Origin of the sequence: Vibrio cyclitrophicus, from assembly GCF_024347435.1 — a bacterium.
GTDB lineage: Bacteria > Pseudomonadota > Gammaproteobacteria > Enterobacterales > Vibrionaceae > Vibrio > Vibrio cyclitrophicus.
The window spans coordinates 1,380,830-1,496,172 of sequence record NZ_AP025480.1 but is presented as its reverse complement, the minus strand read 5'-3'; the positions used below and the strand labels follow the sequence as shown (position 1 = coordinate 1,496,172).

The window sequence follows — 115,343 nt, the reverse complement described above, 5'->3', positions numbered from 1 at the left end:
CATGTACATCGTTGCGTGTTTAAGCGTTCTGATTTCAAACGCCGATCAACTACTGAATGCTATTACCCTTGTTATCACCTCTGCATTTACCAACACAGCAGCAACGGGCGGTTTCTTTGGAGCAAGTATCATGCTTGCTATACAATCTGGCATTGCTCGTGGTGTGTTCTCGAATGAGTCAGGCCTAGGTAGTGCGCCTATGGCTGCAGCAGCGGCAAAAACGGACTCGTGCGTGAAGCAAGGCCTTATCTCGATGACAGGTACCTTCTTTGATACCATCATCATCTGTACGATGACGGGGTTAGCACTTATTTTAACGGGTGCTTGGCAAACAGACCTATCTGGTGCTGCAATGACCACTCATGCATTCGCTGTGGGTTTGAATGCCGATACTTTAGGTCCAATGTTGGTTTCTATTGGCCTGATCTTCTTCGCGTTTACAACCATCCTAGGTTGGAACTACTACGGTGAGCGTTGCGTTGTTTTCTTACTAGGTACCAAAGCAGTGTTACCTTACAAAATCATCTTCATCGCATTGGTTGCTTCTGGTGCATTCTTGAAGCTCGATATGATCTGGATAATGGCTGATATCGTGAATGGCCTAATGGCAATTCCGAACCTAATCGGACTTATCTTGCTACGTAACGTCGTCATTGAAGAAACCAAGCTATTCTTCAAACCTTTAGCTTCCTCAAATGATTGCGAAGCCGTTAGAACATAATTTAAATTGGACGATCAAAAAACCCGCATTGATATGCGGGTTTTCATTGAAACTAAATTAGCTTAGGTAGGGTCTTCCATCAAAAGCTTAACACCCAGTCCTACCAGTACCATACCAGTGACCCCTTCCATCCATTTCATGAAGCTTGCATTCTTTAACAAGTTCTTAGCCGAGTTAAGTGCGCCAGCCAAGCTACATTGCCATACCATCGCAATCATAAAGTGCACGGAAGCCATCAACATAGATTGTAGTAAAGGCGAACCTTCTGGGTTTACAAACTGAGGCAGAAAAGCCAAATAAAATACCGCCGTTTTCGGGTTCAAAACATTAGACAAGAAGCCTTCTCGCAACGAGCGTTTTGTACTGTATGCCTGTTGAGCTTGCTCACCAACATTCATTCCACCGCCGTTTTTCATCAAAGCTCGTAAACTGCTTAAACCAAGCCAAATTAGGTAAACCGCGCCTACCATTTTAACCGCTTGAAAAAGTTCAGCTGATTGAGCAAGAATCGCAGAGATCCCCACAGCAGAGAAAAACGCATGCACATAAAGGCCGCTACAAATACCAAAGCTCGTCATACAGCCATCGGCTAAGCCTGAGCGGCTAGTATTACGAATCACTAATGCCGTGTCTAAACCCGGTGTTAGCGTTAAAATAGTGATGGCAATCAGAAATGCCTCAAAGTTCAAAATATCCATATCATTATCATTCTTGTTCAGCGAGTTATCATCAATACCGTGTATCTGGATAATTCGCAAGTAACAATTGCCATTGTCTATACAACTCACTGATTTTGTGCACAATGGTACAGTCTAATTTGTTAAAAAATAGTAAATTGATGGCATCGTACTGCTTCATACTTTTAAAACTATATCTTCTACTGTGAAATACAACATTATTAAAAGCAGAGCCATGATCCAAGTACACTAGAAAAGAGTTCATGCCTTGGCCCTGCCATTAAAATCATTTAAAGAAACCAAATTAAGAGTAGTCAAATGAGCGCATTCAAAAAACTAGTCGAACACTCTCAAAAGTGTTCACGCTTTCAACATCTCGCCTCTATTTGTGGTTGGGACCAAGCTTCCATGATGCCATCTGGGGGAAACCAAGCTCGTAGTGAAGCGATGGCCGAGCTATCTGTTCATATTCACGGCCTAATGACTCAGCCACAGCTTGGTGATTGGATTTCAGCCGCTGAAAACGAAACTTTGAATAACGAACAACAATCATCTCTGCGTGAAATAAAACGCCAATGGCAACAAGCTAACCTACTTCCAGAAAAACTGGTTGAAGCAAAATCTCTCGCAGGTTCAAAGTGTGAACATGCATGGCGTAGCCAACGTGGTAACAACGACTGGGTTGGATTCGAAAAGAACTGGCGTGAAGTGGTTGAATTATCTCGTGAAGAAGCACAAATCCGCGCAGATGCCGCTAACCTAACACCATATGATGCCATGCTTGATATCTATGAACCGGGCACTAGCTCTGCTTCACTGGATATCTTATTTGCAGACGTTAAAACCTGGCTACCAAGTTTGATAGACGAAGTAATCGAAAAGCAATCAATCGAGCAACTTAACGCGCCATCTGGTATCTATTCGACCGAGAAACAGAAAGCACTGGGCTTAGAAGTTATGAAGCTGCTTCAGTTCGATTTCGAACACGGCCGATTAGATGAAAGTGTTCACCCATTCTGTGGCGGTGTGCCTTCTGACGTGCGTATCACAACGCGCTACGACGAAGCTGAGTTCGTTCAAAGCTTAATGGGGATCGTGCATGAAACAGGACACGCACGTTACGAACAAGGCTTACCAAAACACCTAGCAGGTCAACCTGCGGGTGAAGCTCGCTCGATGGGTATCCATGAATCTCAGTCTTTGTTCTTCGAGATGCAAGTTGGTCGCAGCGACCCGTTCATTGGACATTTAGCAAACATGGCTGGTCAACAGTTCTCAGGCTCTGAATTTGAAAAAGATAACTTCCAGAAGATCTATACTCGCGTGAAGAAAGACTTCATCCGTGTTGATGCCGATGAGCTGACCTACCCAGCACACGTCATTTTACGTTACGAGATTGAGCGTGATTTGATCAACGGTAAGATCAAACACACCGATGTCCCTGAACTTTGGAACACTAAGATGCAGTCTTACCTTGGTTTAAGCACTCAAGGCAACTTCACTGATGGCTGTATGCAAGACATCCACTGGACAGACGGCGCATTCGGCTATTTTCCATCTTACACACTAGGTGCGATGTACGCGGCTCAGTTCATGGCTTCAATGAAGAAAACTGTTGATGTGAACTCTGTGATTGAAAGTGGTGATCTTTCACCTATCTTCACTTGGTTAGAATCAAATATTTGGAGCAAAGGCAGCTTGCTGACCACCGATGATTTAGTGAAAGGTGCAACCGGTGAGACTTTAAATGCGCAATACTTCAAAGATCATTTGAGAAGTCGTTACCTATAGTTTTCTATTAGACAGCAGAAAAACAAAGGCTGAGCAGATTATCTGACTCAGCCTTTTTACTGTTTAGAACTAGGTCATTTATCGCCAGTGAGCATACCGAAAAAGATCTGTCTCGATTCTGGAGTGTTATCTCTGTGCGTTTCGTATTTTACATGGGTGTTAACATCAACAGTTTTTGATAGCTTGATGCTCCATAGTGCTTTCATTTGATTCGGTACAATTGAATATCGGACGTCGATAATACGCAGCTCATCTGCTGGGTCCTGAGCAATATAACCATTTGAAAACCAGCGGAAGCGCTCAATGTCTTTGGCTTGTTGAGAATCAAGGTCAAGCCAAGGTAAATCCCTGCCAACGTTCAGCTTAGCGATCGACTCTCCGGGATACGTGATTACCGATGTACCAACCCGCACTGCGTCTACATGATAATGAGCCTCTGTTTCGTACACTACTTTCCAAACCAGAATGTTAGCAAAGCTCGGTTTTGCCTCTAATCGAATCGGCGTGTGTTGTCTTTCTTCCGCTAATTGCCACCCAATCGCCTCTGCCCTATCTCGCTGAATCATCCCTAATGTTGGGTAAACCAAAGCCCAAGCAAATGCGACACGCGCTAGCCAAGGCGATCGTTTCAACGTTGCAAACACAAGTAAAATTAAGATGGGAAGCGTATAAACAGGATCGATTATTGATATGGTATTCCAAGCAAAACGCGCGTTGGTCAAAGGCCAAAGTAACTGCGTGCCATAAGTGGTACAAGCGTCTAACAGTGCATGAGTGCCATAACCCAGAGCACAAAACAGCCAGCTTTGTTTGAAAGAAAGCCCGCGCCTTTTTGCAATGAGATGATGCAGAGCCAAAGCACAGATCAAACTGCCAATGGGGATGAAAAAAAGTGAGTGGGTAAATTGTCGATGAAATTCCAAAGCCAACAAAGGGTCACTTTGAGACTTAATCAGTGCATCTAAATCTGGAGCCAATCCAGAGAGTAGACCTAATACCCCAGCGACAACCAAGTTCTGTTTTCTGCTTGCCGACTGTGACAAAGAAGCGCCTAATACGCCCTGCGTTAAAGGATCCATAAACCACTCATTGATAGCATTCCGTTGAATCAAACAAGATACATTTAGCTATAGCAGTGAATCGTTCATAACTAAACAGTTTTATCAATATACTCATGTACATAGCTGTATAAGCATAGACCGAGAGATAAAAAAGAGCAGTTATGAAACTGCCCTTTTCTAATTATTGGTAGTTGATCAACTTATTCGTTTTTGCTCCATATATTCATACTTGAGCGATCTTTTATTAACGAGAAACCATGCTTGCCGCGATAACCACCAACAATACTGAAAAGATTTTCTTAATCGTTGGAACCGGTAAATGGTTGGTTGCTTTTGCACCTAACGGAGCCGTAAACCAAGAAGTGCATATTATACCCAGCAACGCAGGCAGATAAACAAAACCAGCAAAACCGTCAGTTAAAGCAAAGTGGCTGCTGCCCGAACTGATATAGCCGATTGAACCAAATAACGCGATAACAATGCCACAAGCAGACGCACAACCGATGGCCTTTTTCATATCGACAGAGAAAAACGTCAACAGCGGAACCAGTAATGCACCACCACCAATGCCAATCATCGCAGACAAACCGCCCGTGATCGTTGTCAGGACGGTTAAGATGCCCTTATTTGGCAGTTTTCTTTCTTTAGGCGCGTCGTTTTTGCTGCTTAAGAACATCTTTATTGCGATAAGAACCACACTCACTGCAAACACAATACGAACAACTTTTTCTGGCAACAGAGCCGCCATAAAGCCACTAACCAATGCGCCAAGAGCAACCCCTAACATGATCCAAGGCGCGAGATCCCAAGGCACGTTTCCATTCTTATGGTGAGCAAGCGCAGAAGAAGTAGAAGTAAATAGAATCGAGGCCAAGGAAGTCGCAATCGCAGCGACAACAACTTGATCGGACGGTAGAACTTCTAAATAAAGTAAAATGCTGCTTAACACCGGAACAATGATCAGCCCTCCGCCAATCCCTAACAAACCAGCTAGAAACCCAACACCACTGCCTAATAATGCACAGTATAAAATCAACAACAGCAACTCACTCATTTCGTCCATCTCTTAATTAAATTAATCGTCTCAAATAACATACTTTTAATGTGGTTATATATCCATCATGCTAATTAATATAACTGACACCAGCTCAAATTTTCAAACATAATAGATCATGAATATTCCTCATGTTGAATGTGAAGTAATACCATTATTAATCACCCATTGAACAACGTATAAAAACCTTAAGCGATTAACTTTATATGAAATTAATTCTAATAAGCATTAATTTAAGACAGCATAGCCTTCGATTCTTAATCCGGTCACAAGCAAAAAATAAAAGCCGTTTTAATACTAAAGACCGAGAGAATCAGAAAAAAATTGGGATACTAAATCAGCATGAATAAAGAATTTAATTTTACGATTAAAAGCATTAGCCTCGACGAAAATTACCAACCAGCAGATAGCACGCGCATCACCACCAACTTTGCGAACTTAGCGAGAGGCGATAACCGCCAATCTAACTTACGCAACGCGCTACAGATGATTGACAACAGTTTCAACGCCTTAGCACATTGGGACAACCCAAAGGGCGACCGCTACTCTGTAGAGCTTGAAATCGTTTCTGTTGATATGGATATTGAGAGTAGTGGCGAAGCGTTTCCTTCAATTGAAGTGCTGAAAACAAACATTCTTGATCAAAAAACTGGCGAGAGAATAGAAGGTATTGTGGGAAATAACTTCTCTTCGTATGTTCGAGATTATGACTTTAGCGTACGTCTATTGGATCATAATAAAGGCCAAGATAAATTCAGCATTCCAGAAGATTTTGGGGATTTACACGGCAAGCTTTTTAAATATTTCGTTAACTCTGACGCTTACAAAAAGAACTTTAATAAACCACCTGTTATATGCTTAAGCGTATCAGATAATAAAACCTATTACCGCACTGAAAACCAACACCCAGTATTAGGTTTTGAATACCAACCGAATGAGTCTTCTTTAACTGAGCAATATTTCAAGAAGATGGGCTTACAAGTTCGTTATTTCATGCCACCAAATAATGTTGCTCCTCTGGCTTTCTATTTCTTTGGTGATCTACTTAACGATTACTCGAACCTAGAACTTATCAGCACCATCAGCACTATGGGTACGTTCCAGAAAATCTACCGTCCTGAGATTTACAACGCGAACGCGGTTGCGGGCAACTGTTACCAACCAAACTTGAAAAACTTGGACCACTCGCTAACTCAAATCGTGTATGACCGAGAAGAGCGCAGCAAACTCGCAATAGAGCAAGGTAAGTTCGCTGAAGAAAATTTCATTAAGCCATACCAATCAGTTCTAGAGAACTGGTCTGCAAATTACGCACTTTAGTCCCACCTGAATTAGGCAGTATTAAATATGAAAACACTATTACCGACTTCAACAGCGGGCAGTTTGCCGAAACCGTCTTGGCTTGCACAACCAGAGACGCTTTGGTCGCCATGGAAACTTCAAGGCGACGAACTCACAGACGGCAAACAAGATGCGCTGCGTGTCTCCCTGCACGAGCAGCAGCAAGCAGGCATTGATATTGTGAGTGACGGCGAACAAACACGTCAGCACTTTGTAACGACCTTCATCGAACACTTGAATGGCGTTGATTTTGAAAAGCGTGAAACCGTTAAAATCCGCAACCGTTATGATGCGAGTGTGCCTACAGTAGTTGGCCCAGTTTCTCGTCAGAAGTCCGTTTTTGTCGAGGATGCTAAATTTTTACGTCAGCAAACGGACCAACCAATTAAATGGGCTCTGCCGGGGCCGATGACGATGATAGATACGCTTTACGATGCGCATTACAAAAGCCGTGAAAAGCTCGCGTGGGAATTTGCGAAGATCCTCAACGAAGAAGCGAAAGAGCTAGAAGCTGCAGGCGTTGATATTATTCAGTTCGATGAACCTGCGTTTAACGTATTTTTTGATGAAGTGAATGATTGGGGCATCGCTTGTTTAGAAAGAGCTATTGAAGGGCTTAAGTGCGAAACAGCAGTACATATTTGTTATGGCTACGGCATTAAAGCAAATACGGATTGGAAAAAGACATTAGGCACAGAGTGGCGCCAATACGAAGAGGTATTTCCTAAGCTGCAGCAATCGAATATCGATATTATCTCTTTAGAGTGTCACAACTCTCATGTGCCTCTTGAGCTACTTGAGCTGGTTCGAGGCAAGAAAGTAATGGTCGGTGCGATTGATGTGGCTACCGATTCCATTGAAACACCAGAAGAAGTAGCGAGCACTCTACGAGAAACACTTAAGTACGTTGATGCAGACAAGCTCTACCCTTGCACTAACTGCGGTATGGCTCCCCTACCTCGTGAAATTGCCTCAGCGAAGCTTAATGCGCTAAGTGCCGGCGCAGAGATTGTACGTAAAGAGCTTTCAGCGTAACGACTTTTTAACTAAATAAGCTATGCCTTTAAGCCTAAGTATCACATTGATGCTTAGGTTTTTTGTCATGTGAGTTAACGAGCTTTAGACTCGGCCGTTTACCAGGTTTTATCTAGGTCTTGAGCATACAAAGAGATCGCTCGTTGGCACTCTTTGATTGCTTCGCTATTCGTCGTGGAAACTAAAAGCTCAAGTAACAGCGATATCGCCTGTTACTCTTGCCTTGGTTGTCTTAAGACCACGCAATCTGCAAATGTGCTTTCGCTGCATAGTTTTCATCAGTGAGTAGCGTTGCCAATAAGTCACGAGACTCTTGATACATTTTTCTTTTCGCAATTCGATTGCTTGTTTGATAATGGTGTCCATAACTCTCCCTGACGCTTAAGCGCTGCGCTATTCGTTCATTTCTTCGAACATCTGTTTGTAAGATTGAGTTTGCAGTGCTGATTGAGTCAGCCCGAACTTACTGGCTAACAACTCAAGCTCACTTTTATAAACAGACAACTTAGATTCATCGTCCGTCATGATCGCAAATTCGGCAAACTCACCAATACCCGCAAGAGAATCGACCGTGATGTGGAACTCTCCAACAAAGTAAATACTGCGAGTTTTCTGCGCTTCAAGAATCACTTCGTAACCCAAGTTATCAAGCATACTCTTAGCATTCGACGCATCGGTGATGTTTGTCGCTTCGCATCGGTCAGACTCTGGGCCTTTTACAATCCATAGTTTGATGCCCGACGGTTCCATAGTACGAATGCACAAACTCTTGTTTTGAGCTTGTAAGCTTCTGTCTGGGCTATCGAAATACCAATCGCACTCAAAGTTATCTTGGAGCATCATTTCATGGGGAATAAGACTCAATGTCTTCAAAAACTCTGATTTAGAATCGAGACGATACTTAAGCTCTACTTCGTATTTACCCTGGAAATGGTCGTTAGTCATAAATTAGCTCGGTGCAAAAAAAGGGATACTAGCACACCAACAGAACCTGAAATACAAACTGGCGCACAACACGAACTAAAGAAGTGGAACTATGCACGACATGCTAATACACGCTTCCATTCATCTTGGTTCATTGCCCCTTTAGGAAGGTAAATATTGCGTTTTTGCATCGCGCCTTTCGTGTATGAAAGCTTAATAACAGACCCGATACCAAAGGAAGAATATTTCCCTGTAACTTGATATCGCAAGCGTGACCATCGAAACAGACATGATTATTCGAGATTTCAAAAGAGCGATTGCGAAACTGAAAATACGAATAAGTGAGCTATCTTTGATGCTGATGTGATTGTAGTTCGATCTGTTGGCTATTGAGCCAACTACACTAAAACTTGGCGAGTGTTCCTGATGAAATAATGCACCTGACGTTCAATTTTTAAATCGACCATTTCTACTGGACGACACCCATTTGGACATGCCATACGAGGTGTTGTGCCAAACAATCGACATATTAGTGGCCTTTCTTCATACACTTCGCAACCATTAGGCCCTAAATGCACACAATTATATTCATTTAAGGCAGCTTCATGCTCTGCGTCAGATTTGACTGGTAGTCGCGACATTTCTTCAGATGAAGTCGTTACAGGCCCACAGCAATCATGGCAGCCTTTAACGCATTCAAATGCTGGAATACTCTCACGAAGGTATGCAATTATTTCTCTATTATTGTCCATCAATATCTTCTTCTCATGTAATGCGCGACCATTATAGAGCAATACATAATTCGCTAGAAGTTGAGAATTAACCTAAATCTAAGAACCCGAAGTCATAGAACCATCAGCTGAAGAAGCGGGTGGGCGCAAAGCAAACATAATAAGCACGGGAGGCCACGTCGGTTCAGTGATTTAGCTATCACGATTGCGTTCATGGCGAAGAGAGTTTTTTCTATGCCACTGAGAGCGCTGCAAGGATTTATCGACTCGAAATTTAGACTTACCAATGTTCCATTAAGTTGTCCAAATTACACCAGCATCAGTCGTAGAACCAAGCAGGTTGAGGTCTCATTTAAGACTAAAATGAGAGGAGCAATATATGCACCGAATGATTACGTCTTTCAAAGACAAACTCCTTCAGAAAGCTTCCTTCGGTACATATAATTTCAAGCGACTGACATAAATGACTAGCGCAAGAAACTAACGTAAATGGCTAACGCAAGAGACTAACGTAAGAAACTAGCGTAAGCGTCTTAACACAACCTGTTGGTCAAGCTCATTCTGATAGTCCGTGTAATCAAGCCCTTGATCAAATATGTACTCAGTGACAAGAGTGCGAATGCATTCAACTAACGTGCTTGCTTGCCAAGGCTTCTCAAAGTAACGGTCGATGCCTGCTGCATTAATCGCATTGATGGTATCGGTATGAGTGGCCTGCCCCGTAAGAAGAATTTTCTTTGTATTCGGAAAGCGGCTGTCATGGAACACGTCAGTGAGTAACTCCACACCCGTTTTCCCTGGCATCACGTGATCAGACACGATGACGGTAATGTGTTCGCCTTCTGCGTCAAGTTCATCAATGAGATCAAGCACTTCTTGCGCTGATTCACAATCTTCAATATTCAGCCAACTCGCCAGCGGCTCTAAATCTTGTACCACTGCGCTCAGTACTTCTCTCTGGTCATCGACACAGATTAAATTAAGCTTCTCCATGTTCACCCTCTATTGGTAACTTGATTCTAAATACAGTTTTAGAAGCATCACTTTTCACAATAATACTTCCGCCATAACCCGCCACAATCCGCTTAACTATTGATAAACCCAAGCCCAATCCAAACGATAAACCACCTTTTTTAGTGGTGAAGTTGGGCTGAAATACCTTTCTACGAGTTCCCTCGTCTATCTCAGGGCCGTTATTCGCAATCGTAACTAATATTCTTTTCTTACTTAATCTGGTTTGAATTTCTATTGCAGCATCGTCTGAATTCGACATTGCATCACAAGCATTCTTTACAATGTTGACCCAAATCTGAACGAGCTCTGTTTTCGAGCCTTTAAAAGTCGGCAAATCTGCAGGGCTCAATCGCACAGACACTCTACGTAACTCACTTTGTAACAACGATAAGGCATGGTTAATGGAGTCATTAATATCCACCGCTTCTTCGGTGTCAATATCAACTCTGCCAAGTTGTTTAACCGATTTTACGATGCCAACGGTGTGTCTAGATGCCAAACGTAAATCATGTAAATCACAGCCCATCTGCCAAAAACGAATCGCTTCTTCTGGGTTTTTCAGCCAATGTTTTGAAATAATGTCTGTTGCAGATGAAGCGTCAATTGGAATCGCCTTCGCAAGAGAGCGAGCAATGTTTTTGTCTAAGCCATATTTTCTTTCAAATTGTCGCCCACGTGTTCGCGCTTCTGACGACGACGTTTTCTGACCATGCATTAACCCAAAATCGAAAAATTGACTGGCTTCTGGATGCACTTCTTCAAGTAGCTCCATGATGACCGTTTCAAGTCGACCAGATTTACTATTTACTACACCAATAGCGTTGTTAAGCTCATGGGCAATCCCTGCAGCCAATTGACCCAAGGTCGTCATTTGCTCAGCAGTATGTAACTTCTCTAGCGCTTTTTGTTTCGCTATCGCTTCTTGTGTTGCACGGCGTTGACGACGCGACAACTCATTGACAATCACAGGTGTAAACTGTGCGGTAAGAGGGCCAAATTTACGTTCATCTTCTGCCGGCGTGTCTTTATCGATCCACGCTAACTCAACATCGGTTTTAGCAACAACCGTTGAAGATGCTGTCCAATTACCTGAAAAGAAGCTATGAACACCTATAAAAGCCCCACGACCTGCGCTAAATACTCGCACTTGCGGTGTATTCGCATCGGTATAAAACCCTTCCAGTTCTCCACTAAACACATAATATAAACGAGTGTTTAACGCTGATTGTTCAATAATGGTGTTACCGGCACGGCACGTCACCCGACGTTCTGTCTGATTAAAATAACGATCGATAAGTGCTTCTAGCTTTTGTTGATACACGTATCGTTATCCTATGTGACCAATTGAATGTAGCACCCACACCATAACAAAACTCAGTAGCACACCAACCACACCCAAAATAATACCGATTCTGGCCATTTGATTACTTTGCACATGACCAGTGGCATGAGCCAACGCATTCGGTGGCGTACTGATTGGCAGCGACATACCTAATGAAGCGGCAAAAGTCACAACCAGAATTAACGTTAACTCACCACCTAGTGGCGTGAGTGAGGCCATAGACGACCCTAATGCAGCCATAATTGGCATTAACAAGTTAGCCGTTGCGGTATGAGACATAAAGTTTGCCATTACCAAACACAAGAACGCTGCTCCGAACAACACCACATATGGTGAGTAAGCATCAAACGGAATGCTGTGTACCACGAGCCTTGCTAAGCCAGTTTTATCGAGAGCTAAACCAAGCGCAATACCACCTGATACAAGCCACAATACGTCCCAAGAAATCTTTTTCAGGTCTTCTTTATTGATGATCCCTGTAAGTGAGAACACAGCGACAGGAATCAGAGCGACGGTATAAGAGTTCATGCCATGGCTTGAGCCCATTAACCAAAGAATGATGGTCAGCGCAAAAGTGACGTATACCGCAATGGCTTTGGGCGTTTTAAGGAATTTGCCTTTGATGCTTAGCTCGATTTTCTTTTGGTCAGCTTTGTACATAAAGCCGATTAAAAACCACGCTAACGCCATCATAATAACGACAAACGGCACACCAAATGCCATCCATTCGCCGAACGTAATGAGGTTATCACCAACTAAATATTTAAGTGCGATAGCGTTCGGCGGGGTACCGATTGGGGTACCAATGCCACCGATGTTAGCGGCAACAGGGATACAAAGCGCAAACGCTATACGACCGGGGTCTTTCGGGCCAAACACAGCCAGCACCGGCGTTAAAATAGAGAGCATCATTGCCGTTGTTGCCGTGTTAGACATAAACATCGAAAAGATACCAGTGATCAGCATTAAGCCGAGCATCACAAACTTTGGGTCTTGTCCAAATGGCTTCAATAATACACGGGCTAAGTTTACGTCTAATCGATACTTAGTGGCGGCCATCGCTAAGAAGAAACCACCCAAAAACAGCATGATGATTGGGCTGGCGAATGTCGCCATGATATCGCTGTATTTTAACAACTCACCAAAATGTTCCTGCCCATGATCAAACCTTAAAAAGATCAGCCCTTTATCCGACAACATCAACAATTGCAGAACGATGATAACAACAGACGTCGCGTAGATCGGGATGGGCTCGAACACCCAGCACAATGCCGCTAATAAAAAGATCGCGATAACGCGTTGTTGAATAATCGTAAGGCCTTCAAATGGAAACGCTGATAGCGGCATTACGAGGATAATGAAAGGAATTAAAATAGGGATAATGTATTTAATATAGGGGCGCATAGCACAAAAACTCTTCCTGAGATAACAACTACTTAGAAATTAGATTTAAAGTTCTAATTTAGATCCGACAACGAATTATCGACCTCTTATCACTATCTCACTATCGGCTAGATCAATGATTACGTAATCGCGATATCCCCTTTTTCGATTTTGTGCGCTACCTCTATGTTTGTATGTCATTTATTGTTGCAATTAAATTCAGGAAAGTGGTTTCTACGTTTCTAATCATAATCCGTTCAAGTTATTCTGGGAATTTTCAAAACAGATCTGTAACTTAAAGTCATGTCCGAAAAATCGGGGGCCACTTCTGATAAAAACGTTGAACAAGCTCACTGGGGAAATTATGAGGGGATCCGTCAGCGCCTTGTTAAGGGGGAAAACGTAATGCCGATACCTCGTTTGAATGTTACTTACAATAAACCACGCTGTATAACACATTACTTGGGAGCTATTTTCGCCCCATAATACGAACAATTCTTAAGAAGAGATTGATGATGTCCATATAGAGTGCTGCTGCACTATCAACCGCATTATCTAAGGTTTTTGGTATTCGATTTGCACGCCCCCAATCATAACCTATGTACCCGCAGAATATGATGACGACCCAGGGCAAGATTACGAAGCCCCTTGTACTGCAAGGACTTGCGAAAGGTAGCTATTGCTACGGTTTGCTTTTTTCTGCTTTCTTTTGATCCCTGCTTTGAAGCTGGTTTCTTCCGTCAGCAGATTTAAAGCTATATGTCTTATAACTGCTAAATTCTCACCAGCTTGCTCTCGACGAATCCGACATTCATCTTCTTTAAAACCTACGTCTAATCGCCAGTGCATCTGATTTTCAATGCTCCAATGTGCTCGCGTGCTCTCGAGTAAAGCTTTAGCTGTCAGTTTTGCTGAGCTTATGTAGTGCTTGATTTGCATTGTTTCTGCTGGCTTATCACCTTCTTGACGAATTGAAACGACCATACCAATGGTGGAGAGTCCCGCCCAATCAAGCGCTATATCGCCTAAGAAATCTGTATTGTGAACAACCATACTCAAACGCGTTTCTGTACGACCATGTCCTTTCTCTTGAGTGACGTATTTATCACCTTCAAAACTATTAAGCATACTAGAATTAAAGACTTGGCTAATCGCTTGCTCCAATCGTTTTTGATTACCTTTTACCGCTAAGAGGTAATCTGCATCTTGGCCGACTATCTTTTCAGCTATATCCTTCTGGCATCCCATAGCATCAATCGTCACTAAGCAACCTCGTAAGGAAAGCATTTCAAGCAGTTCGGGGATCGCTTTGATTTCATTGCTTTTGTCTGCTGTTTTAACCTGCCCTAACACAACTTGATTTGCAGCACTAAACGCACTAACCATATGGATTGCACCACAACGCTTGTCTTTGTTGTATGTGCCTCTGAGAGTTTTGCCGTCGATAGCAATCACTTCACCCTCAGTCACCTCATGACAGTCTTTCATCCACGCAGTAAAACATCGTTGCAGTTGCTTGGCGGAAATAAGATTGATAACTCGGGCAATGGTATCGTGTACTGGTATGCCTTGTTTGAAATCACCATACTGTCTAAGCCATTCCAAGTTATCTTCACCAAAATCTTCAATATCCTCCCAACCTTCAGCACCAGCAATCACTGCTGCAATTGTTAAGAAGATAATGTCGGTTAGCGTGTGCTCTATTTTCCAAGCTTGGCGAGGGTCTCGAATAACTGAAATATGGTCCAAAAGGCTTAATCCGTTCATTAGGCTAAATATCTGCTGTTAAAAAACAGTATATGATCACACCTAAATCTGATCATCAAATCGATCTTGGATGTATTGAGATTATTGTGACTTCAGTATCTAATTAGTGAAAATATGACTACTAGTCATCCCTTATTCCATAAGGGTTTTTCATGATCTTGCCCTGGATGACGACCGCCCAATCCAACCACTCTTGATGGATACCAAGCACAAATACCTGGAAGAGTTCAACGACAATAACTGCTATTAATGAAATCGCTAGCACTCCAGAAATTCTCTGGAAAAAAGCAGGGAATATTGTACCTAGCAACATCATGATGCCTGTCACTAAGCCTGTCACCTTAATAGCATCGAGAACCAGAGATGGAGAATAGTTAGATACGACCATATTTATAATAAGTCCAAAAGGGACAACTACGAAATTGTAACCAACAAAACTAACCAGTGGGTTTGATGACTTGCTAAACAGATAGATTCCGAAGAAGCAACTTGTGAAGTAACCTATAAAAAATATCCAAGGGTTAAACGCAGTGATAGATTCGACAGGTATACTCGATACCATTAGCCAATTTACCCAAAAACCCCAACAAAGAACGGCTCCGATGGTAAGGTTATATAACCTTGAGCTTATTTCTTTTTCACCGGTATTCTTTCGTTCAAAAACATTGGATTCCATCATCTCTAATTATCCTTTCTCAATTAACAGAACATCTTACCCAAATGGCGCAAACAATTAACGTTATCAAACACCCCATACTCTGTTCTAAAAATACCAAACAGCATGCATCAATTTAATTGACACCTTGATTACAGCAATAAAGTAAAACCTTCTTTTTCAAATTGCTTCTTCACTTCTTTGATTGCAATAGGCGCTACTCGCTTGCCCCAAGCTTGGCCTATGCTAAAGCTCTCTTGGACAATGTTAGGCATTATTTTTATGCTCTTTTTCCCCAGTGATGTCTCATAGAAAGCAATAAGCTCTTCGATTTCTTGATTGGTGTAATACTTGTGATAAATGGGAGTCATCATTTTGAAGAATCCATTTTTACCTCTTAGTTGCTCTTCAACCACAGAATTAACAGTTCTTTCAATTATTTCAAATTTCTCTTTGGGTATATCAGGGTTATTTTTTGATACGATTACAACCAACTGACTAGTCATCGTTTGAGACATCTGTAATCCAAGGTCAATTGAGCCGGTCATCTCGATGAGCTTAATAATATTATTGTACTTTTCTTCGGTAAGGGGCTGCTCACTAGCATAAATAATTGACGAGAAGAACAGTACACAGACGTAAATCACCTTTCTCATTGTAACCCTTTTAATTTTCATTAAACATAACTATATGAATGCCAAACTTTGCAAAATGATAATCAATCGTAAATTAAAAATTCAATACGGTAAGTGAATATTTTAGGTTGACAAATTTTCCCCTCAAGATAGTCACCAACCAGAAAATTTTCTTTTAGAATAAGAATTCATTCAGTTAATTATCATGTAAACCTTACACGACCCTCCTTATAAATAACAAGAGGTTATATAAATTTAATTATGATCAACCACTAAAATCCAACATTATCCTGCCCAATAATAGGTTATTTACAAAAAACTAAATAACATATCTAGCAATACGTATTAAAAACCTTCATATTGATAGAAAACATAACAAAAAAACCTAAAACAACCTTTGTTGTCAATTTTGTTATTTATTTAAATTTGGATAACTAGCTTGTTGCATAAGGATATTTGAGGCGTGAAATAGAAAATACTGAGTTCAAATAAGGCCACTAATCTCATATATTTACGATAAATAAAAAATTTATATTTTATAAAAAACAATTTGATCAATAAGAATTTTTGTAAACTTTGAATTACATACCATAAAATTCAATCTCCTCGATAAACTTGTCATAAATCCAAATGCTCTTCCAATCTTGATTCGCAATGCATGGCATTAGCGTGTTGCATATAGACTTCCTATAAAGCCGTTGGGAAGAAGGAGTTTATATTAAAATCAGGAACGAAAAATGAACCAACAACGTCAACTAAGCTGGAAAATAGCAGCTATTCTAGGTACATCTTTTGGCTTTACTGCACACGCTGCAGAAATGGTCAGAGTCGATAATGATGCATTACTACAACAAAGTCTCGCCGCTCAGTCGAAGAGTGTTGCCCCACTAGAATTAGGTTTTTCTGAAGTAAAACGGGTGGTATTGCCCAATGGGAAAACGAAAGTCCGCTATCAACAAACTCACCGAGGTTTACCCGTCTTTGATACCTCAGTTGTCGCCACCCTTTCCAAGAACCAACCCACTCAAGTGTTCGGTTCCATGGCACAAGGGATCAGTGGAGACCTATCCAGCATCGCACCAAAGCTGAATCAAGAGCAAGCGATAGAAGCCGCACTGTCCGCTCACCGCACGTTTACCGTCGGCAAAAAGTCGATTGAAAATAAAAACGCGAAACTGATGGTGAGACTGGATGAGAACCAAGTCGCTCAAGTGGTGTATCTGGTCGATTTCTTTATCGCGTCTTCTATGCCAGAGCGCCCTTTCTACTTTATTGATGCCACGACTGGCGATGTGCTCCAAAAATGGAATGGGCTAAACCACGCTAAAGCATTAGGTACTGGCCCAGGTGGCAACCTCAAAACCACTCGATATGAATATGGCAGTGACTTCCCTAGCTTTCCCATCGACAAAACAGGCACAACTTGTAAGTTAGAAAATGAATCAGTTAAGACAGTCGATTTGAGGAACGGAACGTCTGGCAGCGCAGCCTACAGCTACAACTGTGCCGACGGAACCAACTACACCGATCATAAATACATCAACGGGGCTTACTCGCCTCTTAACGATGCGCACTACTTTGGGAATGTCGTGTTTGATATGTACAAAGAGTGGATGAACACCTCGCCGTTAACTTTCCAGCTGACGATGCGTGTTCATTACGACACAGATTATGAAAATGCCTTTTGGAATGGCTCATCCATGACATTTGGGGATGGCAAAAACACCTTTTATCCACTGGTCGATATCAACGTAAGTGCTCACGAGGTTAGCCACGGCTTCACCGAGCAAAACTCCGGCTTGGTGTACCAAAACATGTCAGGTGGCATTAACGAAGCGTTCTCCGATATTGCGGGCGAAGCGGCTGAATACTATCTGCGTGGGAACGTGGATTGGGTGGTCGGTAGCGATATCTTCAAATCGGAAGGTGGCTTGCGTTACTTTGATCAACCTTCAAAAGATGGTCGATCGATTGATCATGCCTCTCAATACTACGATGGTTTGAACGTTCACTTATCTAGCGGTGTTTACAACCGTGCCTTTTACCTTTTAGCGAATAAGTCTGGCTGGGATGTGCGTAAGGGTTTCGAGATCTTCACAGTCGCAAACCAATTGTATTGGACGGCAAACAGTACCTTTGACGCTGGTGCTTGTGGTGTTGCGAAAGCCGCAGCAGACATGGGCTATGTGGTTGCCGATGTTGAAGATGCCTTTAACACGGTAGGCGTTAACGGGAGCTGTGGTTCAACGCCACCAACTGGCAATGTATTAACGAAAGGTACACCGATTGCGAACCTAAGCGGGAATCAATCTTCAGAGAGCTTCTACACGTTCACCGTTGATTCTGCATCAAGCGCAACGGTTTCAATGTCTGGTGGTTCAGGTGATGCCGACCTTTATGTGAAATCAGGCAGTAAGCCGACAACCTCAAGCTACGATTGTCGACCTTATCGTGCTGGAAACAACGAGCAGTGTAGTGTGAGCGCTCAGCCGGGTATCACCTACCATGTGTTACTGCGCGGATACTCGAACTATTCTGGCCTAACGTTACGTTTAGATTGAGTTAGAACGAGCCTCTAAACAGGTTATAAAACGAAGAACTAACGGTTAACCGCGAAATAAAAGCCTACTCACTTTGAGTAGGTTTTTTCGTGAAACACCGTAGTAGTTAATAATATTGTAAATTATTTACTGATACGTTTATTAATTTATAAATATCTAGGTTGCTTAGGTATTGTTTTATAAAAACAGTTTAAATTGAGATCCTGTGCTGCACAACGAAACAAAAATAACTGACTAACTTTTGAACACATTCACGTTACTGATAGGTTAATCCTTATAGGGTAAATGCTCTATTAATGATAAAAATTAAAATAAGGATTATTTATGAGACCATCGATTTCTATCAGTATGGTGCTTGCAACGACAGTGGTTGGCTTCCAGTCCTATGCAAACAATATCGACACAGTAAACTCACGCTCTCTTTCGGAGAACGCCTCAGCACAAAAGCAATCTTTGGCGTTACAAATCAGCGAGCGTTATTCCGATCTTGAGCTTTCCCTAAAGGCTCAAATTTCAGAAAAGAACTTGTCCACGCCTGTCGATAAATTGAGCTCTACTCAGCCCTACTCTGCATTTTCAAGCAGGGTGCAGAAAGCGGACCTTGGTTATCGCAAGATGAAAGGGATCAACAACTTCAGCGACTCTGTGTTAGAAATTCGCATGGCCGATGAAGCGATGATTGAAGCCTGGAAGAACGGCGAAAGCCCATTATTTGCGTTTGAACCATCAGGTGATGATTCGAATTGGCAATACATTGAAGCGTATGACGTGTACGGACAGGTTCATGAACTAGATGTGTACCAAATGCCAGACGTCCCAGTGTTTGTCGTTGATAGCAACGGTGCCGAAGAGCTCAAAGCAGGCTTAATGGCAATGCAGGCTGAAATGCAGAAGCTGGGTACAACAACACAAATTAATTCAGGCTCCAAAAACACAAGCAGCAACAGTGAAAGCCGTAGCACTAAGACACAAACATTTATTGGTAAGGCTACACGCTCCATGGCTATGTCAGAACCTGAGCCGTTGAATACCACTCAGTTAAAAAAGATTCGTTTGGCTGTAGACCAAGAACCATGGATCTCTGGCAAAGCTGAAATCTACGCCATTGTGACAGGGGTCGATTCAAGCCGCTTAGAGCCACAAATAGATCTAGTAGAAATGCCTTATCTGGACTACGACAAACAGACGTACTACCCAAATCAAACGGTCATTTTCTGGCCTCGCTACCGCTGGGGCGCTGCAGATATGATCTTAATGGAGCACGATGATGGAACAGACTATAAAGCGCTAGCAAAGCTCTTGGTTCAAGCCGCAGAAGAGATACTGAAGATGATTCCTGATCCAGAAGTTCAGGGTTATGCGATCATCCCTCAGATCACAGGCAAGATTATCGATGTGATTCCTGATGGTGTATTAGTGAATGATGATGACTTTGTGGACGTGTACTACACCTTAATGCAAAACACCTCTTATGTTGATCACCCTGGTGCCGGCGGAAATGCAGTAGCTTCGTTCGCCCCGCTGACTATCTCTCCTACAGAGTAGTTGGTACTTTCTTGATTAGGGCCTTCTCGTTTAGGGCTCGGCCACACAAGCCCTAACGCTTCGTTATTCGAGATGACTCAGCGTATATACCTTGTGTAAATAAACTTCAGGTATATACGCTTTTATCGCTTTAGGCTTTAGGCTTTAGAGAGCATACAGAGAGGACTAATTATAGGGAGTAATCAAACACGATGATGTCGTCTAACAACGGACGAAATACATTTTTCAGCGCATCATGTTCTGGGTGTGGAAGATAGTTCTGACGCCCCTTTTCATCCGTAAACGTCATTAAAACTGAATGGGTATAACCTTGGTTCTTATTCTCTGGGCTATCATTTAACCCCCACTCTACTGAAGTTACCCCGTCAACCTTGTTTGGCATCGCTTCAAACAGCATCTTTAGTTTTTGAACCTCTGAAGCCTCTGCGTTTTCTTTAAACTTAATCAGTAAAATATGACGAATCATTCCTGTTTCTTTTTGAGTCATTCCTAGTCCTTTTCGAATCGTTCGTTTGTAACGCTTAGCCTTAACTAGCACGAGTAACGGTGTGAAGTTAGAGAAAAACAAAATGCCACACGTGACACAACATGCCAAGGCTGACCACTAGAGTTTATAAAATACTCAAAATCCCGACACAAAAAAATGCTGCACTCAAGAGCACAGCATTTCTCATGAAAATAATAGGCACAGTTCTAACGTTAATCTCGACGACCTGTAAGCTGGATCGTTTGGTCTTGATCAACACTCTTGTGGAATTTTATTCCGCCATTATTGGCGTCATTTCTTCCTTCAAGTACTGGCTCAGATTCCACACGCTCAACCTTTACTTGATTACCTTCGATTCTCGTCACATCGAGAGTACTCGCATAAGTACCGTCAGCCGCAAAAGCCGTGTTCATTGATAAAGCCATCAATCCAAGTGTGATTAACTTGTTCATACATCACCTCGCTGTATTTTTAGTTCTTTGTTCGTTTGGTATCTGTTTTTTGTTGAAGTAACTTTAACAATCGAACATGAGCCATTCGAGGAAAAGCAAGATTTACCAAATGGAAAATCAAGGGATTAGCGAAGTTTTGACGCTGTGCTGTCTTATCAGTTTTTCACTACTACTATGATATTAGAGTCACATGATTTCTGTACGCCTAACGCACAGAGATTGCTGCTTATAAAGGAATCATTTGGAGAACCTGTGGACATCAATCTAGATATTCAAAATATCCTCGTCATCAAGCGTATGTATGAACTTCGCAATGTTGGACTGGTTGCGGATTCGCTAGGAAAAACCTCTGGGGCGATCAGCAAGAACCTCTCAAAGTTAAAGTTGCAGCTCGACGATCCACTGTTCATTCAAACCAAAAACGGGTTTGAACCCACGACTTTTATTGAAAATAACATCGAAAATTTTGAGCAAATACTAAGCAGTGTCGAAGCGATAAAACACCAAGCCTTCTGCCCTGAGTCTTATAGAGGTGATATCACCATCTACGCTAACACGCTCTTTTGGGAGCGCTACGGATCCAAACTTTACCTAACGCTTGCTAAAGAAGCACCCAATGCGCATTACTCATTCGTAAGGTGGGGAACCAATGTCAAAAACAGAATCATTGACGGTGAAAAAGCTATTGCTGTTCACTACTTTGATGACAGCCTCCCTCAGTCCATTTCACAAATGGAGATCGGAAAAGGACAAGTCGTATTCTTTGTGAGAGAAGACCATAAAGCACAAAGCTTTGAATCACTCGCCAACTATCCAATCATTCTATTTAAAACGCCGGGTTGGAATGACAATAAATACCCTATTCTCGATCGCCTTCGAAATATCGGATTTCATGTTATTCCAAAAGTGGAAGCTGATCACCCAGCAATGATCCACGATATTGTATTGAAGTCCGACTATTTTGGTATGACTCTAAACGGCACCGTACCCGAAGGCTGTAGAAGTATTGATTTACCGGAAAAGCACATTATCGACGTCAGCTATGTCATGAGTTGTCGTCGTTCACAAAAAGACGCGCCATTGAACAAGTGGCTTTTTGATACGCTTAACTCAGTATTAAAGTAACCATAAACTTAGCGATTTAGGTTGATTTGTTAAGAGTAACTCAACAACAAGAAAAGGCTCCCACGGGCTGTCTCTTATACACAAATCCCTAAGCTATGCTTAGGGATTTTTTTTGAACTATTTTGAGGTTCTATGATCTGATCATCTAAGCAATGACAAGGATGATTATCATGACCTATATAGAGCCAACCCTTTGGGCACAAAAACAGTTCGGTCAAGCCCACCTTAATGACCCAAGACGTACTCAAAGACTCGTTGCTCTCGCAGCTTCACTGGCCGAGCAACCTGGCGTACCTGTCTCGAAACTCATTATCTCACCGGCTGAAATGGAAGGGGCTTATCGCTTCATCCGTAATGAGAAAATCAAAGCAGAAGATATCGCAGAGGCAGGGTTTTATGTCACTGCGCAAGAAGCGTTAAAGCAACAAACACTTCTTGCCTTAGAAGACACGACTTCTCTGAGTTACGCCCATCGCAGTATTCGAGATGAACTCGGACACTCCAATCAAGGCAATCGACATCGAGCGATGTTCGTACACTCTACCTTACTTTTTGCGCCCGACACTCAATCTGTGATTGGTTTAATTGAACAACAGCGCTGGACTCGTGATATAGAAAAGCGAGGTCAAAGACACCAGCATGCGACTCGACCATACAAAGAGAAAGAAAGTTATAAGTGGGAACAAGCCTCTCGCTATGTCGCTGAGCGACTTGGCGATAAAATGTCGGATGTCATTTCGGTGTGCGATAGAGAAGCCGACCTCTTTGAATACCTCACTTACAAGCGAGAGCAACAACAAAGATTCCTCGTTCGTTCCATGCAAAGCCGCTGTATTGAAGAGCATGATAATCGTCTTTATAGCTATGCATCTACTCTGTCATCAGCCGGGGAGAAAGTGCTCGAAATACCGCAAAAAGGCGGTCGCAAAGCTCGCAAGGCTCATTTAGATATTAAATATGCCCCCGTGACACTCAAGTCTCCTGCAAACAAGAAAGAGTTCGATAACATTCCGCTTTACTACGTGGGATGTATAGAACAAGGAGAGAATAACGATAAGCTAGCCTGGCACTTACTGACTTCGGAGCCGATAACGAGCAAAGAAGAGGCCCTCAAAATGGTCAGTTATTATGAGCGGCGCTGGCTAATAGAAGATTTTCATAAAGTCTGGAAAAGTGAAGGGACTGAAGTTGAGCAACTGAGAATGCAGAGTAAAGATAACTTAGAAAGGCTCAGCGTCATTTTAGCTTTTATCGCGACTCGCTTACTCCAGTTGAGGTTCATGAATGAGTCCGATGAGTTATCTAAGACCAGTTGTGAGCAGGTATTAAAAGGCAAAGCATGGAAGTTAATGTGGCTAAAGTTGGAGAAAAAGCAGCTGCCGAAGGAAGCGCCCAATATATCATGGGCTTACAATGGTATTGCTCGGTTAGGTGGCTGGAAGAATACCAAGCGAACGGGTCGCGCTTCCATAAAGACGTTATGGCAAGGATGGTTCAGGTTACAAACCATCCTTGAAGGGTATGAACTCGCTAAGTCTCTTGATTAACCAGACTTGTGATCAAGAGACAGCCCACGGGAGCCTTTGTATTGGTGACTATTCGCTCGTTTTTCTAAGCTTCTTCGAGCTCTAGCTTACTATTTTTTATAGATTGTTTAGTATTTGTTTCAACCTCTTTTAGGCGGGCAGTAAAGTGCCTTAACACTGGTGGCTCATAAGTAAAATCAAGCCCCTTAACTTGCCCTGCATTCTCTTTCACTTTTTCAAACGCTTCGATGATGAAGTCCATATGAGTTTGCGTGTAGGTCGCTCTAGGAATTGTCAGACGCAATAACTCAGCAGGACACGGATGTTGTTCTCCCGTAGTCGGATCACGGCCTTGCAATAGAGAACCAATCTCAACAGCTCTAATGCCTGCTACTTTGTACAGTTCACACGCCAAAGCATGTGCGGGGAACTGACCAGCCGGGATGTGTGGAAGCAATTTACCTGCGTCGACAAATGCAGCATGACCACCCGCTTGTTGGCAGACTATGCCTATAGCTTCTAAGCCATCGACCAAGTATTGAACCTGACCGATGCGATACTCCAACCAATCTTGACGCATGCCGTCATAAAGGCCGACCGCAAGGCGCTCCATCGCACCACCCTCTAAGCCACCATAAGTTGGGAAGCCCTCTTGCACGACACACAAGGTTCGACACTCTGTGTACACATCCATGAAAGAGTCGTCTTTAAAGCACAACAACCCACCCATCTGTACCATCGCGTCTTTCTTAGCTGACATGGCTAAGCCATCCGCGTATTTGTATGACTCACGAGTGATTTGTTCGATAGTCCAATCTTGATAACCGACTTCACGTTGCTGAATGAAATAAGCATTTTCAGCGTAACGTGCAGAATCCATAATCACAGGAATGCCGTACTTCTGAGCTATTTCATACACAGCTTTCAGGTTGGCAATAGATACTGGTTGTCCACCAGCCGAATTGCATGTAATCGTGCTCACGATATAAGGAACATTGGCAGCGCCCGCCTCTAAGATCGCCTCTTCCAATTTAACAACATCGAAGTTGCCTTTGAAATCCGCGTTCACTGAAGTATCAAATGCTTCTTTGGTATAAACGTTCCTCGCGACACAACAATTCACTTGAGTATGACCTTGCGTGGTATCGAAAAAGTAGTTAGACAAGGCGACCATTTTGCTACGGTCGAGGCCTTTTTCCATTTCACGCTTCTTAATAAGAACAGGAATATAGATCTGCTCTGCACCGCGTCCTTGGTGTGTAGGAATAGTCAGCTCATAGCCGAAGATATCCTTTACTGCATTCGCCAACGCATAGTAACTGCGGCTGCCACTGTAGGCTTCATCGCCCATTAACATCGCCGCTTGCATACGTTGTGTTATAGAACCGGTGCCACTGTCGGTCAGCAAATCGATAAATACATCGTCACTGTCAAGTAGAAATGGGTTCATGCCCGCTTCGACAATGGCTTGTTCACGATAGGCGCGAGTTGTTCTTTTTACTGGCTCTACAACGCGAATACGAAACGGTTCTGGTAGATGTTTGAAGTTTTCCATAATAGTCCCATTCAACAAATTCAACTTATAAGAAGAAAGCCAAATTCATTATTTTTAGATGTCACGAGTCATCACTATTAATTTAATTTCACGCACAACCATTCTCGTGATAATTACAATAATAATTAATAGCTATAAATAGATTATTTAATCAATACGTATTGATTAGGTTCCAATTAATAATTAACTAGAGATAAAGAGTTGTATGCACAAAAGCAAAAATAGCTGACGCATAAACTACGACATTTCTTAAAGAAAAAATTAACAGGATTGGCAAAACTCAAGGGCTCTGCTGGCGCGTGACGCCTAGAGGGTACTACTCTGAAGAAAGGTGAAAAGAGAGCTGGTGGTCTAAAGTATACCAAGCTAACAAGGTCAGCCATGTTGTTGATTGCCATTTCAGATACAAGTTCACAATATATCCCTACGTTGAAATCAAGATGAAACGAAATTTAAATATAGTGCAATGGTTTTATAAATAAAGCTTGGATAAGTATAAATGTGATCAATATTTAGAATGACAATTAAATCTGATAGCGTGTTATGTAAACTTCGAATACCAGAGGTTCATAGACTATTAAACTAGTTCAACGAGATATTTAATAATAGCAGCTATTTTTTAAATTTAATGCTTCGCTAATATAGAACGAAGATCTAGAACACTAAGTTCTGATGAGAACTAAACCTCACCAGAACAACATTATAGAAACTATCGAGGACTACTTTTTCTTAACAGCTTGCTTAATGGCCATTTCAGCGAGCTTTGGTGTCGCCGCTTTCAAAACACTTGGTGTGACCTTCTTACCAGCGTTCACTACTTTGTTCAGTTGGCCTTTAACCGACGTTCCCCGTTTCATTGCCTCCAAACGTTGGCGGTTTCTTTGCACATTATTAGCATCAGCTATGCCTTCGATTACCATCTGCTTGAGTGCTTCTAAACCAAAAATCGTCTTTTCTGGCGCAATAGCGAGCGGTAACACGATATCAGACTGCAGCAATATATGGTTGTATTCGAGTGCTTGAGCAATGATCTTCGCTTTGGGCGATGTTGGATTACCCAAATCATAAGGCGGCTGCCACTCATCAACAGGCTTTAATCGATCGACCTGATTCACAACCGATACAACGATTGGCTTCTTACGTGAGATGTTTTTAGGATCGTCATAGAAAGCATCAAACTTGCCCTTCAATTGCTTATCCAGTTCACGAGCCGATTGATTGGCTTTAAGAACCCAAAGTACAACATCGGCTTGGGTCATCTCTTTAAGCATCAGAGCTTCGGTTTTGGCATTGCCATCCAGCCCTTGAAGATCAACAACTCTAACATCATTGTCATCGACAAACGCGTTGTATACGGTTGAAGTGTCGGTTGATGGCAGTACATCCACTTCAGCTACCAACTCTTGCTTAAGCGCATTAATCAGTGAGGATTTCCCAGAGCTTGTTTGCCCTACTAGCACAATTCTTACTGGCTCTAATTCTGGTGCAAAGCGCTGTTCATCTATTTCAGAAACATCCGACGCTCTTAGTGCTTCATCTTCAATGCTAAAACGTCCACTATAGAGATCAATCGCCACAGCGGCCACCTCATCTAACAAGGCTTGCTTGGCAGCATATTGCATGTCCTCAACCACACCTCTTGTCATTGAAGAAGTCGCCTGTTCACGGCCTAAATCCGAAATGACTTTCAGGGGGTTCAAATACAGGTTTTTAAGATGATTACCCCAAATGGCAGCTTTAATGATCTTATGTCCTAGCTCGCCATATTTGTCATAGGCTTCGTAGCCCGCTTTGATATAGGAAACCTTGAGATATTCAATACCTGGTATATGTTCTCGCACCACCAACTTATAGCGTCGGCTCACCTCTTCGAACAGCTTCAGTCCTTCTGGAATAGAGAAGTCGAGTGATTTCTTGTCAAACTTCGTGGCGACAAACTCAAGAACTTCTAAACCGGTTTGGTCTAGATTGCCCCACTCTATGTCGATCATTAATTGTTGCCGCACGTGAAGTTTCGATTCATTCCAGATCGACAGCTCTTTTTGAGACCAATCAATAGAAGCTTTAACAAGCGCATCGTCGATGTCTGTCTTCTTAAGCAATGATTCTACTTGAGGTTCATCGTCGCTCTCTTTATTCAAAGAAGAATCGCTATAGGTCGATTTGTGCGAAGAGCGACGAGAAATGTATAGAGGAACAGAGAATAGTAAAGTACTCCCCGCAATCGCAATGGACATTTCCAGTAGGTAACCATATTTAATCGCCAAGAAGAGACCAAAACCCATCATGATAATGCTTGGGAAGATAGCCGAAATCAGGGTAATGCCCCAGCGGCCACTCGATAGCACCGCCAGTAATCGAAATAGGTTTCTAATTTTCTTCATAGCCCGACGCCGCCTTTCCTTTTTTCAGGGATTCTTTGTAGATCTTCTGCATATCTTGTTCAGAGACTTCTTCACCTTTGTTCTTATGATAGAAGTAAAAACACGCCGCGCGACCTAAACCATAAGAAGTGCCGAAACTCATTGCTGCTGCAGCAACCGCGCCCACAGTTTGACCATAAACTGGAATCAGCTTTATCAACTGTCGAGTGCCCAGTTTCATTCCGTATTGCAAAGCGAAGCTGCTTCCCAGAGTTCCTATCAATTCACTAAAGACTCTCTTATTCCATTCGACCCCATATTGATTGGCCAAGCTATGAAGCATTTTCGCTTGAATCGCAGGCACAGACACCAAACCAACACCTGGAATCAGGTCACTCGCGGCAGCGCTTCCTGCATACCAAAGCACTTCGTTTTCGACTTGATCAAAATTCGCTTCTTCTTGAGTCGAGTGTTCTTTGTCTATCACCATCATCCCTATCACAGGGAGTATTGTCGTCAACTGTTCTATCAGGGTGTCATAGTTATAGATGGGACTGCTGTTATAAGTAGAGCCGTCATCAGTTTCAAAATCGACGGCCACCGAAGAACAGTCCTTACCCCAAACCTTTTCAACTTGATTGGTGTTGAATCGAATTTGCCTTGTGCGATCGGTCTCTTTAGAGGACAGCACAGCAGTATGAACGAGAAGTAAATGCTCAATCTTCTTCTGCTTTTTAACCTGTTTCAGGGCAGAAAGCACAGATGATTGTTCGGGTTCATCGGCTTTCATCACTACGACTAGCGCATTGCCCGCTTGACCAATCTCTTCTAAATCTTCTTTAGGATCATAATCGGCCTCTCCCAAACCACGAGTATCAAGAAACCGCATTACTGGCTTGTCTTGAGGAAATTCATATGACATTGCAGTCATCGTGCAAGGAGCAAAACCGTTACCCACCTCAACGGAAGAATTGCCAGTCACGGCTTGAATGAACGATGATTTTCCAGCCCCCGTTTTGCCCAAAAGCCACAGCGTCGGTAGATGTTTACGCTGATACTCCTGAGCCTGAGTGAGATCTGGATTCTTACTGGGATTGATGAAATCTTTTATTTGATCAAACATGGTTAAGCTAACGCTCACTTGATAATGAAATTCGAGTTGATGACAATGCAATACTGACTTATATAATCACAAATCCTATTAGACTTATGTTTGTTCAGTCGCACTGGTTTACAATACCTAAACACTTGTTTTTATGTGTGCGCTTTTTCAAGAACGTGTATCACCACATTGATTCACGTATCGAACGAACAACAAATACAGAGAAGTAAAAGGTAAGTATGGAACAAATTTATTTAGCGGGTGGCTGCTTATGGGGTGTACAAGAGTTTATTAAGTACGTTCCTGGAGTCATCAGCACCGAAGCTGGCCGTGCCAATGGCACTTCTCGAATAACGCAAAATGATAATACCCCAAATACCTATGATGGTTACGCTGAATGCGTACAAATCGATTTTGACCCGAGTATCACGTCGGTAACGATTCTGATGAAGCACCTGTTTGAGATTATTGACCCATACAGCGTGAACAAACAAGGCATCGATGTAGGAGAAAAGTATCGTACTGGCATTTACAGTCTCAGCGATGGACATCTTGCCGAAGCCAAGCGCTATATTGCGTCGCGTGATGATGCAGACCGAATCGCTCTAGAGATACTGCCTTTAATACATTATGTCGCCAGTGACGACATCCACCAAAACCACCTAAGTCAATTCCCAGAAGATCATCATTTGTGTCACATCCCTTGGGATCTGCTGCATAAGTATAAATCACAGTAGTCACGACGTAAGATTGAGATGGTCACGACCTAAGATCGATAAAGCCTCAACAGATATTACCCGTTGAGGCTTTTTAGATGTTAACGGCTAATACAGCTATCTTGAATTTATTTGATAGCCCAGACCGTTAAGCATTAAAACGTTAAGCAATAAGCTACTTCGTTGTATTCTCAAGCACGTAGTCCGGACCCGCCGTTTCAGCCGTCACAACGGAAAGTTTCGACACATCGGCACCTTCGCCTTGGTAAGCATTCATGCCGTTAGTAATAGTCACTGCCGGCAACTCGACTGAGTAGCTTGAGATCTGCTCAGAATCCGTCACTTGACCTACGTACGTTTCATCAGTGTATGTAGCATCAACTAATGGGAAGTCGTTTGTTGCGCGTACACTTACAAAGTCAGGTGATAATGAATTATCAACCACGTTGTTGCTAAACGCGACATCAACACCTGCATAGATGTTTTCCACTTCTGCGTTATTGAACAGGCTTACACGATGGCTTTGGTTGCCATACACAATGCCCCACTCTGTATCCACAAGAGAGTTATTCTCGATCGTGATATTTTTAGGTGTCCATTGCTTGTTAAGCTCTTTTCCTTTGACCGACTGATCTAACTGTTCGCCATTTGCAACATCGATGATGCCAGTATTGATAACAATACCGCCGCGTAAGTCAGCATTACCTTCAATTAGACCATCACGACCACGCGTGTTAGCAATGTAGTTGTTGCGGATAACATGGTCTTCATCATAAATACGAACACCGCCAGTTAGACGCTTTCCGTTACCAAGGATCATGTTGTTTTTAACTTTATTTCCTTTACCGTGACGAAGTGAAATTAGAGCAGTACTTTGAAAAATCGTGTTGCCTGAAATCGTGTTGTCACCCGACTTAATAGAAATAAGTTCACGCTCGCCATCCATATCAATCATTAGGTTGTTAACAAACTTAGAGCTCGAATCCCATTGTGAAGCCTTAGAATCACCGATGCGGATGACTTCCCAGCTGTTGCCGTTATAACGAATCGCTTCTTTGATGTCGAACTCATTAAATTGGTTCGGTTTCTGATCCATGAAGATGTTATTCGCGATCAGGTGATTATCTGATGTGTCATCTTTTTGTACACCAATCAGCGTCCCGCGTTTTTGTTTACCTTCGAAACGGTTATTGATTACCTTGCCATCTTTGCCCCATAACGAAACCCAAAGGTATTTTGGATATTCAGAGCGGCGATCGTCTGGTTCGTATGTGTAATCGTGGTTGAAGTAGTAGAACGTTGAGTTTTTAAGCGTGTTGCCATTACCCATCATACGCACAGCACCAAATCGTTCGTTTGGACCACCTTCAGTAAACACTAAACCATCTAGTGTGACGTCATCACCTTTAAGTTCAAACTGAATAAGGCCAGTAATCCAAGCCGAACCCGCTTGCTCAGCTCTAATAGTGATATCGTTCGCGGTAATAGTCACTTGACCTAAATTCGCGTATTTACCACTAGGGATAACGACTTCGTCGCCATCTTTTAAATTTTCAAATTGTGCTTTAAGCGCAGCCACTTGTTCGTCTGAAGCAACGGCCAACGTATTCCCATCAACCTCGTTTAAGCGATCACTACTCAATAAGTAACTACGATCGATTTCGCTAATAGCAGGCGCTGCTTGTTCAGCCACGTCGATCACTGGTGCCGCTGTATCTTGGCTTGTACAGCCCGTTGCGAAAGCTAACGTGAACGCGCTAATAATACTTACCGAAATTAATTTTTTTTTCATCGTACATCTCACATTGAATCTTGGATTATCAAATTAACGGCCACCCAAGTGGGTGGCCGATGTATTAACACTCTATGTTTGAGTATCTATTTTTTAGAATCTTGTAGGCATTAGCTTTCAGCAGAGGTAACTTCGTCGTTTTGTTGCTCGACTTTGTCATCAACCGCTTTCACCAGAAGCAAACCAACAGAGAATACAATCGCACCACACAGAACAAACACCATGCGTCCCCACATAGGGTTCGGCAGTACGAACATTGTCATTACGCCCACACCCGCCACTGCGATAAGTGAACCCAACATACGACGTTGCTTATTATCCAGTTTCTTCTGCTCGTTACTTTCAGCAACTAATGGTGTCGCTAGGTTGTTGAAGAACTTGTCTACGTCTTTCTCACGGTGCTCAGCAAGAGGCTTGTAGAACAGTGTTGATAGAACGAAGAAGCCAGCAGTAAATACGATGTGGCCAATAAGGCCGATAGCCACTTTAAGGTCAGCCCACTCACGGCCAGTTAGCTCGTTCAGACCGAACCAGTTTTGAACCATATCCGCTGTGATAACGAAACCTACGAAGTAAGAAACCACACCACCAACAACTAGCGTACCCCAACCAGCCCAATCCGGTGTTTTACGGATAAAGAAGCCACAGAATGCAGGAATTGTCATAGGGAAGCCGATCAGTGCGCCCACATACATCATCGTATCGAAAAGGCTCAATCCTTTAAGAGAGTTGATGAACAGTGCAACCAAGATGATAGCGATACCGAAGAACGTAGACGTTAGCTTAGAAACAACCATCAGCTCTTTCTCTGTCGCTTGAGGACGAAGAATCGGCTCGTAGAAGTTCTTAACAAAGATACCTGAGTTACGGTTTAGACCAGAATCCATTGAAGACATGGTCGCAGCAAACATAGCGGCGATCAGAAGACCAACCATACCGGCAGGCATGTACTCTTGAACGAAGTATAGGTAAGCGAAATCAGCAGATTTGCTGCCTGCTTCTGGGTAAGCAGCCGCTAAATCAACACCTTGACCCGCCATAAACCAAGATGGCATAAACCAAATGATTGGACCAAGCGTCATAAGGATACAAGCAAGCAGTGCGGCTTTACGTGCATTGTTAGAGTCTTTAGCCGCAAGGTAACGGTAAGAGTTCAACATGTTGTTGGTAATGCTGAATTGCTTCAAGAAGATGAAGACTGCCCAGATACTAAAGATGCTTAGGTAGTTAAGGTTGTCACCTGTGATGAATGAATCTGTTGGGAAATCACTAATGATCTGCGTAACGCCGCCACCGTGGTAAATCGCAACCACGGCACACGTCACCGTTACCGCCATGATAATAACCATCTGCATGAAATCAGATGCGATTACTGCCCATGAGCCACCCGTTACTGACATCACCAGTACAACCAGACCAGTTAGGATGATTGTCGTTGTCATATCAAAGCCAAAGATGCCAGATGCGATGATCGCAAGACCGTTCAACCAGATACCAGCAGAGATAACACTGTTTGGCATGCCCGACCAAGTAAACACTTGCTCGTTCACTTTACCAAATCGCATACGAATTGCTTCAATTACCGTAACCACACGCAGTTGGCGGAACTTCGGAGCGAAGTAAAGGTAGTTCATTAGGTAACCGAAGGCGTTAGCAATGAAGATAATCGCTACTGCAAAACCATCAGTAAAGGCTTTACCTGCCGCACCAGTAAATGTCCACGCACTGAACTGGGTCATAAATGCTGTTGCACCTACCATCCACCACAGCATGTTACCTCCCCCACGGAAGTAATCGCTAGTTGTACTTGTAAATGTTCTGAACATCCACCCTATCGCAATTAAGAATAGGAAGTAGATGCCTACTATCAGGGTATTGAGTTCCATCTTTAGACCTTTTATTTATGTTTTTCTGTTAGGTGCACTATAGATAGATGATAGCCACATTTGTACTACAATAACTTAAATGCGTGACAGCGATCTTAGACTATTACCATCAAATAATCATACAAGTGATCGAGTTCAAAGTTGCATCGAACAAGAGCGAAATTCATCAACATAGTGCAAAGTCTGGCACTCTCCCCCCATATGACAGTCTAAAACTCTATAAAACCCCAATTAAATGTGAATAAAATCACACAAAAATGAAAATCAGTCATTAAAAGAATTCAATCGTTACAAGAAAAATAACAAATCTAACGAAGAAAAAACACTCAATATAATTTTTGAAAATGATTAAATCCAACACATTTGTATTACAAATAATACAATACATACGTCCAAATACGTATGAAAAAGTTCCCTTCAATAGACAGTCAATAATGAAAACTTGAAAACCAGTAATAGCTGCTGACAGTCATCCATGGAAGTGAAATGCTTTTAACACACTGATTACACTTTCCCCCGTCCAATAAAAAAGGTGTCATTATGAAGAAATACATCCCAATATTGATTGCTCTTAGTACGATGTCTTCTATGAGTTACGCAGCCACCCGAGAAGATGCTGTTGATTATCTTCAGATGCGAAAAGGCGTTGCTTATCAAGTTAACCACTCAAAGCCATTTACTGGGCAATTTGAAGAGAAATTCGATAACGGCCAAATAGCCATTCAAGCTCAGTTTGCTGATGGCTTAGAGCTTGGGTTAGAAACCAACTGGTATCCAAATGGCCAGATCGCTTCTAAAGTGAATTACGAAAAGGGTGAATTACAGGGCAAAGCTGAGGCCTGGTACCCGAATGGGCAGAAAAAAACAGAGCTCAATTATATCGATAACAAATTATCGGGTGATGTCTCTCGATGGTATCCAAATGGCGAACAAAGCCTTACTGCGAAATACAGTAACGGACAACAAGACGGGCTAGTAACGGATTACTATCCAAATGGTAACAAGGCAAGTCAAGCCAAATTTGATGATGGTAAAATTGCAAATGGGACATTAACTCGTTGGAATCAAAACGGAGATAAGGTTGAAGAATTGACCTTTAAAGGCCACAAAATCACATCTAAACAGGTATGGATGCCTACACAAAGTTAGCGCTATCGCAACGATACCCACAGCAATGGGCATTCATGTCACTACGCGTGAGCGCCTATTGCTTTCGAAACCCTCTTAAACGCATTATTTTCGTCGCTGACCAATGCAAGTTGTACCTTCAAACACGCGACTGTTCATTTCACTCATCACTAAAAGTCACCGCTAGTAACAAAAGCATCATCAATAGATATTGAAAATAAATAATATTTAACTTGCGAACAGCCTTTTGTTAAAACATTGTAAGCAAACGTTTACCTTGCGAGTCAGATCTCATTATGCAGCTCGTAGACGAGAGAAACGCGATTTCAAATACGTTATTGAGTCATATTGCTTTGGTGCCCGTCCATGAAAATTAAAACCTCCCTATTTAGCCTTACTTGTTTGTCCATATTGTCACTGATGATTGTTGTATCATTCACTGAAATGGCAAACCTCAAACTGATTAAGTTAGAGAAAACGCTGATCAAAGTTAAGTCGCTTGAAGTCTCTATGCTGCAACTTAATCGAACAGAATTAGAATTTTTGATCAGCCACGATCAATCACTTCAGCCAGTATTCACCAAGGAATACTCAAACTTTCAGAAATTGATGGGAAGTTTTTCTGTTCTACTTGATGAATCAGACATTGTCGTTTCAGAGTTAGACAAACTGAAAATGGAAGTTAAACAATACAATAAAGATTTTTCTTTGATGATAAACGCCATTGATCGAGACCCAACACAAGTGGCGGGGCTAAAATCAGAAATGAAAACATTGTTTGAAGACATCATTTCGATATTCACGGCTGTTGAACGCCGCCTGGAAGAACAAGTAGAGTCGATTCAACAAACCATTACCACTTTCATTATTAGCTCCCTAATAACCGTAGCAGTAATGCTTCTCGCACTTTCATTTGGTATTTCATCACGTGTAGCGAAAAAAATTGCATCATTGAACTCGGTGATGCTTGTGGTCTCCCAACAACGCGACTTTACCGTAAAGGCAGAAGAGAGCGGTTCAGATGAAATTGCTGATATTGCGAAAGCTTTTAATATTGTACTGTCAGATATTCGTCAGCTTGTTGGGCAAGTACAAGGATCTATCCAACAACTAGGTAATATTTCAAATCAGCTACAACACGACGGAAGGCACGTTGAAAGCGCCTTAAACAAACAACAGCTACAAACAGAAAACATTGCGACCGCGATAAACCAGATGGGCAGTAATATCCAAAGTGTTGCGATAAATAGTGACAACGCATCATCCAATGCACAAACCAGTTTCGCAACGGCTAATGAAGGCTTGAATGACGTCGCATTTACCAGAGACACCATCAATACTCTTTCGACTGACCTAGTAAGCGCCAGCGAAGAAGTAAATCGCCTCTCTGTTCATTCAGAAAAAATCAATACCGTATTAGAAGTCATTAAAGACATTGCAGAGCAAACTAACCTCCTCGCTCTCAATGCAGCAATCGAAGCAGCTCGTGCTGGAGAACAAGGGCGCGGTTTTGCAGTAGTGGCTGATGAAGTGAGAACCTTAGCAGGGAGAACACAGCTTTCTACTGAAGAGATCTCCAATATTATTCAAGGGGTTCAAGACCAAACCCAAACGGTTGTTAATACAATTCAAAACTGTTGTGAAAAAGGCGATAGCAGTGTCAACTCTTGTGAAAAAGCGCACTCAAGACTCACATCAGTAATCAAGGATATGGAAACGATTCTAAACAACAGTTTAGAAGTGGCCAATGCAATGCAAGAACAAAGCGATGTTACATCAGAAATCATTGACAACGTAAGTTCGATTAAACACCTTACACTCGCTAACGTAACGGTCGCTTCAAAGAATGCCGCCTCCGCAACATCGGTGTAGAACAGACCGCATCTCTTGAACGTGCGGTCATAAACCTCAAAACTTAATCGCTCTATACATCATTCACGGTTACTGAATGAATCAGTGGGTGCCCTTCTTATCGATAGTCTGTATCTGTAGATCAAACGATCAATACAAATTTTAGGCAAAAAAAAACGCTCATGTTGCCTGTATCAACATGAGCGCAAAGGTAGATCTTCACTACCATCTCCTACCTTTCTAAAGGAAAGCAGAAGTTATAATTAGAATAGTTGGGAGCAATAATCAAAATGCTCTTACAAGCACTTCAACGATTTCTTCTTTTTCATCAGTTTAGAGCGACTATATCCAATCGTTCTAACTCCGATCTCTATAGCAGGCTGTGTAACTGCCTTGCCTACTACACTTCAAACCTTTTTTGATTGAGGCTTTTTATCCCCTCACGGCAAATACATCGTACTTTTAGGTATGTTAACTTTTAGACTATCTTCGCTTTTAAACTATCTTCGCTTTTAAACTATCTTCGCTTTTAAACTATCTTCGCTTTTAAACAAAGCCTTAGCCTTAAAACCATCATCCCAATGCAGCTATGAACCATAAGTTCATCCATTCACGTCGGTAGTCACTTAAAACTAACCGACAGAATCACTACCTAAAACCATACAGATGCATGTGCATCTATTTAACGTTCTGACGATATGTGTTACTACATAAAGTTAGTAAATAATAATGTATTACAAATAAAAATGACAACTAAAGATTCAATTTTTTGCTGTAGCGCACATTTATTGATAGACAAAAACTCAGAAAATCAACATAACCTGAAAAATAACCATTAAAAAAACAAAGGTTTAATTTAAACCCTAACTTTGTAACCCTTTGTAAATAGTGGTTTTATCATGACAACACGATCTAATTCACAGAACCTCACCATTCTAATCGCTAGCATATTTGTAGTATTTTAATTCAAAATAAAGAGTAACCCTACACACGAAAACAAACGTCATCGCATTGAGCGTATAACTCCGCTTTACCTAAAAGCCGGCGTTGCTAGGGAAAACCCTGAATGGTGAAACTGGCAACTGAGACAGACTTTAGCAAGTTCACAATGAAAAAGAACTTAGCGGAAATATGGGCTCAGCGCGACGTAGAACGACTTTACCCAAAACTTTAATCCCAATACAACAAAGGGCTCAACGTTGGTCCTTTATTAACCATTTTTTATTTAGATACAGTGGAAACAATAAAATGATAAAAACGAATAAAGTAACGCTTGCAGTATTAGCAACTCTTTTTGCAGGCAGCGTGTCTGCGGCATCACTAGATTTTCGTGAAGAGTACAAGCACGATTCGGAAGAATGGGCTGGTCGAGTGAAAATTGGTGGTAGCACAGGTAATCATTACTACGGCGTAGAAATGAAGCACAAGGGTAACCTAAGCGAACTTCAACGTGGTGATAACGAATTTGAATACGGCTACCACTTCAAATTCGATAACAACTGGCGTGTAACAACTTCAATGCCGATTACTTTCGGTGATGAAGCGGTAACTTACAAACCGCAAGTACGTGTTCAATACAAATTTGATTCAGGTGTAACAACGAAACTTCGTTACCGCCATGAGTTCCGCAATTATGCATCAGGTAAAACTTCAACAGGCCTTGATGGTAAGCAACACGACTCATTAAATGCCGGTAAAATTACGGGTAATATCGATTACAACTGGAACGCTTGGCAGTTTGGCTTTGAAGCAAACTACAAAGAAGATTTCTTTAATGACGAATGGAAAATGGGTAACAACGGCGAGTACGAGTGGGACTACAACATGAAGATCGGCTACAAAGAAGCAGATTGGAGCTGGCGCCCATACGTAGAATTCGGCAACGTTCAATGTACAAGTGATACGGTGTGTGACTCAAGCCGTCAACTACGTAGCCGTGTAGGTATTACTTACAGCTTTTAAGCTGTTCCCTATATGAAAAGTCTAAGATGATAACTGCCTAATTTTCTAAGACCCAAACAAAAGCCAGCATAATCGCCTGTCTCTTGATCACAAGTCTGGTTAATCAAGAGACTTAGCGAGTTCATACCCTTCAAGGATGGTTTGTAACCTGAACCATCCTTGCCATAACGTCTTTATGGAAGCGCGACCCGTTCGCTTGGTATTCTTCCAGCCACCTAACCGAGCAATACCATTGTAAGCCCATGATATATTGGGCGCTTCCTTCGGCAGCTGCTTTTTCTCCAACTTTAGCCACATTAACTTCCATGCTTTGCCTTTTAATACCTGCTCACAACTGGTCTTAGATAACTCATCGGACTCATTCATGAACCTCAACTGGAGTAAGCGAGTCGCGATAAAAGCTAAAATGACGCTGAGCCTTTCTAAGTTATCTTTACTCTGCATTCTCAGTTGCTCAACTTCAGTCCCTTCACTTTTCCAGACTTTATGAAAATCTTCTATTAGCCAGCGCCGCTCATAATAACTGACCATTTTGAGGGCCTCTTCTTTGCTCGTTATCGGCTCCGAAGTCAGTAAGTGCCAGGCTAGCTTATCGTTATTCTCTCCTTGTTCTATACATCCCACGTAGTAAAGCGGAATGTTATCGAACTCTTTCTTGTTTGCAGGAGACTTGAGTGTCACGGGGGCATATTTAATATCTAAATGAGCCTTGCGAGCTTTGCGACCGCCTTTTTGCGGTATTTCGAGCACTTTCTCCCCGGCTGATGACAGAGTAGATGCATAGCTATAAAGACGATTATCATGCTCTTCAATACAGCGGCTTTGCATGGAACGAACGAGGAATCTTTGTTGTTGCTCTCGCTTGTAAGTGAGGTATTCAAAGAGGTCGGCTTCTCTATCGCACACCGAAATGACATCCGACATTTTATCGCCAAGTCGCTCAGCGACATAGCGAGAGGCTTGTTCCCACTTATAACTTTCTTTCTCTTTGTATGGTCGAGTCGCATGCTGGTGTCTTTGACCTCGCTTTTCTATATCACGAGTCCAGCGCTGTTGTTCAATTAAACCAATCACAGATTGAGTGTCGGGCGCAAAAAGTAAGGTAGAGTGTACGAACATCGCTCGATGTCGATTGCCTTGATTGGAGTGTCCGAGTTCATCTCGAATACTGCGATGGGCGTAACTCAGAGAAGTCGTGTCTTCTAAGGCAAGAAGTGTTTGTTGCTTTAACGCTTCTTGCGCAGTGACATAAAACCCTGCCTCTGCGATATCTTCTGCTTTGATTTTCTCATTACGGATGAAGCGATAAGCCCCTTCCATTTCAGCCGGTGAGATAATGAGTTTCGAGACAGGTACGCCAGGTTGCTCGGCCAGTGAAGCTGCGAGAGCAACGAGTCTTTGAGTACGTCTTGGGTCATTAAGGTGGGCTTGACCGAACTGTTTTTGTGCCCAAAGGGTTGGCTCTATATAGGTCATGATAATCATCCTTGTCATTGCTTAGATGATCAGATCATAGAACCTCAAAATAGTTCAAAAAAAATCCCTAAGCATAGCTTAGGGATTTGTGTATAAGAGACAGGCATAATCGCTGGCTTTTATGCTTTCAAATCAGTTCAGTCAACAATGATTCAAATAAGGGAACAAATGGCTTCCCTAGTGACTGATCCTATATAAAAATGATAGTGTCACTTCATCATTTGGGACCACTCGTTTCTGTTGAGCCAAAAATAGCTCCGCTGTTGAAACTGCATCAGCTAACGCATTGTGGCTGTTATACTCAGGAAGACCATACCTGTCACGTGTGCCTGCCAAAGTTAAATCTACCTCTTCATGATTACTGATCGCTTTCTCCATAGATTTTTCAATACACAATGTATCTAACCAAAGCAAAGGCACCGTTCTCAATCCGTAACATCGAAGTAGATATTGACTAATGAACTTCTCTTCTACAACACAAGCGTGCGCAACAATGATTTTACCTTTTGCGGCTTCAAAAAAGGTCAGCATGGCATCATGAATTGACGCGCCCTCTTCCAACATTTGCGGCGTAATGTGATTAATAACCGCGGTTTCGGCGTTGATCTGAGAGTCGTTGTTAAGATAAATGTGTTTGGCAGATGCCAAATCAATTCGCCCCTTAACCACATCAACCCACCCCATCGATAAAATCAGATCTTGTTCACTGTCTAAGCCCGTCGTTTCAAGATCTAACACAATATACTCACTATCTTTAGCCAAATCCGCCATCTCTGGACACGGCTGTTCAACAAGATCGTGTAATGCTTCAGGCAGTTTAACCGTATTTAGGTATTGCTTTCGCTTGCGCTTGACTCGCTCAAGCGGATGAAAATAATTTAACAATGCTCTCATTAGCGCGCTCCGAAACGAATCTTCGCCGCCTCTTGGAGATCAGCTATGATCCTAAAGGCATCTTTCAAGTGCTTACGTTCAAAGCTACCAAAGCTATCAGGGTTGATGTTGTTGTCTGGTACCTCCCCATTCTTCAAAGCTTCAAGTTGATGACCAAATCGGAAAGATAAAATGAACTGATACGCACCCAGAATGTTCTTGAACGCGTCATCACTGAGCATACCTTTCTCGTTCGCAGCTGCAAAACGCTCGTCGGTTGCAGACAAATCACATTCAACGGCTAGCCCATATATACGTGCGAGATCGATAATCAGGTTAATCGCGTATTTCTTCACATTGAGCGTTTTCTTGTTCTCTCCCGACTTCTCTAACACCAAGCTGTTAAAAATGCCCAATGGTGGATTAGTGTTCACCGCATCTTTCACCAACGTGCTCAAAAATTCTCGATTATTGCGAATATTGGAGTGCAACTCATCACGAAGAATGCCCTCAAATTCACTGTTGCCGTAAATAGTGCGAATTTCAAGGAAAACACTGATATTGAGTAGACGCTCATATTCAGGGTTTGCTACCCACTTCTTGTAGTAGTGCTTCCAAACACCCAGTGGCTGACACCACTTTGGCGTCGCAGCCATGAATTTTCCTGGGCATAACGGATAGTCACAACTTGCCAATCCATTTGTTACCATCATCGCTAAATGCTTGAAATAAATACGGTCACTGTCGGTTGCATCGTCAGAAAGTACAATCGCGCTGTCTTGATCCGATAACATGTGTACTTCATTGCGAGCGTGAGAACCCGCAACAATCCAAGAAAAGTCACAAGGTGGTGGGCCTAACTTGTCAATTGCTATCTGAATTAATCGGCGGGTGTAGGCATCCATAATCATGGTCATTACCTTACCCACTGTTTCCGGTGCAACTTTACCTTCCACCAGCGCTTCAAATATAGCTTGTCGTTCCGAGGTAAATGAAGACATGGTTTTCACACTGCCCGCGTATTTGATTTTCTCAATCAAGAAAATGGCTTGAACACGATGGTTTTGAACCAAGTGAGACGTGGTAAGAAGCCCAATGACTTTGTTCTCTTTCACAACCGGCAAGTTGCGAATATTAAACTGCATCATAATAGACGCGGCGTGTAGCACTAAATCGTCCGGTTTAACCGTAAGAGGAGAATGCGTCATCACCTCAGAAATAAGGCTATCAGTACTGACACCATGAGCGATCACTCGCTTAGTCATATCTCGGTCAGTAATTAAGCCTACAATCGACTCATCCTCATAAATTACCGCACAGGGTGAGCGTTGATGAAGCATTTCAACCGCGACCGATTGGATGGTTTGCTGGGACTTAACAATTGCCACCTGTCCGCTTGCGACTTCTTCAACCTTACGAATGAACAAACCTTTCTCTTTGTTTGACCAAACCACATCCAGTGCCGATTTCAAACGAACTTGGGCCTGTGAAGCAAAATGCTCAGCACAACTTGGAAAAGCTTTGAAAAGTGTTTGAAGCGCCGAGTGTGGAATAACATAAAGTAAGGTGTTTTCAATTGCGACAGCTCTATAGCCTTTATCATCATTAACTTCAGAATCTAAGAACGTGAAGCCGAACAGATCTTCACTGCCTAACCGTGCACGAAGCACACCGTCCGATTTTCTTTGCTCCATAGATCCTGTTCGAATGATATAGAGCGACTTTTCTTTTCCTGACTCGCATAGATCGACGACATCCCCTTTGGCTAGATAGGTAATCTGAACATTAAAAGCGAGGTCACGAAGCGCTTCTTTAGGGATCTTATCAAAAGGGTCTATCTGACCGATGAACTGAAGAATATTTGGCAATAGAGACTGAGGCATATAATCACACTCGCATTAATTTGATTAGTATTATTATATAACTAACAATGCTGGTTACTAGCGGTTTTAGCAAAACAACGCACATAAGACTAAATATTGGACATCGGTCAAGTTTTCATCAATTTTAGATGTAAAAAAAGCACGTATTAAACGTGCTTTCAATAGATAACTGTCTGTAGTAACAGCAATTTTAGGTTGACTCCACTAGGTATCCAGAGCAACGCTCGATAGAAACGGCTAAGACCTTAGAGTTGAAACCTCACCCAAAACACTAAGCTAGCTTGCTACTGGCAATCTGTGGTTAGTATCTAATAGATGACTTGCAGAAGCTTGGCGAGCTTTATCACTGTTACCCGCCATGATTGCTTCATAAATTTGACGGTGTTCATTAATACACGTACTTCCCTCTTCTGAAGAATGAGAAATAAAGTTAACAAACATTGTCGTTAAGATATTGCCAAATGGAAGGTAAAAGTCATTACCTGTTGCATTAAAGATGAGGCTATGGAATTTCATATCAATATCTAGCCAACTGTCTTGGTTAAACTCTTCAGCACCTGATATTTCTACCATCTGTTGGAAAATGCCCGACAGTTCAATGCGTTGTTCAGCGCTCGCGAACTGAGCAGCCAATGCACATGCTTCTGGTTCAATCGCGCGACGTAAGCCCAAAAACTGATGACAGAATTGGTCTGTATCTGCCAAACCATCCATCCATTCGATCAATTGCGGGTCTAAAAAGTTCCAGAACGCACGGTCAACAACGCGAGTACCGATCTTTGGTCGAGATTCTAGTAGGCCTTTTGAAGTAAGAAGCTTAACCGCTTCTCTTAATGCAGTCCTACTAATTCCAAATTGCTCACACAGAGCCATTTCACCAGGAATGATAGAGCCTTGAGGCAAATTGCCCGACAAAATACCACGTGCGATTTCACGTGCAACTTGCACATGAAGGCTTCGCTTAGAGCCTGAAATCGAATTGAAAGAGCCAGCCATGTGTCTACTTACTTATTAGATATGTATTATTTAACTCGGACTATAGCACTGATTTATATCTGCACCAACTAAGTATAAGAATAACGTGAGGTCACGAATGATATAGGCTAGCGAAGATTTTATGAATTTTATAAGTATTTAGTTCATCAAACTAATTAAAAACATTTATTCATACAAATGGTTCTTATTTACACCATTTTTTGTATGCGCAAACTCACAAAACGACTCTTACTCTCACTATTTATGTCGTTGATGATCAGTTTTGAGATGACTATCCTTGAATACTGCAAGTGTTATTGTATGATTTATTAACGCAAATGATCTACAATATAGGCGACTGTGATGTTTAACGATTTAAAAGGCAAACGCATTCTAATTACTGGCTCTACTGCTGGTATGGGCTTAGCTACAGCACGTATTTTCGCAAAGTATGGTGCAAAAATTGGTATCAATAGTCGTGCTTCTAGCCCAAAAGTTGATGACGTTCTTGCCGAACTCAAGGAGCTTGGTGGCGATGTTGCATTTTTCCCTGCGAACTTGATGGAAACATCGGATTGCGAAAAATTAGTTAACGAGTTCACCGAACACTTCGGTGGGATGGATGTGTTGATCAATAACGCAGGCGGTCTTGGCGGTCGTGCCAACCTAGAAAATATCGATGACGAATTTTATGAACGAGTAATGAACCTAAATGTTCGTTCTGCGTTAATGACAACCAAATTCTCTATTCCTCACTTACGTGCGTCTGCCGCAGAGTCTGGCCAAACATCGTGTGTTATTAGCACGGGTTCGATTGCTGCTCGTGAAGGTGGTGGTGTGGGTGCTGGTGTATATGCCGCATCGAAAGCTTGGTTACACGATATCCATCGGAACTGGGTAAAAGAATTTGCTAAAGACAATATCCGTTTCAACATAGTTTCACCAGGCACTATCGATACCGCATTTCATGATGGCAAAAGCGATGAGCTAAAGTCGACCATTGCTAGCAATATCCCTATGGGTCGCTTTGGCAGTATTGAAGAAGTAGCACCTACTTTTGCTTTCTTTGCCTCACATGCTTGCAGCGGTTACATCACAGGGCAAATTCTGGATGTTAACGGCGGACAAATAGCGCCCTAGATCCCTAATTAAAAAGGCGAGCAAAATTAGTTTTAGCAAGGTCACAAAGTTAATAAGATCGCAGAGCGATATAAAGTCGCGAAGCTAATAAGATCACACAGTTATATAAGCGCATTACATTTGGTCAAAGACCTTAGTAGATGAGGGAAAACCTCACACAACATAGACGTATACACTGACATAAAAACGCCAGATTCGTCTGGTTTTTTTTGTTTTTTTAAAGTTTCAATTTCAGGTGGTTTAAATGTCAATATTTACATTGGTGGAAGATTCAAGCCGCCGAATTCATGTTCAAGTGGCGAGACAAATTGCTCGTAAGATCTTGTCTGGCGAGTTAGAAGAAAATCAGAAGTTACCCAGCGAAATGGAGCTGTGCGAGATCTTTGGAGTGAGCAGAACTGCCCTTAGAGAATCCACCAAGCTGCTTTCTGCAAAAGGACTCATTGAATCAAAGCCCAAAGTTGGCACTCGTATCAAACCGAGAACACAATGGCACTTCTTAGATCCGCAATTACTCTATTGGATTCAAGATTTAGAAGACACCAAACCTTTCTTGTCTCAATTTTTGGGTTTAAGAAAAGCGATAGATCCAGAAGCATGTGCATTGGCGGCAACCAACGCAACCGTCGAGCAGCGTAAAGAACTCTCTATTCTTTTCCAAAAAATGACTCTAGCGGCTAACGCCTATGACTATGAAGAGTGGACAACGCACGACCACCTATTTCACCAGACGATCTTCTTATCGACTGGCAACCAGTTTTACATCCCGTTCGCAAACATCTTGTCGACAATCTTCAAACAGTTTATCGACCATTCAGCAGAAGGTGGTCGCTTCTGTTTAGAAGAGCATAAAGCAATATACGATGCGATCATGTCAGGCAATGCCAAGCAGGCACGTGTAGCCTCTCAATTATTACTTGATGATGAAAACCAAAAATTATCTAAGGTTGAATTAGCGTTCGCATAACCGAAGTTTACTTGAGCTGATTTGTGTTTAGATTTCTAATTAGACACGAATCAACTCATATTCGACTGTCTACGGTGCCCTAGCCGTCAGTTTTACTTTTACGATTAGTTTTGCTTAAACAATCAATCTTGTTTTGGCTCTCAGTCTTGTTTAACCATCAATTACCGTAGTGTTTCATCTTTATACGTTGAACTCAGGTCATCTCAGAGAAAACTTACGGTTATATACACATAAGGTGTTGTTTGTGTCTTCGCAATCGTACGTAAGGAAAAACTTCTCTCTCGCTTGGCCCCTAGCCTTGAATGGTATTTTGATGCAGTCGATGTTGATGATCGACACGCTTCTTGTTTCTCCACTTGGAGAAATTCCACTCGCAGCAATGGGGATTGCTACAACCATTGTTGCATTCGTGCTAGGTATACAAATGGCACTGGCAAATGGTACACAACTGGTACTCAGCCGTGCTGTGGGCTCTGGTATCGCAGCTTCTCTTTCAAAAGCATTTTGGGCAGGTCTGTTCATTAACCTGGGCATAGCAACGGTATTTTGGTTTCTATTAACCTTTTTCGAACAGCCTCTAATTCAAGCCTTAACTGACGATAACGCACTCCAATTAGAAATCAGTCGCTATCTTGATATTTCTAAATATCTGGTGATTTTCACCGCATTAACACAAGTCATCATCGCTCTTTTTAATGCACTAGGAAGAACTAAAGTACCCTTTAAAGGTTACTTGATTGAACTGCCGATCAACGCCGTACTTTCTTATGTGCTTATTCACGGCTTTTCAACGTTTGAAGGCATTGGTGTTCAAGGCGCTGCACTAGGTAGCATTATTGCAATCACCATACGCTTACTCTATTTGGCTCTGTGTGTTCATTTAAGTTCAACATTATCACTCAAGCTAAGTGCTCAAAAATCTGAATTCATTACAAACGTTCGACGCCACTTTATTGAAATATTCCCGGTCGCCGCAAATGTAACCATGTTATTAATTGGTGCGACCATTTACCAATTGCTGTACTCGCAGCTCAATATAAACGCCTATGTAGCGATTACCTTAGTGATGCCTTGGATCAGAGCTGGCTCTCAGTTCATTACTGCTTGGGCTCATTCTTCAGCTATTACGATCAGCCAAGCGATCGGGTCCAAAAAAATGGATGATCTCGCCAAAAACGTTGATACCAGTATTGATGTTGCTGTGGGTGTTTCTATTATTTGCGCGGTTCTATTTGCTGGATTGAGCGTAGTAATTGGAGACATCTACCCAGATTTAGATCCTTCAACCTATCAAGCATTAGCTGTTATTGCTCCGCTCTACATATTCTTACCGATTGCTCGTGGCTACAATACTGTTCACGGAAACGTTTTGAGAGCACTGGGCAAGACAACCGCTGTATTTAAAATTAATTTTACTGGCCAGTGGGTTATTTCAATCCCTTTGTGTGCGTTGATTATCCTCGGCTTAGATGGCTCTATCTTTTGGGCATTTGCAGTCCAGCCATTTGAAGAGATAGTCAAAGCATTTCCGTTTAGACACTTGGCACGCAAGTCTTTGAAAGAGTTTGATGCAAACAAAGCCAATGAGTTGATGTATGACTAAACGCCGTCGTACCCTCTAAGCTCTAAGCTCTAAGCTCTAAGCTCTAAGCTCTAAGCAGTTTGATTAACAGCCTTGTCTTCTGACAAGGCTGTTTTGTTTTATATTGGATGGATTCTAGTTTTGAGTTAATCACCCCCCTTGGGTTAACTAACGCTCAATAGCTTAAGTGAGAGCCATTTACAAACCTCGATAATCAGACCGCATATGACATTAATCAAGAGCAACCAGCCGTCTTGATATGTTAGATGCACGAACAAACACAAGTGCCATACACAAAGGCTCGAATAAAAAAAGGCCACTTAACATTGAGCTAAGTGGCCATTAAAAATGCTTGATTGAGCTAACTTGTTACCTGCTCTATTCCGTATCTATTTGCCGTTAAGCATAAGAGCAGAGAAAGTAACACTGTTGTAGTCGCCATTCTTTTTATCGACCGCGAAATCGCCAGTGCCAGCACAACCTGGGCCCCAAACAGGGTGAGTGTCATTTACGCTACACTGGCCATATGCGCCAGCTTTATAGTAAAAATCATCTTCAGCATAGCCCGTTGGTGAGTCAAGTTCATCGACACCTTTACTCAGGTCGATTTCATACTTAACCGTATCGTGACGCTCTGTTTCAAACGTTAGATACATCATGGTACCTTTTACTTCCACTTTGTAACTAAACTCTTCGCCTAGTGCAATGCCCGCTTCACCCGGTTCTGCTGGGTTTTCCCAAGTGTTGCCCCAAACAGGGTAAGCAATATCAGCACGGTTAGGATCTTTCTTCTCTAGGTTACGTTCATAGTTCCAAAATACTGAACCCATATCTTGATCAGGAAACTTCTTATAAAAGATCTTCAGTGGTTCATTACCATGTCCATACCCTGTTCCCGCTTTAATCAGTTCATTGTGTTTCTTAGCGTGTATTTGGCCAACAACGACTGAATGAGCTGGATATCTCTCTGGGAATTTAGCGTTCACAGAGACATGATTGACTTTTAATGTCGCTTCCAGCGTTCCACCAACCGCGCTGTACTCTGAGGCAGATGGGTGGCTAGACAGTGCCCATTGGTTTCCTTTATCAGCAGTATCAATCGAAAAGTTTGCACCACGTGGCATCTGACGCAGTTCAGAACGTGCATTCTTCGAGTTCTTAGTCGTAATCGCTTGGTTCTGCACTTCAAATACAAGATTGCCATCTTTATCCAGATGGAAGAAGTCGCTATGTGAGTAGCTCATCATTGCCACCCCTTCTATTTCATCAACACGACCATCTTCATTGATATCTGAAGGTATAGTTATTTTCCAATTGTGCATATCGAATTTATCGGCAGGTACGGGGTAAGAAACACCGTTATTTGCGAAAGTAACCATTGGTACAGTCGCTAATAGCGCCACTGCTAATATGTTTTTCTTAAACATGACTCATCCTTTATTGTTAACAGATACCGAGTACACACTCAGTACAGAAACCACTTTTGAACACGAATTAGTACTAAATATTTTCTCTTCGACTTAAATAAGCCAACCGATAAATAGAATTTACATTTAGCCATTTTTTAACTTTTATTAAACATCTGGCTATGGTTTATATTTATGCCTCTCAACATGCTCCCTATGTTTAAGCCACGATGGTTAAAATCATCATTATTAACATATAGAAACACTTAATATTTGTATTATTTTAACACATGCAAAAAAGTGAGTTTCTAAGGTTTGTGAATATGAGAAGTACGTCATGATTGATTTAATACACAAGCCCTAAATTGAGATATTCATAACATTTAGCTATATATTTGGGCCATTAGTCAGAACTTTTTGATAGATCTCACAGAAATCTGACTCAATAATAAATACCATATTTGTCATACATTAATTTAATACCATGTAAGGTATTGGTTTGTGAGCCACGGGTACATTGGATGTATCCAGAATAAAAAAATAATAGTGAGACAAAGGTATGAATTCTGTTACAAAATTTGCTGCAGCTGTTGCATGTACTCTTTTAGCGGGCACAGCTACTGGTGCATCTCTTGATTATCGTTACGAGTATCGTGCTGCGACGGATTATACAAAAACAAATGGCGACACGGCTCACGTAGACGCTCGCCATCAACACCGAGTGAAGCTAGGTGAAAGCTTTAAACTGTCAGATAAGTGGAAGCACTCAACGGGCCTTGAAGTTAAATTCCATACTGACGATTCTTACTACGACGCAGATTCTGGCGAAGTTAAATCAGCGAACAGCCAGAGTTTTTACGGTGGCAATTGGTACATCTATGGTATGGAAATCGATAACACTGCGACATACAAAATAGATAACAATTGGTATCTACAATTGGGTATGCCTATTGCTTGGGATTGGGATGAGCCTAATTCTAACGATGGTGACTGGAAAATGAAAAAAGTCACTTACAAACCACAATTCCGCGTTGGCTACAAAGCAGACATGGGTTTAACAACCGCTATTCGTTACCGTCATGAATATGCTGATTTCCGCAACCATACACAGTTTGGTGATAAGGATTCAGAAACTGGCGAACGTTTAGAATCAGCTCAAAAATCCAAAATAACGCTAACAGGTGCATATAAAATTGAGTCTCTACCGAAGCTTGGTCTTTCTTACGAAGCAAACTATGTAAAATCTTTGGATAACGTACTTCTTTATAATAGTGATGACTGGGAATGGGATGCTGGCTTAAAAGTAAACTACAAGTTCGGTTCTTGGAAACCTTTTGCTGAGATTTGGTCTTCTGATATCAGCTCATCTTCTAAAGATCGCGAAGCAAAATACCGTGTTGGTGTTGCTTACTCATTCTAATTAGAAATAGTCAATTTATAAAATACCCCTCTCCTCTTGTAAATTTTTGGGGCATATTTTAAGCACTTTATTTAAATAATAGGATGTTCTAATTAACGTTAGTTTCATCCTATTAAATATTTAACGACTATTCATTATCTACTTCTTATGTGATTTACATATGGATTTAATATCATAAAGAGAATATTTTATGCAAATTTCTAAAGTCGCCACAGCTGTTGCTCTTTCGACAGGTTTATTATTTGGTTGTAACAGTGATGGTTTACCTATTCCAACAGACCCAGGCGGAACTGACCCTGTTGAACCTGTTGAACCTGTTGAAGTTTACTCTATAGAAAACGTCTATTGGGATCTGACAGGTGATGCTGTTGCTGCACAGTCACTTAGCGGAACTTCACCATATCGCTTTGATAATGATGAGGAAGGTACTCGTGCTCTAAGCATTTACAGTGGAGACGTAGCTAATGGCTTCACTTTTGAGAGTTCAATATATACTGCTGAAGAAGAAGGTGTTGTTTCCTTTGAAGGTAAGGACTGTACCTACACAGTGACTGAGCAACAGCTAGATATGACCTGTGAAAAAGATGATGTAGAAACAGCTTACTCAGCAACAGAAATTACAGACGAAGATGTTATCTCTGCATTAGAAAATGCCGATGATGGAAAACCTAAATCAGTCGATGATGTGAACGCTGCGATTGCATCAGCAGAAGATGGCGCTATTATTGAACTATCATCTCAAGGTACCTTTGATACTGGCGTTATCGAGTTAAACAAAGCCGTTATACTTGATGGTGCTAGTTTGGTAACAATTACCGGAGATGCTTGTATTGATGTCACTGCACCCGGTGCTAGTATCAAAAACATGACTTTTGCCAATGATAATTTGGCCGGATGTTTTGGTAGAGAGTCAGCAGGTACTTCGGATAATGAAACTGGTGCGATCATCATTGGTAAAATTGGTAAAGATTCAGATCCTGTAGCACTTGAAAACCTAAAGTTCGATGCAAACGGCATTACCGGAGATGATCTGGGCGAGAAAAAAGCAAGTTGGTTATTCTCTCGAGGTTACTTTACATTAGATAGTAGCGAGTTTGTCGGTTTAAGTGGCAGTATCCAAAATAATGCAATTCGTATTAACTGTAGCAGTAACAACGCGCGATTTGGTTCACAAATCACAAACAATACATTCACTATTAAATCTGGTGGAAGTGATGTGGGTGGAATTAAAGTTGGTGATTCTAGCGGCGCGAAAATAAAGGATACCGATAATAACAATACCTGTAATGTAACTGTCGAAAGTAATACGTTCAATGGTTATAAAACCCTACTTTCAGCAGACAACACTAGCGATTTTAGAAATACAGCTATTTACGCACAACCAGATGCAATCAACACCACATTCGGTAAAGAAAATACTTTGAACTAAACCTGAGAATATCAAAACAGGCTAGTTGACATGCTGTTTTCTTATCTTAGAACCTAACTTATCCAAAGCCATAGCAACTGCTATGGCTTTTTGATTCTTTAGAATATAGAGGTATGGTGCGCTTACATTTAACAAGTCAATATCCCTGATTATCTCCAATTCCAAACTAGAATAACTCAACTGCCAATTGTCACTCTGTCCTCCCTACTTATTTGGCCCTCTCAAAGCCTTGTATCTATCATAGATAGACAAAAACCCTCAGCTCTATACTCAACCCACAAATTATTATTTAGTGTCACAGACCATTTAATGCCAGCAAACAACTAATGCTAAAGTGCATATCTTGAGCTGTTAGCGTCGTTTGATCATCGACTTGAGCCCGCCTAGTATCTCAAAAAGCATTGGATCTAATAGAGTGATGGCTAACCCTACTATTCTATTTATTAACGAGTTAGAGCACTATTTAGGGCCGTTCTAAACATCCCCAGAGTGACGGTTTCAAGAACAGTACGGGAGTAATCAGCCGAGCTAACGTTTATTAGCAGGACACGCAAAATAATAGGTTCGTAAATAAACACGCATAGGTAAATACCTTAAGAACGAGGGCAAAGTTTTCAAACTATGGTAATTCCGATAAACATCACAACATTATTTGGGTTTGAATCCGCGACAAGCTAGCCTTTTGGTAACTGAGATTAAACATGAGCGAGGTTAATAGTGATCGGCGCTTGGGGGTTAGTGCAAACCACCTAGCAATAGTGACTGAAACGTATAATGATTAAAGTTAATACTATATGAGCTTGATGATAATGTCCTAAATTCTGTGTTACTGTTCGCTAGCATCCCTCTTTTTAACCAAAAATCATACCCTTCATACAAAAAACAGGCACAAAAAAGCCTCCAAACCAAAGGCTGGAGGCTATTGCGATATCTTTAATATTAAGTGTTATTCGGTTAGATTACTTTTTGTATTGATCGTGCGATACGTCTAGCTGGTAGAAAGTCGCTTGTGAATAATCGTCTAGGTCGCCACTAATGTTTTGATTATATACACCAGCCTTGAAGTACATGTACTTACCACCTGCGTCGTAGCCGCTTTCGCTCATATCTACGACTTGTACAACGTCATCTTTGCCTTCACGCATCAAGCTAACAGTCATCGTGTTGCCTTTAACGTCAATACGGTAGCTGAATACTTCGCCAAGTGCGATACCATCTTCACCCACTTCAGCTGTCATATCGCCCACTAGAGGGTAAAAATCTTCTTTTGTCGCATCTTGGCTTTCGTGTGCAAAGTAAACCGCACCCGTTGCTTGGTTTGGTAGTTTACGGTAGTACAAACGAATTGGCTCATCGTTTTGATCATGAATCTGACCAATGATAAAGCGGCCCACTTCGTTCGCATTACCTGTCGTTGTTGCGTGATCGATTTTCAAGGTAGCTTCTAGAACACCATCAATACCCGCTGCCGCTTCTAAATCTGATTCAGGCGCGCTTGAAAATACCCAGTTGTTCTTGTTAACACCCTTAGTGCTAATAGATTGGTCACCACGGCGCATCATTTCACGAAGCTCCGTACGTGCGTACTTAGTGTTTTTAGAGGTACGTACACCCTTCACGTAAGCTTTGAATACTAGGCCGCCATCGTCAGCAGTATAGAAGATTTCTGGATGCTGGTAACCGTTTGCTAGGTTCCACTCAGAAACATCATCAGGCTTGCCATTTTTATCATGATCGAAAGGCTGAGATAGATACCAGTGGGTCATATCAAAGTTTTCGCTCGGAGCATTACCTGCTAGAGGTGTTTCAGGTAAACCCGTTGGTACAGGTAACGCAGTGCGTGTTTCACATTTCACTGTTGTCTCACAAGGGTAAACCGCTGCGACACCGAAATTACCAGAACGTAGATCTTTACGTGCTGCCTTACGCGCTTTTTCCGCAGCTTTCATTTCAGCGATCATTGTTTGTTCTGCTGCTACTACTGCAGGGGTAATAATGTGGCTAGTAGGACAAGCGTTAACGTTACAGTTAACAGCAGCTAACTCAGTCACACTGTTCCAACCGTTTTTGGTGTTGCCGTGACCAACGTATCGTACGTAACGAGCTTGAACTGCTGGCTCAAACTGGAAACGCTCTAGGCCAATCGCTTTACCTGAACTCATTTGGTTCTCAAGTACTGTTGTCCAGCTTTCGCCATCAACACTGACTTGAATATCAAATTTAGATTGACGCTCGTTACCTTTGCTAAATGATGCCTGAACAGCGTCAAATTCTTGAACTGAGCCATAGTCCAACATTGCCCACTCGCCGTCACCTGCTGAAGACCAACGTGTTGTTAGATCTTGGTCAAACAAACGATCTGGACCGTTACCATCGTGGCTGCTAGCCGTCATAGCAACCGGCGTCAGGAGAGCTTCACCGGTTTCTTTGTTGTTTGGAAAATCAGCAGTAGGTGTGCTCGTGCTCGCACAACCAACCGCAAGTAAGATAGAAGAAGCGAGTAGGGTTTTTATAGTAATTTGTTTCATATTTAATCCATTATTATAATACAAAGGCAGCATTTATAAGTGAAAGTAGAACCTGCAAACACGAGCTATAAGGCGATTCCTCTCTCAATATTTGCGATAACACAAAAATATTACGTAATCTTATAATACAAATAAAACATTTCGTTGAATAAATGAGACTGAGGACACTTTCCGTTTTTCCATACTTTAACTGGATCACATTTCCTATTGATAAAAGACAATATATATTAATTCAGAATGCGAAATGAGCTCACAAACTTAAAAATTCCAAGATCAAATTGCCATTTTCAAACTCAACGCAGCTGGTCATACATCATTGTGAACGGACCCTATATTCACCTCTCCGAAAAGTAAAAAGACCACATTGTTAGTCACCAATGTGGTCTTAAAATTACCGTAATAGCTCATTAGCCATCTATTAAATCAGTTATGTTCAACCCTTAACGAACTGAAGCTCACATCAAACACTTCACCTGTATAGTCGCTATCTGGCTTAAATTGTGGATAGATACCCGCTTTGAAATAGAATGCGATATCGGTAGATGTCCACTCTGACGTTAACGAAACAGTGTCCCCGTCTTTGTCTTGGTAATCTTCGCCCCAAGGAATTAAATGCGAAACCGTATTGGTTCCATCTGAATCATGAGTTGCCAGATAAACACCGTCTTGATTGGCTCGAATCGTATATCGCCACTCTTCACTGGCTGAATATGTACCTAATTCAACACTGAATGGTTCACAATCGCTGCAATCTTGATTGTTACGCTCAAAATCGGAGTTGAGTATAACTCGGACGGGCTTATCCTCTCCTTCCCATAAGAGCTTCACCAGTGCTTGATTAATTTTCCAACCATGGATTTGTCCGAGTACCACTTTCGGGTCTTGGTTATTGAGGTTTGGATAGTTTTCAACTCGTAATGTTGCCGTCAATTCGTGAGTGGTTGCACTTGTTCTTGTATCGTTCAGATACCAACTAGTGTCTTCATCGCTGGTGCTGCAATCCGGTTGTGCATTGCTTTGATACAACTCTCTTAACTCAGAACGAATATAGCTAGAATTTTGTGTCGTAGTGCCGTACCCCATATCCGCTCTAAAGTGCATTCTTCCTTCATCCGTGTTGAAATAAGAAAGATCAATATCGCTATGGTAGACATCGCTGTCATTAGCGAGAAGGCCCTTGCTCGACTCACAACGTTCAGGCTCTAATTCAGCAGCACTATCGCCGCCACTGCCATACCAAGTATCTTTGCTCGCAGGAATCGTAAACTTCCAATCATTAATATCCCAATCGTTTGAACCACTGATTTGGGTTGTGGTGTATCTTAACGCTTGAAAATAGGCCGTAGCTTCACCATTTTCAAACTGGTTATATATACCCGCTTTAAAATAGCTTAGGAGATGCTCCCAATAGGCGATATCTTGGTTCACTTTTACTTCATCATTCACTTTGATCGACAATGTATTTTCATAAACAGAAAGATCAAATTTAGTAAAACTATCAAGATCTGCCTCTCCTAAATCGTACCGATCATAAGAGGTGGCATAACAGTTTGAAGAGTCTGAAGCACTGCTGCAGTCAATGGCGTTGTTTTTCATTACGGCCCAATAGTGGCCTGTGATACCATCGCGTTCTTGTTCCCAAACCACACGTAATAGCGGATGAGGAATATAACCAGTTCCGCTCTCGTCCGTACCTTTATTATGTATCTGTAACATCGTCACTTCATCATGATCGGCAGGTGAGCTCGCCATTGCATGTTCGATATCAGGTAAGCTTATTTCCGCATACAGGCTTCGTCTTACACCCGTTTCATTGATATCGAAGTTTTCTCCCTCACGAACCTCAGAACGCATCTTATAGTTCGCCATTTTAAAAATTAGGTTTTCCGTCTCTTCATCTGCATAAAAGTAATCACTGATGTAACCATCGAAATCGCCATCTTTCACTTCAGAGGTTTTGTTACCCTCTGTGCCGTTAGGATCCGATACCTGAAGATCGGAACTAGAGAGTATGTTTTGATATTTTGCGATATCGTAAGGTGCGACAACACCATAAGACGTTCCTGGGTTGCTACTATCAGATGGGTCACTGCTGTCACTTGAATTATTTGAACTGCTTCCACCGCAGCCATACGTAAGCGAAGCGAGCACGACGACAAAAATTGGCTTATTCACATTTATCTCACTTATCCATAAGAGTTGAGTGACAATGTATATTTGTACTATTTTATGTCAATTGTGTAATTATCAGAATGTGAGATGCGACAAATCAAGTGAAATGAATAAGGAATACGGCGTTTTCTATATGATAAAACGCAGAAATGCCACTCTAAACTCGAACGTTATTGAGTGGCTTTCAGTGTAATAAATTAAGTTAAGCTATTGAAAATTAGTATTAATTAGCGCCCAATTTAAATGTTAATTGTGAGCCTGCTAAACTTTAAAGCTGCTCATAAGCTCACTGACGCTGCCATTAAGCGTTTTGATTTCTGCCGACTCTGTCAGTTGGTCTTGGCTTAACTTGTTCAGCTCTTCAACGAAGCTTTCAATCTTATGCATGTTCTTAGCAATACTCTGAATCAATGCGTTTTGCTCCACAGAAGACCCCGAAATGTCGTTATTGAAACGGCTCACGGTTTCCATCTGCTCAGTCAGCTTAGCCAGCATATTTACCGCTTGGATAACTTGAGCACGAGTCATCTCACAATTACTTTTGGTCAGTTCAATCGATTTAACTAAACCATCTGATTTCGACTGTAAACCCAATAACGCCTCTTCTATTTCAGAAGTGCTGATTTGAGTTCGGTTAGCCAGTGCACGAACTTCATCAGCCACCACAGCAAAACCTCGACCGTGTTCGCCGGCACGCGCTGCTTCTATCGACGCATTCAATGCCAGCAAGTTGGTTTGCTCAGCAATACCACCAATCACAGAAACGATAGACTGTATGCTCTGCGTTTCGTTGGCCATAGACCGGATGTCATCAGAAGTCGTGCACACTTGCTTTTCAAGATCACTGATATACGTTTCAGTTACCGTATTGATTTGCTTGGTTTCATCACTGAACACGGCCGCATCTCGCGCTGCGTCTGCCGCCGATTGAGAGCTCTTCTCTACTTCGTTAGACGCTTCTGAAAGCCCATTAATCGCAGAGACAACTTGAACGGTTTCGTCAGTGTGAACTTTCAACACATTACTGGTCTCTTTACAGCCCTCTCGAATACTCAAAACTTTGGTATCGAGATCCGAGTTCTTGAATTTCACGTCTTTAACCATTTCTTGCAGGCCAATGATGAACAAATTGATGTCTTTAGCGATGTGCCCTAAGTCATCATTGCCCTTCTCTACCAGCCTTCGAGTTAAGTCTCCGTTGCCCTGAGATAGATCGTGAACGATTTTGCGCAGCGACACTATTGGGCGGTAAAAACGATTCAGAAGCAATATCATCAGTATCACTGAACCAAATACACAAGCGACAATCAGCATTCGAGTACTTGACATCACACCGTTCAATTGATCGAGCGCTAGCTCAGGATCGATACTGGATATCATGTACCACTCTTTTTGGCTGCCGATATCAACTTTCTTCGCCATCAAGATCCTTGGGTTTCCATCAATTACGCCCTCGATAAATTGATCAGGCTGTTCAATGGCATTTTTGAGTTTCATCTGCGTGTCTGCAGAAGATATGTTGGTTTGCGGAAGTACGTTCTCTATTGTTGAAGCAACAACCATCCCTCTTTCATCAACAATGATACCTTTCGCTTGATAAATTCCGTCTAACTGTTCGAGTTGCGCTTTTAAGTCATCAAATCGAATGTCTGCCATGATCACACGGTCTTGATACGAATACGTCACACCAATCATTGGTACTTGAGTACTCTTAGTGAAAAATAGGTCACTAAAAGATAAACCTGACTTCAGTTTCGCTTGTTGATACCAAGGGCGAGTCGTTGGGTTATACTTTTCTTTTAGTCCAACACCGTTAGGGAAAGACTCTGAAGGTCGAGATGTATAAGAACGTCCGTCGTCGAAACCCACCACAATTTTGTCGATGCCACCTAGCTTAGCGGCATAGTGCATAAGCGCTTCGTTAGGTACCTGGTATGGTGACTTCATGAACTCTTGAGCAACTGAATTTACGGTATCGATGGTTCTCTGAACGGTATTTTCAATTTGGTTAATTTCTATCGTTAACGAATGGTCGATCTCGTTGTAAATCGTTTGGTTGACTTGTTCTGTCGCCAAATCGAGCGTAAACCAGTTCGTGAATACTAAAGCACTGGTACTAACGATAGCCACCATTAAAATCAGTTTTCCTTTAAACCCTAGAGACAATTTTGAATTCATAAAACTCATTATCCATATAACCTATGTCTATTATTTTCATCCGAATAAAATGGTCATATTTTGCATTATCGAAGATACGGTAAAACGTTACGTATCCATGTCGATTCATCGCTACAACCACAATTTAATTAATATTGTATGTTTAATTGACAACTCTTTCTGTGAGCGATCTTGATATATTAAAACCGGCTGTAAACACCCTGTGACATAGGTATCATTTATGCATTTTTACTTTATCCTTGTCGGATAAAATCGTCAAAATTTTGTAAAATGTCCGAACTTTAAATAAAAAGATCCTATTTTCGCCGATAATTATCATCAATAATTTTAACTATCCCCTTGCGATCTAATCATGCGTAAAAATGACGATGAACTCACACTTTCACAAACCAACCATTCACTAAAGGCATTCAAGACCAAGATTTATTTGTAATACAATAAGCCTTGATGTATGGTGTATTTGAATCATAACTTAAGTTCTTTCTGAATCCTTTTGTTCAATTCAAAGTGGTAATTGAAGCAATTTGCTTTGAGGTCATTGAACACGTTTAACGTAGAAACTGTCGGGGGATCTCGTTAATCGTTATTTCACTTATGATTGTTCATTCGTTTTTTCAGACGGCTCGTCCGAATACGCCCACATAGTCACCAGCTGTGTGGGCTTTTTTTGCTTTCTTTTCAGGTGTTCGAGCTGATAATCCGCTTAAAGCTAGACAACAACAGTGTTGGTTTTAAAGTTTGCGGCTTGGTTTACTAGGAACTTAATTGACTAAGGTTTCGGTTTACCAAAAGATAGGCGATTGGCTTGATACGAGGATAATGGCTTGAAGCTGAATGGCGTTGGAAACTAACGCATTAAGAGTTGAAATCAAATTAGAGCTTTGATTAGGCAAAACAGAACGTAATTAGAAAGGAAGAATAGTAGAAAGAAAAACGATTACGAAGAGTTGTATGAGAAAATATGAACTGCAGATAAAAACGAACCTCGTTGAGGTATCGCTGCCAAAAAGACAAGCCATACCCTAACGAGGTCGTACGTCGATTACTTCTCTAGTTTAGCGAAGTAGTCGAAGATTACTGGTACGTCGTTTTGACCAAGACCTGCATCAACAGCAGCTTGTAGGCTTGTTGCAGTACCTTGAGCAATTAGAGACTCAGTACCTAGCTCTTCACAAAGAGCAAGGAAGTAGCCAAGGTCTTTGTTTGCGTTTGCAACAGAGAAACCTAGCTTCTCTTCACCGTCTACAGCGTAGAACTTACAGAATTGCATAAACGGAGAGTTAGATGGACCTGCAGACATGATATCAAACAGTTGTTGGCCATCAACACCAGCGCGTTGAGCAACAGCGAAAGCTTGAGACATAGTCGCAACAGTTGTCATACCCATGAAGTTGTTCACAAGCTTAGTCACGTGACCTGAACCTAGAGCACCTAGGTGGAATACGTTTTCGCCTTGCTCTTCAAGAACAGGTTTAACTTTGTTGAAAGTTTCCATGTCGCCAGCAGCCATGATGTTCAGAAGACCATCTTTAGCGTGTGCAGGTGTACGGCCTAGAGGAGCGTCGATCATGCCAGCGCCTTTCTCAGCAAGAGCTGCACCGATCTTCTTAGTAGAAGCAGGGATAGAAGTACCGAAGTCTACTAGTACTGCGCCTTCTTTGATGCCCGCAAGAACGCCATCTTCGCCGTATACGATTTTTTCAACAACAGCTGAAGTTGTAAGACAAAATTGAACAATGTCACTTGCTGCAGCGAGTTCTTTAGCAGAAGTGAATGCAGTCGCATTGCCGCGATCTGTAACGCGAGCAACAGCTTCAGCGCTTAGGTCCATTACGTTTACGTGGTAGCCGCGCTTTTGCAGGTTTTCAACCATGTTGCCGCCCATAAGACCTAGGCCAATGAAACCGATTACAGGTTTAGTCATGTTCAAACTCCAAATATAGTATTGTATGATTATATGCTCATTATAATAACTACGTCTTTCTCGTTTCGCAATAGTTTTAAGGCATTCATTTGATGCTTAGGCGTAAGTTGTGACGGCGATACAATTTACGACAAAATATGGCTTACGTTTTATATTTACCGGAACGATATCCCCTTTAAGAAACCGTTCATTTAAAAAATGTCGCACATTATAGTTAACGCAATAAATATGAGCACACTAAAACCAACCTACTTTTAGTTCTCTATTTCTTTTTCTACCAGTGGCTGAGGTCCTTCATTATTAATAAGTGATGAAAATTTCTTGGAAACCACAAAGCCATACATACGAGCCTCTTATACGACCCTGAACATTTGCACTCAACATTATTGTCGAATACGTGTCCTGTCTTGCCCTACATCAGCTCCATCAGCCCGTACCATTGGTTTGCCGTTGAGAGGCTATCAAATGCTCTTTAGCATTAACCCAAGTAAAATGAAGGTACATTGGAATAAAGATTGTCATTTTCGCTAGGCAAAAAAAAACTCCGAACTTTCACTCGGAGTTTTTATATCTAGCTTCTGTTACTTCAGCGAATTACAGTTCGATCGAAACCGTTTCACCGTCAACATTGAGCACTAACATGTTGCCTTCAAGCTTGTGAGACACTTCAACTTGTTCGCCTTCGTTCTTATTAGGAACAAGAAGCGTCAGGATGTTGTGCTCTTTAGACGCCTTGAATTCCACTTCAACGTGACGGTGGATCTCAAGATCTTTGAACTCGTATGGGTCAACTTCACCAAAGCCTTCAACGTTCTTAACTGAAGTGATGTTATCAGCAGACTCGTTAATAAAGTTTACGTCTAGGTGCGCAACTTCGCCGCGGATAGTGAAAGACTTGTCTGCCACTTCGTTTGCGAAAGTGGTATGCATGAGCCAAGTCATATCTTTCTCTTCAGAAAGCGTTGCCTTGTCTTGCATTACGAATACTTTACCTTGAACGAACCAGACCTTACGCTTGTAAGATTCAATTTCAGGAACGAAGTACTTGTAAGAAGCCGTTGCATCACCTTCAACCATCTTCACATCAGATTCTGTGTCGAAGTCAGAAATAGTACCGCCCGCTTCGATACAGAAACGATCTTGGTGGTTTTCGTAGCCTGTGTTCTTGTTCTCACCATACTGACCTTTGCCGCCAAATAGTGGAAGGTTTTTAGAGAACGTTTGACGACGCCATTTCGTGTGCATATCAACACCGAAACCACCGTAGTAGCCAGTGATTGACGCTAGCGTTTCACCGAATGCATGCAACGTGAATGCATTTTGGTCACCGTGAGAGTGGCTGATTGAGCCAAACGGAGAACATTTAAATACCATATGGATATGGTTATCACGCTCAGTCATCTTGTTGTGGAATGCAGCCCAACCAGTGATTGGGAATACTTTCAACAGTGGATCGTTCGATGGTGCTTTCTCTTCAGGTGCATCCCAAAGGAAGTTGAAACGAAGATCGTCGTAACCGAAGTCCCACCAACCGAAGTTGTAGAATTTGGTGTGTGCTTCAGTATCACGGCCTTTCAATTGATTATAGTACCAAACGTATTCAGGCTTCTGGTTAACACCCGCATAGTGCTTGATGTTGTAAGCCAGTTTTAGACCTGGGAAATCACCGATTGAAGACTGGTCACAAAAGCTCGCGCGCTTAGAGTGAACAGGCATACAGTAAAGCGGGAAGTCACCGGTGTTTTCATAGAATGTTTTGTTAAACATGTCTACGCCACAGTATGCTTTCAATAGATCGAATGCTTCACCTAGGAATGCAGTTTGTGTGTTCCAGTAATCCGGACCTTCAGCCCAACCGCCGTCTACACCGCCCCATGGCGGGTAATGTACTGCGTAGTATTCTAGCGCGTATGCGATGTACTCGCCTGCTTTCGGGTGATCGTGGTAAAGCGCGATACACGTTGGAATAATAGCAGAAGAGATCGAACGAACACCGTGGCTGTTTAGCGGGTTGTTCAATAGATCAACCGTCACTTTTAGGTGGTGCATGATTTCGTCTAGACGCTCAATCAAAGCATCTTGAACTTGCTGACGCTCTTCATCGGTGAAGTAACCGTGTAACCAGTCGTAGCCCCAAGCCATAGCAGCGATAACACGGAAAGCCGCTTCGTCGTTATAGCCACGAGAAGTCACGCCTTCTGGATCGTAGGTAGACAGTTTTAAAGTCCAAGCTTTTGCTTTAGCAATGAGCGCTTCGTCTTCTTTTACTACACCAGCGATAGCTAGGTTACGTGTCGCGTTCAATGCCATTTGGCAATCAACGTACATTTGACGCCAGTAAGGACGCCATAAAGAGGCTTTACCTACCGTCTCAGCTGGGTACGCTTGAGGCTCTTCAAAAGGAGCAGTCTCAAGGAACTTAACTGTCGAGTTGTTGTAGAAATCATCAAACATACAGTGAGCTTCATCAGCTTTCACTTTCGCTTTGAATTCTTCTAACTGATCAGCTTGAACAAGAAGACGTGGACGCGCTTCGCTCAAGTTGTCTAGGAATGATAGGTCGAAGTCACGTTTCTGTACTTCGATAGGGAGTAGGTCTACAAGATTACCTGCTGAAGTATCATTCTCCAGCTTCATCTTCCTGATTGCATCAAGAGATTTTTGGTCGCTCATTCTAACTCACTTATTTTCAAGTTGACTGAAAGGAATTAGCAATAATATACGTCTTATTGTAGGACAATTGAATGTATTTCGGTTCAATCGTACAATTTTTTACAGTTTTCGTGATTTAGGTCTGATGTTGTAAGGCTGACACGTTTACTCGCTTCGCAAAGCAAAAAATGCGACGCCCTTTCGAGTCGTCGCATTCTATTATAAACGTTTTCTATGTATTAGCTTTCAGTCACTGCTTTCGCTTGCTTGCCGCCATCATCGACCGCTTTCACAAGTAGTACACCAACACCACCAACAATCACACCACATAAGATGAAGACTAGACGTCCCCACATTGGGTTAGTTAGCAGAGCCATTAGCATAATACCAATACCTGCTACTGCAATCAGTTTACCAAGCATTTCACGCTGCTTGTTATCCAGTACTTTCTGTTCCGCTGACTCCGCAACTAGAGGAGTAGACAGATTACCGAAGAACTTATCAACGTCTGCTTGACGCTTATCAGACAGTGGTTTGTAGAACAATGTCGATAGGATGAAGAAGCCACCTGTTAGTGTGATGTGACCAATTAGACCAATCGCAACTTTAACATCAGACCATTCGCGGCTCGTTAGCTCTTCAAGACCGAATACAGATGACACCATTTCAGCATTTACAACGAAACCTACGTAGTAAGACACAAGACCACCCACTACTAGCGTACCCCAACCTGCCCAGTCTGGAGTCTTCTTGATGAAGAAGCCAAGGAATGCAGGGATTGTCATTGGGAAGCCGATTAGAGCACCAACGTACATCATTGTATCGAACAGGCTCAAACCTTTAAGCGAGTTAATGAACTGGGCGATAAGAATGATAGCAATACCGAAGACTGCAGAAGTAATCTTAGAAACTGTTACCAGCTCTTTCTCACTTGCGTTGCCTTTACGAACAATAGTTTCGTAGAAGTTCTTAACAAAGATACCTGAGTTACGGTTTAGACCTGAGTCCATTGAAGACATTGTCGCTGCAAACATCGCTGCAACTAGAAGACCTACCATACCTGCTGGCATGTACTCTTGTACAAAGTATAGGTATGCAAAGTCACCCGCTTTCTTACCTGCTTCTGGGTAAGCTGCTGCTAGGTCGACACCTTGACCAGCAATGTACCAAGAAGGCATGAACCAGATGAATACACCACAAAGCATTAGAATACATGCAAGTAGCGCTGCTTTCTTAGCGTTCTTTGAGTCTTTAGCCGCTAGGTAACGGTAAGAGTTAAGCATGTTGTTCGTGATTGAGAATTGCTTCACGAAGATGAAAAATGCCCAGATGCTGAAGATGCTTAGGTAGTTAATGTTGTTACCAGAAAGGAATGAACCGCCTTCTGCTACAGGGAAGTTACTGACGATTTCACCAACACCACCACCTTGTACAACCGCTACAACCGCACAAGTTACCGTAACTGCCATGATGATAACCATCTGCATAAAATCAGATGCGATAACTGCCCATGAACCGCCCGTTACCGACATAGCTAATACTACTAAACCAGTAATCCAGATAGTCGCTGTCATGTCGAAGCCGAAGATACCAGAAGCAATGATTGCTAATGCGTTTAACCATACACCTGCAGAAACCACACTGTTTGGCATTGAAGACCAAGTAAACACTTGTTCGTTAGTCGCGCCAAAACGCATACGGATTGCTTCTATTACCGTCACTACACGTAGTTGGCGGAACTTAGGCGCGAAGTATGCAAAGTTCATGAAGTAACCAAAAGCATTGGCTATAAAGATAACCGCTACGGCAAAACCATCGTTATACGCTTTACCTGCCGCACCGGTGAATGTCCATGCACTAAACTGGGTCATAAAGGCGGTTGCACCAACCATCCACCATAGCATATTACCGCCCCCGCGGAAGTAATCACTGGTGGTACTTGTAAATGTTCTAAACATCCAACCTATCGCAATCAAGAATAGGAAATAAATGCCGACAATAATCGTGTTGAGTTCCATCGTGTATCCTTTGTCCGTTGTAATTTGATACGAGGACTATAGGAAATCTCAAACCTTATTTGTAGTACAATAATCCAAATAAGTGATGGTGATCTTATTTTGATTGATTAAGTTAATTATATATATGACATAGGATGGAATATGGCTAATCCATTAAGGAAATTACTGGGGTTTGAGGTGAAAACATGAAAAACCACCCACCAATAACACCCACCCTATAAAAATCAATGACTTACAAAAAAGTGAGACTTTGCACACTTATTAACAAATACAACCAAACACATATAAATATAAAATTCTCAAAAATAATAAAAGCCAAATCAGAGCTGAATCACCCTCATTTATCACACAATAAACCAGTGTTTTATATCAATTGAGAGTAGCTAATTCTATTAGAATTCTACGTAAGTTACTCAATATAGAAGCCACATATCTTGTTGAGATGATGATGGATTCAAAAGATAAAAAATGAAAAATCATGGATGGCGCATAATTATTTGAGGAGAGATCGAGTGTCTAAAACACAAATCTCGCCGCAATATTCTCTTAATTACGATCGTAGAAAGAACTACCGCTAAACGTATACAAGAAAAATTGCCTTAAGAAAGAGTTAATCGGGAGTGAACCAAAACCGTGCTACACATGTTGCAACACACTTCTTAAAAACAAAAAAGCATTCACTTGGTATACCTTTTTGACTGGTTTTGATGAACCTATAAATGGTTCATCGGGACGTTTAAGTGGTTCACATAATAGTTGAAACACGCGTTTAGCTTAAGGGTGGTTAGCGTCTTGCAGGTGAGCCGCTGACATGTTCGCATATAACTCGTTGTGTTATAGGACGCTCGATTATCAAGCCAAAATTTTCTCCCATATGAATTAACAGAACGGCGAGCATATGGTGGTGAATTTATATCTAGGAAATCAGCCAAAATAAAACTGGATCTGTGTCCATTTACACCCAGCTCAAAAAAAGACCAGAATCACACTATTTCCGCCAGAATATGGTCAAAACAAGATCGAAGTCTTGTTAGAAGACTTTCACTTGTGATCGCTCCCCGCTTCCAAGTCATCGTTAATTGAAGAATTATTGTCATACAATATTCTATATTCATCTACCAAACGTAAGGACATGTGGAATGCGATCAATGAAAGATATCACTCAAGACGCTATCGATATCGTTAAACCCTCTATCGACAAGCTGTTTGAAAGAACGAATAGAAAAGAACTGCATATTGTCGTTATGAATCCACACCTCAAGCCTTGGGAAGCCTCTTTTGAAGACGCCATTCTATATGAAGAGTCGTTAGGAGCTCCTGACAACTGGACAATCAAGTTTGATCACCTTGCCCGTAAGAAAGCACAACAAGCGTGGCGAGAATCGACAAGCAATCTAACACTGCACTCCCAACACCCATCTTCACTACGTGACGAAGACTTACTGTTTTATGGTTCGTTTGTTTACGGAAACGTGGTTGTTGCCTGCAGTGGTGTACAACAATGGTATGACATGCTGATCAGTGGCTGGATAGCGATAGCTATTGAACAGTTAGCAATGCACGAATACCAAACAGAAAAAGCAGAAAACCCTACAAAAACATATCGCTAATAATTAGAAACAGAAGGTACTTATTATGAGTAAACTATTAAAATCCATTATGCTAGCAGCCGGTATACTTGTTTCTGCAACGTCAATTGCAGCTGACTATCCAATTAAAAACATTCGCTTAGTTGTGCCATTTGGCGCGGGCGGCGGCACCGATGCCGTTGGTCGTACTCTTGCAAATAGCGCGAAAGACATTCTTGGGCAAAATATTTCAATCATGAACCGTACTGGTGGCGCAGGCGCAGTTGGGATGAGCTTTGGTGCTCAGCAGCGTGCGGATGGTTACACATTAACAGTAGTAACACGTGAAATCGCTTCACTTCCTCAAATGGGTTTGATGCGTCATACCGCTGACGACTTTAAACTCATTCGTTTAGTTAACTTAGATCCTGCGGTCGTATTGGTTGCAGCAGATAGCCCATACAACACGATTAACGACCTGATTAAGGAAGCCAAAGAAAAACCAGGCAGCGTAAAATTCGCTTCAACCGCTGCGCCAAACTTCTACCTAATGTCTCTTGAAAAAGATCAAGGCATTAAATTAAACGCTATCCCTTACAACGGTGCATCAGAAGCAATTCCTGCTGTACTAGGCCATCACACAGACGTCACTATGGTTACTCCTGGTGAAGCTATCGCTCAACTTCGTTCAGGCCAACTAAAGGCATTAGGTGTCATGTCTGAAGAACGTATTCAGTACATTCCAGATGTTCCTACTTTGAAAGAGCAAGGCATTGATGTAGTAACAGGTACATGGCGCGGTATTGGTGCTCCAAAAGATACACCTGATGCAGTAATCGAGAAGCTGGGGGCTGCATTTGATGAAGCAATGGCAAGTGAAGAGTTCAAAACTTTCATGGCGAAAGGTGCAATGACGATTCACAATCTTGATGACAAAGCCTTCACTGAGTTTGTTGCAGAAGATACAAAATCATTGACTCAATTAATTCAATAACCTTTGTTCAGAGGCACAGCTTTTATCAGTTGTGCCTCTGTTACTAGTTTGTACCTTTCCCTTGCTTTACTTTTTAGGGGTAAACTCCATGTCTAACTCTCACTCTTACTTAAACCGAAACGTCGTTTTCCCTTCTATCATCATTATCCTTAGCGCAATCGCGTTCGCGCTGATCACTCAATTTGATCGTCCGATGTACCAAGATGCAAGTGTCGATGCAAAATTCTTCCCGATGATGATTGTGATTGCCCAAATTGCTATCTGTATTGTTCTCATCGTTCAACACAAATTAAAAGGTGCCTCTGAACAACAAGAAGCGATGATAAGCAAGATGTCGATTTTCGGCGTTGCTTTTCTTATTGGCTACGCATTACTCATCAGTGTAGTTGGCTACCTTTATGCTAGTTTGATTGCATTTATGTTCTACCTCGTTTACTTCAAAGTGAAGAAGCCAATCTATTACGTTGTCGCCGTTGTCTTTGTGTTCGCGGTTTACTATCTATTTGGCGAGGTGTTCTACATCGCGCTTCCTGAAGCAACGTGGTCTTAGGAGGTCATATGTTTGAATATCTAATCGATGGTCTCGCAACTGCAGTTAGCTTTGCAGTGCTTCCTGTCCTTGTTTTTGGCGTACTGGGCGGCGTTATTTTAGGCGCACTACCCGGACTTACAGCGACAATGGGCGTAGCAATTCTCCTTCCATTTACCTTTGGCATGGAACCGACTTCAGCCCTTGTGATGTTAATTGGTGTATACATTGGTGGGATTTACGGTGGCTCAATTGCCGCAATTTTACTTAAAACCCCAGGAACACCGGCTTCTGCAGCAAGTGTACTCGACGGTCACACTATGGCTGTTAGAGGACAAGCAGCAAGAGCATTAAGTATTTCTGCTGTTGCATCATTTATTGGCGGGCTGTTAAGTACTATCGTCCTCATCGCGATTGCGCCTAAATTAGCGACCTTTGCACTGCGTTTTAATGCGCCAGAATATTTTGCACTCGCTCTGTTTGGTTTAACGATTATTGCGAGTGTTTCTTCGAACAACATTTTTAAAGGGTTACTTGCGGGAACCATTGGATTATTGGTTTCAACTGTTGGACTCGACCCAATCAGCAGTGTGCCAAGATTTACTTTTGACATCATGGATCTTTACAGCGGAATCAATGCCATCCCTGTCTTAATTGGTTTATTCGCTCTATCTGAGGCATTAAACCAACTAGAGAAGCTGTTCTCTGAAAAGAAAGTCGTTGCACCGAAATTTGACCACAAACTATTAAGTAAAAGTGATCTCAAAGAAATGCTACCAACGGCCATAAAAAGTGGTTTGATGGGAACAACTATCGGCTCGGTACCGGGTGCTGGTGCTGATATATCTGCATTTGTTTGTTACAACGAAGCAAAACGTTCGTCTAAGAACCCAGAAGAGTTTGGTAAAGGCTCGGTTCGTGGCCTTGCAGCCGCTGAATCTGGAAACAACGGCGTAACGGGTGGCTCGCTAGTTCCGTTATTAACACTAGGTGTCCCTGGAGATGCCGTGGCAGCGGTTCTTCTTGGTGCACTTATAGTACAAGGACTCACACCAGGCCCACTGCTATTCGCCCAAAACCCCGAAGTGGTTTATGGCGTGTTCAGCTCAATGTTGGTCGCTAACCTTGTGATGTTAGTGATTGGTTTACTGGGTATTCGCTTCTTCTGTCGAATCATTGAAGTACCGAAGATCATCATGATTCCAATCATTGTCTTCCTTTCAATTGTCGGCGCTTACGCAATTAACAACTCGATGTTTGATGTGGGTATTGCAATCGGTTTCGGTCTACTTGGCTTTATCTTAACTAAACTGGATATCCCTTCTTCACCGATTCTGCTTGCGATCATCTTAGGGCCAATGGCAGAAACAAACCTTAGAAAATCACTGCTGATGTACGATGGCAGTTGGTCTTTCCTTTATGAGCGTCCTATTGCTCTCGCGTTTATCGTGTTAGCTGTATTCTCGGTTTATTCAACGTTAAAAATGAAGAAAAAGCAGAAACAAAAGCAAACTTACGAACATCATGATTAGCCGCTTGTTTAAGCTAGAATATTGAAACAACTCAAAGCCAGAGACAACAGTCTCTGGCTTTTTTCATACATGAAAGCAGCCAATTTTCGTAAACGGTAGACAACAAAAAAGGTATGCACTTGGCATACCCTTTTAAGTCGTTTATCCGAGCGTAATGCTGTTCATCTCTATATGAGGTGACTCATCTACCTACGCTCTAGATTATTTCTATTACGCCGTCGCCAGACGGTGGTTGGCATCTTGCAAGTGTGCAGCAGACACAACTCGTGCCTTATCACTATCACCAGCCATGATTGCTTCATAGATTCTACGGTGTTCATTGATACACGTGCTTCCTTCTTCAGAAGAGTGCACGATGAAGTTCACGAACATCGTAGTCAAGATATTGCCGAATGGCAGGTAGAAGTCATTACCTGTCGCATTAAAGATCAAGCTATGAAAACGAGTATCAATATCTGTCCAACGCTCTTGATCAAATACTTCAGCCTCATCCACTTCTACCATTTTTTGGAAGATTTCTGAAAGTTCAATGCGTTGTTCAGCCGTTGCAAATTTAGCCGCCAGTGCGCACGCTTCAGGTTCTATCGCACGGCGAAGGCCTAAAAACTGAGAACAGAATTGATCTATGTCGGTTAGACCATCCATCCATTCAATCAGCTGAGGATCAAGAAAGTTCCAATATGCGCGGTCGACTACACGAGTACCGATTTTCGGGCGGGACTCTAACAAACCTTTAGAAGTTAATAGTTTAACTGCTTCACGTAGTGCCGTTCGGCTAATACCAAACTGTTCACATAACGCCATTTCACCAGGAATAATAGAACCTTGCGGCAGATCGCCAGACAAGATTCCACGAGCGATTTCACGCGCTACTTGCACGTGCAGGCTACGCTTCGAGCCCGAAATTGAATTAAAAGTGCTAACCATAAGTTCACTTATTTTATATGTTATGTTTATGTATTATTTAAGGATTACTATAACAGTATTTCAACCTACAGCCAATTGAGTAAAATCAAACAAAGAATAGCCCATTAATTTACCCGCTAAATCAGATAGTTAAAAGCATCTAATTTCATTTAACGAGAAACATCATGTTACACCATTCATAAATCCGTCATCAAAAAGCAGCGGTTCTGTCATCGTCGATTCCTATACTCCCTTCCCAACAGATAACTCAATTGGACTGAAACAATGAAACCGACAAAAACTAATCTCACGCTTAAAAGCGCTATTACTGCTGCGCTGATTTTTTCTGGTTCTGCATTAGCAATGGATTCACGATACGAAGATCGTTCTGGTAACTTAGTTGCTGACGTTCCCCAAGATGAATCACAATGGGTCGACCCAAACACGCTGATTTTTGCTTACACGCCAGTTGAAGATCCAGCAGTATACGCTGATGTGTGGAGCGAGTTTTTGAGCCACCTAGAAAAAACAACCGAAAAAACGGTTCGTTTCTTTCCTGTACAAAATAACGCAGCTCAAATTGAAGCCATGCGTTCTGGGCGTCTACATATTGCAGGCTTCAACACTGGCTCTACCCCACTAGCGGTCAACTGTGCTGGTTTCGCTCCTTTTACCATGATGGCGGCTGAAGATGGTTCTTTCGGTTACGAAATGGAAATCATCACTCATCCTAGTTCTGGCATTGAAAAAGTAGAAGATCTGAAAGGTAAAAATCTCGCTTTCACAGCGCAAACTTCTAACTCTGGATTCAAAGCTCCATCTGCAATTTTAGATGCTGAATACCAACTTCAACCGGATCGTGATTTTAAACCTGCGTTCTCTGGCGCGCACGACAACTCTATCTTAGGTGTAGCACATAAGGATTACGATGCGGCGGCCGTTGCTAACTCGGTGTTGAACCGTATGCTTTCACGTGAAGTAGTAAAAGAAGACCAAATCAAAAGTATCTACAAGTCACAAACCTTCCCGACTACCGCTTACGGTACTGCACATAACCTAACACCTGAACTACAAGAAAAGATTCAACAAGCATTCTTCACGTTTGATTGGGAAGGCACCAAACTGCAAGAAGAATTCGAACGTAACGGCGAGGCAAAATTTGTTCCAATCACTTATCAAGAGCACTGGGAAGTGATCCGACCTATCGATACAGCGAACAAAGTGTCTTACACGTGTAGCTAAGTTCAAGCGAACTAAAAAGCCAATAACACAGAAATACTAACTGCAGGCAAACACACCTGCAGTTATTCAACACTCTTTCCGGTTTGCTCTCCACGCCTGCCTCTGGCGAACTCTTAGTACACCGTCTTATAGGAATTTTATGTCTACTCTTACCCTTAAAGGGCTTACCAAGCACTATTCCAGTTCTGACAAAGCCCTAACTAACGTCAGCTTGTCAGTGAATGCTGGCGAAGTTGTTGGATTAATTGGCCCATCAGGAGCAGGGAAATCAACACTTATCCGTTGTATTAACCGACTAACAGAGCCCACCAGCGGCGAAGTTATCTTTTCCAATACCAACTTAGAGACGCTGTCTAAGCGCCAGCTAAGACAATCTCGACGTGAAATTGGGATGATTTTCCAAGAATACGCATTGATTGAGCGCTTAACGGTGATGGAAAACGTACTTTCAGGACGTTTGGGATACGTGAATTTCTGGCAAAGCTTTACTCGTCGTTTCCCTGAATCGGATATCCAAGCCGCTTATGCCCTACTCGACCGAGTTGGATTATTAGAGCACGCCAATAAAAGAGCCGATGCCTTATCAGGTGGTCAGCGTCAGCGTGTCGGTATTGCGCGTGCGCTTGCTCAAAAACCAAAGCTATTACTGATTGATGAACCAACAGCCGCACTCGATCCACGTACTGCTCGTCAGATCATGCGATTGATCAGCGAGATTTGTTCAGAGCAACGACTTCCAGCCATCATCAATATTCACGACGTTCAGTTAGCAAAACAGTTTGTTGACCGAGTTGTCGGCCTAAATGCAGGCTGTGTGGTATTTGATAACCAACCAAACCTGCTCACCGAAGACGTACTCACACAGATCTACGGTGAAGAGGATTGGAGCCAACAGGTAGAAGAAGAGGAAGATGACCTGAGCATCACTCACCCTCATTTGTCTGAGGCAACAGTATGATTCAGTCATATCCAAAACAATGGACCAAGCCGCCACTGATTTCCAACCCTTGGTTACGTTGGAGCTTAGTCATCATCGTCGCGGTGTATTTATACCTTGCGACTCAATCGGTACACGTAAACTGGACTCGAATTTACGAAGGTAGCGAGCGCGGCTGGCAGTTCATTTTGGCTTTCATGAACCCAGATTTCGGTGGACGGTGGAATAACATCTCGCAAGGTTTAATTGAAAGCTTAACCATGACGCTCACATCGACCGTGGCTGGTGTTATTCTTTCTATTCCATTTGGATTAGGTGCAGCGAAAAACCTTGCTCCGACTCCGGTTTACCTGTTCTGCCGCGCGTTTATTTCTATCGCCCGTAGCTTACAAGAGATCATTGTCGCGATTTTGTGTGTGGCTCTGTTTGGCTTCGGTACGTTTGCTGGTTTTGTCACTCTCACATTTGCCACTATCGGCTTTCTCGCAAAACTGTTCGCCGATGAGATTGAAGCCATTGACCCAGCACCACTGACGGCAATGCGTGCAACAGGGGCGAGTTGGCTACAACAAGTTAATTACGCAATTCAAGCACAAGTGATGCCTCGTTTCATTGGGCTTTCGATGTACCGACTCGACATCAATTTTCGTGAATCTGCTGTAATCGGCATTGTTGGCGCAGGTGGTATTGGCGCTACGTTAAACACAGCAATGGACCGCTATGAGTACAGCGCAGCCGCTGCTATTCTATTGATTATTATCGTGATTGTGATGTTGTGTGAATACCTATCAACTATCATCCGTAAGTATGTGCAGTAAGGAACGACTCAATGAGCACGCTAAATAACACACCGACAAGCGTCATCAATCGTACCCAATGGAAGCGTTACGACAATAAACAGAGCCTGATGCTCTGGATAGGCTGGCTTTGCTTTGTTGCTTTAACTGTTTTTGCATGGCAAATCATGAACAAAGATACGATTTGGTACTTTGTAACTGATTCACCGAACCAACTTGCTGATATATCTTCACGTATGTGGCCACCAAGGTGGAGTTACTTAGAGTCTCTTTGGAGCCCTTTGTGGGACACAATTAATATCGCAACACTTGGCACACTGTTAGGGATCGTACTGGCATTTCCAGTTGCATTCTTAGCCGCACGCAACACAACGCCAAGCACTACGTTTATCAGGCCTATCGCACTGTTCATCATTGCGGCAAGTCGTTCGATCAACTCGCTAATTTGGGCGCTCTTGTTGGTGGCAATCATAGGTCCTGGATTACTGGCCGGTATTATCGCGATTGCTCTGCGCTCAATTGGTTTCGTGGCTAAATTGATGTATGAAGCGATTGAAGAAGTGAACGTCACGCAGATGTCAGCGATTCAATCGACGGGTGCATCTCCCCTGCAAGTATTGAACTACGGCATTCTTCCGCAAGTAATGCCAAGTTTCATCGGCACAAGCTTGTTTCGCTGGGATATCAATATCCGCGAGTCTACAGTCTTAGGTTTAGTAGGAGCTGGCGGTGTTGGATTGAAACTGCAGGAGTCGATGGCGATGCTAGCATGGCCTCAAGTAACGGTGATTTTCTTTGCGATTTTAGTGACAGTCGTCTTCTCAGAATGGTTAGCAGCCAAAGCAAGAAAAGCCTTTATTTAATCAATACATCATAGATGTCTATCAAAGCCTACTTGCAGAGTAGGCTTTTTTGTTCATGGACAAACGATAAGCAGGTTTCAAAATTAGAAACGTATTTCATTAGTGACAGTCCCTACCCCTTTGATCGTGACCGATACTTGATCTTTATCGACCAATGCATGCGTTCTCCCCGGTGTGCCCATAAATACAAGGTCACCTGGTTTTAGAGTAAAGTAATGGCTTAAGTAACTGACAACTTTTCGCGGGCTGTGAATCATGAAAGATGTATTTTCTTGCTGGACGATATCGCCGTTAACACGTGTTGTAAGTTCGACATCGTTATAATCAACCCCTTTCACAATAGTATGACCAATCGGTCCAAATCCATCCGATGCCTTAGCTCGTAACCATTGTAAATCACTGTTCTGCCAACTTCTCTCCGTTATGTCATTACCCACCGTGACACCGAAAATCGCGTCCTCAGCTTCTTCTTGACTCGCTTTACTGATCTCTTTTCCTATCACTACGACGAGCTCACCTTCAAAATGCACGTTCTGAGCATCAAAAGGGGCATGAATAGTTTCACCCGATAAAATCAAAGAAGATGGAAGCTTCAGAAATAATGGCGGCGGTAAATCAGGATGAGAAGCGGCGTGACTCACGTAATTCATGCCAACGGCAAATACTTTTTCTGGTTCAGTCGGAAGCAGTAGATCAACCGATTCAAGTGGAATCGAGGTTTTCTCAACGGAGTACTCGCTAAAGATGTCGCCATTGATTGGAAAAATAGTACCTTTCGTCAACTTTCCGTAGCTGATTTTGTCTTGATAATGGTAACGCACGAATTGATCTGTATTCGCGTGATTTTGCGTGTCATTTGCTAGCGTATAAGTAGAACAAGAAGCTGTAAGTATTAACGCCAACCCTTCCATTAACTTCATGATTTATCCTTAGTTATTTTATTCCTAACACTTACTGTAGCTTACACATCGACACCATAGTGACTGTTTTCTATTATTTAACGCATTCTCTTTCTTTTCCCACATTTTTCCTTTCCTACACGCATAAAAAAACCGAGCAACTCGCGGTGAGTTACTCGGTTTGACTTATTCCCGATGTATTCAGTCGTTGTTGGTATCAACGAACGATTTTGCAATCACGACTGAATTCAATGTGATGCTTCGTTCCCGCAAAGCACCACATCAATACATGCCATGGTTAAACGGCATGTATGTTAATCATTTACAGTTGAGCAAATGATCCTTCCCACGAGTATGTCTCACCCGCGAACTCAACAGTGTGAGTTGCTTGCTGCGTGTCTTCAGCTTGGTTTGAGATACCGTAGTGGTAAGTGTTGCCAGAAGTAGTCTGAATGCAAACAACAATCCCGACACTGTTATGGCCCACAACAGACACTGATTTAACTAGACCACGAGCGCCTACAGAAGCTTCGATAGATTCGTTAAAGTAACCATGCGTTTCTAGTACAGAAGCAAACACGTGGTTTTGACCAGACTGACGTAAGATAAACGCAGGTTCACTCTTAAGATTGAAGTCTGGATCGTTAGCACCAGTGCGAGCAAAAATCACTTCGCTGCCCGCATTAGCGCTGGTTACTAGGCTGTAGTAGCTGCTGTCATGTAGCCAGCTTACTAGAGAACCCTCTTCGTTCACTTTGCCTGAAGCCACGTTCCATAGGTGTTGGTAACCGTTGTCTTCACCTAATGGCTTAAGCGTTTTTTCCATGTTGTAATCGAAATCAGTACGGATGATCTGGCCAGAGTGGTGAACGGGAAGATCGTACTGGTGCTCAGCGTCAGCTTCGATGCGGTAAACATCAATCACTAACGGCTTCTCGAACTCAGGAAGTTCAGCAAGAATCACGCTGCGTTGCATGTCTACGCCTGTGTAGTACTCAGAAATTGTGCCGCTCATGCCTTGCAAAGACTGGTCGTCTGCTACGAAGAAGTGCTTCTGACCAAACTTAGACTCAGCCAATGCTGTGTTGAAGTTATTCTGCGTTTTCTGATCAACCGTTACTGTGTTGTGAGCAACCGTCTGCTTACAGTAAGACTTGTTCTCTGGAATGTAACGACCACCAAACTTAGGCTCAACGTTTACCCAGCGACCGAAGCCGTAATCGTGCAGCACTTCGTGGCCACGGTTGAATACACTTAGGTGCAGTCCATCGTAGTGACCGTGGTCTAGCGCAGAGTGGTACTGGTGATCGCTGCCGTGTTGACCGAACCAGATCAACGCCATGGTATCGTCGTCTTTCTCATCACGGTGACGAAGAATGCTAACGCCGCCTTTCTCACCTTCAGGGCCGTCGGTAACGAACAGGCTACCCCAGTTGAATGGTTTGATTTCATCAGCTGCTTCAACAGCGTCAGACAATGTTTTACCTGAAGCATGAACCCAAACGTTTTGTTGGTGGTTAGCCATACCAAGCAGAGTTTCAGTCTGCTCGTAACGGTGGTAACACACAGACGTTGCCATGATAACGCCTTCATCGTTGATAGAGATCGTCTTCGATGAATCGTTCAGAGCTGGCAATGTACCGTCTGGGAATGCGGTTTTGAATACAGAGTAAGATGTTGTCTTGATCACTGAATCGTTGAATTCATAGATACCGACTTCAGGCTGACGACGTTCAATCGCTTCTGCGAACAGGTAGATTGGACGTAGAGAGAAACGGTGGTAGTAAGGACCTTCCATGTAGTAGCCGTCTGGCGAAAACAGTTGGTCAAGTTGCGCTAAGAAACCGCCGCTTACTTTGTCCAGTTTCAGGCCATAAAGTGCTTTATCTACAGATTCTTGATCGTTGATCGCGTAACCACAGATACCTACCGCTGCCACTGCCCATAGGCCGTGGTTGTGTACGATATCGAAGTCGTGTGCGTAAGTAACAACGAACATTTCGATCATTTGCTTAAGAAGATCGTCTTCGATCAGACGCTTCTGCTCTTCAGAGATTGTGTGGTAAATACAGCTGTACGCACAAGAAGCGTAAAGCATCCACATGTTCTCGTTCAACGTTTGGTGGAACAGCTTACCCGGAGGGTTAGAGTCACGGCTTACGTTGCTTTCCAATGTTGGGTATACCGTCGCGTACGCTGTTAGCATATCAACGATGTAATCACGGTACTTAGTTTCCTCAGTGATAAGGAACAAACGACCCGCTAGATCCATATGGATGTAGTTTTGCTTATGACGGTTATGTTCATAACCGCCACCTTCGCCGTGACCTGGAACTTCGATGCCAACTTCAGCCATGTAAGCGTCAGTTTGTTTAATGTCACGAGTTAGTGCGTTACCTAATAGGCTATCCTTGCCAAGTTCTTTACGAAGCTCTGCTGCTTCTTCAAAGTTAAGTAAAAGTGGTTGATAGCTCATTATTATTTCCCCTGCTCTAAAGTCGTTTCTACTGAGTAGAAGCCTGTCCAGCTGTATACTTTGCCGTTCAGTTCTACTTTGTGTTCAGTGCTGTCAGTTGCGCCAAGTTGGTTACTGATCATCACTGTCACGTTTGATTTCTCTGTCGTAATTTCTACTACTGAACCTACATTCGTGTGAGCAACAACATTGATGTTTTTCACAACACCACGAGCGTTTACTGATTGCTCGAATTCTTCGTTAAAGTAACCGTGCGTTTCTAGCACAGAAGCAAACAATGTTGTTTCGCCTTTGCTACGTAGAATGAATGCAGGCTCTGAACGTAAATTAAAGCTTGGATCGTTAGCACCAGTGCGAGTGAAGATGATTTCTCCGTTCTCGTTCGAACTTGTACCCAACCAAGTATAGTACGTGTCGTTCTGTAACCAGCTAACTAACGCAGTACCATTCACTTCACCACTCGCTACATTCCATAGGTGTTGGTAACCGAAGTCACTTCCTAGTGTGTTTAGCTCTTTGTTTGCTTGGTATTCGAAGTTAGTGCGAATAATTTGACCTTGATATTGATGAGAGTAATCAAACTGGTGGTCGCCTTCGCCGCCTTTTGTCGAACCTAAGCGGTACAAGTCTAACAATAGCGGAGACTCAAGCTCTTCAAGGTTTAGCATGAACACACTGCGTTGCATGTCAAAACCTTCGTAATGGTCGTTAGCAAATGCGCTCATACCGTTAATTTGCTCATCTGCCACTTTGAAGAAGTGAGGCAAACCGTGTACTGCGTCAGCACGCTCAACGTCAAAGTTGTTCTGACATTTCTCATCAATCGTTACTGCATTATGTGCAATCGTTTGACGAGCGTAAGATTTATTTTCATCTAGGTAGCGACCGCCAAATTTTGGCTCAACGTTAACCCAACGACAGAAACCGTATTCACGCAACACTTCTTGACCGCGGTTAAAGAAAGAAATACCCAGCGTATCGAAGTTGCCGTGACCCATGCCGTGTTGACCGTAGTTCATAACAAGTTGAGAAACGTCACCTTTATTATCCTGCATACGGATAAAGCCTTGTGCACCATTGTGGCCTTCAGGACCCTCGCTCAATTCAACACTTGGCCAGAAAGGCATGCCGATTTCTTGTTTAGCTGAAGCCTCTTCGTAGGCTTTAGATAGCTCAAGACCACATGGGTGCATCCATACTGCGTCTTGAATCTTCGCCATACCAAGAATGTTTTGGTCAACGCCACTTTCAGAAGAGTAATGCTTGCTGTAAACACTTACGGCAACCTGAACACCCATATCAGTAATGCCCATTGTGCGAGACGCGTCGTTTAATGCTGGGAATTCACCGTTCGGGTAAGCAGTAGAAAGCATTGCTTGTACTGTGTTACCAATCACGCCGCCTTTGTAGTTGTAGATATCAACTTCGGGCATGTGACGATGAATAACTTCAGCGAACACACACGTTGGGCGAATTGCGTAACGGTGGTAGTAAGGACCTTCCATGTAGTAACCAGAAGGTGCAAACAGTTGAGAAATTTGCGCTAAGAAGCCGCCCGTATCGTTACGGTCGATGCCGTAAACCGACATTTCAAGGTACTCACGCTTGCCTAAAGCAAGACCACAGATACCCACAGCCGCTACAGCCCAAATGCCGTGATTGTGAATGCGGTCGAAGTCGTGTGCGTACTTCACTGTGAACATTTCTAGCATTGGTTCAAAAATGCGAGACTCAATGTTGTCACGTTGTTCCTGTGTCAATGTTGAAGCAACACAAGAGTAAGCTAAGCTTGAAAACATTAACCAGCAGTGTTCATTCAGGATTTGGTGGAACAAACGACCTGTCGGGTTAGTGTTTTTCTGTACGTGGTAATCAAACGTTAGATATTTGTCTGCGTACACTTCCAATAATTCTGTAACGAAGTCTGCGTATTTTTGCTCTTTAGTGATCAAGAACATGCGACCAGCTAAGTTCATGTACGTGTAATTTTGCTTATGGCGGTTATGCTCGTAACCCCCTGCTTCACCGTGACCTGGAACATCAATAGGTAAACGCATGAACGCTTCTAAGTCTTTCGCATTCGCTGCAATGGTTTTGCCCATTAAGCTAGAACGGCCCACTTCAAGGTGAAGTTGCTCAATTTCTGCTTCAGTCAACAATACTGGTTTGGTAGTCATATTCTTTGTCACCCTCAATAAAGAGTTTATCTGTTTAAACTTTGATTAAATTTTCAAACTCCATATAAAGTAATACAATATGAGCTTTAATCATACCTATTCGATGCTAAATGATGAGTAGAATCACATAAATCATCATAAGTCATTGATGTAGTTAACTAATGATAAATTTAGAGCATTTGTTAAGTTATTGATTTATTTACGCAATATAAAGTATCACTTGATCAATATCACACAATTTTAGATATATTGTATTACAATTAGGCTCATTCCCTTATTATGAATGCAAGCTAAGTAACACTTAAAAGATTTAAACAGATTAGGAGATACACAATGAACTCTTTCTTTATGCTAGATGAAAATCCGTGGGAAGAACTTGGTGGCGGTATTAAGCGTAAAATCGTTGCTTACACCGACGATCTAATGGCTGTACACCTTTGTTTTGATAAGGGTGCGATTGGCCATCCTCACACACACGAAATTCATGACCAGATCGGTTATGTTGTTCGCGGCAGCTTTGAAGCTGAGATTGAAGGCGAGAAGAGAGTACTTAAAGAAGGCGACGCTTACTTCGCTCGTAAACACATGATGCACGGTGCGGTTGCACTAGAGCAAGACAGCATCCTTCTAGATATCTTCAACCCTGCGCGTGAAGACTTCCTAAAATAATGAATAGCGCAACCTCAGTTGCTAAGGTAAGCATATGAAATCATTAAACATCGCGGTCATTGGCGAGTGCATGGTTGAGCTACAAAAGAAACAAGATGGGCTTAAGCAAAGTTTTGGTGGCGATACACTAAATACGGCACTTTACCTGTCACGCTTAACAAAAGAGCATGGTATCCAAACAAGCTATGTAACCGCACTAGGCACCGACCCATTCAGTACTGACATGCTAGAAAAGTGGCAAGCTGAAGGTATCGACACAAGCTTAGTGGCTCAGCTCGATCACAAACAACCAGGGCTTTATTACATCGAGACCGATGAAACTGGTGAGCGTAGCTTCCACTACTGGCGTAGTGATGCTGCAGCGAAGTTCATGTTTGATCAGCAAGACACGCCTGCTCTACTTGATAAGCTATTCTCTTTTGATGCGGTTTACCTAAGCGGTATTACACTTGCTATCTTGACAGAAAATGGCCGTACACAGCTGTTTAACTTCTTAGACAAATTTAAAGCTCAAGGCGGCCAAGTATTCTTCGACAATAACTACCGTCCTAAACTTTGGGAAAGCCAACAAGAAGCGATTTCTTGGTACTTGAAAATGCTCAAGTACACCGACACGGCCCTACTGACGTTTGATGATGAGCAAGAGTTGTACGGCGACGAAAGCATTGAACAATGTATTGCTCGTACGTCTGAGTCTGGTGTGAAAGAGATCGTTATCAAACGTGGCGCAAAAGACTGCTTAGTCGTTGAAAGCCAAAGTGCTCAATACGTAGCTCCAAACCCAGTTGACAACATCGTAGACACTACGGCCGCTGGCGACTCGTTCAGTGCTGGCTTCTTAGCTAAGCGTTTGAGCGGTGGTAATGCTCGTGATGCCGCATTTGCCGGTCATATTGTGGCAGGAACCGTGATTCAGCATCCAGGTGCTATCATTCCTGTAGATGCGACGCCTGATCTGTCTTTATAATTACGCACTTTATATATTAATCAAGGGCTTGCTTAGTTAAAAGCAAGCCCATAATTAACGTGAGAAAGAATTCATGACTACATTAAATGAACAACTAGCAAACCTAAAAGTAATTCCTGTAATCGCTATCAACCGTGCTGAAGACGCTATCCCTCTAGGTAAAGCTCTTGTTGAAAACGGCATGCCATGTGCAGAAATCACACTACGTACAGAATGTGCAATCGAAGCGATTCGCATCATGCGTAAAGAGTTCCCTGACATGCTAATCGGTTCAGGCACAGTGCTGACTAACGAGCAAGTTGATGCGTCTATCGAAGCCGGTGTTGATTTCATCGTAAGCCCAGGTTTTAACCCACGTACTGTTCAATACTGTATCGATAAAGGCGTAGCTATTGTACCGGGTGTTAACAACCCAAGCCTAGTTGAACAAGCAATGGAAATGGGCCTTCGCACATTGAAGTTCTTCCCTGCTGAGCCGTCTGGCGGTACTGGTATGCTTAAAGCACTAACAGCGGTTTACCCTGTTAAATTTATGCCTACTGGCGGTGTAAGCTTGAAGAATGTAGATGAATATCTATCTATCCCTTCTGTACTTGCGTGCGGTGGTACTTGGATGGTTCCAACTAACCTTATCGACGAAGGTAAGTGGGACGAACTAGGCAAGCTTGTTCGCGATGCAGTTGCTCACGTTAACGCTTAATCTATTTTAGATTTGGTGATAAGGCCTCACTTCGGTGGGGCTTTTTTTGCTTATAACTAACTGATATCTAATGCGAACTGCTCTTTGACAGTAAATGCTTTGTAAACCAGTATTCTCAATATCGGTCCCTACCCTGAAGTAAACTACGGTCTCGAATCAAACTGACTAAGTGGCTAGTTGGCTCAGTAACTCAACACCAAATACGGCACCTGATACATGGTTAGTTGTTAGGTACACAAACAACTGGGTAAACACAAACTACCTGACTTTAGATAAAGCTTCTTTCTCCCCATAAACGATATCACCGTCGAAGCCCGCTCAACGTGTCACACGCCGATTGTACGTAATTCAACTCACATTCAGTTCTTGTATTCTCTGTTGGCGCTTAAATTGCTACTCAGAGCTTAAAATTAATGCTTCTCGAACAATCGTCTATGACTTAAATCACGGTAAGTGCCCACTAACTACCGTCAATTCATATTTTGCACTTAGAACTACTTGCTCAACATCTACGCTGACCGCCTTAGACCTCTTCAACCCGCCGTTGTGCTTCATATAAGAATAAACAAAAAGCTAAATTAAATGTCGAGGGCAATAACTTCTCTCGATAATAAGCAGCTCTACATACAAAGAAACCAAAGCTAACAATGGATAGCAGCATAAAAACCAATAAGCTACACTTAATTTTTTCAAATCCTTCTTATCAAATTAGCGTTTAGATTTAACGTGAATTCCATCGCACAATCACACCTATTTGTAGCACATTTGTTACGGTTATAATTAAAATCTTATAGATCGCCCAATCTATAGATGAACCTTTTATATTGTAATACATATAAACAATTAGAACGTATTTTATTTACGATCTAAAATAAATTAAATAGATATTTAAATTAAACAAAAACAACAACTTAACTAAAAGCAATGTGAGAGCTAAAAAATCAATGCGACCTAGATCATACTAAAGGCATATTGTAGTACAAATAAACCTTTGAAAGCGTTAATCTAAGCGCAGTTAATTATGATATTTAAAAGGCTGAAAAGATGACTATTGATACTTTTGTTGTTCTCGCCTACTTCTTCTTTTTGATCGCTATTGGTTGGATGTTCCGTAAGTTCACCACCTCTACTAGTGATTACTTCAGAGGTGGCGGCAAAATGTTGTGGTGGATGGTTGGTGCAACTGCCTTCATGACACAATTTTCAGCATGGACGTTTACAGGTGCCGCAGGACGCGCATTCAATGACGGTTTCGTTATTGTAATCCTATTCTTAGCCAATGCATTTGGCTACTTCATGAACTATATGTACTTCGCTCCAAAGTTCCGCCAACTTCGTGTGGTAACGGCGATTGAAGCTATCCGTCAGCGCTTTGGTAAAACGTCTGAACAGTTCTTCACATGGGCAGGCATGCCTGACAGCCTTATCTCTGCAGGTATTTGGCTAAACGGTCTAGCTATCTTTGTAGCAGCAGTATTCAACATCCCAATGGAAGCAACCATTGTGGTAACGGGTATGGTTCTAGTATTGATGGCAGTAACGGGCGGCTCTTGGGCGGTTGTTGCTTCTGACTTCATGCAAATGCTGGTTATCATGGCGGTTACGATTACTTGTGCGGTTGCAGCTTACTTCCACGGTGGCGGCCTAACTAACATCGTTGCTAATTTCGACGGCGACTTCATGTTGGGTAACAACCTAAACTACATGAGCATCTTCATCCTTTGGGTCGTGTTCATTTTCGTGAAGCAGTTCGGTGTAATGAACAACAGCATCAACGCTTACCGTTACCTATGTGCAAAAGACAGTGAAAACGCACGTAAAGCGGCAGGCCTAGCATGTATCCTTATGGTTGTCGGTCCACTAATCTGGTTCCTACCACCTTGGTACGTAAGTGCGTTCATGCCTGATTTCGCATTAGAGTACGCTTCAATGGGTGATAAAGCAGGTGATGCGGCTTACCTAGCATTCGTACAGAACGTAATGCCAGCAGGTATGGTTGGTCTTCTTATGTCAGCAATGTTCGCTGCAACGATGTCTTCTATGGATTCAGGTCTGAACCGTAATGCAGGTATCTTTGTAATGAATTTCTACAGCCCGATTCTTCGTCAGAACGCGACTCAGAAAGAGCTGGTTATCGTAAGTAAGCTAACCACTATCATGATGGGTATTATCATCATCGCGATTGGCTTGTTCATTAACTCTCTACGTCACTTGAGCTTGTTCGATATCGTAATGAACGTAGGTGCATTAATTGGCTTCCCAATGCTTATCCCTGTACTACTAGGTATGTGGATTCGTAAGACGCCTGACTGGGCTGGTTGGTCTACCCTAGTGGTTGGTGGCTTCGTTTCTTACATCTTCGGTATCTCGCTTCAAGCAGAAGACATCGAAAACCTATTTGGTCTAGAAACAGCGCTTACTGGCCGTGAATGGAGCGACTTGAAAGTTGGTCTAAGCTTAGCAGCTCACGTCGTGTTCACTGGTGGTTACTTCATCATGACTTCTCGCTTCTACAAAGGCCTATCGCCAGAGCGTGAGAAAGAAGTTGACCAATTATTCACTAACTGGAACACGCCGCTAGTCGCGGAAGGTGAAGAGCAACAAAACCTAGATACTAAACAGCGTTCAATGCTTGGTAAGCTTATCAGCACAGCAGGTTTCGGTATCCTAGCAATGGCTCTGATTCCAAACGAACCAACAGGACGCTTGTTGTTCCTGCTATGTGGTTCAATGGTACTAACCGTTGGTATCCTCCTGGTTAACGCATCTAAAGCTCCGGCTAAGATGAACAACGAATCAGTTGCTAAGTAGCTAAATAGGCAACTAACAAGTTAAACCCATAATGAAGCCCATGTTATTCGATAACATGGGCTTTTTGTTTACCACTCAAACTTGCTGATACTTTTAACTCTGAATAGCACTTTAATGTGTATTATCTCCCTTTTAAACCTTTCTATTACACCCGTTAACTCCCTCGTACAAATAGAGTTCTCTTAACTCTATTTTTTGTAGTCTCACTTTTTTGATACTTTCCAATGGTTTGATCTCTTTCTCGGATTGTTTCTGTTACTTTGAATAACAACACAAACACAACAGATAATTACAATGACAAAAACATCACTATTACTTGCTTCCATTGCTCTGGCACTTTCCGGCGCAGCGCAAGCTGACCAGTTAGAAGACATTCAAAAATCAGGCACACTTCGCGTCGGCACCACAGGCGACTACAAACCTTTTTCTTACTTCGACGGCAAAACCTACTCTGGTTATGACATTGACGTGGCTAAGCATGTTGCAGAGCAGCTAGGCGTCGAATTACAGATTGTTCGTACCACATGGAAAGATCTGCTAACCGACCTCGACAGCGATAAATACGACATTGCGATGGGCGGTATTACGCGCAAAATGCAGCGTCAGTTAAACGCAGAACAAACTCAAGGCTACATGACCTTTGGTAAGTGCTTCTTAGTCGCGAAAGGCAAAGCAGAACAATACAACAGTATAGAAAAAGTGAACCTTTCTTCAGTGCGTGTTGGCGTCAATATCGGCGGGACTAACGAGATTTTTGCGGATGCTAACTTGCAAGACGCGAGCTTTACACGTTATGAGAACAACCTAGACGTTCCGCAAGCCGTTGCGGAAGGTAAAGTTGATGTGATGGTCACAGAAACTCCTGAAGGACTGTTCTATCAAGTGACTGATGAGCGCCTTGAAGCTGCTCGTTGTGAGACACCGTTTACCAACAGCCAATTCGGTTACCTGATACCAAAAGGTGAACAACGTTTGTTGAACACGGTGAACTTCATTATGGATGAAATGAAATTGAAAGGCGTTGAAGAAGAGTTCCTGATCCACAACTCGCTAAAATAAACTTGTTGTAGTTTATACAGAGCAAAAAAATAGGCCAACATTAGCATTGCTGGCCTATTTCGTTTGGTTTTATGGTTCGCCTCTAATAGTTATCGTTTACCTATTAGTATCTATAACTAGCTATTTACCATCTAGAGATCTCTCAACTAGCTGTCGCTCACCTAATTAGCTTTAACCGTGAGTAATAACATTCTGCTGAACTAACGCATCCAGAATATCTGACGGCATGGTGCTGCTTAGCGTCAACTGAGGTGCAAGGTCTTCAACCACAATCACTTGTTCCGTAGTACCTAGACCATCCGGATTGATCGTAAGCTCAATATCATCCCCATCGACTTTCGCGTCTATCTGTTGCAATAACGCTGTCATGTCTGGAGATGTGTTCTTAAGTTCAGGTAACACTTCACGCAGGTCAATCTGGTCTCCTTCAGATAGGCTGAAATCGGTAATGGTATCTTCAACACCGTCTTCAATGTTAAGCCATACAAACGAGTCCATACCGTCACCGCCGGTTAAAATATCTGAACCGCCGCCGCCAATAAGCGTATCGTTGCCCTCGCCGCCAACAAGCGTATCATCTCCCGTTCCACCTTCCAGTCTGTCATTTCCAGAACCGGCAGTCAGGTCGGTATTGTTAGCGCCAGCCAATAGTTGCACATCATCCGTTTCCGCAGCCAAGTTAATATCAATCGCGTCAGAGACAATGTTCAAGTTAAGGTCTATTGAAGCCGAAGTGGCAGTGTCATTATTGTCTGTCTCTTCAGAAACAGCTTCAACTTTAAGTGTATAACCACCCGGAGTTTCAGAGAGTCCTACAACTTTCAAACTATCAATCGCATCAGCCGTTGCTACCCAAACACCATTCTCAAGAGTCACTATACCTACATCACTGGTGATTTGAGCACCAGCAGGTACGTCGCTGATATGCAACGTTAACTCTTCCGTAATGTCAGTTAAGGCTGCAATAATACCAACCAAAGGAATACCACTCGCACTGACTGACTGACTCGCGGTAATGTTTCTCACGTAGTTAGAGGCAGTATCAATTGATAAAGTAGGCGTATTCGCAACTGGCGTAACAGCAATGTTGTAAACCACAGGTACAGTTTCTATTGCGATACCCGAAGGGTTTCCACTGTCTTTAGCGGTAACCTCCAAGCCAATAATATTGATTGGTGAAAGGCTCGCATCGAGATAAACACCATTTGGACTGGTTGGCGTATCAATCAACGCATTCAAATCGCTTAGAGTACCGACTAAGATAACCGAACCTGTGTTGTTGCCATTTACCACCACTGTTGTCATAGCTGGTAATGATACATTCAGTGTACCGTAATCCACAGCCAGCGTGACGGTCATGAGATCATCAGAAAATGTATCAACATAATCAGGGTCACTGACATTGATACCACTCAATAACTGACCAGCATCCTCGTCAACAACCGTAGTGACGCTGTCACCATTAACAACAGGTGTATCGTTCACTCCATCGACAATCGCGGTGATCTCCGCAGTATCCATAAGGAAGTCATTGACGCCGTTGGTTGTACCATCATCTTCGACGGTATAAGTGAACTTAACGTTACCGTTGTATTCATCAGCCGCAGCAAATACCCAGTATGGGCCAGTGATCGTAGCGTCATCAGCACCACCCACGTTTTCAAAGCGCTGTAACTGACCTTGGCCTTCATCGATTACCAGATTAGTCACGGTAATCGTGTCATTTTCCGGATCACTCGTCGCAGCAATTAAGTCTTCCTCTTTGATGATCAACTTACCTTCTTCAAGAATGTTTCCTAAGTCGATATCCGTTGCCACCGGCTGATCATTCACTGCTGTTACCACTACGCTGATTTCGCCTGTATCTGTTAAGAAATCATCAGCGCCGTTGGTTGTACCATCGTCCTCAACGGTATAAGTGAACTTAACATCACCGTTGTATTCGTTGGCTGCGGTAAATACCCAGTATGGGCCAGTGATCGTAGCATCATCAGCACCACCGACGTTCTCAAAGCGTTGTAATTGGCCCTGACCTTGATCGAGCACCAAACTGTTCACAGTAATCGTGTCGTTTTCCGGATCAGTAGTTGAGGAAATCAAGTCTTGCTCTTTAATGATCAACTGATCTTCTTCAAGCATGGTGCCCAAATCAATATCCGATGCCACCGGCTGATCATTAACTTCAGTAACCACAAGGCTAATTTCAGCATTATCAGTTAAGAAATCATCCGCACCGTTGGTTGTGCCATCATCAATGATGTCGTATTTGAACTTCGCATCACCATTGAAATCATTGGCTGCAATGAATATCCAGTACGGTCCCGTAATCGCTGCGTCATCAGCACCACCAGCATTTTCAAAGCGTGTTAGCTGACCTTGCCCTTGAGTCAGAGTCACACCGGTTACCGTGAGATTATGGTTTTCTAGATCAGAACTGGCTGCAATCAAGTCACTTTCAACAATCACGATTTGGCCGTCTTCCATAATCGAACCCAAATCAACATCAGTCGCAACAGGAGCGTCATTCACTTCCGTCACCTTAATGGTAAACGTGGTTTGATTGGTTTGAGCAGTATTCGGGTCACCCGCGTCAATCAGACCATTGTTGCCACCATCATCAACCGTTGCCGTCACTGTTGCGACACCATTTTGGTTTAGGTAGTTTTCATCAGCACCTAACTCAAATTGAACACTTCCAGAGTTTAAAGCACTGTTGATATCACCTAATGTCCCCTCAAGAGTGATTGCACTTCCCGAAACTGGAACTGATGTTACCCCAGTAAAACCTCCAAAGTTCAATGTACCTTGGTCTACAGATAGCGTTAACGTGTAAATCGCAGTTGGATCGTCATAAACCGCATCAGAGTCGGCAATCTTGAAGCCAGATATATCACTCAAGGCAATTGAAGTATCTTCCGGGGTTTCAATGTTGGTCACATTCACAAACGTCGGTTGATCGTTGATAGGATCAATCACTAAATCAACATCAAAGCTGGTTGGCGTGCCTAAGTATTCGGTGTTGTCAGCGTCTGTATCTACAGAACGAACCGTAATTTGCAATGGTCCATTGATGCCAAGCGCATTGCCTGCATCGCTATTATGTTCACCCGAATTAAATACGATCTTATCGAGCGACTGCGCCGAAACATCCAATGTCCAAAGTTGTGTCACCGGATCGTAGCTAGCCAATGTCGTGCCGTCTGGATAGAAAATAGAAGCATCTTGAGGCACTCCCGCCACTTCAACTCGAAGTGTTTCAGGTGCATTTTCAGTAAACGTTCCGCTTCCTGTAGCCGACAATTCTTTGTCCAAAATAGTCGCATTGATTTCGATATCAATGTTTTGGCCTTCATTCCCGGTGACAGAATCGGTTGGGTTGGTATCAACATCATCACCAACTGGTACCACATGCAGCTTGAAGCTTGGCAAATTTTCTGCAGCAGTAGGCACACCCAACAAAGATTCTTGAGTGAAGACTTCCACACCAAACTCGGCCGTACCACTGAAATTTTTCGGTGGTAAAATTGACAACTCACTGAGGTCGAATGACAGTCCTGATGCTTGAGGCAGTTGAACGCTCCATTCACCACCACCGTTGTTCTTCACTGTGTAAGTTGAGGCAGCGTCTGCACTCATTAAGAAGCCATCTGGTACACCCGTAAATTTAATTGAAACGAACTGCTCTGAACCATCAAGGTCAGTCAATGCGATCGATACTGGCCCCGTACCTGACAAGGAAATAAGCTGGTCTTCGTTACCTGTAATCTCGATAACATCTGGGTCACTGCCCGGCCCTGTAACAAGAACATCATCCACGACAGGAACCACTTCAAAGTTTACAGTCGTAGAGAAAGTATCCGTGTCAGTCGCGCTACCAACAGGAGAAGCTGTCTCATTGTAGGTAGCCGTGTCGGTAATTGTCCCGCTGACATTCACTTGAATCTGATTAACGTCATTACCCGTCGGGTAGTTTGGTACAGCTCTGAACAAGACGTTATCTAGAGCACCCGCGTTGATCTCCGATTCATCGAAGGTCAACGCTGTGCCAAGAGATACACCCGCGCTGGTATAAAACGCACCGACACTCGTGTCATCTAAAGTCAGCGTAATAGATGTGAATTTTTCGTCACCGCCTTCAACCCCACTTACTTGGTCAGTAATAGTTGAGCTGAAATCAAGCTGGATATAGGTATCTTCGTAGCCAACTGGATCTTGTCCAGCTTGGCCATCGGTATCGACAGGATTAAACGAATCGTCGAGCGAACCAACCACCGTAACATCGATGTCTGGATTGCCTTCAACATCTGGTGCGACTTTGATTACCACATCGGTCACCAAGGTGTTTTCATCACCTGAAAGGAGATCTTTGGTCACAATGGTTAGTGGTAACTTAAAGTCACCAGAGTAGTCCGCTGGTAGATTCAGTAACAGCCCAGAAAAGTCCGTTAAAACGTTCTGGTCGACTGTCGTCTCAAAGACATACTTTCCATTAACGAAATCTACTTCACTGCTTCCCGACAAACTAATTGGGAAGGTGCCTCCTGGATTAATAGTAACTGAGTCATCAATAATGATGGTCACTTGGTCTGTTGAAGTATCTTTGCCAGAGAAAGTGATCAAGTTATTTAGCGCAGCTCCTAGGTCTAACTGTGTGTCTTCTATAACATCGACAACGCTATCTGGTGTCATCGTAATATCTGCAGCAACCTCATTCCCACCAATAAGTACTTGAGGGAAAGATAGGACTACATCACCTTCTCGTTCAACTGCTGGTGATGATTCTGTCTCAACGCCATCACCGCGATCAATTACGGTACTAAAGATGTTCATCTTTATTTCATTGAACAATCCAGGAGTACTAGTAGTTAGCGGGAAACTAAGACCGTTCGGTGCACTGATGCTAAATAAGTCCTCATTCGTCACAACCCAGCGACCATTGCCTTCATATGCAGCACCAATAACAAGTAACTGATTTAGCACATCATCTGATAACGCCGAATCGTTCACGTTTGTTAATTCAATAACCAATTGGTCTACTTCTTCAATCGCAGATGAAGCATCCGTTTCTTGGTATCGGATGACAAACTCATCCGTAGCGGATGGGTTATCGCTGTTGGTCGTAAACTTAATTACACCTGTAAGAAGATCGGCAACAACACTTATCAAACCACCAATTCCTGCAACATCATCGACGATGAGTTTATTGGTAGTGCCATTGTCAGTCTCAACTACAGGCCTAACGACTACATTGATCGTCCCCATAACCGTCGCTGTAGCGATACCCTCACCAGAATCAGAAGAGTCCACATACTCATTATCACGCTCCTCGACCTCAACTTCCGTTGTCAATGTAAAATCAACGCTCGAGTCAGATGGGGGTGTCATTTGAATAAAGTTATTCGCTAATGCAATTTGGGTAAATTGTTCAGGTGTTTGATTACTATCTTTTGGTGTAATCGTTAACGTACCAGCGCCATCATCAACAACAGTAACATCACCATTTACGACAGCAGTTACCCCCGATGGAATACCTGAGATTATGATAGAGGTAAAATGCTCATCGGAATCAATATAATCGGCTCCATCAGGATGCCAATCGATATTGATTACTGAATCTTCATTACCATTGGTCGCATTAACGTAATTCGTTGATGTGTCAATTACTGGCTCAACCAACACTCTAATCTCTTGATCAAATGTCAGTGTATGACCATCATTTTCGGTCACAACTATTTTGCCTTGGATGTGGATATTCTCAGTTGATGAGTCAACAGGTCTGATACGAATGCCCGACGTTTTGCCCGCATCAGTAATATTCGCTTCGTAGATAGGTTTGGATAGATCAGGGCTACCGCCCGATCCGGTTTCATAACCAACAAAATTAAGGTCAATCACTGTACCATCGCCATCTTCGAGGATGACCCCGTCAGGGATACCCGAAAGGATTACAGTGATTGCTTCAGACCCATCTCCTGTTAAAGGAGAATCCGCGAGATCATCAGGTTTACGTTCACCAGACAACACCGTGAAATCAAGCTCTGCAAAGCTGTCGCCGTTTTGACTCTCTTGAATCGTAGTTTGAACGCCGCTTGCAGTACCATCTGTAATTGAGGTCCAATCGGTACCATTCGTCCCACCATACGGAACATCTGCAACACCTTTAACCTCGACGTTGACCGTCTTAGTACCCAGAATTTCTTCATCAACTTGTTGAGGGTTGGTTGACAGGTTTGCAGTATCTTTGACTACACCGGTAACATCAAAGGTGAAATCTACATTACTGTGTTTAGTTGGAACAACCTCAACATTAGCCAAATCGGAATATGCGATTTCTTGATAATTGGTACCATTAACGGTAGGAACTACCGTGGTTGTACCTACAAAGTAAAGCACTGCGCCTTCTGTGATATTACTGATACGGACAAACAGTTCTTCAGAGCCATCTGTGTCCACCGACCCTGTCATGGTAATGACTTCGTCTAACGTGAATGCGTCTTTGTTGTCCAAAGGGCCAATGTAATCAGGGTCATCGATATTGTCTTCGTTGATCTTGATACGACTCACACTGAATTTTCCTGGGTCGGCGTCAGCAGTGACATCAATAATGATGTTTTGCTCTACAGAACGAGCTTGAGTTTTATCATTTGCTCTGCCATTGGCGGTATCTTCATAAGGGTTCAGTGTTTCCTTTGTAACCGCTATTGCTTTGAATTCAATCTGACCAGAGAAGTTATCGATCGGGTTAACTACGGTGCTGTTAATGTCTTCTGCCGCTATTTCATATACACCATCCGTCGTCAGCGTAAGCACATTGCCGTTCTTATCAAGCAGCTCGAACTTCCCATCACCTTGAACAGCTTCAAGTTCATAGGTAATCGTCTCAGTATTACTGTTATCTTGCGACTCTGCGTTCAGCTGCAAAGTAACGTTGTCTTCATCTTCGTTCACTTGGTAATGATAAGTGCTGTTGGAATCATCCCAAGTCGCTATATCAGCCACCGCTTCAATCTCGATTCTGAAGTTTGAGTTGATGGTGTGATCCGTGGAGCCATTTTTCTCAATTTCAAGCTCATAACGAACTCGCCCACCAGTTTCATCCGAACTAGCGTGTTGGTCCGGAACAAAGAACAGGTTGTCTATCGTCGCGATAGTTTGTCTTGGTTCACTCGGGTTTGGAGCAAAGCTTTGTTCAAGTTCAGGAGAACCAAATATAATGCTTCCATTTGACTCAGGTACCAATTCAATGTAATCAGCACCATCAAAGTAATAAAAAGTACCTTGGTGACTATCACCTCCGTTCGGGCTTTTAATCGTCAACTGTCCAATAGATTCAGCGTTATCTTGGTCATACAGACTAACTTGCAGCGCAACTTGAGCTGGTGCATTAGGCAAACCATTTTGGTTATCTTGAACGTTCTCAAGAATCGGTTCATCACCCGTTGCGTAAGGTATCGTTAAATCTCTACCCGCATCCTCAAAGGTAGTCACTTTCAGCGCGATTCTTGTAGAGTCCCTATCTGCAATCGTGATATCTAACGGTGTTTCAGAGGTATCTAAATCGCCGTCCGTCGCAATCACGTTAATCGAGAAGTCGATGGTGTCAAGACCGTCATGATCGAGATAACCGTTAGCTCTGAATTCAACCTCGCCATTTGAGTTAATACGAAGTCGACCAAGCTGTCGAGTATCAACGCCTCCATTACCATCATCCGTTTGCTCGTAAACGCGAACCTGTTGGCTGCCAATGTTTAAATCGAAGTCACTACTGTAAGGCCCACTGTTCTCAGCTCGGAAAACAATTCCACTTCCGTCAAAGGCCTCAATTTTGCTCAGTACTGCGCCATCAGAACCCACATCAGTCGCATCAGCAAACATGTCGACTTTAGAGTTGTTGTAACCCTGCCCTTCAAGACGAGTAATCGACTGAGTTGTCACTAATGGAACATCATCCGTCACTGTGATTGTCAGATTGATTGCGTCTGATTGGTCTTGGTCAAAATCTTCAGCCACGATAGAGAAATCAAGCTCTATGGTGTTTTCATTCGCGCCATCAGGGTGCTTAAGTGGTTTAAACAGCTCAAATTGATAGCTGTTGTTTGAGGTATCAAAAATGATTTCAAACACAGGCTGATTGCTGGTTACAGTCTGTGCAACATAAGTGAAGGTTGTACCGCTTTGTGAAACAGGCAGCCACTCTAGGCTTTCTCCATCAGAAGTTAAGCCTGTAATCACCAAGTTTTCATCGACCAATTCGTACTTAACAACACCATCAGCGCCTTCATCAACGGTGAATAGCCCATTGATAATTGTATCTTCGGATTGATCCGAACCAATCCCAGCAAGATCGTCTTCATCGACAACTGTTTCGCCCGTCGGCGGCGTCATTTCCGGAACATCATCAATGACTTGAATTGGTAATTGATACTGGTTGGAATCATCGCCATCACTATCAACAGCCACTACATCAAAGAAGATATGCAGCTTATTTCTCGCCTCTGAGCTAGGCTCATGGTCTAGAGGACCAAGCAAGGTAAAGGTGTATGACCCATCGTTACCCAAAGCAAGAGTAAAAATCGGTGTTCCACTTGTGGTGGTTCCTTGATAGGTGGTTGTGTTCGCAGCCCCGGTGACCTCTGTGATCGAAATCGCTTCGTTACCTGATGTCAGATCATCTTCTAGGTCAGATATATTACGTAGCTCATAAGCCTCAACTTTATCTGCACCTTCTATGGTCACAAACGAGCCTGTAGCCTGAGTCACAACAGCTCCTAAATCATCTTCATCAACCACAAACGTACTGGCGACAGTAGTATCAGTGATGATTGGAACATCATCGGTAATGGTCACGGTAAGGGGTTTCATCACTGAATCAGTGTCGTCTTTGTCGACTGCGATCACTGGCAAGGTGAAGATTTGGTTGTTATTACCTTGTACCGGCAGATGATCTAACTCTTCTAACAATATGAAGGTATATCGGCCAAGCACCGAGCTATCAAAAGTGATAGTGAAAATATCCGTTTGGACACCGCCGCTTTCCACATAACCAATATAATTATCGCTGTTCAGAGGATCTTCTTTTAACTGAACCACCAAGCCATCAGCTTTCAGATCGCCTGATGTGTTGAATTGAGCCGAATCAATACGGAAGTGGCTCACATCATCACTTCCTGCTGTGAAAATAATGGTTTCAGTTTGGCTCACAGGTAAGCCCGGTGAAGAGCCATCAACCAAATTGGCTTCAGCTAAAGCGATGGTTGGTAAAGTATTGATAGTTGGTGGCGCGCCATCCGCGATGGTTAGCGTTACTGTCGAAGTAACAACATCGCCATCTTTGTCTTCCGATGTCACCGTAATGGTCTTGACTATATCACCACCAGAATGGTCTAGATTTCTGTTAGGCTCGAAACGCACATCCCCTTCAAGATTGATAAACAAAGACCCTTCAGTGAATACAAACTCTTGCTCGCCAGTATTCGTTTGTACCAATGCTTTTTCAGCTTGATTGTCATACACAAACTTAGTGATTGTGGCGCCATCTGCACTTTGTGCAGGCATCACATCAAAGACTGTTGTAGTTGGTGTTCCCGTACTTGGCTCTGTGATGTTGAGCGCACCTGATTGCATCAGCTGAACATCATCGGTGATGGTGACAGTCAGCGGTTTAGACGCTGAAATATCACCATCGGTATCTTCTGCATAAACAGAAAGATCAAAGCTCAAACCGTTATTTCCTAAACCATCAACATGATCTAAACGTTCAAGCAAAGTAAACGTATATTGGCTTGGGTTCGTGTCATCAAAATCTAGAGTGAATATGGTTTTCTCCACACCCATTCCATCAGTGGTAAAGGCAATGTAGTCGCCAGAGTTTGCAGGATCTTCACGTAAACTCAGTGACAAACCATCCGACTTCAACGCGCCGTTAGTATTGAATAGCCCTACTTCCACCACTATTTCAGCAATATCATCACTGCTTGCAAGTGAAGTAATGGTTTGAGTGATACTCACAGGATTTACACTAGGCGTCGAACCATCCGCAAGTAAGCTTTCTGACAATGCCACACCCGGCACAACGTCGATTGTTGGTCCATCACCATCAACAATGGTGAGCGTAACCGTCGACGAAAAGATATCGTTATCAAAGTCTGAAGACGTGAACACGATTGACTTAACAATGTTCCCTGAAGAGTGATCAAGGTTTCGATTTGGCTCAAACCTTACATCACCATCTAATGTCACAAACAATGAACCTTCAATGAAAACAAACTCTTGTTCGCCAATGCTGTTTTGATTTAGAGAAATTGGCGAACCACCGTCGTACGTGAACTGCGTAATATTCGCGCCGTCTGCACTTGGTATTGGCATCACATCGACTGTCGCCGTTGTAGGCGTACCAGAATTGGGTTCGGTAATGGTTAAGAAGCCATCTTGCATTTGCTGGATGTCATCTTCTATCGTAACCACCACATCGCGCTTCGTTGATTCAGAATCATCGGTATCAACGGCATAAACCGGTAGACGGAAAGTTAGATCGTTATGCAGTACACCATTAAGATGATCAAACGCCTCAATCAAGGTAAAAGTAAACTCACCTTTGTTGACACTATCAAAGCGAATTGTGAATACATCGGTAACGTTACCCATACCATCATCGGTATAACCAATGTAGTCACCTGCTGAAGCTGGATCTTCTGTAAGTTGAACGACAAGACCACTTGATTTCAGCAGATCGCCAGGATTGAATTCGTTGGTCGCAACTCTAAAGTGACTAAAATCATCACTTCCTTCGGTATAAGTGATTGTGTGAGTCGAACTGACCGCAGAACCACTTGGCATCGAGCCATCCGCTAAGTTGACTTCCGATAAGTAAACATCTGGAACCACGTTAATAACGGTATCGATACCGTCTTTGATCGTCAAAGTGACATCCGCAGTATCTGTATCGTTATCAAAATCACTGGTGGTGACGACAATCGTTCTTACAATATCGCCGGATGAATGGTCAAGATCTCGGCTCGGTTCAAAACGAACCTCCCCTTCAATGGTGATATACAATAAGCCATCGGTTACGGTAAAGACCTGTTCTGTGGAGATGCTTGGGTCTAGCGTAACAGCTGTGCCACCATCGTAAGTAAACTGTGTCACTTTCGCGCTATCAGCACTCTGTGTTGGCATAACATCAATGATTGGCGTCGTAGGTGGCGTACCCGATGCCAAATCAGCTAATGAAGGCTCAGTGATACTCAAAGTACCATCTTGAACACCTTGTACATCATCGGTGATCGCAACCGTCATAGGCGACATTGCAGAATCATCACCATCCGCATCAACCGCCAAAACAGGGACATCGAAGCTTAGTATATTGTTTTGTAATCCATCTACATGATCTAATGCCTCAAGCAGTGTGAACGTGTATTGCCCTAAATTGCTCGTCGAGAAGCTGATCGTGAAGACGTTGGTTTCTACGTTAGAACCGTCTTTAACGAAGCCAATGTAATTACCAGAATCTGCTGGTTGCTCTTTTATCTGAACATCAAGGCCATTCGATTTCAAAGCCCCTGAAGTATTGAACTGCGTAGGGTCAATTCTGAAATGGCTTACGTCGTCACTGCCCGCTATGTAGGTAATGTTTTGTGTCATTGTCACTGGATTGCCGGTTGGCACAGAGCCATCGGCCAGATCCACTTCAGATAACGCAATTCCAGGAACAAGGTCGATAGTAGGAAGGTCACCATCAACAATCTTCAGTGTCACTTTCGATGTGACAATATCGCCATCAAGGTCAACAGACGTTACCTCAATAGACTTAGTAATATCACCACCTGCATGATTTTGATTACGCACAGGTTCAAAACGTATTTCACCCTCTGTCGTAATGAATACCGAGCCTTCCGTGAACACGAACTCTTGTTCACCATTCACATTTAAATCAAGACTTTCTGCAGTGTTTCCATCGAACACAAATGAGGTAATTTTTGCTCCGTCGGCACTTTGACTTGGCATCACGTCTAGAGTATTCGATGTTTCAACAGCACTCGCAGGCTCGCGACTGGTTATTGTACCGCCCAGCATCAGTTGCACATCATCGCCAATAGTCACGCCAAGCTGAGAAACTAGCGAGTCATCGCCATCACTATCAACCGCATACACAGGCAGATTAAAGCTTAAATCGTTGTTGCCACGTGCATCTTGATGATCCAGAGCTTCGATTAAGGTAAATGTGTATTCGCCTAATGTTGCGGAGTTAAAGTCCAACGTAAATACTGTCGTCTCCACGTTAGACGAACTGGTAGTAAATCCGATGTAGTTGCCCGACCCTTGCGGATCTTCGCGTAATTCAACGGCTAAGCCATTCGATTTAAGCGCATCGTTGGTATTGAACTCAGTTGGTTCAATTCGGAAGCGAACCACATCGTCACTTTGGTTGGTGAAAGTAATAGTTTGCGTTGAGCTGATCGCACCAGCGTTTGGAGCCGAACCATCCGCTAGATTTGTTTCTGAGAGAGTAACGCTTGGAACTGCATCGATGGTTGGAATATCACCATCTGTAATGGTCAGTGTAATGGTTGAAGTCACCGGATCATTATCAAAATCACTTGAAGTAACCACTATCGACTTCACGATGTCTTCGCTGGCAGAGTGGTCAAGGTCACGATTAGGTTCAAAGCGCACTTGACCTTGAAGAGTGATGAATAACTCACCTTCTGTGAAACTAAACTGCTGCTCGCCTACGATGCTTTGATCGAGTGTTTTGACAATACCGCCAAATGAGAATTCAGTGATCGTCGCACCATCGGCACTCTGATTTGGCGTCACATCAATGGTGTTGGTTGTGATTGTTCCGTCTGCAAGATTTGGCTCGATGATATCTAACGTACCGCCTTGCATGATTTGGACATCATCACCAATGGTCACGTTAAGTTGAGACACAAGTGAATCATCACCATCGCTATCTACCGCATAAACGGGCAAATCAAAGCTCAGATCGTTATTAGCTAGGCCATCTGCATGGTCTAGCGCTTCAATTAGAGTAAAGGTGTATTCACCTAGCGTGGTGGTCGAGAAACTAACAGTGAACACTGGAACTTCAGCGTTCGAACCATTGGTAATAAAACCTATGTAAGTGCCTGGATTAGCAGAGTCTTCTTTTATCTCAACCGCAAATCCATTCGATTTAAGTGCACCGCCGACATTGAACTCGGTTGGTTCAATACGGAAACTGGTTACATCATCGCTTTGATTCGTGAAAGTAATCGTCTCAGTTTGACTGACAGCACTGCCGCTTGGAGTTGAGCCATCTGCAAGATTGGTTTCAGACAAGGTAACGCTTGGCACTGCATCAATGGTTGGGATATCACCATCAGTAATGGTCAAAGTTACTGTTGACGTCACTACATCGTTATCTGAATCGCCCGAAGTCACCACTATCGACTTCACGATGTTTTCGCTAGCGGTGTGGTTTAGATTACGATTTGGCTCGAAGCGCACTTCACCTTGCAAGGTAATGAACAGTGAACCTTCAGCAAAGACAAACTTCTGTTCACCCGTATCGTTTTGATCAAGCGTTATTACTGCTCCGTTATCATATATAAACTGAGTAATTGTCGCCCCATCGGCGCTTTGTTCAGGCATCACATCAACAGTAGCTGTCGTCGGAGTACCTGCAGCCAAATCAGCAACCGTTGGCTCAATAATATTAAGCGCTTGGTCTTGCATGACCTGTACATCATCACCGATGGTGACTTTAAGTTGAGACACCAGTGAATCATCACCATCGCTATCAATCGCGTAAACAGGAAGGTCAAAAGTCAGATCATTCTTCGCTAAGCCATCTACATGATCCAACGCTTCAAGCAAAGTGAATGTGTATTGGCCTAAGTTAGTATCTGAGAAGCTAATCGTGAATACGTTAGTTTCAACATTCGGAGCCGTGGTCACAAAGCCGATATAGCCACCCGATGTGGTTGGGTCGGGTTTCAACTCAACCGCCAATCCGTTCGATGTCAAAGCACCACCAACATTAAACTCAGTCGGTTCAATGCGGAAACTCGTCACGTCATCACTTTGGTTAGTAAAGGTAATCGTTTGAGTTGAACTCACCGCACTGGCATTCGGGTCAGAGCCGTCACTCAGATTCGTTTCTGACAGCGTAACGCTTGGCACTGTGTCAATGGTTGGGATATCACCATCAGTAATGGTTAGCGTTACCGTTGAGGTCAGCACATCGTTATCCGAATCGCTAGACGTCACCACGATAGATTTCACGATGTCTTCGTTCAGCCTGTGGTCTAAATCGCGATTAGGCTCAAAGCGCACTTCACCTTGAAGCGTGATGAACAGTTCACCTTCCGTAAAGCTAAACTGCTGCTCACCATTTTCATTTTGGTCAAGCGTTCGAAGCTGGCCATCATAAGTGAATTGCGTCACTGTTGCGCCATCAGCGCTTTGATTCGGCATTACATCGAAAATACTGGTTGTTACCGTACCATTAGCAAGATTTGGTTCAACGATACCTAACTTACCGTCTTGCATGATTTGAACATCATCGCCAATGGTCACGCCAAGCTGAGAAACTAACGAATCATCGCCATCACTATCAACCGCATACACAGGTAGATTAAAGCTTAAATCGTTGTTGCCACGCGCATCTTGATGATCCAGAGCTTCGATTAAAGTAAATGTGTATTCACCTAAGGTTCCGGAGTTAAAGTCCAACGTAAATACTGTCGTCTCCACGTTAGACGAACTGGTAGTAAATCCGATGTACTGACCAGAACCTTGAGGATCTTCACGCAGTTCGACCGCTAAACCATTCGATTTAAGTGCATCGTTAGTATTGAACTCGGTTGGTTCTAAACGGAAGCGAACCACATCATCACTTTGGTTGGTGAAAGTAATCGTCTCCGTTTGACTAACCGCACTGCCACTTGGCGCAGAACCATCCGCTAAATTTGTTTCTGAGAGCGTAACGCTTGGCACTGCATCGATGGTTGGAGTATCACCATCGGTAATGGTCAGCGTAATGGTTGAAGTCACCGGATCATTATCGAAATCACTTGAAGTCACCACAATCGACTTCACGATATCTTCACTCACTGAGTGGTCTAGGTCGCGGTTCGGCTCAAAGCGTACTTCCCCTTCAAGAGTGATAAACAGCTCACCTTCTGTGAAACTGAACTGCTGCTCGCCTGAAATGCTTTGATCCAGTGTGTTTACGACGCCGTCATAAGTAAACTGAGTGATCGTCGCACCATCGGCACTCTGATTTGGCATCACATCAATGGTGTTGGTTGTGATTGTTCCGTCTGCAAGATTTGGTTCAACAATATCTAACGTACCGTCTTGCATCATTTGGACATCATCACCAATGGTCACGTTAAGTTGAGATACCAGAGAATCATCACCATCACTGTCTACCGCATAAACAGGCAGTTCAAAGCTCAGATCGTTATTATCTAAACCATCCACATGGTCTAACGTTTCAAGCAGAGTAAAGGTGTACTCACCTAGTGTGGTCGTAGAGAAGCCAATAGTGAAGACAGGAACTTCAGTATTCGAGCCATCAATAATAAAACCGATATAAGTGCCCGGGTTAGCAGAGTCTTCTTTTATCTCAACTGCAAATCCGTTCGATTTTAGTGCTCCACCGGCATTGAACTCGGTTGGTTCAATTCGGAAACTCACTACATCATCACTTTGGTTCGTGAAAGTAATAGTCTCAGTCTGACTTACTGCACTGCCGCTTGGTAAAGACCCATCAACGAGATTGGTTTCTGAAAGCGTAACGCTTGGCACCGCATCAATGGTTGGGATATCACCATCAGTAATAGTCAGAGTGACCGTTGACGTCACCACATCGTTATCTAAATCGCTTGAAGTCACCACAATCGACTTCACGATGTCTTCGCTAAGCGTGTGGTCTAGATTACGGTTTGGTTCGAAGCGCACGTCACCTTGAAGAGTGATGAACAACTCACCTTCTGTGAAGCTAAATTGCTGCTCACCATTGTCATTTTGATCCAGAGTTCGAACTTGACCGTCATACGTAAACTGGGTGATTGTCGCGCCATCGGCACTTTGTTCTGGCATCACATCAATGGTATTCGTTGTGATTGTGCCGTCTGCAAGGTTTGGCTCAGTGATATCTAACGTACCACCTTGCATGATTTGAACATCATCACCAATGGTCACATTCAGTTGAGACACCAGTGAATCATCACCATCGCTATCAACCGCGTAAACAGGAAGGTCAAAAGTCAGATCATTCTTCGCTAAGCCATCTACATGATCCAACGCTTCAAGCAAGGTGAAGGTGTATTGACCTAAATTGGTATCCGAGAAGCTAATCGTAAACACGTTAGTTTCAACATTCGGAGCGGTTGTCACAAAACCGATGTAGCCACCCGGAGTGGTTGGGTCGGCTTTCAACTCAACCGCCAATCCGTTTGATGTGAGAGCACCACCAATATTGAACTCCGTCGGTTCAATACGGAAACTTGTCACATCATCACTTTGGTTAGTAAAGGTAATGGTTTGAGTGGAACTTACCGCACTTGCATTCGGAGCAGATCCGTCACTCAGATTCGTTTCTGACAGCGTAACGCTTGGCACAGTGTCAATCGTTGGGATATCGCCATCGGTAATGGTTAGCGTTACCGTTGAAGACACAAGATCGCTATCAGAATCACTCGATGTTACGACTATCGACTTAACGATATCGCCACCAGTATGATCGAGGTTACGACTTGGTTCGAAACGAATATCGCCTTGTAGAGTGATATACAAAGACCCGTCAGCAACCACAAACTTTTGCTCACCCGTGTCATTTTGGTCAAGCGTCAATACCGCCCCACCATCGTAAGTGAACTGAGTAATGGTCGTGCCATCAGCTCCTTCTTCATCAAGGACATTAACGATTGGCGTAGTCGGCGTACCTGCTGCCAAATCTGCAACCGTTGGCTCTTCAATAGTGAGAGAGTCATTAACCATCACTTGAATATCATCAGTAATAGTTACAGCCAGTGGCGACATCACAGAGTCATCACCATCGCTATCAACCGCGTAAACTGGCAAGTTAAATGTTAGGTCGTTGTTGCCTTGAATTGGTGTGTGGTCAATCGCTTCCAGAAGCGTGAAGGTGTACTCACCCAAAGTGGTACTGCTGAAATCGAGTGTAAACACTGTGGTTTCGACATTCGAAATATCAGTCGTGAAACCAATGTAATTGCCTGAACCTGTTGGTTCTTCTCGAATCTCAATGATTAAACCATCTGACTTGAGCGCGTTGTTGGTATTAAATTCACTTGGCTCTAAACGGAATTTCTCAACATCGTCACTTTGATTAGTGAAAGTGATGGTTTCCGTTTGGCTAACCGCGCTGCCAGTTGGCGTGGAACCATCAGCAAGATTAGCTTCTTCAAGTGATACGCTCGGCACCGCATCAATAGTCGGATTGTCACCATCAGTAATGATCAGCGTAACGGTTGAAGTAAGAGAATCGTTATCGAAGTCACTTGAAGTCACCACAATCGACTTCACGATGTCTTCGCTCACTGAGTGGTCTAGATCGCGATTAGGTTCAAAGCGTACTTCACCTTCAAGGGTGATATACAGTTCGCCTTCTGTGAAGCTGAACTGCTGTTCGCCTGAAATACTTTGATCCAGTGTGTTTACGGCACCATCATAAGTGAACTGAGTGATCGTCGCGCCATCGGCACTTTGGTTTGGCATCACATCAATGGTATTGGTTGTGATTGTTCCATCAGCCAGATTTGGCTCGGTGATATCTAACGTACCGTCCTGCATGATCTGAACATCATCACCGATGGTCACATTAAGCTGGGATACCAGTGAATCGTCACCGTCCGTATCAACAGCATAAACAGGCAGGTCGAAGCTAAGATCGTTGTTATCTAAACCATCCGCATGGTCTAACGCTTCAAGTAAGGTAAAGGTGTATTCGCCTAACGTACTCGTAGAGAAACTAATGTTGAACACTGGAACTTCAGCGTTCGAACCATCGGTAATAAAACCGATGTAAGTACCGGGATTAGCAGAGTCTTCTTTTATCTCGACCGCAGCTCCGTTCGATTTTAGTGCTCCACCGACATTGAACTCGGTTGGCTCAATGCGGAAGTTTGCTACATCATCACTTTGATTGATAAAGGTGATGGTCTCAGTTTGACTGACTGCGCTGCCGCTTGGTGCTGAGCCGTCACTAAGGTTGGTTTCAGACAGAGTAACGCTAGGCACTGCATCAATGGTTGGGATATCACCATCGGTAATGGTCAGCGTCACTGTGGAGGTCAGTACGTCATTGTCTGAATCGCTTGAGGTCACCACTATCGATTTGACGATGTCTTCGTTAACCGTGTGGTCTAAATTACGATTGGGTTCGAAGCGCACCTCACCTTCAATAGTGATGAACAACTCACCTTCCGTGAAGCTAAATTGCTGCTCACCATTGTCATTTTGGTCGAGTGTTATTACCGTCCCGCCGTCGTAAGTAAACTGAGTGATCGTCGCGCCATCGGCACTTTGCTCTGGCATCACATCAATGGTATTCGTTGTGATTGTGCCGTCAGCAAGATTTGGTTCCGTGATATCTAAGACACCGCCCTGCATAATTTGAACATCATCACCAATCGTGACGTTAAGCTGAGACACGAGTGAATCATCGCCATCACTATCGACGGCGTAAACCGGTAAGTCGAAACTCAAATCATTATTTGTGAGGCCATCAACATGGTCTAAAGCTTCAAGTAAGGTGAAGGTGTATTGGCCTAAATTGGTATCTGAGAAACTAATCGTGAACACGCTGGTTTCAACGTTCGAGCCATCGGTAACATAACCGATGTAGCCGCCCGGAGTGGTTGGATCGGCTTTCAGATCAACCGCCAATCCATTTGATGTTAGAGCACCACCAACATTGAATTCGGTTGGTTCAATGCGGAAGCTGGTCACATCATCACTTTGAGTGGTGTAAGTAATGGTTTGAGTTGAACTCACCGCGCTGCCGCTTGGTGCAGAGCCATCACTCAGATTCGTTTCTGACAAGTTCACTGTTGGCACTGCATCAATGGTTGGGATATCACCATCGGTGATGGTCAGCGTCACTGTGGAGGTCAGTACGTCATTGTCTGAATCGCTTGAGGTCACCACTATCGATTTGACGATGCCTTCGTTAACCGTGTGGTCTAGATTACGGTTTGGCTCAAAGCGCACGTCACCTTGAAGAGTGATGAACAACTCACCTTCTGAGAAGCTAAATTGCTGCTCACCATTGTCAGTTTGATCCAGCGTTCGAACTTGACCATCATAAGTAAACTGAGTGATCGTCACGCCGTCAGCGCTTTGCTCAGGCATCACATCGAAAATGCTAGTTGTTACCGTGCCATCAGCAAGATTTGGTTCAACGATATCTAACGTACCGTCTTGCATAATTTGAACATCATCGCCGATAGTGACATTTAACGGAGACATCAGTGAATCATCGCCGTCACTGTCTACCGCATAAACAGGTAGGTCAAAGCTGAGGTCGTTATTGCCTCGGGCATCTTGGTGGTCTAATGCTTCGATGAGCGTGAACGTGTATTCGCCTAATGCCCCAGAATTAAAGCTTAATGTGAATACTGTAGTTTCTATGTTTGTGGCACTGGTCGTAAAACCAATATAGTCACCCGACCCTGCCGGATCTTCACGTAACTCAACGGCTAGACCGTTCGATTTAAGATCATCGTTAGTATTGAACTCTGTTGGCTCAATACGGAAACGAACCACATCATCACTTTGGTTGGTGAACGTGATGGTTTGAGTGGAGCTTACCGCGCTGCCACTTGGCGCAGAGCCATCAGTCAGATTCGTTTCAGAGAGGGTAACGCTTGGAATAACATCAATCGTAGGGTTATCACCATCCGTAATCGTCAGGGTTATGGTTGATGTCAGAGAATCATTATCAAAATCACTTGAAGTCACGACAATCGACTTCACGATGTCTTCGCTAACTGAATGGTCTAGGTCGCGGTTCGGCTCAAAGCGCACTTCACCTTCAAGGGTAATAAACAGTTCACCCTCTGTGAAGCTGAACTGCTGTTCGCCTGAAATACTTTGGTCCAGTGTGTTTACGACACCGTCATAAGTAAACTGAGTGACCGTTGCGCCATCGGCACTTTGATTTGGCATCACATCAATGGTGCTGGTTGTCACCGTACCGTCGGCCAGATTTGGCTCGATGATATCTAACGTACCGTCTTGCATGATTTGGACATCATCACCAATCGTGACGTTAAGCTGAGACACCAGTGAATCATCACCATCGCTATCAACAGCGTAAACAGGCAGATCGAAGCTGAGATCGTTATTATCTAAACCATCCACATGGTCTAGCGCTTCAAGTAAGGTAAAGGTATATTCACCTAACGTACCCGTAGAAAAGGCAATCGTGAAAACTGGAACTTCAGTGTTCAAACTATCGGTAATAAAGCCGATGTAAGTACCCGGGTTAGCAGAGTCTTCTTGTATCTCGACCGCAAAGCCATTAGACGTCAGAGCTCCACCTACATTGAACTCGGTTGGCTCAATACGGAAACTCGCCACATCATCACTTTGATTAGTGAAAGTAATCGTCTCAGTTTGGCTTTCTGCACTGCCGCTAGGCGCAGAGCCGTCACTTAAGTTAGTTTCCGAAAGTGTAACGCTTGGCACTGCATCAATGGTTGGGATATCACCATCGGTAATGGTCAGCGTCACTGTGGAGGTCAGTACGTCATTATCTGAATCGCTTGAGGTCACCACTATCGATTTGACGATGTCTTCGTTAACCGTGTGGTCTAGATTACGGTTTGGCTCAAAGCGCACGTCACCTTGAAGAGTGATGAACAACTCACCTTCTGAGAAGCTAAATTGCTGCTCACCATTGTCAGTTTGATCCAGCGTTCGAACTTGCCCGTCATAAGTAAACTGAGTGATCGTCGCACCGTCAGCGCTTTGCTCTGGCATCACATCAATGGTGTTGGTTGTGATTGTGCCGTCAGCAAGATTTGGTTCCGTGATATCTAAGACACCGCCCTGCATAATTTGAACATCATCACCGACGGTTACATTTAACTGAGACACCAGTGAATCATCACCATCGCTATCGACAGCGTAAACAGGAAGATCAAAGTTCAAGTTATTATTCAACAAGCCATCAGCATGGTCTAACGCTTCAAGCAAGGTGAATGTGTATTGGCCCAAGTTAGTATCAGAGAAGCTAATCGTAAACACGTTGGTTTCAACGCTCGAGCCATCAGTAACGTAACCAATGTACCCGCCCGGTGTGGTTGGGTCGGCTTTCAGCTCAACCACTAACCCATTCGATTTCAACGTACCGCCAGTATTGAATTCAGTAGGCTCAATGCGGAAACCCGTCACATCATCACTTTGATTCGTGTAAGTAATCGTCTCGGTCTGACTTACTGCGCTGCCGCTTGGTGCAGAGCCATCATTCAGATTAGTTTCAGAAAGAGTAACGCTTGGCACTGCATCAATGGTTGGGATATCACCATCGGTAATGGTCAGCGTTACTGTTGAGGTAAGCACATCGTTATCCGAATCGCTAGACGTCACCACGATCAATTTCACGATGTCTTCGTTCAGCGCGTGGTCTAGATTGCGATTAGGTTCGAAACGAACGTCACCTTGAAGCGTGATAAACAACTCACCTTCCGTGAAGCTAAACTGCTGCTCCCCGTTATCATTTGGGTCAAGTGTTCGTAGTTGACCGTCATAAGTAAACTGAGTGATCGTCGCGCCATCGGCACTCTGGTTTGGCATCACATCAATGGTGCTGGTTGTCACTGTGCCAGCGGCCAAATCTGCGACGGTTGGCTCGACGATATCTAACGTATCATCTTGCATGATTTGAACATCATCGCCGATGGTCACACTTAACGGAGACATCAGTGAATCATCGCCGTCACTGTCTACCGCATAAACGGGTAAATCAAAACTGAGGTCATTGTTGCCACGGGCATTTTGATGATCCAAAGCCTCAAGCAAAGTAAAGGTATATTCACCTAATGTGGTGCTAGAAAAACTCAGTGTAAATACCGTGGTTTCGACATTCGTCGCACTGGTCGTAAAACCAATATAGTCACCCGACCCTGCCGGATCTTCACGTAACTCAACGGCTAGATCGTTCGATTTAAGATCATCGTTAGTATTGAACTCTGTTGGCTCAATACGGAAACGAAACACATCATCACTTTGATTGGTAAAAGTAATGGTTTGAGTGGAGCTTACCGCGCTGCCACTTGGCGCAGAGCCATCAGTCAGATTCGTTTCAGAGAGGGTAACGCTTGGAATAACATCAATCGTAGGGTTATCACCATCCGTAATCGTCAGGGTTATGGTTGATGTCAGAGAATCATTATCAAAATCACTTGAAGTCACGACAATCGACTTCACGATGTCTTCGCTAACTGAATGGTCTAGGTCGCGGTTCGGCTCAAAGCGCACTTCACCTTCAAGGGTAATAAACAGTTCACCCTCTGTGAAGCTGAACTGCTGTTCGCCTGAAATACTTTGGTCCAGTGTGTTTACGACACCGTCATAAGTGAACTGAGTGATCGTCGCACCATCGGCACTCTGATTTGGCATCACATCAATGGTATTGGTTGTGATTGTTCCATCAGCCAGATTTGGTTCAACGATATCTAATGTGCCATCTTGCATTATTTGGACATCATCACCGATGGTCACATTAAGCTGAGACACCAGTGAATCGTCGCCATCACTATCAACCGCATAAACAGGCAGTTCGAAGCTCAGATCGTTATTATCTAAACCATCCACATGGTCTAACGCTTCAAGTAAGGTAAAGGTATATTCACCTAACGTACCCGTAGAAAAGGCAATCGTGAAAACTGGAACTTCAGTGTTCAAACTATCGGTAATAAAGCCGATGTAAGTACCCGGGTTAGCAGAGTCTTCTTTTATCTCGACCGCAAAACCATTAGACGTCAGAGCTCCACCTACATTGAACTCGGTTGGCTCAATACGGAAACTCGCCACATCATCACTTTGATTAGTGAAAGTAATCGTCTCAGTTTGGCTTACTGCACTGCCGCTAGGCGCAGAGCCGTCACTTAAGTTAGTTTCCGAAAGTGTAACGCTTGGCACTGCATCAATGGTTGGGATATCACCATCGGTGATGGTCAGCGTCACTGTGGAGGTCAGTACGTCATTGTCTGAATCGCTTGAGGTCACCACTATCGATTTGACGATGTCTTCGTTAACCGTGTGGTCTAGATTACGGTTTGGCTCAAAGCGCACGTCACCTTGAAGAGTGATGAACAACTCACCTTCTGAGAAGCTAAATTGCTGCTCACCATTGTCAGTTTGATCCAGCGTTCGAACTTGACCATCATAAGTAAACTGAGTGATCGTCGCGCCGTCAGCGCTTTGCTCAGGCATCACATCGATGGTGTTGGTTGTGATTGTGCCGTCTGCAATATTTGGTTCCGTGATATCTAACGTACCACCTTGCATGATTTGAACATCATCACCGATGGTTACATTTAACTGAGAAACCAGTGAATCATCGCCATCGCTATCAACTGCATAAACCGGCAGATCAAAGCTCAGATCGTTATTTGCAAGGCCATCGACATGATCTACCGCTTCAATCAACGTAAAGGTATACTGGCCTAAATTGGTATCCGAGAAACTAATCGTGAACACGTTGGTTTCAACGTTCGAACCATCAGTAACATAACCGATGTAGCCGCCCGGCGTGGTTGGATCGGCTTTCAGTTCGACTGCCAATCCATTTGATGTGAGAGCGCCACCAACATTGAATTCGGTTGGTTCAATGCGGAAGCTGGTCACATCATCGCTTTGAGTGGTGTAAGTAATAGTTTGAGTTGAGCTCACCGCACTACCGCTTGGTGCAGAGCCATCACTCAGATTCGTTTCCGACAAAGTCACTGTTGGCACATTATCAATGGTTGGGATATCACCATCGGTAATGGTCAGCGTTACTGTGGAAGTCACCACATCGTTATCGGAATCGCTAGACGTCACCACGATTGATTTCACGATGTCTTCGTTCAATGTGTGGTTTAGATTGCGATTGGGCTCAAAACGGACTTCACCTTGAAGCGTGATAAACAACTCACCTTCCGTGAAGCTGAACTGTTGTTCGCCATTGTCATTTTGGTCAAGCGTTCGAAGCTGGCCGTCATAAGTAAATTGCGTCACCGTTACGCCATCAGCACTTTGATTCGGCATCACATCGAAAATGCTAGTTGTTACCGTGCCATCAGCAAGATTTGGTTCAACGATATCTAACGTACCGTCTTGCATAATTTGAACATCATCGCCGATGGTCACACTTAACGAAGACATCAGTGAATCATCGCCATCACTGTCTACCGCATAAACAGGTAAATCAAAGCTAAGCTCGTTGTTGCCACGGGCATCTTGGTGGTCTAACGCTTCGATGAGCGTGAACGTGTATTCGCCTAATGCCCCAGAATTAAAGCTTAATGTGAATACTGTAGTTTCTATGTTTGTGGCACTGGTCGTAAAACCAATATAGTCACCCGACCCTACCGGGTCTTCACGTAACTCAACGGCTAGACCGTTCGATTTAAGATCATCGTTAGTATTAAATTCCGTTGGCTCAATACGGAAACGAACCACATCATCACTTTGATTGGTAAAAGTAATGGTTTGAGTGGAGCTTACCGCGCTGCCACTTGGCGATGAGCCATCAATTAAATCAGCTTCTTCAAGTAAGACGCTCGGCACCGTATTAATAATCGGATTGTCACCATCAGTAATGGTCAGCGTAATGGTTGAAGTCACCGGATCGTTATCGAAGTCACTTGAAGTTACGACAATCGACTTCACGATGTCTTCGCTCGCCGAGTGGTCTAGATCGCGGTTCGGCTCAAAACGTACTTCACCTTCAAGGGTAATAAACAGTTCACCCTCTGTGAAGCTAAATTGCTGTTCGCCTGAAATACTTTGGTCCAGTGTGTTTACAACACCGTCATAAGTGAACTGAGTGATCGTCGCACCATCGGCACTCTGATTTGGCATCACATCAATGGTATTGGTTGTGATTGTTCCATCAGCCAGATTTGGTTCAACGATATCTAATGTGCCATCTTGCATTATTTGGACATCATCACCGATGGTCACATTAAGCTGAGACACCAGTGAATCGTCGCCATCACTATCAACCGCATAAACAGGCAGTTCGAAGATCAGATCGTTATTATCTAAACCATCCACATGGTCTAACGCTTCAAGTAAAGTAAAGCTGTATTCACCAAGTGTGGTGGTCGAGAAACTAATGGCGAACACTGGGATTTCAGTATTCGAACCATCGGTTATAAAACCGATATAAGTACCCGGATTAGCAGAATCCTCTTTTATCTCAACCGCAAACCCATTGGACGTCAGAGCTCCACCTACATTGAACTCGGTTGGTTCAATACGGAAACTCGCCACATCATCACTGCCTGCAGTAAAGGTAATCGTTTCAGTAGCGCTCACTGCACTTCCGCTTGGTGCAGAACCATCGGCAACATCTGTTTCAGATAAAGTAACAGGTGGAATCAGATCTATGGCTGGGTTCTGACCATCGGTAATGCTTAGTTCAAGTGATGATGTATCAATATCGCCATCACCATCTTCAGCTAAAAATGAAAACTGTTTGACGATAGTTTCGCTGCTTGAGTGGTCGATATCACGAGCGACTTCAAAACTGAAATCACCATTCAACGAGATAGTGACCACACCCTCAGTAAAACTGAAAGTTTGAGTAGCATCGGGGAGCAGGCTTTGATCTAGCGAGTAATCAACACCATCATAGTTAAACGATTGAATTGTAGATCCATCTGCGCCTTCGAAACTGAACAGGTTATACGAAACAATGGTATCACCCGCTAAAGTGGGTTCCGTTACTGACTCAACCTTATCAACGAGTTCAACGACATCGTCTTTAACATTGACGAGAATCTCAGCAGCTTCTGGGGTGTTCGAACCTCCAGACAGTGCAGAGCGGTCACCATCCGCATCAACGGCATAAATCGGCAATGCAAAGGTTAGCAGCACATCTTCAGCACCTTGGTGAGATAGCTCTTCGTATAGAGTGAATTCATAGTTCCCCAATGACGGGCTATCCACTTTAACGTCAAAGACTGTAATTCTAGAACCATTGACCTCAACATAGCCTTCGTAAGTTCTTACACCGTTAGTTTGATCAATAAGCTCGAGCAGTACGGCTTCGCCATTAGAAGTTAAAGAACCATCAGTATTAAACTCCGTCGGCTCAAGCTCATAATGGTCGATGATATCACTGTCAAAAATATCCGCAGTAACACTACCACTTCCAGATACTGTCGCAGTCCCCTCTTGTGAGCCACCAACGACTCCCGACTCATCGACATCAATACTGTCAATATTAGTAATAACGGGACTGTCGCCATCAGTAATCGCAATGTTGATAATATTCTGTATGACATCTTGGTCAAAATCAGTAACGGTTATCGGCAAAGCAAACGAGAGAGTATCACTACCAACTTCCTCTATCGGTTTAAACTGCTCGAATTTATAGGTGCCATCGGTATCAAGCGAGATAGTGAGAACAACCTCACCTCGGCCTTGGATGGACAGAGTAATCGTTGTCCCATCATCAGAAAGTCTGGCGAGCGTGTTTTGATTATCACTGAGCAACCCATCAAACTGCTCCAGTGCACTTGCATCAAATACGGCTGATTGAAGGTTATCACTACCAATATTTGAGAAAGCTCCTTCGATTGCAGTGCTGCTAGTTTCAACGTTAGTGATATTTACACTTTCAACAGACGGATCTATCCCATCAAACACTGAAACTTGTGCGTTGACGAGTGTTGCTAGCGGATTCCCAGCGCTGTCTTCACCTTGAATATCGAAGGCGATATCAATTTGGTCGCCAGTGTAGGAAACCTGGCCACCGCCAACAGACGGTACGTGATCAATCGGCTGAGAAATCGTTGTGATTAAAGAAAGCTCAATGTTATTGCCAACACTGACGGCTTCAATGTCGATACGTAATACTTCGTCAGAACCTTGCACACCAACGATAGAATTGGTCACCGCGTCATACGTGAAGGTGACGGGCTGACCGCTTGAGGTAATGTCGCTATTAAGTTCACTAAGTAGTGACGCGAGGGATAACGTTTCTGGGGTAAAAGAATCAGGTGCGAGCGCTAAACTGCCGGCAATTATCGTCTCTGTAGATGTAATAGACTGGGGATAGGTATTATCAGAAATGGAACCTTCAGTGAGCCCTCCACTGATTGATTGACCGCCAGATGAGCGGGTTATCGATCGGAACTCTTCGCGAGGTTCTTCTGTAACTTCGTCGTCTAGCCCTGTGGTTTCAAAAAAAGTTGTCGGTTGAGTTTGCGTATAGTTGTAATCGATGGTCACGAAGCCAGCATTTGCAGAACCCAGCCCGCCACCAGCCGCCGTTGCCTCTAATATTTGAGTTGGGTCGGCACCACCTAAAATTGCGTCTTGGATAGCAGCAAGGTCATCGTCGGTAAAGGTTCCGGCGTCCGCTTGCTCTGAATCGAAATTAACCTCACCGGCAATTGGTACCTCTGCCCACGCAACATTATTATCAACACAACCGACACAATTCTCGCCAACTGGAATAGCAGCGTTTTGAACACCTAATAGAACTTCCGATCCGTTCGAAGTAATAACGATCTCATTTGCACGGATAGTATCGCCAACTGAAACCTTTCTTGCACTACCGTCAGGCTTAACTACGACAACATCACCACTCACAGCTTCAACTACTGCAGCCTGGCGCGAAACTTCAATATCCATACATCCCCCGTTGTCACAAAGCACTGTTCTTCAGAGCTGTGAAAATTATTTGTAATAGCAATTTCAGGTTTTAATCAAACTCATACTTAACTCTTTTCAATGACAATTCGTTCTTATGTCCAAACCACCCTTGGAGGGATGTATTTCACCTGTTTTATTATAGTTTACTTACTCTTAAGCCTAGTCTTCCCCATAAAAAATGCCATGTCTGTGCTAAGAGACGTCTTTTCTAATATTTAAGTTTTCTTTGAAAGCTTAAAAAGACTAGCTAAAAGTTAGTAGGATGCCGATTAATATACAAGTGATTTCACAATGTAATTGCACCTTTTCATTTTATAAATATATACAGTAATCAAATTGATAAATCATTAACGAATACAGGGTATTAGTTGAGGTGAGCTATCCATCGTTAGTAAAGCGAGGTAAGTCCCAGCTTTGAGACATTACTCAAGATCAAGGTGATGAATTTTCGCTCAAAAGCCGTGCTATAGCTTGTATGTTACGTAGCTATCGGCACATTAGTTCACGGAAACGGCAAGACGATTTTCACAGCCCTAAACCTTTGATTTTAGTTCTCTTAAAAACAAAAAGCCCATCAGGTTCAACCTGATGGGCTTCTGAATAAATAGGTGACACGTTCGGTTAGCTAACCAATACAACTAACCACTAGTGTCATTTTGTTAAGCGGTTCGCCGTCCAAACGTAAAGCAGCTCGAGAGCAATCGTCGCACCAGCTAATGCTGTAATCTCGCTTTGGTCATACGCTGGAGAAACTTCTACAACGTCCATACCAACCATATTGATGCCTTGCAGGCCTCGGATGATTTTCAAAACTTTATCTGAATTCAAACCGCCGCATACCGGAGTACCTGTACCTGGGGCAAAAGCAGGATCCAGACAATCGATATCAAACGTTAGGTAAACTGGCTTATCACCGACAATGCCTTTCACTTGAGCAATGATCTCGTCCACGCTCATGTCGTTCGCTTGCATCGCGTTAATAACGTTAAAGCCGTGGCCTTCCTGCTTGTACTCTGTACGAATACCAATTTGCACTGAATGTTCAGGCGAAATTAAACCTTCATTTGGCGCATGGTAGAACATAGTGCCGTGATCGTAACGACTGCCCTGACTGTAAGTGTCAGTGTGCGCGTCGAAGTGAATCAAAGCCATCTCACCGTACTTCTTGCCGTATGCTCTAAGTAAAGGCAGTGTAATGAAGTGATCGCCACCTAAACCTAACAGAGTTTTACCACTGTTTAGAATCACATCAGCCGCCGCTTCCAAACGTTGAGTTAGGTCTTCTGCATCACCACAATCAAACACAAGGTCGCCAGCATCAATCACTGAAGTATGTTCAAATACATTGAAGTCCCAAGGGAATTTTTTGCCTTCCCACGCCAAGTTCACCGACGCACGACGAATCGCATCAGGCCCCATACGAGCCCCCGGTCGACCCGACGTAGCCATATCTAACGGCGCGCCCAGCACAACCACATCAGCATCATTGTCGATTGGATTTTGCACCAATGGACGACGCAT

The 115,343-nt window shown here is 43.1% G+C and carries 63 protein-coding genes and 6 pseudogenes (2 of these 69 running past the window's edge); 31 read left to right on the top strand and 38 right to left on the bottom strand.

Features of this window, described 5'->3' with window-relative positions:
• Nucleotides 1-721 carry the 3' portion of an alanine/glycine:cation symporter family protein gene (locus OCW38_RS06615; RefSeq protein ID WP_010438473.1) on the top strand. Its footprint begins 650 nt before the window's first position, so the window shows 721 of its 1,371 coding nt (coding positions 651-1,371); its start codon lies off the left edge, out of view; the stop codon is at nt 719-721.
• Nucleotides 722-783: 62 nt separating this feature from the next.
• Here OCW38_RS06615 and OCW38_RS06610 read toward each other — a convergent pair whose 3' ends face one another.
• Nucleotides 784-1,419 carry a LysE family translocator gene (locus OCW38_RS06610; protein ID WP_010438470.1) on the bottom strand — a complete coding sequence of 212 codons (636 nt, stop codon included), beginning with the start codon at nt 1,417-1,419 and terminating at the stop codon, nt 784-786.
• 297 nt (nt 1,420-1,716) lie between these two features.
• Here OCW38_RS06610 and OCW38_RS06605 point away from each other — a divergent pair, with 297 nt between their 5' ends.
• The gene (locus OCW38_RS06605; protein WP_016797487.1) at nt 1,717-3,189 is read left to right on the top strand and encodes a carboxypeptidase M32; all 1,473 of its coding nucleotides are present in this window, start codon (nt 1,717-1,719) and stop codon (nt 3,187-3,189) included.
• Nucleotides 3,190-3,263: 74 nt separating this feature from the next.
• Here OCW38_RS06605 and OCW38_RS06600 read toward each other — a convergent pair whose 3' ends face one another.
• Nucleotides 3,264-4,268 (bottom strand): metal-dependent hydrolase, encoded by a 1,005-nt coding sequence (locus tag OCW38_RS06600; protein ID WP_261895507.1) that lies wholly within the window; start codon nt 4,266-4,268, stop codon nt 3,264-3,266.
• Nucleotides 4,269-4,494: 226 nt separating this feature from the next.
• The gene (locus OCW38_RS06595) at nt 4,495-5,304 is read right to left on the bottom strand and encodes a sulfite exporter TauE/SafE family protein (RefSeq protein ID WP_261895505.1); all 810 of its coding nucleotides are present in this window, start codon (nt 5,302-5,304) and stop codon (nt 4,495-4,497) included.
• Nucleotides 5,305-5,646: 342 nt separating this feature from the next.
• On the opposite strand from OCW38_RS06595, the gene OCW38_RS06590 reads away from it, so the two are divergent.
• Entirely contained in the window at nt 5,647-6,624 is a 978-nt protein-coding gene (locus OCW38_RS06590) for a DUF1852 domain-containing protein (protein WP_010438459.1), read from the top strand.
• A gap of 27 nt (nt 6,625-6,651) precedes the next feature.
• Entirely contained in the window at nt 6,652-7,680 is a 1,029-nt protein-coding gene (locus OCW38_RS06585; RefSeq protein WP_010438456.1) for a methionine synthase, read from the top strand.
• 98 nt (nt 7,681-7,778) lie between these two features.
• Here the strand turns inward: OCW38_RS06585 and OCW38_RS22965 are convergent.
• The 4 genes and pseudogenes from OCW38_RS22965 to OCW38_RS06570 form a co-directional block, all read right to left on the bottom strand.
• A pseudogene (locus OCW38_RS22965) lies at nt 7,779-8,046 on the bottom strand (hypothetical protein).
• Between the two features lie 27 nt (nt 8,047-8,073).
• The gene (gene cyaB / locus OCW38_RS06580; RefSeq protein ID WP_010438453.1) at nt 8,074-8,625 is read right to left on the bottom strand and encodes a class IV adenylate cyclase; all 552 of its coding nucleotides are present in this window, start codon (nt 8,623-8,625) and stop codon (nt 8,074-8,076) included.
• An 89-nt stretch (nt 8,626-8,714) separates the two neighbouring features.
• Nucleotides 8,715-8,938, bottom strand: a pseudogene (locus OCW38_RS06575) (hypothetical protein); the annotation flags it as partial.
• A gap of 64 nt (nt 8,939-9,002) precedes the next feature.
• Nucleotides 9,003-9,356 (bottom strand): YkgJ family cysteine cluster protein, encoded by a 354-nt coding sequence (locus tag OCW38_RS06570; RefSeq protein ID WP_010438450.1) that lies wholly within the window; start codon nt 9,354-9,356, stop codon nt 9,003-9,005.
• A gap of 120 nt (nt 9,357-9,476) precedes the next feature.
• Here OCW38_RS06570 and OCW38_RS06565 point away from each other — a divergent pair.
• A pseudogene (locus OCW38_RS06565) lies at nt 9,477-9,713 on the top strand (transposase); the annotation flags it as partial.
• A gap of 141 nt (nt 9,714-9,854) precedes the next feature.
• Here OCW38_RS06565 and OCW38_RS06560 read toward each other — a convergent pair.
• The 7 genes and pseudogenes from OCW38_RS06560 to OCW38_RS06530 all read right to left on the bottom strand — a co-directional run bounded on the left by OCW38_RS06560 (nt 9,855) and on the right by OCW38_RS06530 (nt 16,173).
• Entirely contained in the window at nt 9,855-10,328 is a 474-nt protein-coding gene (locus tag OCW38_RS06560) for a response regulator (protein WP_010438444.1), read from the bottom strand.
• Nucleotides 10,315-11,670 carry an ATP-binding protein gene (locus tag OCW38_RS06555; protein ID WP_010438441.1) on the bottom strand — a complete coding sequence of 452 codons (1,356 nt, stop codon included), beginning with the start codon at nt 11,668-11,670 and terminating at the stop codon, nt 10,315-10,317. Before OCW38_RS06555 ends, OCW38_RS06560 begins: the two co-directional genes overlap by 14 nt.
• Before the next feature lie 6 nt (nt 11,671-11,676).
• Entirely contained in the window at nt 11,677-13,095 is a 1,419-nt protein-coding gene (locus OCW38_RS06550; RefSeq protein WP_016768662.1) for an SLC13 family permease, read from the bottom strand.
• A gap of 448 nt (nt 13,096-13,543) precedes the next feature.
• Nucleotides 13,544-13,708 (bottom strand): annotated as a pseudogene (locus OCW38_RS06545) (Bax inhibitor-1 family protein); the annotation flags it as partial.
• A gap of 2 nt (nt 13,709-13,710) precedes the next feature.
• Complete coding sequence (locus OCW38_RS06540) at nt 13,711-14,841, bottom strand: ISAs1 family transposase (RefSeq protein WP_261875708.1); 1,131 nt, start codon at nt 14,839-14,841, stop codon at nt 13,711-13,713.
• A 166-nt stretch (nt 14,842-15,007) separates the two neighbouring features.
• Nucleotides 15,008-15,520, bottom strand: a pseudogene (locus OCW38_RS06535) (Bax inhibitor-1 family protein); the annotation flags it as partial.
• 128 nt (nt 15,521-15,648) lie between these two features.
• Nucleotides 15,649-16,173, bottom strand: a complete 525-nt coding sequence (locus OCW38_RS06530) for a DUF2059 domain-containing protein (protein ID WP_010438433.1) — start codon at nt 16,171-16,173, stop codon at nt 15,649-15,651.
• Nucleotides 16,174-16,868: 695 nt separating this feature from the next.
• Between OCW38_RS06530 and OCW38_RS06525 the strand changes: the two genes are divergently transcribed.
• On the top strand, nt 16,869-18,692 hold the full coding sequence (locus OCW38_RS06525) for a M4 family metallopeptidase (RefSeq protein ID WP_010438431.1): 1,824 nt from the start codon (nt 16,869-16,871) through the stop codon (nt 18,690-18,692).
• 324 nt (nt 18,693-19,016) lie between these two features.
• Nucleotides 19,017-20,237, top strand: coding sequence for a DUF3103 domain-containing protein (locus OCW38_RS06520; RefSeq protein WP_016767094.1), 1,221 nt, complete (start codon nt 19,017-19,019; stop codon nt 20,235-20,237).
• Between the two features lie 169 nt (nt 20,238-20,406).
• Here OCW38_RS06520 and OCW38_RS06515 read toward each other — a convergent pair whose 3' ends face one another.
• Both OCW38_RS06515 and OCW38_RS06510 read right to left on the bottom strand, forming a co-directional pair.
• Nucleotides 20,407-20,724 carry a Dabb family protein gene (locus OCW38_RS06515; protein ID WP_261895498.1) on the bottom strand — a complete coding sequence of 106 codons (318 nt, stop codon included), beginning with the start codon at nt 20,722-20,724 and terminating at the stop codon, nt 20,407-20,409.
• 212 nt (nt 20,725-20,936) lie between these two features.
• A complete protein-coding gene (locus OCW38_RS06510) occupies nt 20,937-21,176 on the bottom strand; it encodes a hypothetical protein (RefSeq protein WP_261895496.1) in 240 nt (79 codons plus the stop codon).
• A gap of 252 nt (nt 21,177-21,428) precedes the next feature.
• Between OCW38_RS06510 and OCW38_RS06505 the strand changes: the two genes are divergently transcribed.
• Both OCW38_RS06505 and OCW38_RS06500 read left to right on the top strand, forming a co-directional pair.
• The gene (locus tag OCW38_RS06505) at nt 21,429-22,301 is read left to right on the top strand and encodes a LysR family transcriptional regulator (protein ID WP_261895494.1); all 873 of its coding nucleotides are present in this window, start codon (nt 21,429-21,431) and stop codon (nt 22,299-22,301) included.
• Between the two features lie 170 nt (nt 22,302-22,471).
• The gene (locus OCW38_RS06500; protein WP_261894103.1) at nt 22,472-23,848 is read left to right on the top strand and encodes an IS4 family transposase; all 1,377 of its coding nucleotides are present in this window, start codon (nt 22,472-22,474) and stop codon (nt 23,846-23,848) included.
• Nucleotides 23,849-23,912: 64 nt separating this feature from the next.
• Here OCW38_RS06500 and tnaA read toward each other — a convergent pair whose 3' ends face one another.
• The 3 genes from tnaA to OCW38_RS06485 form a co-directional block, all read right to left on the bottom strand.
• Nucleotides 23,913-25,382 carry a tryptophanase gene (gene tnaA / locus OCW38_RS06495; RefSeq protein ID WP_010438423.1) on the bottom strand — a complete coding sequence of 490 codons (1,470 nt, stop codon included), beginning with the start codon at nt 25,380-25,382 and terminating at the stop codon, nt 23,913-23,915.
• Between the two features lie 719 nt (nt 25,383-26,101).
• Entirely contained in the window at nt 26,102-27,766 is a 1,665-nt protein-coding gene (locus OCW38_RS06490; RefSeq protein ID WP_261895492.1) for a GTPase family protein, read from the bottom strand.
• Nucleotides 27,753-28,868: a YcjF family protein gene (locus tag OCW38_RS06485; RefSeq protein ID WP_261895490.1), complete on the bottom strand. Its 1,116-nt coding sequence runs from the start codon at nt 28,866-28,868 to the stop codon at nt 27,753-27,755. Before OCW38_RS06485 ends, OCW38_RS06490 begins: the two co-directional genes overlap by 14 nt.
• A 218-nt stretch (nt 28,869-29,086) precedes the next feature.
• Here OCW38_RS06485 and OCW38_RS06480 point away from each other — a divergent pair, with 218 nt between their 5' ends.
• The gene (locus OCW38_RS06480; protein ID WP_010438400.1) at nt 29,087-29,584 is read left to right on the top strand and encodes a peptide-methionine (S)-S-oxide reductase; all 498 of its coding nucleotides are present in this window, start codon (nt 29,087-29,089) and stop codon (nt 29,582-29,584) included.
• A 154-nt stretch (nt 29,585-29,738) separates the two neighbouring features.
• Here OCW38_RS06480 and OCW38_RS06475 read toward each other — a convergent pair whose 3' ends face one another.
• Together OCW38_RS06475 and OCW38_RS06470 are read right to left on the bottom strand one after the other, a co-directional pair.
• Nucleotides 29,739-31,355, bottom strand: coding sequence for a polysaccharide lyase 6 family protein (locus tag OCW38_RS06475; RefSeq protein WP_261895488.1), 1,617 nt, complete (start codon nt 31,353-31,355; stop codon nt 29,739-29,741).
• A gap of 110 nt (nt 31,356-31,465) precedes the next feature.
• A complete protein-coding gene (locus OCW38_RS06470) occupies nt 31,466-33,241 on the bottom strand; it encodes a sodium:solute symporter family transporter (protein ID WP_016768627.1) in 1,776 nt (591 codons plus the stop codon).
• A gap of 540 nt (nt 33,242-33,781) precedes the next feature.
• On the opposite strand from OCW38_RS06470, the gene OCW38_RS06465 reads away from it, so the two are divergent.
• The 3 genes and pseudogenes from OCW38_RS06465 to OCW38_RS06455 all read left to right on the top strand — a co-directional run bounded on the left by OCW38_RS06465 (nt 33,782) and on the right by OCW38_RS06455 (nt 38,182).
• Nucleotides 33,782-34,390, top strand: coding sequence for a toxin-antitoxin system YwqK family antitoxin (locus tag OCW38_RS06465; protein WP_261895486.1), 609 nt, complete (start codon nt 33,782-33,784; stop codon nt 34,388-34,390).
• Nucleotides 34,391-34,735: 345 nt separating this feature from the next.
• Nucleotides 34,736-36,288: pseudogene (locus tag OCW38_RS06460) on the top strand (methyl-accepting chemotaxis protein).
• A gap of 1,180 nt (nt 36,289-37,468) precedes the next feature.
• Nucleotides 37,469-38,182 (top strand): oligogalacturonate-specific porin KdgM family protein, encoded by a 714-nt coding sequence (locus tag OCW38_RS06455; protein WP_010438391.1) that lies wholly within the window; start codon nt 37,469-37,471, stop codon nt 38,180-38,182.
• Between the two features lie 99 nt (nt 38,183-38,281).
• Here the strand turns inward: OCW38_RS06455 and OCW38_RS06450 are convergent, their stop codons facing one another.
• The 4 genes from OCW38_RS06450 to OCW38_RS06435 form a co-directional block, all read right to left on the bottom strand.
• Nucleotides 38,282-39,658: an IS4 family transposase gene (locus OCW38_RS06450; protein WP_261894103.1), complete on the bottom strand. Its 1,377-nt coding sequence runs from the start codon at nt 39,656-39,658 to the stop codon at nt 38,282-38,284.
• 177 nt (nt 39,659-39,835) lie between these two features.
• Complete coding sequence (locus OCW38_RS06445; protein WP_010438390.1) at nt 39,836-40,552, bottom strand: 3'-5' exonuclease; 717 nt, start codon at nt 40,550-40,552, stop codon at nt 39,836-39,838.
• A complete protein-coding gene (locus OCW38_RS06440) occupies nt 40,552-42,414 on the bottom strand; it encodes a DUF294 nucleotidyltransferase-like domain-containing protein (RefSeq protein WP_010438388.1) in 1,863 nt (620 codons plus the stop codon). Before OCW38_RS06440 ends, OCW38_RS06445 begins: the two co-directional genes overlap by 1 nt.
• 276 nt (nt 42,415-42,690) lie before the next feature.
• Nucleotides 42,691-43,410 carry a FadR/GntR family transcriptional regulator gene (locus OCW38_RS06435; RefSeq protein WP_010438385.1) on the bottom strand — a complete coding sequence of 240 codons (720 nt, stop codon included), beginning with the start codon at nt 43,408-43,410 and terminating at the stop codon, nt 42,691-42,693.
• Between the two features lie 342 nt (nt 43,411-43,752).
• On the opposite strand from OCW38_RS06435, the gene OCW38_RS06430 reads away from it, so the two are divergent.
• The 3 genes from OCW38_RS06430 to OCW38_RS06420 all read left to right on the top strand — a co-directional run bounded on the left by OCW38_RS06430 (nt 43,753) and on the right by OCW38_RS06420 (nt 47,099).
• The gene (locus OCW38_RS06430) at nt 43,753-44,529 is read left to right on the top strand and encodes an SDR family NAD(P)-dependent oxidoreductase (RefSeq protein ID WP_016768624.1); all 777 of its coding nucleotides are present in this window, start codon (nt 43,753-43,755) and stop codon (nt 44,527-44,529) included.
• A 244-nt stretch (nt 44,530-44,773) separates the two neighbouring features.
• Nucleotides 44,774-45,496 (top strand): FadR/GntR family transcriptional regulator, encoded by a 723-nt coding sequence (locus tag OCW38_RS06425; protein ID WP_010438380.1) that lies wholly within the window; start codon nt 44,774-44,776, stop codon nt 45,494-45,496.
• Between the two features lie 235 nt (nt 45,497-45,731).
• Nucleotides 45,732-47,099, top strand: a complete 1,368-nt coding sequence (locus OCW38_RS06420; protein ID WP_080572738.1) for an MATE family efflux transporter — start codon at nt 45,732-45,734, stop codon at nt 47,097-47,099.
• A gap of 368 nt (nt 47,100-47,467) precedes the next feature.
• On the opposite strand, the gene OCW38_RS06415 is transcribed toward OCW38_RS06420, so the two are convergent.
• Nucleotides 47,468-48,505 carry a polysaccharide lyase family 7 protein gene (locus tag OCW38_RS06415; protein ID WP_016768623.1) on the bottom strand — a complete coding sequence of 346 codons (1,038 nt, stop codon included), beginning with the start codon at nt 48,503-48,505 and terminating at the stop codon, nt 47,468-47,470.
• Between the two features lie 538 nt (nt 48,506-49,043).
• Between OCW38_RS06415 and OCW38_RS06410 the strand changes: the two genes are divergently transcribed.
• Nucleotides 49,044-49,904 (top strand): oligogalacturonate-specific porin KdgM family protein, encoded by an 861-nt coding sequence (locus tag OCW38_RS06410; RefSeq protein ID WP_016768622.1) that lies wholly within the window; start codon nt 49,044-49,046, stop codon nt 49,902-49,904.
• Nucleotides 49,905-50,094: 190 nt separating this feature from the next.
• On the top strand, nt 50,095-51,333 hold the full coding sequence (locus OCW38_RS06405) for a right-handed parallel beta-helix repeat-containing protein (RefSeq protein ID WP_261895480.1): 1,239 nt from the start codon (nt 50,095-50,097) through the stop codon (nt 51,331-51,333).
• Between the two features lie 959 nt (nt 51,334-52,292).
• On the opposite strand, the gene OCW38_RS06400 is transcribed toward OCW38_RS06405, so the two are convergent.
• The 6 genes from OCW38_RS06400 to OCW38_RS06375 form a co-directional block, all read right to left on the bottom strand.
• Nucleotides 52,293-53,861 carry a polysaccharide lyase family 7 protein gene (locus OCW38_RS06400; protein ID WP_016795617.1) on the bottom strand — a complete coding sequence of 523 codons (1,569 nt, stop codon included), beginning with the start codon at nt 53,859-53,861 and terminating at the stop codon, nt 52,293-52,295.
• Between the two features lie 423 nt (nt 53,862-54,284).
• On the bottom strand, nt 54,285-56,036 hold the full coding sequence (locus OCW38_RS06395; RefSeq protein ID WP_261895478.1) for a polysaccharide lyase family 7 protein: 1,752 nt from the start codon (nt 56,034-56,036) through the stop codon (nt 54,285-54,287).
• 258 nt (nt 56,037-56,294) lie between these two features.
• Nucleotides 56,295-58,166, bottom strand: coding sequence for a methyl-accepting chemotaxis protein (locus tag OCW38_RS06390; RefSeq protein ID WP_010438366.1), 1,872 nt, complete (start codon nt 58,164-58,166; stop codon nt 56,295-56,297).
• Between the two features lie 1,087 nt (nt 58,167-59,253).
• A complete protein-coding gene (locus tag OCW38_RS06385) occupies nt 59,254-60,135 on the bottom strand; it encodes an NAD(P)-dependent oxidoreductase (RefSeq protein ID WP_010438364.1) in 882 nt (293 codons plus the stop codon).
• 594 nt (nt 60,136-60,729) lie between these two features.
• Nucleotides 60,730-62,808 (bottom strand): DUF4962 domain-containing protein, encoded by a 2,079-nt coding sequence (locus tag OCW38_RS06380; protein ID WP_010438362.1) that lies wholly within the window; start codon nt 62,806-62,808, stop codon nt 60,730-60,732.
• Nucleotides 62,809-63,026: 218 nt separating this feature from the next.
• Entirely contained in the window at nt 63,027-64,805 is a 1,779-nt protein-coding gene (locus OCW38_RS06375; RefSeq protein WP_010438360.1) for a sodium:solute symporter family transporter, read from the bottom strand.
• Nucleotides 64,806-65,944: 1,139 nt separating this feature from the next.
• Between OCW38_RS06375 and OCW38_RS06370 the strand changes: the two genes are divergently transcribed.
• The 4 genes from OCW38_RS06370 to OCW38_RS06355 all read left to right on the top strand — a co-directional run bounded on the left by OCW38_RS06370 (nt 65,945) and on the right by OCW38_RS06355 (nt 69,428).
• Nucleotides 65,945-66,415, top strand: coding sequence for a hypothetical protein (locus tag OCW38_RS06370; protein WP_010438357.1), 471 nt, complete (start codon nt 65,945-65,947; stop codon nt 66,413-66,415).
• Between the two features lie 25 nt (nt 66,416-66,440).
• The gene (locus OCW38_RS06365; protein WP_261895476.1) at nt 66,441-67,367 is read left to right on the top strand and encodes a tripartite tricarboxylate transporter substrate binding protein; all 927 of its coding nucleotides are present in this window, start codon (nt 66,441-66,443) and stop codon (nt 67,365-67,367) included.
• An 88-nt stretch (nt 67,368-67,455) separates the two neighbouring features.
• Nucleotides 67,456-67,917, top strand: a complete 462-nt coding sequence (locus OCW38_RS06360; RefSeq protein WP_010438352.1) for a tripartite tricarboxylate transporter TctB family protein — start codon at nt 67,456-67,458, stop codon at nt 67,915-67,917.
• An 8-nt stretch (nt 67,918-67,925) separates the two neighbouring features.
• Complete coding sequence (locus OCW38_RS06355; protein ID WP_261895474.1) at nt 67,926-69,428, top strand: tripartite tricarboxylate transporter permease; 1,503 nt, start codon at nt 67,926-67,928, stop codon at nt 69,426-69,428.
• Between the two features lie 210 nt (nt 69,429-69,638).
• Here OCW38_RS06355 and OCW38_RS06350 read toward each other — a convergent pair whose 3' ends face one another.
• Complete coding sequence (locus tag OCW38_RS06350; RefSeq protein ID WP_010438348.1) at nt 69,639-70,355, bottom strand: FadR/GntR family transcriptional regulator; 717 nt, start codon at nt 70,353-70,355, stop codon at nt 69,639-69,641.
• Nucleotides 70,356-70,619: 264 nt separating this feature from the next.
• Here OCW38_RS06350 and phnD point away from each other — a divergent pair, with 264 nt between their 5' ends.
• From phnD to phnE (OCW38_RS06330), 4 genes are all read left to right on the top strand, one after another.
• Entirely contained in the window at nt 70,620-71,576 is a 957-nt protein-coding gene (gene phnD / locus OCW38_RS06345) for a phosphate/phosphite/phosphonate ABC transporter substrate-binding protein (RefSeq protein ID WP_261895471.1), read from the top strand.
• A gap of 139 nt (nt 71,577-71,715) precedes the next feature.
• Complete coding sequence (phnC, locus tag OCW38_RS06340; RefSeq protein WP_010438343.1) at nt 71,716-72,534, top strand: phosphonate ABC transporter ATP-binding protein; 819 nt, start codon at nt 71,716-71,718, stop codon at nt 72,532-72,534.
• Complete coding sequence (gene phnE / locus OCW38_RS06335) at nt 72,531-73,331, top strand: phosphonate ABC transporter, permease protein PhnE (protein ID WP_010438342.1); 801 nt, start codon at nt 72,531-72,533, stop codon at nt 73,329-73,331. Before phnC ends, phnE (OCW38_RS06335) begins: the two co-directional genes overlap by 4 nt.
• Before the next feature lie 11 nt (nt 73,332-73,342).
• Nucleotides 73,343-74,173, top strand: coding sequence for a phosphonate ABC transporter, permease protein PhnE (phnE, locus tag OCW38_RS06330; RefSeq protein ID WP_261895469.1), 831 nt, complete (start codon nt 73,343-73,345; stop codon nt 74,171-74,173).
• A gap of 83 nt (nt 74,174-74,256) precedes the next feature.
• On the opposite strand, the gene OCW38_RS06325 is transcribed toward phnE (OCW38_RS06330), so the two are convergent.
• The 3 genes from OCW38_RS06325 to OCW38_RS06315 form a co-directional block, all read right to left on the bottom strand.
• Nucleotides 74,257-75,093 carry a fumarylacetoacetate hydrolase family protein gene (locus OCW38_RS06325; protein WP_016768617.1) on the bottom strand — a complete coding sequence of 279 codons (837 nt, stop codon included), beginning with the start codon at nt 75,091-75,093 and terminating at the stop codon, nt 74,257-74,259.
• 301 nt (nt 75,094-75,394) lie between these two features.
• Entirely contained in the window at nt 75,395-77,548 is a 2,154-nt protein-coding gene (locus tag OCW38_RS06320; RefSeq protein WP_261895466.1) for a heparinase II/III domain-containing protein, read from the bottom strand.
• A gap of 2 nt (nt 77,549-77,550) precedes the next feature.
• On the bottom strand, nt 77,551-79,725 hold the full coding sequence (locus tag OCW38_RS06315; RefSeq protein WP_016768615.1) for a heparinase II/III domain-containing protein: 2,175 nt from the start codon (nt 79,723-79,725) through the stop codon (nt 77,551-77,553).
• A 333-nt stretch (nt 79,726-80,058) separates the two neighbouring features.
• Between OCW38_RS06315 and OCW38_RS06310 the strand changes: the two genes are divergently transcribed.
• The 5 genes from OCW38_RS06310 to OCW38_RS06290 all read left to right on the top strand — a co-directional run bounded on the left by OCW38_RS06310 (nt 80,059) and on the right by OCW38_RS06290 (nt 85,931).
• Nucleotides 80,059-80,394, top strand: coding sequence for a cupin domain-containing protein (locus OCW38_RS06310; RefSeq protein ID WP_010438329.1), 336 nt, complete (start codon nt 80,059-80,061; stop codon nt 80,392-80,394).
• A gap of 34 nt (nt 80,395-80,428) precedes the next feature.
• Nucleotides 80,429-81,361: a 2-dehydro-3-deoxygluconokinase gene (gene kdgK / locus OCW38_RS06305; RefSeq protein WP_010438326.1), complete on the top strand. Its 933-nt coding sequence runs from the start codon at nt 80,429-80,431 to the stop codon at nt 81,359-81,361.
• Nucleotides 81,362-81,434: 73 nt separating this feature from the next.
• Nucleotides 81,435-82,061 (top strand): bifunctional 4-hydroxy-2-oxoglutarate aldolase/2-dehydro-3-deoxy-phosphogluconate aldolase, encoded by a 627-nt coding sequence (locus OCW38_RS06300; protein ID WP_010438323.1) that lies wholly within the window; start codon nt 81,435-81,437, stop codon nt 82,059-82,061.
• Nucleotides 82,062-83,105: 1,044 nt separating this feature from the next.
• On the top strand, nt 83,106-84,872 hold the full coding sequence (locus OCW38_RS06295) for a sodium:solute symporter family transporter (protein WP_010438320.1): 1,767 nt from the start codon (nt 83,106-83,108) through the stop codon (nt 84,870-84,872).
• A gap of 294 nt (nt 84,873-85,166) precedes the next feature.
• Nucleotides 85,167-85,931 carry a transporter substrate-binding domain-containing protein gene (locus OCW38_RS06290; RefSeq protein ID WP_010438317.1) on the top strand — a complete coding sequence of 255 codons (765 nt, stop codon included), beginning with the start codon at nt 85,167-85,169 and terminating at the stop codon, nt 85,929-85,931.
• 171 nt (nt 85,932-86,102) lie between these two features.
• Here the strand turns inward: OCW38_RS06290 and OCW38_RS06285 are convergent, their stop codons facing one another.
• Complete coding sequence (locus OCW38_RS06285) at nt 86,103-113,801, bottom strand: retention module-containing protein (RefSeq protein ID WP_261895462.1); 27,699 nt, start codon at nt 113,799-113,801, stop codon at nt 86,103-86,105.
• Nucleotides 113,802-114,473: 672 nt separating this feature from the next.
• A protein-coding gene (gene speB, locus OCW38_RS06280; protein ID WP_261895460.1) for an agmatinase crosses the window boundary here: on the bottom strand, nt 114,474-115,343 show its 3' portion. Its footprint extends 57 nt past the window's final position; 870 of the gene's 927 nt are visible here — the last part of the coding sequence; its start codon lies off the right edge, out of view; its stop codon occupies nt 114,474-114,476.

Coding starts and splice junctions, on each gene's coding strand:
- OCW38_RS06400 (WP_016795617.1), bottom strand. CDS start 53,861: ATGAAACAAATTACTATAAAAACCCTACTCGCTTCTTCTATCTTACTT.
- phnC (WP_010438343.1), top strand. CDS start 71,716: ATGTCTACTCTTACCCTTAAAGGGCTTACCAAGCACTATTCCAGTTCT.
- OCW38_RS06380 (WP_010438362.1), bottom strand. CDS start 62,808: ATGAGCGACCAAAAATCTCTTGATGCAATCAGGAAGATGAAGCTGGAG.
- OCW38_RS06500 (WP_261894103.1), top strand. CDS start 22,472: ATGACCTATATAGAGCCAACCCTTTGGGCACAAAAACAGTTCGGTCAA.
- OCW38_RS06510 (WP_261895496.1), bottom strand. CDS start 21,176: ATGAACAAGTTAATCACACTTGGATTGATGGCTTTATCAATGAACACG.
- OCW38_RS06415 (WP_016768623.1), bottom strand. CDS start 48,505: ATGTTTAAGAAAAACATATTAGCAGTGGCGCTATTAGCGACTGTACCA.
- OCW38_RS06515 (WP_261895498.1), bottom strand. CDS start 20,724: ATGACTCAAAAAGAAACAGGAATGATTCGTCATATTTTACTGATTAAG.
- OCW38_RS06605 (WP_016797487.1), top strand. CDS start 1,717: ATGAGCGCATTCAAAAAACTAGTCGAACACTCTCAAAAGTGTTCACGC.
- OCW38_RS06320 (WP_261895466.1), bottom strand. CDS start 77,548: ATGAGCTATCAACCACTTTTACTTAACTTTGAAGAAGCAGCAGAGCTT.
- OCW38_RS06435 (WP_010438385.1), bottom strand. CDS start 43,410: ATGGCTGGCTCTTTCAATTCGATTTCAGGCTCTAAGCGAAGCCTTCAT.
- OCW38_RS06295 (WP_010438320.1), top strand. CDS start 83,106: ATGACTATTGATACTTTTGTTGTTCTCGCCTACTTCTTCTTTTTGATC.
- phnD (WP_261895471.1), top strand. CDS start 70,620: ATGAAACCGACAAAAACTAATCTCACGCTTAAAAGCGCTATTACTGCT.
- OCW38_RS06525 (WP_010438431.1), top strand. CDS start 16,869: ATGAACCAACAACGTCAACTAAGCTGGAAAATAGCAGCTATTCTAGGT.
- OCW38_RS06385 (WP_010438364.1), bottom strand. CDS start 60,135: ATGACTAAACCTGTAATCGGTTTCATTGGCCTAGGTCTTATGGGCGGC.
- OCW38_RS06390 (WP_010438366.1), bottom strand. CDS start 58,166: ATGGTGGCTATCGTTAGTACCAGTGCTTTAGTATTCACGAACTGGTTT.
- OCW38_RS06430 (WP_016768624.1), top strand. CDS start 43,753: ATGTTTAACGATTTAAAAGGCAAACGCATTCTAATTACTGGCTCTACT.
- OCW38_RS06355 (WP_261895474.1), top strand. CDS start 67,926: ATGTTTGAATATCTAATCGATGGTCTCGCAACTGCAGTTAGCTTTGCA.
- OCW38_RS06350 (WP_010438348.1), bottom strand. CDS start 70,355: ATGGTTAGCACTTTTAATTCAATTTCGGGCTCGAAGCGTAGCCTGCAC.
- OCW38_RS06315 (WP_016768615.1), bottom strand. CDS start 79,725: ATGACTACCAAACCAGTATTGTTGACTGAAGCAGAAATTGAGCAACTT.
- OCW38_RS06365 (WP_261895476.1), top strand. CDS start 66,441: ATGAGTAAACTATTAAAATCCATTATGCTAGCAGCCGGTATACTTGTT.
- OCW38_RS06485 (WP_261895490.1), bottom strand. CDS start 28,868: ATGTTTGATCAAATAAAAGATTTCATCAATCCCAGTAAGAATCCAGAT.
- OCW38_RS06445 (WP_010438390.1), bottom strand. CDS start 40,552: ATGAGAGCATTGTTAAATTATTTTCATCCGCTTGAGCGAGTCAAGCGC.
- OCW38_RS06405 (WP_261895480.1), top strand. CDS start 50,095: ATGCAAATTTCTAAAGTCGCCACAGCTGTTGCTCTTTCGACAGGTTTA.
- OCW38_RS06530 (WP_010438433.1), bottom strand. CDS start 16,173: ATGAAAATTAAAAGGGTTACAATGAGAAAGGTGATTTACGTCTGTGTA.
- OCW38_RS06290 (WP_010438317.1), top strand. CDS start 85,167: ATGACAAAAACATCACTATTACTTGCTTCCATTGCTCTGGCACTTTCC.
- OCW38_RS06600 (WP_261895507.1), bottom strand. CDS start 4,268: ATGGATCCTTTAACGCAGGGCGTATTAGGCGCTTCTTTGTCACAGTCG.
- OCW38_RS06285 (WP_261895462.1), bottom strand. CDS start 113,801: ATGGATATTGAAGTTTCGCGCCAGGCTGCAGTAGTTGAAGCTGTGAGT.
- kdgK (WP_010438326.1), top strand. CDS start 80,429: ATGAAATCATTAAACATCGCGGTCATTGGCGAGTGCATGGTTGAGCTA.
- OCW38_RS06590 (WP_010438459.1), top strand. CDS start 5,647: ATGAATAAAGAATTTAATTTTACGATTAAAAGCATTAGCCTCGACGAA.
- OCW38_RS06610 (WP_010438470.1), bottom strand. CDS start 1,419: ATGGATATTTTGAACTTTGAGGCATTTCTGATTGCCATCACTATTTTA.
- OCW38_RS06560 (WP_010438444.1), bottom strand. CDS start 10,328: ATGGAGAAGCTTAATTTAATCTGTGTCGATGACCAGAGAGAAGTACTG.
- OCW38_RS06440 (WP_010438388.1), bottom strand. CDS start 42,414: ATGCCTCAGTCTCTATTGCCAAATATTCTTCAGTTCATCGGTCAGATA.
- OCW38_RS06325 (WP_016768617.1), bottom strand. CDS start 75,093: ATGAAGTTAATGGAAGGGTTGGCGTTAATACTTACAGCTTCTTGTTCT.
- OCW38_RS06370 (WP_010438357.1), top strand. CDS start 65,945: ATGCGATCAATGAAAGATATCACTCAAGACGCTATCGATATCGTTAAA.
- OCW38_RS06475 (WP_261895488.1), bottom strand. CDS start 31,355: ATGAAAAAAAAATTAATTTCGGTAAGTATTATTAGCGCGTTCACGTTA.
- OCW38_RS06455 (WP_010438391.1), top strand. CDS start 37,469: ATGATAAAAACGAATAAAGTAACGCTTGCAGTATTAGCAACTCTTTTT.
- OCW38_RS06465 (WP_261895486.1), top strand. CDS start 33,782: ATGAAGAAATACATCCCAATATTGATTGCTCTTAGTACGATGTCTTCT.
- OCW38_RS06595 (WP_261895505.1), bottom strand. CDS start 5,304: ATGAGTGAGTTGCTGTTGTTGATTTTATACTGTGCATTATTAGGCAGT.
- OCW38_RS06570 (WP_010438450.1), bottom strand. CDS start 9,356: ATGGACAATAATAGAGAAATAATTGCATACCTTCGTGAGAGTATTCCA.
- tnaA (WP_010438423.1), bottom strand. CDS start 25,382: ATGGAAAACTTCAAACATCTACCAGAACCGTTTCGTATTCGCGTTGTA.
- OCW38_RS06490 (WP_261895492.1), bottom strand. CDS start 27,766: ATGAAGAAAATTAGAAACCTATTTCGATTACTGGCGGTGCTATCGAGT.
- OCW38_RS06425 (WP_010438380.1), top strand. CDS start 44,774: ATGTCAATATTTACATTGGTGGAAGATTCAAGCCGCCGAATTCATGTT.
- phnE (WP_010438342.1), top strand. CDS start 72,531: ATGATTCAGTCATATCCAAAACAATGGACCAAGCCGCCACTGATTTCC.
- OCW38_RS06360 (WP_010438352.1), top strand. CDS start 67,456: ATGTCTAACTCTCACTCTTACTTAAACCGAAACGTCGTTTTCCCTTCT.
- OCW38_RS06300 (WP_010438323.1), top strand. CDS start 81,435: ATGACTACATTAAATGAACAACTAGCAAACCTAAAAGTAATTCCTGTA.
- OCW38_RS06540 (WP_261875708.1), bottom strand. CDS start 14,841: ATGAACGGATTAAGCCTTTTGGACCATATTTCAGTTATTCGAGACCCT.
- OCW38_RS06550 (WP_016768662.1), bottom strand. CDS start 13,095: ATGCGCCCCTATATTAAATACATTATCCCTATTTTAATTCCTTTCATT.
- OCW38_RS06585 (WP_010438456.1), top strand. CDS start 6,652: ATGAAAACACTATTACCGACTTCAACAGCGGGCAGTTTGCCGAAACCG.
- OCW38_RS06410 (WP_016768622.1), top strand. CDS start 49,044: ATGAATTCTGTTACAAAATTTGCTGCAGCTGTTGCATGTACTCTTTTA.
- cyaB (WP_010438453.1), bottom strand. CDS start 8,625: ATGACTAACGACCATTTCCAGGGTAAATACGAAGTAGAGCTTAAGTAT.
- OCW38_RS06520 (WP_016767094.1), top strand. CDS start 19,017: ATGAGACCATCGATTTCTATCAGTATGGTGCTTGCAACGACAGTGGTT.
- OCW38_RS06310 (WP_010438329.1), top strand. CDS start 80,059: ATGAACTCTTTCTTTATGCTAGATGAAAATCCGTGGGAAGAACTTGGT.
- OCW38_RS06470 (WP_016768627.1), bottom strand. CDS start 33,241: ATGGAACTCAATACCCTGATAGTAGGCATCTACTTCCTATTCTTAATT.
- phnE (WP_261895469.1), top strand. CDS start 73,343: ATGAGCACGCTAAATAACACACCGACAAGCGTCATCAATCGTACCCAA.
- OCW38_RS06375 (WP_010438360.1), bottom strand. CDS start 64,805: ATGGAACTCAACACGATTATTGTCGGCATTTATTTCCTATTCTTGATT.
- OCW38_RS06480 (WP_010438400.1), top strand. CDS start 29,087: ATGGAACAAATTTATTTAGCGGGTGGCTGCTTATGGGGTGTACAAGAG.
- OCW38_RS06450 (WP_261894103.1), bottom strand. CDS start 39,658: ATGACCTATATAGAGCCAACCCTTTGGGCACAAAAACAGTTCGGTCAA.